The sequence below is a fragment of the Metasolibacillus sp. FSL K6-0083 genome (assembly GCF_038630865.1).
Classification (GTDB): Bacteria; Bacillota; Bacilli; order Bacillales_A; family Planococcaceae; genus Metasolibacillus; species Metasolibacillus fluoroglycofenilyticus.
Genome location: NZ_CP152046.1, coordinates 1,845,486 through 1,960,828, shown reverse-complemented (window position 1 = coordinate 1,960,828; position 115,343 = coordinate 1,845,486). Strand labels below are relative to the sequence as shown.

Below are 115,343 nucleotides of genomic sequence, written 5' to 3'. Positions count from 1 at the left end.
ATTGAAGTGTAGGGGGCGACTCCATCGGGAGAAAGTGTAGGGAGGCTAAAACCGCCGCGTCCTGCGGCAACGCCTCCATGACCAACATCCTGTTGGCCTCGAGCTGAAATAAATTAGTTGAAGCCGCACCCCGAGGAAAGCGTCCTCCGCAACGGAAATCAACGAATTATTAGGTATTTTCTATAAAGTAAAGGATGAACAACACATCCGGAAATTATAGTTAAAATTATATACAGAGGTGAAAAGTATTATGTTTGATCGTCTACAAGCTGTTGAAGATCGTTATGAAAGATTAAATGAATTATTAAGTGATCCAGATGTAGTGAGTGATAGTAAAAAGCTACGTGAATATTCAAAGGAACAATCAGATATTCAAGAAATGGTTGAAGTGTATCGTGAATATAAAGCTGTGAAGGAACAGCTTGCAGATACGCGTGAAATGCTAGAACTTGAAAAAGACCAAGATATGCTAGAAATGGTGAAGGAAGAATTTCATGAGTTAAACGACCAAATTCCTTCATTAGAAGAGCGTCTACGCATTTTGCTAATTCCAAAAGACCCGAACGATTCGAAAAACGTTATTATGGAAATTCGCGGAGCTGCGGGTGGAGATGAGGCGAATATTTTTGCGGGGGATTTATTCCGCATGTATTCGCGTTATGCAGAGACGCAGGGTTGGAAAATTGAAATTATGGAGGCGACACCGAATGCAATGGGCGGTTATAAAGAGGTTATCTTTATGATTAACGGTCAAGGTGCATACTCTAAATTCAAATATGAAAATGGTGCACACCGAGTTCAGCGCGTACCTGCTACAGAGTCGCAAGGGCGTATTCATACATCGACAGCAACAGTTGCTTGTTTGCCAGAAGTAGAAGAGGTAGATGTAGACATTCATGAAAAGGATATTCGTGTGGATACATTTGCATCATCTGGTGCAGGGGGGCAATCAGTTAACACGACGATGTCTGCTGTTCGTATGACGCATATTCCAACAGGTGTCGTTGTATCGATGCAGGATGAGCGTTCACAAATCAAAAACCGCGAAAAGGCAATGAAAATTTTACGTGCGCGTGTGGCAGATATGTATATGCAAGAAGCTCAAGCTGAAGTGGATGCAACACGTAAATCGGCGGTAGGTACAGGTGACCGTTCGGAGCGAATTCGCACGTATAACTATCCACAAAATCGTGTCACAGACCATCGAATTGGCTTAACAATTCAAAAACTCGACCAAATCATTGAAGGCAAGTTAGATGAAGTGATTGACGCACTTATTTTAGAAGAACAAGCATCTAAATTAGCAAGATTAAATGAAGATGCATAACTCAGTATTTGAAGTCCTGCAACGGGCTTCTTCTTTTTTAAGTGTCAATGGTCGAGAGGAAACAGCAGCACGATTGCTAATGCAGCACGTGCTGCAAATAAATTATTCGGATTTAATGTTACGAATGCAGGAGCAAATGTCTAATGAGCAAATAGCTACTCTTGAAGACATGCTGCAAAGGCATGCGGAAGGAGTACCCGTACAATATATTACAGGTGTCGAGGAATTTTATGGACGCCCATTTCAAGTAGATGAATCCGTTCTAATCCCTCGTCCTGAAACAGAAGAATTAATCGTCGGCGCAATAACGCGTATAGAAAAATTATTTGGCAAAGATGCAGCGATTCAATTGGCGGATATTGGTACAGGCAGCGGGGCAATTGCTATAACAATGAAGCTTGAATGCCCGAATGTAGCTGTTACGGCAACGGATATTTCGCAAGATGCGCTTGCAACAGCCGAGCAAAATGCTATGCAACTGCAAGCAGCAATTGATTTTCGCTTAGGTGATTTAACAGAACCAATTGCACAGCAAAAATGGGATGTTATTTTAAGTAATCCTCCTTACATCGCTTATCATGAGGCGAAGGAAATGTCTGATATTGTACTAGAACATGAGCCGCACACAGCACTTTTTGCGGACGAGGATGGATTATTTTTATATCGCAAGCTAGCTGAGCAGTTGCCGGCTTTGATGAGACAACCAGCATTAATTGGTGTGGAAATTGGCTATATGCAGGGGCGAGCAGTAGCGGCTTTTTTCCAACAGCACTTCCCACAAGCTACAATTGAAATTGTAAAAGATATTAACGGAAAAGATAGAATTGTTTTTTGTGTAATTGATGAATAAAAAAATTCTTCTTTGTCCATCATGATAGGCAAGGAGGGATTTTCATGTTAGAAGATTACAATATTGCTAGAAAGCCATTGCCTATTCTTATTATTTTTCGTTATGTTTGTTATGCATTAATTAGTTATATGTTGCTATTAGCCGTGCCTCATTTTGTGGATTATGGTGAAGGCTGGCATGAGCAAAAGGAAGCAAGTCCGTTATTATTTAGAGTTGTAGCGAACAGTAATTTGCAGCAGGACCAGACAGTAAAGGAAGAAATCGTTCAAGCGGCGCTACCGATGTTTGAGCAAATTGCTAGTACACAAGAAACAGAATTAGCATTAATTGATTTACAACAGTTACTTGAAAAAAAATATTCACAATATGATGTTCATATCGTTGTTGGGGATAACTTAATCCCACCTAAATATGAATACAATACTTTTTATCCACAAAACTTCTATCAATCTGTCGTCTTAACAATCGGGCAAGCAAGAGGCGACAACTGGTTTTGCTCTGTTTTTCCAAAAACATGTGAAAAACCTCAGGAAGAGAAGGAAGAAAAGCGTAAATTTGTTATTTATGAGTGGTTAAAAAGAAAATTTTCATAGTTTTACCCACAGATTTAAACAACTTATGCACATTAAGTGATGAGTTATCAACAATATGTGAATAACTTTTGATAAATAGCGAAATTAAAGGCGGTGATGATATGGAAACAAAATATTTAATTGTGGATAATGTTGTGAATAATAATGACAGTTATACACAAGCTGTGGATTTTTTAAATAATAGCGAAATAGTCGCATTTCCAACTGAAACGGTATATGGACTTGGTGCTGTAGCAACAGATGAGGTGGCAGTCCAAAAAATATTTGCTGCCAAAGGGCGTCCGTCTGATAATCCTTTAATTGTCCATATTAGTAGCAAGGAACAAGCGCAAGATTATGTTGTGCATATATCTGAAATAGCACAAAAATGTATGGATGCATTTTGGCCGGGTCCTTTAACACTTATTTTAGAAACAAAGCCGAATGTCTTTGCAGCGAGTGTCACAGCGGGTCTAACTACAGTTGGTTTACGAATGCCAGACCATCCGGTAGCGCTACGTTTATTACAAGAAATCAATAAGCCCCTAGCGGCACCAAGTGCTAACAAAAGTGGCAAGCCATCACCGACGAGGGCGGAGCATGTCGCGGAAGATATGACGAATATAATTTCGTGTATTTTAGATGGTGGAGCAACAGGTGTTGGCTTGGAATCGACGGTGCTCGATGTGACGGTAAATCCACCAGTGATACTACGTCCAGGCGGTGTCACAAAGGAAATGCTAGAGGAAATAATCGGGACAGTTATTCAGCCAACTGAGAAGGAACAGGAAAGCCCGGGCACACCGAAAGCACCTGGCATGAAATATACACATTATGCACCGGAGGCTCCTGTCCTATTAATTGAGCCAAAATTAGAAAGTGTGCAGCAAGCAGTCGAACAACTTCAAGCTACGGGACAGCGTGTTGCACTGTTAGCAGCAGAAAGCTTTGCTAATAGCAAAGCTAATTATTTCTTTACATACGGTAAGGACGGGGATGTTGAAGCAATGAGTAGCGCACTTTATGATGCGCTTCGTGCATGTGACAAAACCGACGCAACGATTATTTTAGCGACAACGACCGCCCGTCTCGGTGTAGGCGTCGCAATTATGAATCGTCTAGAAAAAGCGGCGGGTGGACAATGGTATAAAAAATAAGTAGCTGTCAGGGATTTCCCGACGGCTTTTTTTATTTTCGATAAATTGGGAAGCATGCTAGCAAGCTGATTAGAAATGAGCCATCTTTGTTCATTTTTTTCTTTCAGTTCTCTCTGCCTATTCATTGACATAAAATAAAAGCAATGCTTAGGAGGTATGTCATTGCAGGAAGTGATAGTTGGAATTATTTTAGCGCTGGATGTCGTTGCCCTATATATACTTTTACCAAGCGTTTCACAGCGCTTTTTGCTCTCGATTTGGACAGCTTTATGGCATATGCTTTTTCCGCTTCTTGGGTTTAAATTAGGAAGCTGGGTTAGTACATTTATGGAGGACTGGGCAGCGTACCTCTCCGCTATCTTATTATTTTGTATTGCACTTCAACTGCTTTTATCATCCAGAAATCAACATGTCCCTCAAAAAGCTTTACCAATTTTAGCAATTATGGCGAGCATTGATAGCTTTTCAGCAAGCGTTTCTTTTGGTATGCTAAATCTACAAAAGTATTTATTTATTCTTAGCGCTGGAATAGCTACTTTTGCACTATCATACATAGCGCTCATCGTAGCTAAAACACCCATTTTTAATAGTCAAATTTTTAAAATAATAGCGGGTGTATTACTATTAGCTATTAGCATGGTAATACTTTTTAATTAAGTATTTTTTGGAAGAGTGGGAGAAAAGATGAATATTTATTTTGTTTGTACTGGAAATACTTGCAGAAGTCCGATGGCTGAGGCGATTTTGAAGGCAAAGCAGCTTCCGAATATCGAGGTTCGTTCAGCAGGTATTTACGCTCTTGAAGGAGGGGAAATGTCGGAAAATGCACAACGAGTTTTAAACAGTGAAAATATCCCTCATGAACATATTTCTCGCCAAGTAACAGTTGAGGATATTGAGTGGGCAGACTTAATTTTAACAATGACGACAGTGCACAAGGAGCTGCTCGTTCGTAGTTATGAAGTTGCCATGCAAAAGACCTACACATTGAAAGAATATGTAACTCCGTACACAGCACCAGACGTATCAGATCCATATGGCGGCGATTTGCATACGTATAAGCAAACATTTTTTGAATTACGACATTTAATAGAAGAATTAGTGCAAAAACAAGGAGGAGCAAATAGTGAATAGCAAACAAAAACGATTTAATTTACGCAAAAAGCTAATATTATTTGTAGGGGTTTTAGCGATTGTTACGTATTCAACTAGCTTTGTATTTATTGAATTTATACATCCGATGTTTTTTGAATCGATAAATGTAAAGATTTTTCAAATAAGTACATACATAGCGGGGATTACTTGGTCCTGTATTTTAGCAGCGGTTTTTAGTATTATTTTAGTCCGCCCACTACAAGCTTTGGAGCAGGCTGCTTCACGTGTAGCGGAAGGGAAAATTGGACAAGATGTGACCATGCCGAAAACTAACGATGAAATTCGTTCTGTTGCAGAGGCATTTCAGCATATGTTAGTCAATTTACGTGGCATGGTGGATAGTATTGAAAATAATTACCGCATTACGAACTCAACAATTAATGAATTATCCGATTTAACAAAAGCTTCATCGCACAAAGCAAACGATGTAGCTAAAACAGTAGGGCAGATTTCTGAAGGGGCTCAAACTTCAGCTGTTTCTGTACAAGAAATGGCAGAGGCCTTGGTCGATGTTCGTCAGTTGGCATTAGATGTCAATGGACACGCAACAAACTCGGCTGACGGGTCAAAGCAAATGCTTAATAATTTAGAAACAACAAAAACAGCTATTCAAAGTCTTGTAACGAGCATACAGCAAATTGCGCAAGGGAATGAGGAAGCTTTAGCTAATATTCATGAGTTAGAAAAAAATGCGGAGCAAATTGAGCAAATAATCGGATTAGTTGGAGATATTGCTGCACAAACAAACTTGCTAGCATTAAATGCCTCAATTGAAGCAGCGAGAGCAGGAGAGCATGGAAAAGGGTTTGCCGTTGTAGCGGAGGAAGTTCGTATTTTAGCAGATGAAAGTGCAAAGGCTGTGCAAGGTATCACTACAATCATTCAAGCGATGCAGCAAAATGTTGAACTTGTTGTGAAACAAATGAACGGTCAAGTTGCGTTTGCGGTGCAAGAATCGACGCGCGTATCTGAAACAACAGCGACTGTTGATGGTATGGTAAGCAATGTAGAGGAAGTTGCGCACGCAGTTGTAGACATTTCCTCGTTAACGAAGCAACAGCTTAGCGGAATAGAGCTAACGGCACAGCAATCTCAGGAGGTAGCTGCAATCGCAGAAGAAACGTCTGCTGGTGCACAGGAAGTCCGTGTGATTACAGAGGAACAGGCATTTGAAATTGAGCAAACACAAAATCTATGTGAAAATCTTCAGCAACAATCAAATGAGCTATATAATGTTATATCCCAATTTGATCGCTCAAAATAGTACATACTATAGGAGCGAAAGGAAATTTATTTAACTGTATTTTTGCTGTGTGAGTGTAAGTAGAGTTAACTAGTTATAATCAAGAAAATTCTGTGAATTAGCCAAAAGGCGAATGATTGTAAACTGAATTACTTGTAAAATAGAAGTAGATGTGAACTTTATTTCTAAATTAAACTTTAATATTCGTGTTTTCATTTAAAGTATTTTTTGTTATGCTTGAGAGGAATGTTTTTCTCATTCAATAAATGGTACACTATTTTATGAATATATCGTGAAAAGAGGGAGCTTCGTTGAAAATTGCAATTTCTTCTGACCATGGTGGAAATAATTTACGCCGTGAGATTATGTCTCTGTTAGGTGACTTAGGCATTAGCTATGAAGACTTCGGCCCACAATCTGATGAATCGGTTGATTATCCAGACTATGCAAAGCCTGTATCGGATGGTGTTGCCTCTGGAAAGTTTGATCGAGGCATTTTGATATGTGGTACGGGAATTGGCATGTCGATTGCGGCAAACAAAGTAAAAGGAATTCGTTGCGCCTTAGTGCATGATGTATTTTCAGCAAAAGCAACGCGCTGTCATAATGATTCCAACGTAATAGCAATGGGCGAACGCGTTATTGGACCAGGGCTGGCACGTGAAATCGTTGCAACTTGGCTAAGCACTGAATTTGAAGGCGGACGCCATACGCGCCGTGTGGAAAAAATTTCAGAGCTGGAAGTGTAATACATGACAAATTTAACTGATATGCATAAATCGCTAGCAACATTGTTAAGTGAATTAGAACAGCAAGTGGTTTTCCAACCGCAGCAACTATTTGTGGTAGGATGCTCGACATCAGAGGTGATGGGTGAGCGCATAGGAACAGCGGGAGCAATGGATGTAGCAACGGCTATTTATGAAGAGCTACAAGCATTTGCTGAACGCCATCAATTATACTTAGCTTTTCAGGGCTGTGAGCATATTAATCGTGCGTTAACACTTGAATATGCAGCAGCGGAAAAATATCAGCTAGAGCCTGTGCATGTCGTGCCAGTAAAAACAGCTGGTGGTTCTATGTCGGCACATGCCTATAAGCAAATGCAAAAGCCAGTTGTAGTGGAAAATATACAAGCCCATGCAGGGATTGATATTGGTCAAACATTAATTGGCATGCATTTAAAAGCAGTAGCAGTTCCAATCCGTACATCTGTGAAAACACTAGGTGAAGCAGTAGTAACAGTAGCGACGACACGCCCGAAACTAATTGGTGGCGTGCGTGCACAATATGAATAATTTACTTTTGGGAGGAATTTTACATGGCATTTGAAAAATTAGCAGCACAAGATAAGGCAGTATTAGATGGTATTTTAGCAGAGAAAAAGCGTCAGCAAGCGAATATTGAGCTAATCGCATCTGAAAACTTTGTATCTGAAGCGGTAATGGAAGCACAAGGCTCCGTGCTAACAAATAAATATGCAGAGGGTTACCCAGGTAAACGCTACTATGGTGGCTGTGAGCATGTCGATGTAGTGGAAGATATCGCGCGCGATCGCATCAAAGAACTTTTCGGTGCTGAATATGCAAACGTACAGCCACACTCTGGTGCGCAAGCAAATATGGCTGTATATCATACAATTCTAGAGCCAGGCGATACAGTACTTGGTATGAATCTTTCTCATGGTGGTCACTTAACACATGGTTCACCAGTTAACTTCTCAGGTATTTTATATAATTTCGTAGAGTACGGTGTAACAGAAGATACACATGTCATCGACTATGAAGATGTTCGTCAAAAAGCATTAGCGCATAAGCCAAAATTAATTGTTGCAGGTGCATCAGCATATCCACGCGAAATTGACTTCAAAAAGTTCCGTGAAATTGCAGACGAAATCGGCGCTTACTTTATGGTAGATATGGCGCATATTGCTGGTTTAGTAGCTGCTGGTGAACACCAATCACCTGTACCATATGCTGATTTCGTAACGTCTACAACACATAAAACTTTACGTGGTCCACGTGGAGGATTAATTTTAGCTTCTAAAGAATGGGAGCAAAAATTAAATAAATCAGTATTCCCTGGTATTCAAGGTGGTCCATTAATGCACGTTATTGCTGCTAAAGCTGTAGCATTTGGTGAAGCATTAAGACCAGAATTTAAAGACTATGCGAAGCAAGTAAAAGCAAATGCAAAAGTACTAGCAGAAACTTTAATCGCTGAAGGTGTGGAAATTGTATCTGGCGGTACAGATAACCATATCGTATTATTGAATGTGAAATCTCTTGGTCTAACAGGGAAAGTAGCAGAGCATGCACTAGATGCTGTTGGTATTACAACAAACAAAAACACAATTCCATATGATACTGAGTCACCATTCGTCACTTCAGGTGTTCGCATTGGTACACCAGCCGTAACATCTCGAGGCTTTAAAGAAGATGACATAAAAGAAGTGGGCTCTATTATTGCATTGGTATTAAAGAATATTGATGACGAAGCAGTAAAAGAACAAGCAATCGCTCGCGTAAAAGCTTTAACAGATAAATTTCCATTATATGCGTAAATAAAAGGCGTCCGAAAAGCGTGCGAAGCACTACTTTTCGGACGTTTTGTTTGTGTTTTATTAAAATAATTATTGTTTAAAAATGACTTAGAGTATTTGCCTTAAAGTGAGGATTCGCTCGTAAATGCTCATTCTATTGTAACTTTGCAATTATATCAGCTAATCTATAAATTGCAACAATGTTGTACAACACAGCTCGACGTTTTTTTGTTATACTTATTCAGATAAAGTGAAATTTTACGTTGTGGGGTTTCCTCACCCTTTCACGGATTACTGAATTTCACCAATCGGGCTTTTGCAGGCAGTAAATACCTTGCTTAAATTGAAGGGTTATTAACTTGCCTGTTAATGCGGATAAACAACAGTTAGGAGAGAGCCGTATGAGCAAAGTATATGTATTCGATCACCCATTAATTCAGCACAAGTTAACGTATATTCGTGACAAAAACACTGGAACAAAAGAATTTCGTGAACTTGTAGATGAAGTTGCGACGTTAATGGCATTTGAAATTACAAGGGAAATGCCGCTTGAAGAAATCGAAGTTGAAACACCTGTAACAACAGCAAAATCAAAAGTGTTATCTGGTAAAAAGCTGGCTATCGTTCCAATTTTACGAGCAGGAATTGGTATGGTAGATGGCGTTTTAAATTTAATTCCAGCAGCGAAAGTTGGACATATTGGTTTATATCGCGATCCAGAAACATTAAAACCTGTTGAATACTATGCCAAGCTACCAGCGGATGTAGAAGAACGTGATTTCATTATTGTAGACCCAATGCTAGCAACAGGAGGCTCTGCTGTTGAGGCAATCAACTCTTTGAAAAAGCGCGGTGCAAAAAACATTAAATTTATGTGCTTAATTGCTGCGCCAGAAGGTGTAGAGGCAATTCAAAAAGAACATAACGATGTAGATATTTTTATCGCGGCGCTGGACGAAAGATTAAATGAACACGGCTATATCATCCCAGGTTTAGGAGATGCAGGCGATCGTTTATTTGGTACAAAATAGTATAGCGGAAAACTAATGAAACACAAACAAAACGTCCGAAAAGCAGTGCGTTAGCACGCTTTTTGGATACCTTCACGCAATTACATTTATAGACTGGAGAGTTTGGAATGACGAAGTTTAAAGTAATGACGATTTTCGGTACGCGTCCAGAGGCAATTAAAATGGCTCCGCTCGTATTGGAGCTGGAAAAGCACCCACAAATCGAATCGATTGTGACAGTGACAGCTCAGCATCGTCAAATGCTTGATCAAGTGCTAGAAACATTCAAAATTAAGCCGAATTATGACTTGAATATTATGAAGGATCGCCAAACGCTTGTGGACGTTGCGACAAATGCATTGCAAGGGTTAGATGCAGTTATGAAAGAAGCAAAGCCAGATATCGTGCTTGTACATGGCGATACAGCAACTACATTCATTGGTAGCTTAGCTGCTTTTTATAATCAAATTGCAATTGGGCATGTGGAGGCAGGGCTTCGTACAGGTCAAAAATATTCACCATATCCAGAGGAAATGAACCGACAGCTTACAGGTGTAATGGCGGATTTACATTTCGCACCGACACAGCAGTCTGAGGAGAATTTATTGCGTGAAAATAAGCCAGCTGAAGCTATTTTTGTAACTGGAAATACAGCGATTGATGCACTTGCGACGACTGTAAGTGAGACGTATAGCCATCCAGTTCTAGAGAAAATAGGTGCAGATCGGATGATTTTATTAACTGCCCATCGCCGTGAAAATCTTGGTGAACCAATGCGCAATATGTTCCGTGCAATCAAGCGTTTATTAGCAGAGCATAACGATATTCAAGTTGTTTACCCTGTGCATATGAATCCTGTTGTACGTGAAATTGCCAATGACGTGTTAGGCAATGACGAGCGCATTCACTTAATTGAGCCGTTAGAGGTATTTGATTTCCACAATATTGCGGCGCGTTCATACATGATTTTAACGGATTCTGGTGGGGTGCAGGAGGAAGCTCCTTCATTAGGAAAACCAGTGCTTGTATTGCGTGATACAACAGAGCGTCCTGAGGGAATTGCAGCAGGTACATTAAAGCTTGCTGGCACAGACGAGGATACAATTTATCAGTTAGCGAATGAGCTGCTAGTCGATCAGACAGCGTACGATGCGATGGCACAAGCATCAAACCCATATGGTGATGGCCATGCCTCGGAGAGAATCGTCAAAGCGCTTGTCGAATTTTTAGTAAAGCATGCTTAGAGGTTGGGAGCTTTAAAGCGTTTATCCCGTATTAACAAATTTGTTTGCGACGAGTAACCGCAGGAGCAGGCTGTACTTTTGCGACGAGTAACCGCAGGAGCACAGATCCCCAATTCAAACCAGCAGATAAAATCAAGAAGTTTAAGTGGGGGATCCAACAGCCTGTAAAAACCCGATTGGTGAAACTACCAATCAGTGGGGATGAGGAAACCCCCACTGACTGAAGGTTCACTTTATCAATAACTACGAATAATTTTGTAAAATAGTATAGGGGAAAAGGTTTTTAGATGAATATTTTTGACAAACTTCTTGTTGAAAAAATCCTTTCACAAATTTGTCGACAATTTGACAACATTGAGGGGATTGTGAAGTTTTTCACCATTACTAATTGACATCAAATATCGCCTATTGTATGCTAACAAAGGGTAAGAATGATAAGGGTTTCATTGTGTGTAAAAACTTTGAAGTGCTTATTATATCAAGTTTCTACTGAATGGACAGTTGAATTCCAATTGTCGATTTTGCTCCTGTGATTACTCATCGCAGAAGAAAATTTTGCAACGGTTTGATGCGTCTGGATACATGTCCATAAAGGTTAAAGCTTTTGTATGTAGAAATTTACTCCAAGTCAAATTTTGCTACATCTTATAATTTAACCTCATAACTGTAGTACATTTACTACGCTTTGAATTCACTTGCTGGTCAGCATCGATTCTTTACTCGAAAAAAATTCAGGAGACTTACTGCTAATGGAAGATTTGCATTACATTTTCGCAAAGCAAAAGAAAGTGTTATTTTTTTTGCTCGCACTCTGTGTACTAGGATGGGCTTTTACGCCATATGCTAGCATCTTCGCGGGACTTGGTTTAGGTGCATTCTTCGGTACATATAACTTTTGGATTTTAGTTCGACGGATGGACAAGTTTGACCGTTCTGTTAGTGAAGGAAGAAAGGCATCATCTTTAGGCACAGCCTTACGCTTTGGCTCGGGTGTTGCGGCAGTCGCAATCGCCATGTCGTTGCCAGAACATTTTCATCTAATTAGCACAGTTATTGGGCTAATGCTTCCGTACATTTTCCTCGTAATCGAGCGAATTGTACATCTTGTTAAACAGCACTAAAGTGTACTCATTGAAAGAGAGGTGAATGCAAAAATGGGTCATAAAAATCCAGAATTTGATCTACCATTATTCGGTGACTATGTCTTAACATTTAACAAATCAACTGTTTTAATGCTAATTGTCACTGCGGCAGTCGTGTTTTTAATCGCGTTTATTTCCACACGTAGTTTAAAACTGAAGCCAACAGGTATGCAAAACTTCATGGAGTGGATTATGGACTTCGTGAAAGGTATTATCAAGAGTAATATGGACTGGAAAACAGGTGGTCGCTTCCACGTATTAGGGCTTACGCTAATAATGTTTATCGCTGTAGCGAACTTATTAGGTTTACCATTCGCAATCATTTATGATGATTACCTATGGTGGAAATCACCAACAGCCGATCCAACTGTAACTTTAACATTAGCTGTTATGGTTACGCTTTTAGCTCACTATTACGGTATTAAAATGCAAGGAACTGGTGGTTATGCGAAGACAACTTATTTGAAGCCAATGTGGTGGATGTTCCCGCTAAAAATTATTGAAGAGTTTGCCAATACATTAACGCTTGGTTTACGTCTATACGGTAATATTTACGCAGGGGAAATTTTAATCGGTTTAATCGCAGGTATTGCCGGTGCAAGTATTTGGGGCTGGTTCGGAATGGTTGTTCCGGCACTCGCATGGCAAGGGTTCTCGATTTTCATCGGGTTTATCCAAGCTTTCATTTTCACTATGTTAACGATGGTTTATTTGGCGCACAAAGTGAGTCACGACCATTAATTATAAATTCCGCAAAATTTGCGGTAATTTGAACCACAATAAAAAAACATATATTCCAAGGAGGAAATTTAACAATGACAGGTTCAATCGGTTTATTAGCAGCAGCAATCGCAATCGGTTTAGGTGCACTAGGTGCAGGTATCGGTAACGGTCTTATCGTATCAAAAACAGTAGAAGGTATCGCTCGTCAACCAGAATTACGTGGTGCTCTTCAAACAACAATGTTTATCGGGGTTGCATTAGTTGAGGCCCTTCCAATCATCGGTGTAGTAGTAGCATTCATCGTAATGAACCAATAATTACTACTATGACTGACGTCAATGGCGGAGAAAAGTTCACCAGACTTACTACTTCGCCATTCCTTTTATGTATCGTACTATGAAGTTCGCATTGTTTAATGCGAAAGAAGCAACAATGAATTTGAAATTAAAGATTTATCTTGATTCGGAAAACGCTAGTCTATATAAGCGGTGAGATAAATGTTTTATTGACAAAGGGTATTTAAACACTTGCTGAATCAAGATGAAGCCTTCGGCAGATGTCACAGATTTTGAAAAGGAGCTTTTCGAGCTCACTCGGCAAAATCTGGGCACAATGATGTCGAGGTGTCATTGATACTTATAGATTTTGAACAAGCTCTTGAAGGGAGTGAACCAATCGTGTTATTAAATGATCTTGTATTAGGTGCAGCTGGCGGTTTTAACGGCGGTGACATCCTTGCAACATTAGCAACATTTGTAATTTTAATGCTTCTTTTGAAAAAATTTGCGTGGGGTCCATTAATGGGCATTATGCAACAACGTGAGGAGCTTGTTGCAAGCGAAATCGATGCAGCAGAAAAAGCGCGCAAAGAAACGCACCAATTATTAGAAGAACAAAAAAGCCTTCTTAAAGAAGCTCGTACAGAAGCACAAGCAATCGTAGAAGGTGCAAAAAAACAAGGCGATGTACAGCGTGAGGAAATTATTTCAGCAGCGCGTGCAGAAGCAGCTCGTTTAAAAGATGCAGCAGTGCGTGAAATCGAAAACGAAAAAGAAAAAGCGATCGCAGCAGTGCGTGAAGAAGTTGTATCACTATCAGTTCTTGCAGCATCTAAAGTGCTTGGTAAAGAGATTTCTGAAGAGGACAACAGCGCATTAATTAAAGAGACGATTGCGAAGGCAGGCGAAGCGAAATGAGTCAAGTAGCGAAACGTTACGCTGAAGCATTGTTTCAATTAGCAAGCAAAGAGCAAAGTATTGCAGAAGTAAGTGCAGATTTAAAGGAATTCACAGCGGCAATCGAAGCAACACCAGCTTTATTAGAGCTATTAAAAGCACCTAAAATTTCTTCTGCAAAGAAAAAAGCAATGCTATCTGAAATTTTAGCGAACGCTAATTCATCAGTATTAAACACAGTTCAATTATTAGTGGATAAACAACGCATCAATGATATCGTGACGATTGCAAAAGAGTTTCAAAATCTTGCAACTGCAGCACAAGGTGCAGTTGAGGCGACAGTTTATTCAACACGTGCTTTAACCGAAGCTGAAAATGCAGAGATTTCTGCTGCATTTGCAACGTTAGTAGGTAAAAGTAAGCTAGACATTAAAAACATTATTGAACCATCTATTCTTGGTGGTATTCGTGTACAAATCGGCAACTATATTTATGACAGCACAATCGCTTCTAAGCTAGAAGGTTTAAAGCGTACATTAGTTGTTTAATTTTAAGAAATGTGAGAGGTGAACATACATGGGCATCAAAGCTGAAGAAATCAGCAGTCTGATTAAACAACAGATTGAAAACTACCAATCTGAATTACAAGTAAGCGAAGTAGGTACAGTTATCCGCGTTGGTGACGGTATCGCTCTTGCTCATGGCCTCGACAACGTCATGGCTGGAGAGCTTTTAGAGTTCTCTAACGGTGTTATGGGTATGGCACAAAACCTAGAAGAAGGTAATGTAGGTATTATTATTTTAGGTGAGTACCTTGGCATTAAAGAAGGCGATGAAGTTCGTCGTACAGGTCGTATTATGAGCGTTCCAGTTGGTGAAGAACTAATTGGTCGTGTTGTAAACCCATTAGGTCAACCAGTGGATGGTCTAGGTCCAATCAACACAACAAAAACTCGTCCAATTGAAAGCCCAGCTTTCGGTGTAATGGCACGTAAATCTGTACATGAGCCATTACAAACAGGTATTAAAGCGATTGACGCATTAGTTCCAATTGGTCGTGGTCAACGTGAGTTAATTATCGGTGACCGTCAAACAGGTAAAACATCTGTAGCGATTGATACAATCTTAAACCAAACTGGTGAAAACATGATTTGTATCTATGTTGCAATCGGTCAAAAAGAATCTACAGTGCGTAGCGTAGTTGAAACATTACGTAAAAACGGTGCTTTAGATTATACAATCGTAGTAACAGCTTCTTCTTCTCAACCATCACCATTATTGTTCTTAGCACCATTCGCTGGTGTAGCAATGGCAGAAGAATTTATGTTACAAGGTAAACACGTATTAGTAGTATATGATGACTTATCGAAGCAAGCGTCTGCTTACCGTGAGCTGTCATTATTATTACGTCGTCCTCCAGGTCGTGAAGCTTACCCTGGTGACGTATTCTACTTACACAGCCGTCTACTTGAGCGTGCTGCGAAGTTAAACGAAACTTACCAAAACGGTTCGATTACGGCATTACCATTCGTAGAAACACAAGCTGGAGACATTTCAGCTTACATTCCAACAAACGTAATTTCGATTACAGATGGTCAAATTTTCTTACAATCTGACTTATTCAACTCAGGTGTACGACCAGCAATTAACGCAGGTTTATCTGTATCACGTGTAGGTGGTTCAGCACAAATCAAAGCGATGAAAAAAGTTGCCGGTACATTACGTCTTGATTTAGCTGCTTTCCGTGAATTAGAATCATTCGCTCAGTTTGGTTCTGACCTAGATAAAGCAACTTTAGCTAAATTAGAGCGTGGTAAACGTACAGTTGAAGTTTTAAAACAAGACTTAAACAAACCATTAAAAGTTGAAAAACAAGTTGTTATTTTATATGCATTAACTCGTGGTTTCTTAGACGATATTCCAGTAGGAGACATCACTCGTTTTGAGGCTGAATTCTTAAGCTGGTTAGATACAAACCACACAGCTGTATTAGATCATATCCGTACAACAAAAGATATTCCAGCTGATGCAGACCTTACTGAAGCAATCAATGCATTCAAAAAGACTTTTGCTAAATCAGAATAATCTTTAGTTAGATAACTTCTCGTACCTCCGCAGGCAGTAGCTTGCGGATGATATGAGAAGATAGGATTGTGACTAAATAACAGAAGGTGGTGAAATACCAGTGGTAAACTTACGCGAAATTAAAGGTCGTATTAACTCTACAAAGAGCACGCAAAAAATCACAAAAGCAATGCAGATGGTTTCATCATCGAAACTACGTCGTGCAGAGCAAAATGCAAAAGCATACGTTCCTTACATGGAAAAAATTCAAGACGTAGTAGGCGCTATCGCTGCAGGTACGAAAGACAGTGGACACCCAATGTTAACTGCTCGCCCTGTTAAGAAAACAGCTTACTTAGTAATTGGTTCTGACCGTGGTTTAGCAGGTGCTTACAACTCAAGCATTCTGCGTCAAGTTCAACGTACAATTAACGAGCGTCATAAATCCAAAGACGAATACGTTGTCTTTGCATTAGGTCGTGTAGCGCGTGATTACTTTGTTAAACGTGATCATAATGTTATTAGTAGTGTTGTTGCTCTTCCTGACCAACCAACATTTGCTGATATTAAAGAAATCGCTCGTAATGCTGTTGGTATGTTCATTGATGGTGCATATGATGAACTTTATATGTACTATAACCACTTCGAAAGTGCTATTTCTCAAGTAGTGACGGAGAAAAAGGTTCTTCCGTTGACTGATATTGCCACTTCAACAACAAGCGCTGCGTATGAATTCGAGCCATCTGGTGAAGCAATTCTAGAAGTTTTACTTCCACAATATGCAGAAAGCTTAATTTACGGTGCTTTATTAGACGGAAAAGCAAGTGAACATGCTTCACGTATGACGGCAATGCGTAGTGCAACAGATAACGCATCTGATTTAATCGATGGTCTATCATTGCAATACAACCGTGCGCGTCAAGCAGCTATTACACAAGAAATTACAGAAATCGTTGGTGGAGCTGCGGCTTTAGAATAAGCTGCAACTCACGCTAACTTCGTATAAGAATACGATAGGAGGGTACACAACATGAACAAAGGACAAGTTCTACAAGTAATGGGTCCGGTAGTAGACGTTAAATTCGAAAACGGCCATTTACCAGCAATCTATAACAACCTAACTGTTAAGATTGAACGTCCAAATGAAGAGCCTACTACTTTAGCTCTTGAAGTTGCAATCCACTTAGGTGACGATGTTGTTCGTACAATTGCGATGTCATCTACAGATGGTTTACAACGTGGAGCAGAAGTAACAGACTCAGGGAAAGCTATTTCAGTACCAGTTGGTGAAGTGACACTGGGACGTGTATTCAACGTACTTGGTGAAGTAATCGACTTAGGTGAAGAAATTCCAGAATCAGCTCGCCGTGACTCAATCCACCGCGAAGCGCCAAAATTTGATGAATTATCTACAACAGTTGAAATCCTAGAAACAGGTATCAAAGTAGTAGACTTATTAGCACCGTATATTAAAGGCGGTAAAATCGGTCTATTCGGTGGTGCCGGCGTAGGTAAAACTGTATTAATCCAAGAATTAATCAACAACATCGCACAAGAGCACAGCGGTATTTCTGTATTCGCGGGTGTAGGTGAGCGTACACGTGAAGGTAACGACTTATTCCACGAGATGACTGACTCTGGTGTTATTAAGCAAACTGCGATGGTATTTGGTCAAATGAACGAGCCACCTGGTGCACGTATGCGTGTAGCATTAACAGGCTTAACAATGGCTGAGTATTTCCGTGATGAACAAGGTCAAGACGTACTTTTATTCATCGACAACATTTTCCGTTTCACACAAGCAGGTTCTGAGGTTTCTGCCCTATTAGGTCGTATGCCTTCTGCGGTAGGTTACCAACCAACACTTGCTACAGAAATGGGTAAATTGCAAGAGCGTATTACATCGACAACAAAAGGTTCTGTAACTTCGATTCAAGCGATTTACGTACCAGCCGATGACTATACTGACCCAGCTCCAGCAACAACTTTCGCTCACTTAGATGCAACAACAAACTTAGAGCGTAAATTATCTGAGATGGGTATTTATCCAGCGGTTGACCCATTAGCATCAACTTCTCGTGCATTATCACCAGAAATCGTTGGTGAAGAGCACTATGCAATTGCTACTGGTGTTCAACGTACAATTCAACGTTACCGTGAGTTACAAGATATCATCGCTATCTTAGGTATGGACGAGTTATCTGATGAAGATAAGCAAACAGTAGAGCGCGCGCGTCGCATTCAATTCTTCTTATCTCAAAACTTCCACGTTGCGGAGCAATTTACTGGTCAAGCAGGTTCTTACGTGCCTGTTAAAGAAACTGTTCGCTCATTTAAAGAAATACTTGATGGCAAATGGGATCACTTACCAGAGGATGCTTTCCGTTTAGTTGGTAGCATTGAAGAAGTAGTAGAAAAAGCAAAAGGCATGGGCGTAGAGGTTTAAATCTAACGGCGAGGAGGAAAATAATATGAAGACAGTAACAGTCAGTATTGTCACTCCCGACGGTCCAGCATACGATTCTGAAGTAACAATGGTAGTTGCTAAAACAGTTTCAGGGGAAATTGGTGTACTTCCAGGCCATATTCCTATGGTTGCGCCTCTTGCAATTAGTGCTGTAAAGCTTAAAAAACAAGATGGTTCAACTGATTTTGTAGCTGTAAGTGGCGGCTTCATCGAAATTCGTCCTGAAAAAGTATCAATTTTAGCTCCTTCCGCAGAGGCAGCAGCTTCAATTGATTTAGCTCGTGCAAAGGAAGCCTTAAACCGAGCAGAAGGTCGTTTAGAAGGCAAAAAAGATGACATTGATTTCAAACGTGCTGAATTAGCGCTAAAACGTGCGTTGAATCGTATCAACGTTCATGAGGGTAACATCTAATTTTAATAAAGACTGTTTGGAAAGCACGCTTTCCAAACAGTTTTTTTAAATAAATGACAGTAAGTTGAAGGAAACACTAAAATATGCCATGAAACGCCAATAGAGTAAGGGTATTCGCCAATAGAACAATAAAACAGCAAGAGAATCACAAAAAACTCCAAAAACTGATTAGAATCTCGATAAAATGAAAATAAATGCTAAATCAAGAGAAAATTAATAAATAACTAGTGCTTCAATTTATATTTAAAGCAACTTTTTTCACAAGGGAGTGTAAAAGAAGATGGACTTTTATACGGAAATAGGACAACAGGCACTTTTCGGTCTAGCCTCGCATATTTTTTTCATTGCTGTGGCATTCTATGCATTACAAGCATTTCGTTTTGACCAACTGTTCAAAAAAGGTAGAACATTCCAAATCCAACTCATCTATATTTTATTCAGCATCGTCATTGGCTCAGCCGTTTCCAATTTCTTCATTACTTTCTCTCAATGGTCAAGAAGTTTAGTCTATATTTTCCAATAAAATGCATTATATAGCTTGTAGGGAAAAGCAATTAATTGCTTTTCGCTACAAAGTATATATTTCCTGGGCAATCAAAAATGTTTAACATATCGAATTTTGGTGTATAAAACTAACAGCGTGAAAGATTAATACTGATTTCACATGGCAAGTAAGAAATAAATGCCTCTTTTGCACTTACCCTCAAGCTGACTTTACAAATGAAGATGGCAAATTTTGAAATAGCACTTTTCGAGTGAATTCGAGAAAACAGACGCAGTAGCAGAAAAATATAGGGAAAAGGCGTCTGGAAAGTATCCCGCTTTCGATTCACCAACTATACATACAGTGCGTAATATGTAGTATGAACAATAAAGTCAAAATTCGACACAAAATAGTGAATAAGATGCTTGATAAAGTTGGGTTATAGCTGTATTATTAGCAGTGTTTGGATAAAAAAGATTAATGAACTTTTAAATAAAATAGCAAGTTTACGAGAATGGGATTCGGAGGGACGAATTGTGGAGAAAATTATCGTTATGGGTGGTCAGACTTTACAAGGTAGCGTAAAAGTTGAAGGCGCAAAAAACGCTGTATTACCTATTTTAGCAGCATCTTTATTAGCTTCTGAAGGAAAAAACATTATTAAAGACGTTCCAGCTTTAGCTGATGTATATACAATTGGTGAAGTATTAAAAAGCTTAAATGCAGATGTACAATATAATGTAAATAACAATGAGATTGTAATTGATGCGGCTCGTGATTTGTCGAGTGAGGCACAATTTGAATTTGTTAGTAAAATGCGCGCATCTATTTTAGTTATGGGTTCACTACTTGCGCGTAATCGCTTTGCACGTGTTGCTCTACCAGGTGGCTGTGCAATTGGCTCTCGTCCAATTGAGCTGCATTTAAAAGGCTTTGAAGCGATGGGAGCTGAGATTTCTTTTGGACATGGCTATGTGGAGGCACGTGCTGAGAAATTAAAGGGAGCTGAAATTTATTTAGATTTCCCGAGCGTTGGGGCTACAGAAAATATTATGACAGCAGCAGCTTTAGCGGAAGGCACGACAATTATCGAAAATGCTGCAAAAGAGCCTGAAATTGTCGATTTAGCGAATTTTATTAATGCAATGGGTGGCCGCGTGACTGGTGCAGGAACAGCAACAATCCGTATTGAAGGTGTCGAAAAGCTCAAAGGTATTACGCATTATGTTATTCCTGATCGTATCGAGGCGGGTACATTTATGGTAGCGGCAGCTATTACACGTGGTGATGTAATTATCGAAAATGCGATTCCAGAGCATATGACGGCTTTAATCGCTAAAATGCGCGAAATGGGCGTAGACATTACAGAGCAAGAAAATGGATTACGTGTGCGAGCAACGGGTGAATTAAAGGCAGTGGATATTAAAACAATGCCACATCCAGGCTTCCCAACAGATATGCAATCACAAATGATGGCATTAATGTTATCGGCTGAGGGCACAAGCATTATTACAGAAACCGTATTTGAAAATCGCTTTATGCATGTCGAAGAATTCCGTCGAATGAATGCTATGGCTAAAATTGAAGGACGCTCTGTCTTTGTCGAAGGCAATAGCGCATTACAAGGAGCAGAAGTGGCAGCAACTGATTTACGTGCTGCAGCATCACTTATTTTAGCCGGCTTGGTATCAGAAGGCGTAACGCGTGTAACTGCTTTACATCATTTAGATCGCGGCTATGTGAAATTCCATGAAAAGCTGGCAGCGTTAGGGGCAAATATCGAACGAGTAACAGAAGGCGAAGCAAGCGTTGTACAACAGGACAATACAGAACAAGTAATAGCATAATGAAAAAGCGGCTGTCGGGAAAGTAGGGTATCAATTCCATTCTCGATGGCCTTTTGTAATTAGATAAATAAATTTTTAAAAAGCTACATACAATGGCGTATGAAAAAAAACATCATTATTATCATCATTGCCATCTGCTTTCTTTTTACTGTGCCGCTACTTTATTACAAGAAACAAAAGCCAGCACTATCAGAGCCCTGTGAAATTTTTATTACAGTTGAAGGCGAAGCACAGAGCATCCCATTAGAGCAGTATTTAATCGGTGTTGTTGCTGCAGAAATGCCAGCTAGCTTTCATCCTATTGCATTGCAGGCTCAGACCATCGCTGCGCGCACTTATGTCATACGTAATACAAATTACGGACAAAAACCGATTAAGCCGACAACGACGCATCAAGTTTTTATTAACGAGAAGGCACGACAGCAAAAATGGTTAACAGCCTTTGCACAGTATGAGCAAAAAATTTCAGACGCGGTGCAGGCTACAGCGGGTCAAATTATACTGTATAATGAAGAACCAATTTCTGCGATGTTTCATGCTTCATCAAATGGAGTTACAGAGTCAGCGGAAAATTATAGTGGACATGACCTACCTTATTTACAATCCGTAACATCGCCCGAGAAAAATAGTCAAACAATTAAAATGACTGTGGCAGAGCTAAATGACAAGCTACAAACAAACTGGACACAAGATGATTTTTTAGCATTAAAACTTGAGCGTAATAGCTCGGGACGTGTTCAAACAGTAATAGGAAAAAAACAATTTAGCGGTCGTGATTTTAGAGAGCTTTTGCAATTGCGCTCAACGGACTTTACGCTAATAAAGGATGGCAGCGATATTGCCATTACAACAAAAGGCTATGGCCATGGCGTAGGAATGAGCCAGTATGGGGCAAATGAGTTAGCACAAAATAACGCTACAGCTGAGCAAATAATTGGTCATTATTATCCGCACACGACAATTGGCAATGTTTGTACAAAAAAATAAGCTGACGTGTTTAAAAATTGTATAGTTTGTTCACACTAGCTTCAGAGGTGATGAACATGCGAGAGGAAAAAAATTTAAAACCTTCTCCAAAAAATTTAAAACAAAAGCCATGGTTTTGGCCAGCTATTTATGCGGGTATTGCACTCGCCGTACTAGCACTTATGTTTAGCTATAATGCGCTTGTTACAGAAAAGGAAGAGCGCCTATTAACAGAAACGGTTGCTCGAGAAGAAATTCCACAACAGCAACAGCCGATAATTGAAACAAACACAGCGCAAGAAAATTTGAAATTCCCGTTTGATGAAGCATTATTAGATCAACTAACAGTGCTGCAGGATTTTTATGATTTATCGGCAGATGCAAAAACTCGTGAAAATGCCCTGCTTGTATTTAAGCAAACTTTTTCAACATCATCGGGGATGTCACTTGCTATTAATAGTGAGCCATTTGAAGTGCTTGCTGCCATGAGTGGTGTCGTAACAAAAATTAAGATGGATGCTTTCACAGGAAATAGCATTACAATTCAACATGCAAATGGCATGGAAACGCGCTATAGTTCGATTACAGATATTGTTGTGAAAGAAGGCGACGAGGTTGTACAAGGGCAGCCATTAGCAACGACAATGGATAATGATTGGAATCCGACAGCAGGTATTCATTTACATTTTGAAGTGTTAGAAGATGGTGAAGCAATTAATCCACGAAAATTGCTTGCATTCTAAGTTCTAAATAGTGGCGGACGACTCATAAGGTGAAGAAACATACTACTAAGCTACGGCACATTCTTACATCCTAAGTAGAAAGGAAGGGAACGTGCACGAACATATTAGGCGTCGCTGTGTTCAGCTAGGTGAGTTGCTAATCGAAACCAAAGAAACAGTCCGCACTTTAGCTAAAATGACAGGTTATTCTAAAAGTACTGTGCATAAGGATTTAACTGAAAGGCTTGTATTAATAAATGAGCCTTTAGCACAGGAAGTAAAAAAAATTTTAGCCTATCATAAATCCGTCCGTCATTTGCGCGGTGGAGAAGCAACGAAGAAAAAATGGCAATCGAAGCAACACGAACAAAGCACCTAGATGATACTTACGTTCATCTAAGTGCTTTTTCTCTATTTCAGTGACAATTTTAGGGAATAGTTTGCCATAAAAGAGGATGTAATTACTTCCTCAATGTGATAAAATAGTCTAGATAACTAAATATATAAAGTGAAACTTCAATCAGTGGAGGTTTTCCTCAATTCCACTGATAGTTAGTTGAACCAATCGGGCTTTTACGGGCAGTTGAACTCCAACTTATCCTTAAGCTGATTTTCACTTAAGTCTTGAAATAGGAGTCTTAATGCCCGTTAATGCGGGACAAATAAGGAATATCAGGTAAGCATATATTCAATCTAACAGCTGCCCATTCTCCCGCTAGTGAACTATTAAAGCGGGGAATAGGTTAAAGAAGAAGTAGTTAAAGTAAGTTTGTTGCTTTTTGAGCCGATAAGATTGACTTAACAGCTCTTGAAAATAGAATGATGTACGTAAAGACTTGAATTGGCGGAAGGAGAAACTAAGGGAATGTTTTCGAAAGATATTGGTATTGATTTAGGGACGGCGAATGTTCTGATCCATGTGAAAGGGAAAGGCATTGTACTAAATGAGCCATCTGTAGTAGCGATGGATAAAAAGACAGGAAAAGTGTTAGCAGTTGGTGAAGAGGCGAGACAAATGGTTGGGCGTACGCCAGGTAATATCGTAGCTATTCGTCCTTTAAAAGATGGGGTAATTGCGGATTTTGATGTAACAGAGGCAATGCTACGACATTTCATAAATAAATTAAATGTGCGAGGATTTTTATCAAAGCCACGTATTTTAATTTGCTGTCCGACAAATATTACAAGTGTAGAGCAAAAAGCAATTCGTGAGGCTGCTGAGAAATCTGGCGGTAAAAAGGTCTATTTAGAAGAGGAGCCGAAAGTGGCGGCAATCGGTGCAGGAATGGATATTTTCCAGCCGAGTGGCAATATGGTAGTTGACATTGGTGGAGGTACGACAGACGTGGCTGTATTATCAATGGGAGACATCGTAACAAGTGAATCAATTAAAGTAGCAGGCGATGTATTTGACAACGACATTTTGCAATACATAAAAAAAGAATACAAGCTATTAATTGGAGAGCGCACAGCAGAGGCGGTAAAAATGACAATTGGTACAGTATTCCCAGGTAACCGTAATGAATCAATGGAAATACGTGGGCGTGATATGGTGACAGGCTTGCCACAAACGATTACAATTCATTCTACGGAAATCGAGAGAGCATTGCATGAATCGGTATCGATGATTGTACAATCAGCTAAAAATGTATTAGAAAAAACGCCACCCGAGCTATCGGCAGATATTATTGATAGAGGTGTTATTTTAACAGGTGGCGGCGCATTATTACACGGTATGGATCAATTATTGATTGAAGAGCTAAAAGTACCTGTATTTATTGCAGAGAAGCCAATGGATTGTGTAGCAATTGGCACAGGTATTATGTTGAATAATATTGACCGTTCAGCAGGTGCCACAGCAGAGTAATCGATTATTTTCGTTTAAATCGAATAACCCGATGTTGGTTACTCAATCAGTGAGTAAACGCTAATTAGTATTCAATTCAGCTTACCACTCGCTTGAAGTGAGAATTTTTTGTTGAATCATAACAACTAGTAAATGAGGTGTGTTTTATGTTCAAAGGATTTTATACAGTAGCTTCAGGTATGCTAGCACAGCAACGTCGCACTGAAATATTGACAAATAATATGGCAAACGCAAATACGCCCGGCTTTAAAGCAGACCAATCAACAATTCGTTCATTCCCAGACATGCTCCTCTCAGCAAAGGGAACAACAAATATACCGACAGAAAAAGGTTTAACTCTACAGCAGTTAAATCCAATCGGTGCATTGACAACAGGGGTATACTTACAAGAAACAATTGCTAACAATACACAAGGCTCATTACTATTAACAGATTTGCCAGCAGATGTAGCACTAGTAGATATTACGCTACCAATTGATGAGGAATCCGGTAACCAGGGTGCTATTTACTTCCGTCTGCAGCATCCAGCGGGTGGAGAAGCTTATACTCGCAATGGTAACTTTACATTAGATGGACAAGGCAATTTAGTGAACGGACAAGGACTTTTTGTGCTGTCTGACATAGGCGAGCGTATTCAGCTAGCAAATGATAATATTACAATTACGGATACAGGTGCGATTTTAGATGAAAACGGCACACAAGTGGCAACGCTTGGTGTAGCGTTCTCAGCAAACCCAGATGTCTTAATGAAGCAGGATAATGGTTTATATCGTATGCTTGACGAAGGTGTACTACCATCAGCATATGGACAAGCAGGTGTAACGTTTGCAACGCGTCAAAGCTACTTAGAGGGCTCTAACGTAGATTCTGCGCGCTCGATGACAGATTTATTAACGGCATACCGTGCATTTGAAGCAAATCAAAAAGTTCTTCAAGCATATGACCGCAGCATGGAAAAGGCAGTAAATGAAATTGGGAAAGTGTAATGGAGGGATGATTGCATGCTACGCACAATGGTAACGGCAACAAATACATTAACACAGCTACAAACGAAATTAGATACAATTAGCAATAACCTTGCAAATAGTAGTACACATGGCTATAAAGCGAAGGACGCACAATTTTCAGAGCTGCTTTACCAGCAATATAATAACGATAAATTGGATAAAACTTTGCGCCAATCACCCGTAGGGATTCGCTATGGTGTCGGAGCACATGTATCGCTAGTCCAATCAAATCAAAAGCAAGGCTCATTACAGAGTACAGGACGCGACCTTGACTTTGCATTTACGAAGGAAAATCAATATTTCAATATTTTAATGCCTGATGGTGATGGTCAGCGCACAGCATATACACGCCAAGGTGATTTTTATGTATCGCCAATGGAAAACGGACAAATGATGCTCGTAAATGCCGATGGATATCCTGTAGCAGATAGCGATGGAAATGCTATTTATTTCCCTGATTTTGCAACAGGCTTTACATTATCTCAAGATGGTCGCTTAAATGTGAATTACCCAGATGGTGATGTAATAGCAGTGGATTTAGCCGTATCGGAATTACAAAAGCCTCAAGCAATGGAGCAAATTAGTGGTACATATATTGGCTTGCCGACTAATTTAGCAGCTCTTGGCTACACGCAAGCAGATATTTTAACGGATTTACAAGGAGCGGGTCGTGCGGAAATTGGTTTGAGTATCCAAACATTGGAAATGTCGAATGTAGATATTTCGAAGGAAATGACAGACTTGATTGCTACGCAGCGCTCATATCAATTTAATTCACGCGCAGTCACACTTGCAGACCAAATGCTAGGGCTCATTAACGGTATTCGATAAGCATAAGGGAGTATAATAAATGACGAACGAATTCAATGAACAAGATGTAGCCCCCAAAAAAAGAAGAAGACGTAGTGAGGAAATTGAGGCAAAAGAAACGACGAAACGAATACGTTGGGTACAAATACGCTTAATTCCAATTTGGCTGCGAATTGTACTTGTACTAGCCCTATTAGTTGGTGCAGCAATTGGTGGTGTCATGTTTGGTTACGGCTTTCTCGGAGGCGGAGAAGCAAGCGATGCGTTAAAATGGAGTACGTGGCAACATATATTTGATATCATCGAAGGAAAAGAATAAAGTGCATTGATTTGCTAAGAAAGCCATTTCCTTTTGTTTTATTTAAGTTAAGGGAAATGTAAGCAAAACATAGCTGCAAATGGCTGTTAGATAATATAGGTGCCAACCTATTTACCTAACAGCCAAATGTCATGCATGAATTACCAAATTAGATTGGAATTTTAGCAAAATCCAGCCTAGAGTTAGTTAAGGCGTAATTAATAAATTCCTGTATAATAATTACCATACATAAGATTAAATAGGAGTGGAGGTTTTTTTATGTTAAATGCAGAACAAATTCAAGCAATTTTACCGCACCGCTACCCATTTTTATTAGTTGATCGCATTTTAGAAATTGAAGTTGGCAAGAGCGCGGTAGGTATTAAAAATGTTACGGTAAATGAAGAATTTTTTAATGGTCATTTCCCTGGCTACCCAGTAATGCCAGGTGTTCTTATTGTAGAGGCACTAGCACAAGTAGGTGGCGTTGCCTTATTAAGCTCAGATGAATTTAAAGGACGTATTGTCTTTTTAACAGGTATAGATAATTGTCGCTTTAAACGCCAAGTTGTACCAGGCGATCAATTAAAAATGGAAGTAGAATTTGTCAAGCTGCGTGGTCAAATGGGTAAAGGACATGCCGTAGCAACAGTTGATGGTGAGTTGGTTTGTGAAACGGATATTTTATTTGCAATAGGACCAGTTCAGCCGAAGTAATTGAAAAAACCAATTTTTTCAGATAACCTAGTACTATTTGCATTTACAAAGAAAAAACTATAAGATGTATAGGTTGACTTATTTTAATTCAACATATTTTTCATGTTGCAAAAGTAAAGCGGTAAATATATAGCGTTCCCATTAGTGAAAGGGCAGATTACTTAGTCAAAGAGTACGGCATTGTTGCTGAAATGACTGAGTTTGATTTAAAGGCTTTGGCGAATATTACAGATTTTGATGAGATTCCCCTCACGAACTCAAAAAATTTGGATTAAAATTAGCTAAAGTGCAATTGATTGAAAGGGTTGGCTTTTAAACGTAGGAGGTTTAAATTTTTATGTATAAAGAACTGTCTTCAGGTGTAAAAATAAGTATTACACGATCAATTTCCACATCATTTGAGCTTTATTTAGCAAGCATTGAGTGGGATGAAGATAAATTTTCAATGGAAGATTTCATGACAAGTTGGCAGCAATATTTTACAGAAAATGCGGCTTGGTTTGATAAAGTACCTCACGAAGTATTAGTAAGCGAAGAATTTCATAATGAAATTGCCAAAAAGGTAGACGAAGTAATTGCAAAAATTTTAGGAGAAGAGCCAACGAAAAAGCAAATCGACTCCATTGCTAAAATGCAAAAAAAATTAGGCACAAATTACACATTCGGTTGCAAAGCAGAGGCGGCTTATGTTGAGCAAGTGTTAAAAGAAAAATTAAAATAGAACTATAAAATTTTCGGATAGTTCCCTTCATTCCCGGGCACTCTAATAAACGATCAAGTATTGATCAGATGAGTCCATGGAAAGGAGGGAATTTCTTATGTGGAAAGGTTTGTTTGCAGCAACATTACTTGCTACGTCATTATTAGCTGGGTGTAATACAGGAGATCGTAATGCGATGAACGATAATACACCAGCAAACGAAATTCGTCGTGGGGTGGATGATGTTATTGATAATAACTATACACCACGCTACAATAACGAAATAAATAACACAGCACCTAATGGCACAGTGAATCCTGCTACTGGGGGCAATCGTAATGGCGCAGAAGTTGACCGCGTCGCGCCAAATGATGGTGTTGGCAACGATGGTCAAGTTATTGAACGTCGTGTAAATGAAGAGGACATTATCGAAAATCCAGCAGACATGCGCGATCGCAATAATTTAGACAACCGCTAAAGAAAAAGACGTCCCCCAAGCAGCGTATTGCCTGCTTAGGGGACGTTTTTAATGATATTTTATCAAAGGAATAACGAAATAAAATAAAAGAGCGTTTCTTTGAAAAGTCGTCAATTTATTCAAAAAGCCACTAATAAATCAGGGAAAGTTTCAAATATATTCGAGAAATCGCAAATAAATCGAGGTAAGTCGCAAATATATTCAAGAAGTCGCAAATAAACCAAGGCAAGTCGCAAATATATACGAAAAGTCGCAAATAAACCGGGGCAAGTCGCAAATATATTCAAGAAATCGCCAATAACTCAAGGCGAGTTACTAAATCCAATATTTACTCCATTCTCAAAGAAAGCCTCACTATTTTAAACAGTTGTTATTTTGATGAAACGCTATCGAAATATCCCCTAAGCAAAGCAGGGTTTTTGGACGCCCATATCAATCATTGCTGTCTATTTAATTTAGGTCGCTCTTTCATATCATGCTGGAAGCGCTGTAAGAGCTCGTCACTTGATAATCCTTCTTCTAATAGCTGTTGTAATAAGAGCTCCGCATATTTTTGGCGACGCGCTTTAATTGAACCTTTTAATAACACTGACAAGCGGTCACCGATTTCAGTAATTGTGCTAACGATTAAAGAAAATGGCGCAGGCTCATTATCAGGAAAGGAGATAACGGCATGTGCGTCAAACACGCTATTATTTTCCTGTAGTGTTTTAAATATAGAATGGTACTCATTTGGAATAAACAGCTCAAGTACCCATGATTGATGACTATCCTCTAAATTAATCGTCAATCCATCAATAATGCGTATTGGTTGTATAGTATCGTCAGTTAGTAAATCAAATGCCATCAATTTAAAAGTCTTCAAACACATAGCCTCCTTCAAAGTAAATTTCGTTCACTCATTAATTGAAAAAGACTTTTCTTTCAAGTCATTAACAAAATAGTCTTTGTTTAAGTATAACATACAAAAAATGCGAAACTTAATATTTGCGCATATTCCCAATAAAGCTTTTACTGACATGGGTTAGAGCACTAAAATATGACAAAATAAATTTTAAAAAGGGTCAAAAATTTAAGTTTGGCTAGTCAAAACTATAGCAAATATCACTTTTCAGATTTTGCCAAATTTTATTGCTGTGAGGTATATTATTGCTAACGAAGGAGGTGAATCAATGAATCAAATCGGACTTGTTGGACGTTTAACAAAAAATCCACAGTTACGACAATTATCTGATACGAAAGTACAAACAAGCTTCGTATTAGCAATCAATCGCAATTATCGTAATAACGAAGGCAGTGTAGATGCAGATTATGTTTTGTGTGTCGCATGGGGAAGACTAGCAGAGCATATTGTGAAATATTGCGGTAAAGGTTCTTTAATTGGTATTAATGGGCGCTTACATACACGCTCTTACATTAATAAAGAAAATAACCGTATCTTTGCGATGGATGTCGTTGCTGAAGGCGTCCGATTTTATGCTTTGAAACAAAGTGTGCCGACAAGCAATGTGACTGAGGAGTCCAACGATGAAATGCGGCACGTATCGGAGCATTTCACTTTACCAGAAGATACACTGCCAATCAACCTTTAGAAACAACTGCTACAAAACTAACTTCTATCTTAAACTAAAAATGTAAAGGAGTGAAAAAAGTACCCCTTAACCGCATAGCAAATTCTAAAATTCACAACTGAATAAAATGTAGAGAACAAAAAAAGCGTCCTATCTTTTGGCGCAAAGATAGGACGCTATTAAATGAGTACAAATTTTGGGGTTTTATCTAACTAAATCAAGTGAAAAAAGTTCGCGTAGCTCATCATCTTGAAGCTCCGTAAGCCATTTGCTTGATTGAATTAGCTCTTCTGATAGAGCTGATTTTAAAGTTAACATTTTATCGATTTTTTCTTCAATTGTGCCAAGTGTCATAAATTTATGAACTTGCACAAATTGAGTTTGACCAATTCGGTAGGCCCGATCTGTCGCCTGATTTTCCACTGCGGGATTCCACCAGCGGTCAGCATGCAAGACATGGCTAGCAGCAGTTAAGTTTAATCCTGTTCCTCCAGCTTTTAACGATAAAATAAAAATTGGAAATTCCCCCGCTTGAAATGCTTCAACTAAGTGATCGCGCTGCTTTTTTGGCATACTGCCTGTTAAAAATGGGACGTCAATATCATACAGCTCAGCAAAGCAATGCTGTAAAATATTGCCCATGCCAATATATTGCGTGAAAATTAAACATTGCTCTCCGTTATGAACGATTTCAGCCGTTAAATCTACAATACGTTTTAGTTTTACAGAACGGCTTAGCATCGTCTTCGCATCATCAAAAGGCTCCTTTAAATAAAGTGCAGGATGATTACATAGCTGCTTTAATTTATTTAGCATTTTTAAAATGCGCCCTCTTTTTTCAAAGCCCGTTAGCTGCTCAAGCTGTGCTGCAGTATCTTCAATATAGCTTTCATAAAGGGCAGCTTGCTCCGCTGTTAATGGGCAAAATTCCTGAATTTCCTGCTTATCAGGTAAATTCAACATTAATTTTGAATCGCGCTTTATACGGCGAAGTAAAAATGGTTGAATTTTTGCTCGTAGTAGCTCCTTATGTTGCTCAGAGTCATCGCGCTCAATCGGCAAAATAAATTGCTCTTGGAATTTCGTAAAGCTACCAAGATAGCCTTTATGAATAAAATCAAAAATAGCCCAAAGCTCCGACAAACGATTTTCAACAGGTGTGCCTGTCAATGCAATATGATGCTCACCACGCAATTTGCGAATAGCACGAGATTGCATTGTTTGCATATTTTTAATATTTTGTGCCTCATCTAAAATAATGCTCGACCAGCTAAAATGTTGTAAAAACTCTGCATCCTGTGAAATAGTTCCGTATGTCGATAGCACAATTTGAGGCATTGCTCGTTTCATTTCATCACGGAGCAAAGCATCCTTTAAGCGATTAGCTCCGTAATGCGTATAAATTGTTAAAGAGGGTGCGAAGCGCTCCAGTTCCTTTTGCCAATTTCCTAGAACCGAGGTTGGGCAAATAATAATTGCAGGTTCTGTTACATCAAGTGTATTAATCGTATATAAAAGATAGCTAATTGTTTGAATTGTTTTACCAAGCCCCATATCATCGGCTAGACAAGCACCGAATTTTTGCTTTCGCATAAAGACAAGCCACTCAAAGCCTTGTTGTTGATAGGGACGTAAATCTGCTTCCAACTGTGACGGTACAGGAACGCTTGGAAGACCCTGTTTTTCCTGTAATTGCTGTAAATATTGCTGGAGAGATTTTTGCATTTCAAATGCTAATATAGGGTTGTCACGTTCAGCATCCTCTTCATCAAGCTCTTCTACTGGTGCTGTTAAAGTTTCTGGTAACTCTCTAAACAGTAGCTCTTTTACTGTCCACTGTTCATTGGTCGCTTTATCCATTAGCTCACGCATTTCTTGCATCCACACTGCATCAATGCGGAACCATTCTGTACCGACACGCATAAATTCACGCTTTTCTTCCACAAGTTTTCGAAACTGCTCCGCAGAAATATGTTCGCCGTTCATTGAAAATTGCCATTTGAATGTTAAAACATCATCGAGACTTGCGACAGAACGTGTAGATGCTTGACCTGCACTTACTTGGACACGCATTTTTGATTGCTTTAATTCTTTCAACCAAGCTGGCAAAATAACCTCATAGCCAAGTGCCTGTAAAACGGCAATATCATCACGCAAAAAAAGCTTTACTTGTGCATCTGAAAGGTTGTGATATAAAAAGCCTTCAGATTCTAGGTTTAGTAATGACAGCATTTGCTGTTGAATTGCTTTGATATCTGCTGAAAGAGCTTTCCATTTATCGGGCAAAGCCTCCTCAATTGCTAACCTACGCTTTCGTACAGCAGGTGTCCAATGTCTTTCTGTTGCTGTAATTAAAACAGATTCTAACAGCCACTCAGTACTTATCTCATTGGGCTCGCTCAAACGTAAGGCAAACTTTAAATCAGCGATATTTTGCTCACTTTGCAGTGGCCAGCCGCCATCCGCAAAAAATGGCACAAGCTCCTTCCATTGTTCAAACTGTAGTCCATTGCTCGAAAGCTTTTGCATAGCAGCAGTAGCCAAAACATTTTCTTTATCGTGTTCGAAATATAGCGTTTGTTCATTAAAGTAGGCAGTTCGCCAAAGCGTGCTACTTCTCCATTGCGGAACAAGCTTGTGGAAAGTTCCAAGTAATGCCTCAGATGTAGCATCCGCTCCGACAATGTTAAGTAAAGGATGCTTAAAAGAAGGTGAGAGCACATCTAATAGCTCGGCCGCTGACAATGTAATATCGCGCTCATCTAATGGTACAATAAGTCCGTAAAAATTCGCTTCATATTTATAAAAAAGCTGTGATATCCAGCTTTCAGGAGGTGAGATTAAACCATCTTCGTGTAAAGCCATGATTGCATAATAGCCATTTTGAAGCTGCGTAATTTTTAAACGCAGCAACTTTACAAAAGGTGATGTGAATGTGTCGGTCATATAAAAACTCCTTAAATGAGATTGCTCTTATCCAATTCTTCCTGCAATGCACGCAGGCGCTTGAATTGTTTTTGTACAGTTTGCATGTAATTTGTCCAATACGTCATTTTGCCAGCTTTTTTAGCAACACTTTTCATCGATTTCCAAATACGAATTGCCTGTTTATAATTTAGACGTGATTTTTGGCGTAGCTCCTCTAATGCATAATAATGATAAAGAGGTAATGCAGCAGCAGGTGCCTCATTGACCACCGTTTTTAAGCCCCTTGCCTCTAGATAACTGATGGAAGAAGGGTAAAGCTGCTGCAGGGCTACCCATTCATCATAGCGAGCCTGTCGCAGCAAAAAATCTGCATAAGGCTGTATACCATAACGACCAAACGCTTGATAAAGTACAACTGCCTCCTGCTCGGAAAGTTCTATATTGGCATAAAGTGCATTTACTTCTTTAATAAATGGTGGACGTTGCTGAGGTGCGAGTGTATTATGAATAAAATTTTCCAAATGTAGTAGCATCGATCTTAATAATATTTGCAAACCTTCCATATAATGTTTCGATGCTAATTTTGCAATAAGCAAATAAAAATGAAGGTCCGACGTATCAATATAGGATAGCTGTTCATTAAGTTTTGCGCTGTCCCTTAGAAGAACGTAAAAAAGTGTATGGCCAGTAGCTATAGGAAAATCACTATTGACATGTAGTTTTTCTAATAAAAATAGCTCTTTCTCATAGCGATTTTTTTCATTAAAAACATCTGTCCAAATTGTTAAATAAAATTGAAAACGTATTTGTGGCTGACCATCCTTTTCAAAAAGAAGCTCACGCACACTATCCTGTATGGCATCAAAGAATGGGTCTGTTGCAAAGAGACGTGATTTTGTACTTAACTCAGATGTTATTGCTTGTATAGTTTCGAGTCTAATGTTCATCGCAGCCTCAAAATAATAGTTGTGAACTGATGAGTTTGTCTGATTCAAGTGAGCCCATAGCTTATTTAAAACAGCTAGCTCCATAAACAATTTGAAGAGAGGCTGCCATTCACGTTCAAGTGGTGTGTAGCGCTGTAGCTTTGAATGTACAGTCGTTAGCAATGCAGAAATAGAGTAGCTTTCAATTGCTTTAGAGCCATACAGCAAATGTTGCATTACTTCATCCACCATACGTTGCCAGCTTTCAGGGCTACGCTCAGTAGCTAAAGATTTCAAATGAACGTTTTTTTGCGCTCGCCAATTGCTTGTCCATTCTTGCACAGAGCCTAAATATTGATAAAGCCCAAGAATCACACCAAGCTTATGGCGACAGCAATTTTGCTGGGGGCATGTACATACTATGAGCTGTTGACTGAAGTCAACAGTCACTTCAGCAGGTCGCACATCTTGTACAACTGTAAACAGTACATCCTTTTGCGCAACAAAACGCTCAAATAGCACAGATTTATTTCGCACGGAAAAGACGGCACGTCGTACTAGCTCTTCATCTTCGATTGACGAAGGCTGCAATAAACGTTCCATTTCCTCCAACTGCTGACGAATAAACGCCGAATGACGATGCGCAACATCGGATATTGATAAAGCCATAATCGTTTCTCTCCTAAAAAAGTCGTTCCTTCCATTATACCTTGAAAAACAAGTAAACGTAAGCCGAATGCCTAAATATGCTAAAATAACAGAAAGGAAACTCGAGTGAATAAAAAAGCATTACGCCGCATCCCATTAGAAAAACTGCTCGACTTAAAAGTCGACTTTGCTTTCAAGCAACTATTTGGCAGTGAACAGAATAAACATATAACAGTCGTCTTTCTAAACGCCATTTTGCAGAAAACAGGACGTGACAATGTACAAGAGATTTTTTTCAAAAATAACGAATTCAGTGGAGAATTTGAAGAAGATAAGCAGTCCCGACTGGATATTGTAGTGAAAACGCAGCTGGGCGAATATATCAATATCGAAATGCAACTAACTCAAAAAGAAAGTATGTTTAAACGAACACTCTATTATTGGGCGGGTCTCTACAGAGTCCCTCTAAAAAAAGGGCAGGGCTATAATACGTTAAATTCAACGATTACAATTAATATTTGCAACTATACGCTAATCGCTGATAATCCGCACTATCACAGCACATATCATCTATACGAAGACAGCACGCAGCAACGGCTACTGCACAAGGATGATGTTTTGGAAATTCACTTCATCGAAATAAACAAATTCCTAGAGGCATGGTTTGCGGAAAAAATTGCCCCACTCGATGATATTCTCGTCAGATGGCTCATGCTGTTAGGAGCAGTAGATGCACGAAAACATCATGTATACAATCAAATCTATAAGGAACTGGAGGAGTTAGCTATGAAAGATAAAAACTTACGACAAGCCTTTAGTGCATGGGAGGAGCTAAGCCAAACGCCCGAATCCCGAATAGCCTACGAATCTCGTCTAAAATACATTTTAGATGAAGAAGCAGGCAAGCAAGATGCTCACGCTGCGGGATATAAGGAAGGAATAGAGCAAGGAATAGAACAAACTGCAATAAACATGCTGAAAAAGGGATTTGCTGACGCAATAATTGCGGAAGTGACAGCACTGCCCCTTGAAAAAATTCGGCAATTACGTAAACAGCGTTAATGGAAAGAATCCTAGAAGAAAAAGATGTTTGAAAACTCGCACTGATGGAGAAAATAAACTGTAATAGAACCGGAAATATTTAAGGAGGGTGAAAGTGATTCGCATCCAGTTTATGAAGCCATTGTATACAAGGATGGCTGGAGCAAAGTTATGTTTAGTTTTTGCTTATCAGCATCTTTCGATTATGAAGGAGGAAGAGTTATTTCATTTTATTCCTTTAGATGGAAAAGAAATGGTTGTTAATCTGAAAACGTATAAAATAGAAAATGTGTCGGATGTTTTTGTATTCCAAAATGGTAGTCGTTTTATACGAATCCCTCTTTACCAATTATTGCTTATATCGAATATTTACGATTATTTACTACCAATTATCGAGGAGAAAGTAGCGAATACAGTGACAGAGGATTTAACGGAATCAGAACATGAAGCTTCTTCTATTATCCGTGAATTAGAGGGGAAAAATGCAGAGCGGCTAATTGATTATGCCTTAACTGAGCGCAATGAAACGATGTTCTACAATTTAGTCTGGCATTTAGAGCAGCGCGGCATGCTATAACACCTTCCAAAATCTGAGGAGGTGTTTTTTTGTTGTAAATTAAGTGCCAGCCATTTGACAATACTTGTTAATACATCAAAATCACTAGGACAATAGCAATGATGTTTGACAAAATGTTGATTCAGCTAACTAGAGAAGGCTTTTTTAAAAAATGTGATGAACATTGGCTACCCCTTTAATAAAAGTGGAGTGATAAAAACCGCCGCACCAAAATAAATTGGATTTTTCGAACATCCCCGTCAATAGAATCGGGAGAAGCGCCAATAGAACCACAAAAACCTCGAAGATGTTCGAGGTCAGTTTCTCTCTCAAGTGACATTCAATTATAAACTCTTCTCAATTCGAGCCGATATAAACAAAAACAATGAAGGAGGGCGACGGATGTTAGGTCAATGGAATTCGCTTGGCTACTCCATATTGAATAATATGAATCGTCATTATGCGTCGGCGAATAAAGCGTTATTACGTATTTCGTCAGGTTATCGGATTAATAGTGCGGCAGATGATGCTGCGGGGCTAGCGATTTCAGAGAAAATGCGTGCCCAAATTCGCGGTTTAAATATGGCGGGTAAAAATATTCAAGATGGAATTTCCCTTGTGCAAACGGCAGAGGGAGCAATGAATGAGACACATGCGATGATTCAGCGGATGCGTGAGTTGGCTGTACAGGCGGCGAACGATACGCTAACGGATAAGGATCGCGAGTTAATTAATCAGGAGTATCAGCAGTTGAAGGAGGAAATTACTCGTTCAGCTCAGCAAACGGAGTTCAATACGAGGAAGTTATTGAATGGTGATTATGAGAATAATCCGTTAAAAATTCAAGCAGGTGCGAATTCAGGACAGACAATTGATTTATATATTGGAGGTATGGACTCTACGAAGCTCGGTCTTGATGATTCTGATATTTTAACACAGGAAAATGCAGATAAAGCAATCGGAGAGCTTGACGATGCGCTACATAAAGTATCAATGGAGCGTTCGCGTATGGGAGCTTATCAAAACCGAATGGAGCATGCCTATAATAATGTTATGAACACGGCAGAAAATTTAACGGCTGCTGAATCACGCATTCGTGATGCGGATATTGCGAAGGAAATGATGAATTATGTACGTGCCAATATTTTATTGCAGGCAAGTCAATACGTACTGCGTTTGCATATGCAGCAGGCTCAATCTGTATTAATGCTGTTGGATACGGGACGTAGAAAATAAGAAGCGACTGTAGGGATTCCCTACAGTCGTTTTATATACGATAAAATTATTTCACAACAAGCATCAAAAAGTTGTATACTGTAAAGCAGTAGGTTTTCGAACCATTTTGCCAGAAAATGCGTCTGTAAGTATATACATTCGCTCTTTGAAGATGAAAGGAAGTAACGAGCATGACAAAATCAATTTGTGTTATTGGTTTAGGATATATTGGCCTGCCAACAGCCGTAATGTTTGCAAACTATGGCGTAAAAGTACATGGGGTAGACTTAAATCCCGCCGCAGTAAAAAGTATTCAGGAAAAAAGGCTACATATTGAAGAGGAAGGTCTACAGGAGCGCTTAAATAAAGCAGTAGATGAAGGGCTGTTAACTGCGTCGACGTCGCCACAGGAGGCGGATGTCTTTATCGTTGCGGTACCATCACCAATTAATCCTGATAATACGGCTAATTTAGAATATGTGCGTCAAGCGACAGCTTCGATTGTACCGTATATTAAAGAAGGAAACTTAGTTATTTTAGAATCGACAGTGCCTCCAAAAACTGTGGAGCATATTATGCTGCCAGAATTAGTAAAATCAGGCTTAGAAATCGGTACACAAATTTATGTTGCACACTCACCAGAGCGGGTAATTCCAGGGCGTATTTTTGAGGAGCTTGTGAAAAATGACCGTATCGTAGGTGGAATTAATGAAAAATCGGCTCAACTAACGAAGGAGCTGTATGAAACTTTCGTTGAAGGCACAATCCATTTAACAGATGCAACGACAGCTGAGCTTGTAAAAGTAATGGAAAACACATATCGCGATGTCAATATTGCATTTGCTAATGAGCTAGCAAAAATGGCTGAAAAGTTAGATGTAAACATTTGGGAAGCGATTAAATTTGCTAATTATCACCCGCGTGTTAATGTCCATTTCCCAGGGCCTGGTGTTGGCGGTCACTGTATCGCAGTGGACCCATGGTTTTTAGTGGAAATCGGTGGTGGACAAGCGGAAATCATTCATTTATCGCGCAATACGAATGACGGTATGCCAAGCTATACAGCACAAAAAACGCAGGCGATTTTAAATCAAAACAACATTGCAGGTGCGACTGTTGGTGTGCTAGGTCTAGCGTTTAAAGGAAATGTAGACGATATGCGTGAAAGTCCGTCGACAGCCGTTATTAATGAATTACAAAACTTAGGCTTAAAGGTCGTGTCATTTGACCCACATATAAAAGAAAACAAGCACGCAACACAAACGCAAAGCTTTGAGGAAGTAGTAGGGGTTGCGGATATTTTACTATGTTTAACTGATCATAATGAATTTAAAGTATTAAATCCAGAAACATTGGCATCGCACAATAAAATTGTATTCGATACGAAAAACTGCTTAAATCGTGCAAAATGGGAGCAAGCGGGCTATCAATTCCACTTACTTGGGGATGCTAAAAACTAAAAAGTATACAAAAGTGTTATGTAATGCTAGTGCAAGCCTAGTTTCGTAACACTTTTTTCTATTGCGTATGATATAATAATGAGAAAATATAGGGGGCGAAAAATGAATAAGCGGGCACTTCTAAAACTTCCGTTTATTATTGGTCAAACGTATATAGTCAATCGATGAGCAAAGGGAAAGCATATAAACAGTTGAACCCTGTTATTGCAATTAATATTATGAATTTTGATTTGTTTGATCAAACAGAACAATTCCATACAACCTATCATTTATACGAGGATACAGAAAAAATCTTATTAACGGATGTGATGGAATTTCACTTTATTGAAATTCCTAAGCTATTAAAAGATTGGAAAACACAAAAACTAGATCCATGGAATGATGTACTTGCACGATGGCTTCTTCTATTAGGGATAGTGAACCACCGAAAAGAAAAGGAAATTTACGAAGACATTTATCACGAGCTGGAGGCGATTGCGATGAAGGATGAACAATTGTTTGATGCGTTAACAGGATGGAAAGAACTTAGCTTAACAGAAGAACAATATTTTGCCTACGAAGGTCGCTTAAAACGTATTTTAGATGAAGAAGCTGCTATTGCCGAAGCTAAATTGCGGGAGCAAGAGGCAAGAGAAGAAGGAAGAGAAGAAGGAAGAGAAGAAGGAATAACTAATACGCTCAAGAAAATAGCATTGCAGCTGCTGAAAAAGCAATTCGGGCTACTTCCTTCTGAAGTAGAGCAACAAATCCGACAATTAAATAATGAAAAATTGGAACAACTAGTTGAGAAATGCGCGGAGTTTAACAGCCTTGACGAAGTAGAGCAGTATTTACAAGCGAAGTAAACGCCCCACCGTGTAAAGCGTGTAGGGTAGAAAGGACAATTATAAAATGAAAGAAACCGTATTGGGCATAAGGGTCAATACAGAAGGCTACGATGAGCTATTACCCATCGTGTTTGAGCAAATTGAATTAAAGAAAAAGTCTTTAATCGTAGCGATTAACCCAGAGAAAATTATTAAGGCGAAGGAAGACCCTGCCTTAAAGGAGCTACTCAATAATGCAGAATTTCAAATTCCAGACGGGATTGGAGTTATTCTTGCATCAAAAATTCAAAAAGGACAAATTACATCGCGCGTAACAGGTGTTGATATGATGATGCGTCTATGTGAAGAGGCAGCGAAGCGTCGCAAGCCAATCTTCTTGTATGGTGGCAAGCCAGGAGTTGCAGAGAAGGCAGCAGGTAAACTTCGAGAAATCTATCCAAACATTAATATAGTAGGAACTCAGGACGGCTACGAAAAAGATAACGACAAAGTGTTAGCTAAAATTAATGAAGCGAAGCCTGATTTACTGTTCGTTGCAATGGGTTCACCAAAGCAGGAAAATTGGATTAATGCCAATCGCAATCAGTTACACCCAACGATATATCAAGGGGTAGGTGGCTCATTTGATGTGCTAGCCGGTAATGTTAAGCGCGCGCCAGAAGCATTCCAAAAAGTGGGGATGGAGTGGTTTTATCGCCTGATGAAAGAGCCTCATCGCATAAAACGACAAATTTCGCTACCACTGTTTTTACTAGAAGTAGCAAGGGATAAAAAGAAGAAATAAGCACCATCGAAAAAAAATATTGTGTAATCTTTGTAATAATTGATTGTTAAATTGTAATGTTAGTGTTACACTGTATCCATAGTAAGATTTCCTCTTATGATAAAGAGTTTAAAATTTCCCTGCAAGGAAAAACGGTTGGTAGCCCAAGAAGAAGGTTTAAGCAGCAAATGCTTAAACCTTCTTCTTTTTGTGTGGAAAGTTTAAAATATAATGCATAAACGATTGTAGCGTAAAATATATTGTCACTGTACGTAAAAAATATTCCTAGTAAGTAAAGTTCATAGATACTTCAATTATACTTATTAATATTTTTGTATCGATTCTCCCAAAAAATCTACATTTAAAATCATAAAAACATTAAAATATTGAACAAACAGATAGCTAAATATAGCAATCTAAATATATTTAATAAGAAAATGTTGTTTTCTATAGTAGTTTTATGTCATAATATAAGGAATTCTAAGTTACCCTTTAAACTAGTTGCAACAAACACTTTTAGATGTACAATCGATGTTTAAAAAACTTTTGTTTGAAAAAAGGATTGACATTGTAATTGTATACTACTAGAATTTATGTGTAGTTAGTTTATCCACGCTATTTTTAAAAATAGTTGGTAACTAAGAGATTACTTGAAATATGAGGAGGAAATTTTTCAATGGCTAACCAACCAAAGAAATACAAAAAATTCGTAGCAACAGCTGCGACAGCTACATTAGTAGCATCTGCAATCGTACCAGTTGCTTCTGCAGCAAGCTTAAGCGATATCGCTGGTAACACACATGAAGCAGCAATCAACGCATTAGTTGATGCAGGTGTTATCTCTGGATACCCAGACGGCACTTTCCAACCTAACAAACAATTAACTCGTTCTGACGTAGTTAAATTATTAGGTAAATACTTAGTGACTGAAGGCTTTGAAGTGCCAACAGATTACAAATCAAACCCACGTTTTTCTGATTTAACTTCAGCTTCAAACGATGAGTTATTAAAATACGCTGCAGTAGTAGCTGATGCGGGTGTATTCGCTGGTTCAAACGGTAAATTATTAGCTGGTGATGCAATCACTCGTGAAAACATGGCAATCGTACTTGTACGTATGGTAAACACTTTAAATGATGTAAATCTTGAAGCTTATGTTGCTTCTCAAGATTTCAATCGTGAAGTAAAAGACATCAACGCTGCAAAAGCAGAAGCTCGTACAGCTATCGATGTGTTAGACTTCTACGACATTACTACAGTTGCTAACTTCTTACCAAAGAACACAGTAACTCGTGGTCAATTCGCAACATTCTTAAATAATGTAATCAATGCTGACTTCGCAGGCGCTTCAGCTACAACTGGTGTTGTTAAGGTAATTAACAATACTACTGTTGAAGTAACATTTGCTGACGACATCGCTGATATCAAAGCATTAGACTTCAAAATCTCTGGTTTAGAAGTATCAAATGCAGTAGTAAAACAATCTGACCGTAAAACTGTAGTATTAACAACTTCAGCTCAAACAGCTGGCACAGAATATACTGTAACAGTAAACGGTGACGAAGTGGGTAAATTTGTAGGTGTTTCTGCAGTAATCCCAACTAAAGTAGAATTAGTAGCACCATCTGTACAAGGTAAACTTGGTCAACAAGTATCTGTACAAGCAAAAGTAACAGTTGCTGACGGTCAATCTAAAGCGGGTATCCCTGTAACATTCTCAGTTCCAGGTAACAATACTGATGCTGTTGACCCAACAATTACTGGTGAAGCATTTACAGATGAAAACGGTGTAGCAACTTACACTTATACTCGTTATGCAGCAAAAACTGATGCAGTAACAGCATACGCAACAGGTGACCGTTCTAAATTTGCAGTAGGTTATGTATTCTGGGGCGTTGATACAATCGTATCAATTACAGAAGTAACTGAAGGTGCAACAATCAACAACGGTGCGAACAAAACTTATAAAATTACTTATAAGAGCCCAACAACTGGTCAACCAGTTGCAAACAAAACATTTAATGTTTCTGTATTAGAAAACATCAATGTTACAGCTGATAAAGCTCAAAATGTAACAGTAAATGGTGTAGCAGTTGCACAATTAAGCAACAGCACAGTTACACGTGCAGCACAAATCACAACTGATTCAAAAGGTGAAGCAACATTCACAGTATCAGGTAATCATGCAACAGTTACTCCTGTAGTATTTGATGCTTCTCTAATTACAGGTACTAATAATGTTTATAATCAAGCATATACTGCATCAGCATTACAAGCGACAGCTCCGAAAGTAACATTTGCAGCAGTACAAGCTGCTTATACTATCGAAATGACGCGTGAAGGTGGCGAAATCGCTGCTATCGGTGCTTCAAATGGTGGTCGTGAGTATAAAGTAGTTGTTAAAGATAAAGATGGTAAATTAGCAGCTAACGAAATCGTAAACGTTGCATTCAATGAAGATTTAGATAAAGTAATTGCTACTGAAACTGAAGCTCAATTCATTGATACAACAGGTTCTACACAAGTATTCTATACTGGTCCTCAAGCAAAACAAATTGCTGTAAAAACAAATGCTAAAGGTGAAGCAACGTTTGTAGTAGGTAGCACTAAACTTAATGATTATGTAACACCAATCGCTTGGATTGACATTAATACAGCTAATGCTAATGATGCAAACTTAGATAATGGTGAACCAACAGCTATTGGAACAATTACTCACTTCCAACAACAATATGTTGATGGTGCATCTGTTTCAGCTTATAATAGCACAACAAAAACAACTAAATTTAATGGTAACGAAACAGCTACATTTAAAACAGCTTTAACAAACCAAAGTGGTTTAACATATAATGCAACTACAACTACAATTACAAATGTAACTTATACAGTTACAAATACAGGTGCAGCTAATGTTGAAGTAAATGACAATGGAATATGGAGAACAGTATCACCAAACCGTAGTATTACAATCTCTCCAAATCCAGTTGCTGATTTAGAAGTAAAACCAGTTACAGATTCTACAACTTCTATTAAAGTAACAGCTACAGGTAATGCAACTTATACAGATGCTGTAACTTCAGCTACTAAAACATTTGCATTTACTGCAAAAGAAGCAACAGCTACGTTTACTAAAGTTGGTGAAGTACCTACAGCTGGTCATACTGGTGTAATTACTGCTTATGATACTGTTAACAAAACAATTACATTTGCGGGTAAAAACCCAGTAAAATATGCTGGTGAAACTGGTAAAACTTATGTATTTAAAGGTCTTGGTGGAGCAACTATTCCTGATGGAGCAACTGGTTTCTTAGCAATTCTTGCTACAAATACTGTTACAGCATCTTATTCAGTAGATGGTGACACAGTTACATTTGCAATCGTTGGTCAAACAGGTGGTTCAGCAACTGCTACTAACCCAACTGTTTCAGCTTCAGCACCTGGCGGATTATACACAGTTGGAGATACTGTAGCTATTACATTAACATTCTCTGAGAACGTTACTTATACTGCAGGTGGAACACCATCTACATTAGCTTTAAGTAATGGTGCGACAGCTACTTATACAACTTCAGGAGCAAATACATTAACTTACACTTATACAGTAGCAGCTGCTCAAGATGCTTCTACAGTAACGGTAACTGGAGTAACTTTAAACGGAGCAACTATTGTTGGTAATATAACAAATGCGCCAGCTAATACTTCATCATTCACTGCTAACTTAACGGGTGTAGTTGTAGATACAGTAAAACCAACTGCAACAGTAGATACTACTGGTAATACTGCAAATGGCTTCACAATCGTGCCTAGCGAAACTGGTACGACAGTAGCTATTACTACAGGTGGAAATAATCTTGCTGGTGGTGAAGTAGTTTCTGTATTAGGTAATGTATTTACTGTATCTAACGCAGGTGCAGCGGATGCAGATACATTCGAATTTACTGTAACTGATGCAGCTGGAAATGTAACTACTTACGATGCAACTTATGCAGTAGCTACAGGCTGGTCAATCGTAGCTCAATAATAGCTATTACGACATTAATATTAAATTCAATTTTGTAATTCACTAGAATTCCAGAATTGAAGAAAGGCTCTACATAGCTTCGGTTTTGTAGGGTTTTTCTTTTCGCCCTTTAGCCTAAGCTCATGCTCAGAGCCGTAATAACTCAACTGTAAGCCCGAATTCAATTAAAAAAGGTAAGCCCGAATTCAATTAAAAAAGGCGCACCTTACGGCACGCACGACAAGTAGCCGACTTTCTGAAGTTTTTCAGAAAGTTGGCTTTTATGCTGCTAAATTTTTCCCACATGCGACCTGTATTTTTTCAGACCAGGGCATGTAATCTTTTAAAAGCTCTGGTTGCTGATAAATCGATAAATTTGGCAGGTCCGTAAAAAGCTTGACGAGATACTGGTAGAAATCGATGCCATTTGCTTTTGCGGTTTCCACTAAGCTTAAACAGATCGCATTCGCTCTTGCACAAGCTTCACTGACAGAGAAAAGCCAGTTTTTTCTTCCAACTACACTTGGACGAATCGCGTTTTCTGCCGGGTTATTATCAATTTCAATCTGCCCGTTGTATAAAAATGCTTTGAGCGCGTGTTTCCGGTTCAAAGTATACTCCGTTGCGGTTGCTAAGGCATTCTTCCCGTAGAATGGAGATTTTTCCAACCACTTAAAGAATTTACGAATGATTTTTCGCGCATACTTCCAACGCATTTTTTGGCGTTGTTTCGGTGGTAAGCCTTTGAAACGGCGCTCGAGTTCATACAACTGATTGCAGTAAGCGAGCCCTTTCCGTCCATTGGCACTCTCGACTTTTAACCAATAACGTCGAACGTGTGACCAACAATTGGCGAATTGAATATTCGACAGCTTATCATAAGCCGAATAGCCGTCGCATATTACAGTTCCCTGAAAATCCATTAAATATTCCTTTAACACCTCACGACTTCTTGTTAAAGCGTGATGGAATAAGATGATGACTGGTCCTTCTGTTGGCACTGTTCGGAATACCCAATTATACGCGTTCGATTGTGCCTTTTTACCGTCCGAGCGATTCAATACTTGAGCGGTTGTTTCATCAATATGAAGTAATGTTTTTGCAGAAAGTACGTTTTTCATTTCTTCATAAATTGGCCGTAACCAATCATCCGCTACACGAATCACCCAATTGGATAGGTTTCTTATCATTCGTTTCGAGCCCCATTCGTTTCAGTTCGTTTACCTGGCGATAAAGCGGTAAATACAACGAGAATTTATCACTTACAATCTTTGCGAGTAACTCGGGACTGGCGATACTACGTGGAATCACCGCTACAGGAGCTTTCCCTTTGGCGATGAAAGCAGCACGTTCTGTGTCCTTTTTACAATGTTTGCACTCATAGGCATGCTCAAAATGCTGCACGCAAATCAGCTTGGCCGGAATAAATTTCGCTTCTTCACGGGCAAGCGTTGAACCGATTTCGTGCAGTTCGCTTTGACAGCACACGCACGTCAAATCAGAAGGGTGATGATGAATCTCTTCGACCATCACACCTTCTTTAAATGAATCGTTGCGCTTTTTCTTTTTCTTAGAACGCGTTACCGAGTAAGTAATCGTTTCCGTGCTTTCATATCCTGTGTGCTCAGGTTCGCTAAAAGACGAATCATCATCGAAAAGTGAACACTGCCCATCTGGCGCTTGGTATTTCGACTTTTCAGAACGTGAGCCGTAAATCATTTTTGTGAGCTGACGAACTTGTTCTGTTAACACGTCAATTTGATTTGTTAACTGTTTATTTTGTTCTTTTGTAAAAGCTAATTGTTCTTCTAATAATCGAATTAACTTGTCTTGAGAAGGATTGTTCATTTCGCTCACCCCATTTCCGTTCAGTTTATTTATAGATAATTATATCACCGGAAATACTGTGATTAAAAGACACTTTTCTTCGATTTTTGGATCGCTTTTGGCTGCGAAAGGGATAACCCTTCGAGCAGCCAGCGCAATTCCTGTTGCGTTAAGTTTCGTACTTGTTCTTCATCTTTTGGCCATTGAAGTCGGCCTTGATCTAATCGTTTATACAGTAAGGCAAAGCCATCCCCATCGAAATACAGACATTTATAGCGGTCACGCTTCCAACCGGAAAAGAGAAAGACCGCTTCACTGTACGGATCCAGTTTAAAGTTCTCTTGGACAAGCGAGGCTAATCCATCGATCCCTTTGCGCATGTCCGTTCGACCGCAAATAATGTAGATGTTTTTTACCTTGGTGAAGTCATGAATCATTCTTCATCAGCTCCTGCATAACGGTTTGGATAACGTGATTCTTTACGCCATGATAAAAGGAGACTTTTAGTTGATTGGCTTGAATGACGCAGATTGGTTTTAACGGAGCTCGGTCCGTTGAAGGTTTAGATGGAGTTGGTTCTAAATGAACTGGAACGATGGATACTTTGTTCGTTGGCATAAGAATGCACCTCCCTTGATTTGATACTTTAATAGTACCGAGAGGTGCGATCGAAAAATATGCGTATTTTGATTACGGGCTTACCTTACGAATAACCCCTTCACAAAGTCTTTCAATACCAAAACAAAAAACCAATCATCTCAAAGATGATTGGTTTTTTTGCTTCTTGTTATAGGAAATATTTTCAAAAGAACGGAATAAATAAATCTTCCTTATTTCTTCAAAAAATATTAGTTTGCTGACACAGTTAAAGTAACGCCTGTTGTAGGAGCAGCAACATTTTGAGTAATAACTACTGTTGAACCAACAACTGTAAATGTATAGTCAGCACCTAAAGTACTAGCATTTAATTCACTTACAAGTTCCGCTGCAGTTGCAGTTGCAGTTGCTTGACCAGTAAAGTCAGTACCTTCTACTAGAGTTACTTCAGCTGCTGAACCTAATTTAACTTTTACAGTAACACCTGAAGCTGGTGCGATTGCAGTTTCTACATCAAATGCATATCTTGCAGGAGTTGCAGTTCCAGCTGTACCCGCTACAGTAGTAGTAGTTACTACATTACCATCAAATGCTAATGTACCATCTCCGTCTACAACAATAGTAGATGCAACACCAGTTGTTGGACGCGTAATCTCGATATTACCAGCTGCATTTAAGCTTGCAACAACTTCTGAAGCAACAGCTTGAGCTTCTACATTAATTGCATCAACTACATCTTGTGCAGTAGCGCCAAGAACTAAAGCAATTGTAGCTAATGTTTTATCAGCAACAATATCTAAATCACCTGCTGCAGTTACACCTGCACCCCAAACGATTGTATGAGTTGGTGCTGTTGGTACAGCTGCTTGATATGGAACTGTTGGGTTAGCATTTACTGCTTTTACATAAACTGTTGGGTTAACAGTTACATTAAATGTTACTGTAGTTTGTGCACCATGGTTATCAGCAACAATTGCAGTTACTGTTGTTGTACCTGTTGCTACTGGTGTTACAGTAATTGATGTACCAACATTTGTTACAGTTGCTACAGTTGCGTTACCAGTATAAGCAGCTAAAATTGTAAGAACATCTCCTGTATCAACATCTTCTGCTAACTGAGCAGTAGTTAATGTTAAGTTTGCACCACCTACTGTAAGTGTTTGTGTACCAACAGTTTTAGCAGTTGGAGCATTATTTGCTGCTGCTGGAGGAGCATATGTTTTCAACTCATTTGCTTGTGTACCTGGAACATCAACGACACTAATTACTTTAAAGATAGTCTTTTCTCCATCTTTGCTGTATGAAAGTGTAACATCATTTCCAATTAAAGAAGTTAAATATGTTTCCCATGCTGTTTCACCAAAGATTTGGTTACCATTAGCACCATAGTATTCTACGTTTGTACCAGTGTATTTAATAGGGTTTTTACCATAGAACCATAATGAATTGCTATTAGTACCTGTATCAGCTGTGTTAAATTGCTCTACATAACCAGTATAAGGAGCTGCAACTACTTTGCTGTTAGTAAATGTAGCTGTTGCTTCTTTAGCTGTGAATGAGAAGTCTTTGTTATCTTTATATGCAACACCTGTTGCGATTACACGAACAGAGGTTGTTTTTTGATCTTTAGATTTAACAAGTAGGCTAGCACCATTGTCTTTAGCAAATGTTTCGCTACGATTTGGTGAAATAACTACGCCATCAACTTCAACATCTTCTCCACCAGTATTAAATACTGTGTAAGTTACTTTACCTAATGTGTATCCACCAGTGAATACTTTACCACTTTGGTTTACTAACTCTGCTTTAAATTCAGCGGTAGCAGCACCATCAAATTTAGTTTCTTTTGTATTTGTACCAACTTTATAAGATTTAATTTCTGCACCGTCTAAATATGGAGCTTGGAAGTGAGAAATTTGAGCAACTTTAGTTGGTTCACCTTGGTCTAATTGACCTTGTTTCGCATCTGAAGTGTTAATATCAATCCATGCGATTGGTGTTGCATAATCATTCACAAGATCACTTGCAATGATGAATGTAGCTTCACCTTTATCATTTGTTTTTACAGAAATTTGAGATTTTGTATTACCAGTACCGCTAGTTGGGTAGAATTTATCTGTATCTGGGTTTACAAAACCAGCTTTTGTATTTGTAGCAATTACACGGTCTAAATCTTCGTTAAATGCAACGTTTACTGTTTCATTTTTCGCTACTTTACCGTCTTTATCTTTTACTACAACTTTGTATTCGCGACCATTGCCTTCACCAGTAGCAGCGATTTCGCCACCATCACGAGTTAACTCGATTGTGTATTCAGCTTGTACTGCTGCGAATTTTACTTTTGCAGCTGTTGCTTGTAAATCTGATGCTTCATATTTTTTCGAGTAAACAGTTAAGTTACCAGTTGTTACAGTATTTGCTTCGAATACTACTGGAGTAGCTTCTGCGTTTGTACCTGATACTGTGAATGTTGCTTCACCTTTTGAATCAGTTGTGATTTGTGCAGCCTCAGTAACAGTGTTGTTGCTTAATTGTGCAACTGCTACACCGTTGATTTTTACATTTTGTAATTTATCAGCTGTTACATTAATGTTTTCTAATACAGAAACATTGAATGTTTTGTTCGCTTCTGGTTTACCAGTTGTTGGGTTTTTATAAGTAACTTTGTAAGTTTTGTTAGCACCGTTGTTGATTGTTGCGCCTTCAGTTACTTCTGTAATTGATACGATTGTATCAACGCCCCAGAATACATAACCTACTGCAAATTTAGAACGGTCACCAGTTGCGTATGCTGTTACAGCGTCAGTAGTTGCTGCATAACGAGTATAAGTGTAAGTTGCTACACCGTTTTCATCTGTAAATGCTTCGCCTACAACTGTTGGTTTAACGCCATCGTTCGTGTTACCTGGAACTGAGAATGTTACAGGGATACCCGCTTTAGATTGACCGTCAGCAACTGTTACTTTTGCTTGTACAGATACTTGTTGACCAAGTTTACCTTGTACAGATGGTGCTACTAATTCTACTTTAGTTGGGATTACTGCAGAAACACCTACAAATTTACCCACTTCGTCACCGTTTACTGTTACAGTATATTCTGTGCCAGCTGTTTGAGCTGAAGTTGTTAATACTACAGTTTTACGGTCAGATTGTTTTACTACTGCATTTGATACTTCTAAACCAGAGATTTTGAAGTCTAATGCTTTGATATCAGCGATGTCGTCAGCAAATGTTACTTCAACAGTAGTATTGTTAATTACCTTTATTGTTGCTGCAAATATTCTTTCAAGGCAAGTTCGATGATTGCTTGGGGTGTTAGGCTTTGCTTTTGGCATGCTTGGATAAGGGCATTGTATAAATTGGTTGTTAAGGCGATGTTTAGATCATTTGTCGTGATAGTTTGAGAAGTGATGTTGGCGTTTGTGACGAGTTTGATTAAAGCTTGTTGGTTTGTAATTAAATAGTTCAAGAAGGCGGCTTCTGTTAATTGTGGAGCTACTGATGGGTGTTTCGTAAAGAGATAGTAGTTGTTTAACTCTGGGTGCCATATATAACCTTGTTGTTGCATATATGTGCCCATTTCCTGCATGCTGTGAAAACCATGTTTTTCAGATATTTTTTTAAAGTCAGGATTTTTAGTAGATAAATGTTTAATGATTGATTGTACTTTAGAGGTTGGATATTGCTCACGGGCAAGGATATAAGTTTGTTGTTTAGATTGCCAACGAAAACCGCGTCTACGCATGTAAATATCTAAGGACTTCCATTGAATATTCAGTGTTTTTGCTATATTTTGTCGTGTTTTTCCTTCTGCTAATTGTTGTAAGATGAAGGTTGTCTTTTGATCCATAGCAATGTCTCCTTTTTAATTTAAGTGTTCAACTGCATTTTTCAATTGCTGTAAATCTGCATGCATATAAATTGAAGTTGAGCGAACATTTGCGTGACCGAGTAGCTTTTGAATAATGGATATATGAATATTTTGTTTTACTAAATTTGACGCAAACGTGTGACGTAAAATATGGCAAGTAATTAATTGTGGGGAATTCATTTGTATACTTGCTTCTTTAAATACTTGGTTAATGTATTGAGGGGATATGGACCCTGTCTTTTCTAATGCAAATAAATAAAGCGATTTAGTATGCTGTGGGCGAATCGTTGATACATAGTAACAGATTAAATAATAGGTGCGCGAATTCATAGGAACGATACGAGATTTTTTGCCTTTGCCATTGACTACATGCACAAGACGTTGCTCAAAATCTATATCATTTAGTCGTAATTGTATACATTCATTAATACGCAAACCTGTATTGATAATGAATTGGGCAATAATTTGAACGGTAGGATGGGCAATATATTGTAAAAATTGTTCGATGCTATTTGCAGTTAAGTAATATCTTTCAGTGCAGGGAATCCGTAATAAATAAAGGGAAACCGCACAGTTATTACGGATCATTTTTTTAGAAGTAACCCAATTAAAAAGACTTCTTACACTATTTATTTTGCGATTAACAGTGGCGGGAGAATAGGGTTGTTCAAGTAATTGCTTTTGGAAGCTTTCGAGGTGTTCTGTCGTTATTTCATCTAACAGTACAGGTCCATTTGTGACATTTGTTAGAAAGGCATGTAGTTGCTTCAAATCGATTGCATAGCCATGTAGTGTTTGCTTGCTATATTGTCTCAGTGAAAGCTGGTTTAAAAATTTTTCTATCGCATGGCCTAATAAAATAGTAGTCGTCATAAAACTTCCTCCTTTCAAAAATAATACTACTGCCGTTTATCTATTTAAGCAATATTTCAACCATATTACATTTCTATAAAAACCTAAACAAATACTTTCAAAATAGTGTACAATAGGAATGTTATTCATAAATCAAGTAAAAGGATTGAGAACAATGATCATAAAGGAATCTACAAGAAAATTGATACTGATTGCAGTGATTATCATCATCGCGATAGGTTTATTAGTAGCTAAAGTGATGGCAAAAAAACAAGATGAGCAGTTTGCCAATAATGAGGCATTATATAGTCAAGTTATACAATTATATAGCCAACAGCAGTTTGCTGAAGCGGCACCATTAGCTGAGGAACTATTAAAAAAACAGCCAAATGCAGAGATTGTTAATTATATATCAGGTATGATAGCGGCGGGGAATGAAGAATTTGTAGCAGCAGCAGTCCATTTGCAAAAAACGTTAGATATTAACCCATATAAAGTGGAAGATGCTATTTTTATGCTGCAATTTGCTGAAGTGCTGGTTCATGCAGAAAATTATGAGGCAGCACAAAAAGTATTGGAAAAGTGTCAACAAGCCGAATGGGCTCCAGAGGATTATCCAACATATCAGGAGCATGTACAGGAATTGCTAGCGGATATTGAAGAAAAGCAAGGAGGTAAATAAGCAATGGCTTCATTTTATGAACAATTAAATAAACAAACAGTTGCTGATGATAAAGAAAATGCGCTATCACGTAAAAGCGTAGATAAATGGATTTTCCGTTTGTTATTAGTATTGATTGGCTTTATGCCATTAATCGTTATGGCAAAAGTAGTGGAAATTACAAGTCCAATTATTTCTACCAATAGTGAGCTATCATCAGGATATTTAGGTGATTTATTTACATATTATAAATCGCTTGTTATTATTGCGATTACATTTATATCAAGTTTATTACTAATCGCTAAAATTCTTTTTATGGGCGGGACAATTCGTAAAACAGTAATTAATTATTTTTTAGTTATTTTTTCGTTTGTTATTGTAATTTCTACTATTCTTTCTCCGAGTATTACAATTGCTTTAAACGGACATTACAATCGTACAGATGGTGCAGTTAGCTGGTTATGCTATATTGCATTATTCTTTATTGCGATAAATATAAACTATCCAAAACAGGCAATCAAAGCGATTCTATTTTCGCTATACCCTTTTGTATTGATCAATTTATTTATCATGACAATGAATTTTTATGGTAAAGATTTATTGCAATATACTAAAATACAAAATTTAGTTTCTCTTTTCTTACCAGAGGGGGCTAATTTAAGTGCAGGTTCTACATTAGTCGGAACATTGAATCAATGGAATTATATGAGTGGTATGTTTGGCATTATGGCGGTGTTATTTTTAGGAGCCGCTCTATATGAAAAAAATACAGTGCAACGTATCGGCCATTTAGTGATTGCTCTTGCTTCAATGGCAATGATATTCATGTCGATTTCATCAAGTGGCTTTTTAGCATTTCTTGTTTTACTGCCATTTTTAGTAGCGGCATTAATTATGGTCACGTCAAAAAAGCAAGTTGCAATCGTACTTGCTGCTTTTCTTTTGTTGACAGCGCCGGTTTTACATGTACTGGCAAGTCATTCACCTGTTGTTTGGGAAGAGACAATTGGTATTTTTATTAAATCAAATCCTTATGCAGAAAAGCAGACAGAGGTGGTTACTTCATCACAGATGAACTTCAATTATTTATTAACAAATAAAGCTTATGCAGCAGATGTGTTTGAATTGCCAGTTTTACCTGAGTCAGCTACAGCAAGTGGATCTGGGCGACTTTATATTTGGGAAAAAACCTTTGATTTAGTGAAGGACAAGCCATTGTTTGGTTATGGTCTAGATAGCCTAATGTATAATTTCCCACATTATACTATTGATGCACGTGGGGGATTAGGGTCAGAGGATATTATTACTGATAAGGCGCATAGTTTATATATGAGCTTATTGTATGGAACTGGCTTTATCGGTCTCATTAGCTTACTTGCCATCGTCATTTCTTCTATTATTAGTGCAATAAAGGTTGCTGTAAAAATTAAAAATGCGCCAATCTTTATTCTTGGTGCTGCATGGTGCGCATATTTAGTACAAGCGTTATTTAATGATAGCTTACCAAGCCTTACAACAGTGGCATTTGTTTTGGCTGGAATGATGATAGGTATGACGCTACAAAGTAAGGAGAGCGAAGATGTCAGAAACAATTGAACTTCGACAATTAGTTGATATTTTATTGAAAGGGAAGGTCGTTATTGCAAGTACGACGATTGCCTTTATGTTAGTTGCAGGTATTTTAAGTTGGTTTGTCATAAATGAAAAGTATGAGTCGAGCGCAGTTATACAGGTTGTAGGAATTACAGCGAATGATTCGAATGTCATGGCAAGCTATTTATCCGCTGAATTCATGCCAAATACTTATGTAGAGCGAGTTAAAAATCAAGAGTTAATGGAGCAAGCTTTTCAGCAGGCTGGTATTAAGGCAGAATTTGATTTGCGCAATTTAACGACAATTGTAGATAATGACCCATTGAACAATTATGTGCAATTGAGCTACAAGGCACGTACAGCGGCAGAAGCACAACAACAAATGCAAATTCTTGTTATGACAACTAAAGATAAGATGAGTAAGGTTGTTCGTCAGCATTATATGACAATTGAACAAAGCTATGAGGAGCAAGTACAAACTCTTTCTAAGGAAGTTGAAGCAACGATTGAAGTCTATAATCAAACTGTACAGGCAAATGATCTACCAAAAGTATTAATTATGCAAACAGTGCTTAATTCAGAAATCGCTTTGCAAATTTCCGATGAACAGACAGAAGCATTTGCAAGTATAGATGGGCAATTACAAAATCAGTTGCTGCAACTGCAGACACAAATCCAAACAAAGTCTGCAGAGTATCGTAAAGCATTGGCGAATTTTCAAGAGATTCAGTTAGGTTTAGAAAACTTCTCTATTGATTCGCATGTACGTACAGTAACGGAGCCAACATTGGAGAAGAAACCAATTTCTCCGAATAAAGCAATCAATATTGCGATTGCAGCTATTTTAGGGTTGATGGTTAGTGTAGGGGCAGTGTTTTTCCGCTACTATTGGAAAAATAGCAGTCCGATGAAATAGAAATTAAGTGAGGTTTACTTCATATGAGCTATAAAATGAGATACATGCTATTTTTCATAATTGACTCGGTAATTGTCATTTCAGCTATTTTTATGAGTTATTGGCTACTACACCCTTTTATTAGTGTGTATGCAGATCCGATGATTGTGTTAAGTGCGGGTACATTGCTTGTCAGTCATCATATTGCAGCGTATTTCTTCCATTTATATGATCGCATGTGGAGTGTTGCTTCTGTAAGAGAATTATTGACAATTAGCTACGCCGTTACGATTTCTATCGCAACGGCTAGTTGTATTCAATACATTCTCGTACATGATGTGTATATTCGTGTTATGACAGTGACATGGATGCTACATATTATTATGATTGGTGGTTCACGTTTTGTATTGCGAGTTTTGAATGATCAAGAATCTTTTCGCAGTACACCTAACTTAAAACGTGTTTTAATCGTTGGGGCAGGTCAAGGTGGCACGATGTTAGCACGTAATTTGAAATATGCGTTAAAACCAGATCGATTGCCTGTTATTTTTGTAGATGATGATCCTCATAAGCAACAATTAAAGGTAATGGATGTAACGGTGTCAGGCACAACGAAGGATATTGCCAAACTTGTTGTCAAACATGGTATTGAGGAAATTATTATTGCAATTCCTTCGCTAGGTCGTGTAGGCATTCAAAGTATTTATAAAAATTGCGCAAAAACAAATTTGCCGGTAAAAGTTATGCCTTCAATTGAAGATATTATGACAGGGAAAGTAGCTGTCAATGAAATGAAAGAGGTATATATTGAAGATTTACTTGGACGAGATGAAGTAAAGCTTGATATGGTAGCTATTTCGAATAAGTTAACAGACAAAATTATACTAGTGACAGGTGCAGGCGGTTCAATTGGTTCAGAAATATGTCGTCAAGTGATGAATTTTCAGCCAAAGCAGCTCATTTTGTTAGGGCATGGAGAAAATTCAATTTATACAATTCATATGGAACTTTTACAGCGCAGTACAGGCACAATATTAGTGCCAATTATTGCAGATATTCAAGATCGAGCACGTATTTTTGAAGTAATTGAGCAATATAAACCGGATGTTATTTATCATGCAGCAGCCCATAAACATGTACCGCTGATGGAATACAATCCAACAGAAGCGATAAAAAACAATATTTTCGGTACTAAAAATGTTGCTGAGGCTGCTCATCAATTTGCTGTGAAAAACTTTGTCATGATTTCAACAGATAAAGCCGTAAACCCGCCAAATATTATGGGGGCAACAAAACGCATGGCAGAGATGGTTGTGCAAAACTTGGCGAAGAAAAGTACAACAAAATTTGCGGCGGTACGTTTCGGGAATGTACTAGGTTCGCGAGGCTCAGTCATTCCTCTTTTTAAAAAACAAATTGCACTCGGTGGACCTGTAACCGTTACACACCCAGATATGACGCGCTATTTCATGACTATCCCAGAAGCCTCACGCCTTGTGCTGCAAGCAGGTACATTGGGGGGAAATGGTGAGATTTTTGTATTAGATATGGGAGAACCTGTGCGAATTGTTGATTTAGCAAGCAATTTAATCCAGCTCTCTGGTTTTACAGAAGAAGAAATTAAAATTGAATTTAGTGGTTTACGTCCAGGAGAAAAAATGTTCGAGGAATTGTTAAATGAAGAGGAGATTCAAGAAGAGCATGTGTTCCCAGGAATTCATATTGGACGTGCCAAGCCAATAAGCGGTGAACAATTAGACATGCTTTTAAATAAAATTCAAGTAGAAGAGATTGAAGAAGTAAAACAACTGCTTATACAAATCGCTAATAATAACATTGATAATTTAAAGAGCGTGAAACGATGAAAAAAATATTAATGAAAGATGGGCTTATTCTTTTTTTAGGAACGGCTATTAATATGCTCATCATGCTCATTATGCAAGTTATAATGGCAAGAAATTTGAGCATAGATGAATATGGTGCGGTTATTAGTGCATTTAATTTTATTAATTTTCTAGCGCTGTTTATTTCTTGCGGGGCATCTGAATTTATTTTAAAATCGTTTGGGCAATATGGGCGGCATGCTTATAAAATTGCTCAAGTATGGCTGAAATTGCTGCCGATTAGCCTAATTTTTCTAGCTGTCGTAATGGGGATTACATATACAGGTGATTTTTTAGGCAATCTTACAACTGTGTTTTTAATGATTATTATCCCAAATATTATATTGCAGGGGCTTTTGCCGTTAACGTTAACCGTTTATCAAATCGAAGCGAATTATAAGCGAATTGTGATAATTAATCTCGTTTTGTATACGACAAGATTACTAGCAGCGACTGTTTCCTTGTTTGTAGAAGGAAGCATTTATTGGGTTGGCTATGTATTAAGCGCTCTATCTATAGTTGGTATTGCTTACTATTATACGCATTTGAAGCGCTATTTTAAAATGGACCTTGCTATCCCTGAAGGTGAGTATCAACTTTTAAATGAACAACACTTATACAAAATTATTTTCCAAGGTGTTATGCCTTATGCTTTACTTGCCTTTTTCTATTATGGTTTTTATCAAAGCAATATTATTTTTATCAATGTCTTTTTAAGTGAAGAAGCGGTAGGTTTATATAACGCAGCATTCACTATTATAAGTTTAACATTCATTGTTCCAACAATTATCCTTAGTCAGCTATTCAATCCAAGGTTGCATTTTTGGATTAAAAATGATGTGATAAAAGTGATTTCTTTATTTATTAACGGTAGTAAATGGATGTTGCTATTAGGGGCTTGTATTGCACTCGTGCTTTTGCCACTCAGCGAGTTGTTAATTTATTTATTGTTTGGTGAGAAATTTGAACAAGCAGCAACGATGCTAATGATGCTGTTAATTATTATTCCACTGCGATATATTCAGGCAGTGAGTGACGCGATTATGAATACGGAAAACCAAATTCATATTAAAGTGCGAATATTTTTCATTGTGTTTATCATTAGTCTAATTTTAAATATTTCACTGATTTCTACAATGGGACTAAAAGGGGTTATTTTAACAACGATAATTTCAGAAGCTATTCTATTCATCTTAACATTCATATATTGTATGAAATTTATTAAAAGTAAAGGGATTGAACAATGATTATTTTAATTCGGAGTAATGATGCAAATCCTGATCCAAGATTACAGAAATATATTAATTACCTTGAAAAAACGCAGCAACGTTATAAAGTTATTGCTTGGAACCGTAGTGAAGGTATTTTAGAGAAGGAAAATTATATATATTTCAACTATCCAGCCGCATTTGGTTTGGGCATAAAAAATATACCAAGGAAAATTAGATGGTTTCAATTTGTTGTTAAGCAACTATGGAAAAACCGCCAGCATTATCAAGTAATCCATGCTTGTGATTTAGATACAGCTATACCTGCATTTTTTATAAAATCACTAGTAAAAAAGAAAATTATTTTTGATGTCTTTGATTGGGTTTCTTCAGAAAACAGCAAAAGTATTCTAGGTAAAATATTATCTATCGTTGAAAATAGAATTTTTAAAAAGAGTGATTTTACAATTATTTGTGAAGAATATCGAATGAATCAAGTTCGTAAGGATGCGAGAAGACCAAGTGTGGTGCTTCCGAATATTCCTGATATTTATTTACAGGAAGATACTTTCATAGCAGAAAAGATCGCTGTACAGCGTCAGCAGTTTACAAAAGTTATTAGCTATGTAGGTGTTTTTGATCGAAACCGTGGAATTGAACATTTACTTTGTAGTGTAGCAGAAAATTCTAACGTTTGTTTGAATATTGCAGGTTATGGTCTACTGCAAAATGAAGTAATGAACTATGCAGAGCAATATGAAAATATTATTTATTGGGGTAAGGTTGATCATAATACGGGGCTTAATATTATGAGATGTTGCGATTTGATTGCTGCTTTTTATTACTTATCCAATCCCGTTCATCGCTTTGCTGCACCTAATAAATATTATGAAGGCTTGTTTTTAGGGAAGGCTTTATTGACAAATGAAGGGACTTTGCTGGCAGAGAAGGTTGTGGAAGGTGATACAGGGTATGTGATTGCAGAAGGAGCTGCTTCTTTAGCAAATTTTTTGAATTTACCATTGGAGAAACAAGCAATTGAACTGAAAAATGACCATTCAAAGGAACTATGGCATACGGTGTATCAAACATATACAACTAATTTCATGGAAAATGAATACCAAAAAATGCTGTACTAATTCATAGGGGGAATAACGAATGAAAATACAAACGTATCTTTATGTTGTCAGTTACAGCATTTTATATTTCCTTTTATCTGTAATTATTTATTATATGAGTTACAGTAGCGGGTACCAAGGATTAGCATTACCTATATTTGGTGGTGGAGATGATGGGCAATTTTATTATGAGCAAGCGTTAAAATTTATTAATGGTGAGCCATATGTGTATACATCCATCCATATTTGGATTTTAGGTGCTATTTTGAAAGTATTTCATACTGACAATGTCATGTTATTAAGAATTTTTAATTTTACAGGAAGTATTTTATTAATAGCATTAGCATTGCTCATTTTAAAAAAAATAACATCACCTAAAGCATTTCATATTTCTGCCTCTTTGTTAGTAGCTCTATTATCCGTTTATCCAAGCCTTCTACTGAATTCTACATTGTCAATTTATCGCGATGTATGGATTTACGCTTTTTTCCTTTGGAGCTGTTATTTATTTATTGTACTTTACATTGAAAAAGGAAGATGGCCCAAACTAATTAGTGGTGTTTTATTAATCTTTAGTATGTTAATGCTTGGGGGATATCGTAAGTATGCGCTTCTTAGTTTTTTAATTGCTGCTAGCATTACTTTAATATTAAACGTGTTGAGTCGAAAAAATGTTAATCTACTGAAGGTTGGTGGCATTTTATTTGTTGGTCTATCTGTGTTTTATATATTATTTCGAAATGTGCAAGTCCCTGTCATTGGGCTCTCTTTTTCAGATGTTTTAAAATACCGACAATTAGGGCTAGAGATGGGGGGAAGCCAAATGGGCATTTCTCTTGATCAACCAAATGTTATTCTCTTTTATGTAAACTATTTTTATAGTTTAATTAGCAATTTTTTTGGTCCATTGCCATGGCAAGTAACAGGTGGTTCTACGTTTATTATTATGGTGACAGAAGGTTCGCTATTTTTCTTCATCACTGTTTATTTGCTTAGAAAAGTAAAGACTTTTTCTAAAGATGAGTTTTTTTTATGTATACAAGCTATAGTTTGGTTTTTATTAATTAGTATTTCAAACGATAATTTTGGAACAGGCTCACGTTTAAGAATTGTCGGATGGCTCCCGTTAATAATTATTTTCGCAAAACAATTTGGCGAGAGTGTTTATCAAAAAAGAAAGGCTATTTAAATAAATGAATATAAAAAAATATGCAAGTTGGGTGTTTTATTTTACAATCCCATTCCTAGTAATTATAAGTATTGAAACAATAAAACAAGAGGGAATACAGTCAGCGCTCCAGTGGGGAGTAGATAGACCTGTTCACTTTTTTATTACTTATTTTATTATATTATGTAGTCAATCTATTTTATTTTTCTTTACTAAAAATGTATATATTGTTTGTTTGAGTAGTGCGATGTTTATGGTGTTTTGGGTAATTGTTGATAATGAGAAGTTAAAAATGCTTAATGAGCCTGTATTGCCTTGGGATTTGTTTTTTATTAAACAATTAGTGAATTTATTTCCAGTGATTTATAAACAATTGAATATTTTTGTGGTTTTAGGTGTACTTATTGTATATATTCTTTTTGTTTATGTACTAGCTAAAAAGACAGAAGGTTCTTCTCTTCCCTTAAAAGGGAGACTTATCGTAGCGACACTCTCGATTATCATAATCATATTCATTGGTAATTTCAAAGATAATTTTGTTGGTCAAATTTTCAATAAACATACTATCCATGTAATAGAGTGGGATCAGAAAATAAATCAAAGCACTAACGGTTTGGTGTTAGGATTTATATTAAACATGCCGAGTGTTTTAATTGATAAGCCAAATAATTATAATAGTACAGAGGTTGGAAAGATAGTCCAGCAATATGAAGAAAAGCAAATACAACAAAGCGTGACAATGCAAAAGCCCAATATTATTGTCATTATGAGTGAAGCATTTTGGGATATTGGTCATTTAGATGAAACGTTAGCACAAGAAAAATACATACCAAATGCGCATAACCTACAAGTAGGTACAATTGCATCTCCACAATTTGGGGGAGGAACAGCAAATGTGGAGTTTGAAGTTTTAACTGGGTTATCAATGAACTTATTACCTGCTGGTTCTATCGCCTATCAACAATATGTAAAAAGAGAAACACCATCATTAGCAAGTATATTAAGTGCTGAAGGTTATCGCTCTATCGCGATTCATACATATTTCAAGTGGTTTTGGGATCGAGAAAATGTCTATAAACATATGGGGTTTGATCATTTCACATCTGTGACAGAAATGCCCGATGCGCAAAATAAAGGCTTTTATGTTGCAGATAATGAAATTACAAAGGAAATTATTAAAGAAGTAGAAGGAAATGAAGAACCTGTGTTTATTTATGCGGTGACAATGCAAAACCATGGATCTTACTATGACCATCGCTATGAGGATACAACACTACAAGTTTCAGGGGATTATAGTGAAGAAACAACAACAATGCTAAACACGTATGTTACAGGTCTTGTTGATGCAGACAATGAGTTAGGGAGCTTAGTCAATTATTTAATTGATTTAAATGAACCAACCATCGTTGTATTTTTTGGAGACCACCTACCATTGTTAGGTGAGGAATATAAGGTCTATACAGAAACGGGATATCTTCATAGTTCCATTGACTGGTCATTACAAGATACGCTGAAAATGAAAGAAACACCATTAATCATGTGGAATAACATAGGCAAGGAGAACCGAAAGTTAGGGGCTATTAGTACATCGTTTTTAGGTGGGGAAATTTTAGAAATGGCTGGATTACAAAAACCAGCACTATTTGAATTTACACATCAATTTTCTAAGCAGTTACCTGTCTATACGGCTACAGTGAAGAAAACAAGAGAAGGGCAATTAAGCCAAGAAACACCAGAGAGCTTACTGCCTTTAGAGGAGCAATATCAAATATTGCAATACGATATTTTATTTGGAAAGCGTTATATTGAATCAGCAACGAACTAATCAAGTAGAGAGGCAAATATCATATGAAAATACTATTCGTAGCTTCTGTTTATCGCCACTTAACTGCATTTCATATCCCATATATCCAATATTTCCAACAACTTGGCTATAAAGTGTATGCGGCTGGTGCTGGAGAAGATGAACAGAATTTAGAAAAACAAAACTTAGAGAAGTTGAATGTCACATGCATTGATATTCCATTTTCCAGAGGTCCTTTAAGTCTTCAAAATATCATAGCCTATCGAAAGTTGCAGCAATTATTTGTACAGGAGCGCTTTGACCTAGTACATGTCCATACACCTGTTGCTGCTTTATTAACGAGGGGTGCCTTCCGCAAAAGTAGACATGGGAAAATTGTTTATACGGCACATGGATTCCATTTTTATAAAGGTGCTCCAAAACAAAATTGGCTTATCTATTATCCAGCAGAAAAAATTGCTGCAAAATGGACAGATCATTTAATTACAATTAATGAGGAAGACTTTCATAATGCACAGAAGCTATTGCCAAAGGATAAAGTTTCATTTGTTCATGGAGTTGGCGTTGAGTTTGCAGAAACTCAATTTTCAAAAGAGCAGCAACAACAATTACGTAGACAACTTGGATTGGCTGATGACGCAATTACCGTTGCTTATGTTGCGGAGTTGAATGATAATAAAAATCATCAATTTTTATTGAATAATTGGCGGAAAATTAAAGATCACACCCCTCAATTTGAGTTATTAATTATCGGTTCAGGAGATAAGGAAGAGCAATTAAAAGATTATGTAAAAAATGAAGAGCTGAAAGATATACATTTTTTAGGGTATCGACGAGATGTACCAAAGCTATTACAAATAACAGATATTGTTGCACTTCTGTCACATCGCGAAGGTTTACCTAAAAGTATTATGGAAGCGATGGCAGCTGAGATTCCATGTGTTGTGACAAATACACGTGGTTTACGTGATTTAGTAAAATCAAATGAAAGTGGCTTTGTTGTGAACAATGGTGATAATGGGCAGTTAGTCACAGCATTTTATGAGCTTAGTGGAAAGAGTGCAAGAGAACTGATGGGCATGCGTGCTAAAGATCTAGTTGAACCATTTTTGTTAAATAATGTATTAGAAGAATATGCGGTGATTTATAATCAATTAGTAAAGTAGGTGGAGGCTTGACAATTTTAGTAACAGGTGGTCTAGGCTTTATTGGTAGTCATACAGTAGTTGAACTTATTAACCAAGGACATGAATGCGTCATCATTGATAATTTATCAAAATCTACAATTGATGTAGTGAATCGCATTGAAATGGTGACACACAAAAAAGTGTCTTTTATCAAAGTTGAAATGTTAGATAAAACTGCAATAAGAAAAGTATTTCAACAATTTAGTATTTCGGCAGTTATACATTTTGCAGGTTATAAATCTGTTGGCGAATCAGTAAAACAGCCGTTATTATATTATCAAAATAATCTTTTTAGTACATTGAATTTACTAGATGTCATGCAGGAATTTGCTGTGAAAAAGCTCGTATTCAGCTCTTCAGCCACGGTATATGGTGATACTTCCATACCGCCATTGACAGAGAACTTACCACTTTCAGCACCTAACCCTTATGGACGTTCAAAGCTTATGTTAGAAGAGATTTTACGGGATCTAGTCGAGGCAAATACAGAATGGAGTGTGGCTTTAATGCGCTACTTCAATCCCATAGGGGCACATACAAGTGGATTATTGGGAGAAATGCCTTATGATACGCCTAATAATTTAATGCCTCATGTTTTAAAAGTTGCAAGTGGTGAAAGTGCGAAGCTACAAATATTTGGAGGAGATTATGAAACCCTCGATGGAAGCTGTATTCGAGATTTCATTCATATTATGGATTTAGCAAAGGGGCATGTGAAAGCATTGCAATATGTGGAGCAACATACAGGTTGTGAAGCATTTAATATTGGAACGGGTGTAGGATACTCTGTATTAAGCTTACTTCGAACATTTGAAATTGTAACAGGCGAAAAGGTCCCATATGAAATTATAAATCGACGTGAGGGAGATATTGTCATTAGTATTGCAGATGTGCAAAAGGCTGAAAACATGCTTAATTGGAAAGCACAGTATCAATTAGAGGATATGTGTGTAGATTCGTGGCGCTGGTATCAATCAATTAAGGGGTACGTATAAATGAAAAGAATTTTTGATTTTGTTATTAGCTTATGTATGCTTGTTTTGCTAAGCGTACCCATTATGATTACATGGATGTTGGTGTGCATGAAATTAGGTTCACCAGCCATCTTCACACAACCACGCCCAGGACTAAATGGCAAAATATTTCACGTCTATAAATTCCGCACAATGACAAACCAACGAAATGAAGATGGTGAATTGTTACCAGATGTCGAGCGGCTAACTTCATTTGGTAAACTATTAAGAAAATTAAGCTTAGATGAACTGCCGCAGCTATGGAATGTACTAAAAGGAGATATGAGTTTCGTCGGTCCACGTCCCTTACTAGTCGAATATTTACCTTTATATAACGAGCGTCAAGCACGGCGTCATGAAGTACGACCTGGAATTACCGGATGGGCACAAGTAAACGGGCGCAATGCCATTTCATGGGAGCAGAAGTTTGAATATGATGTGTGGTATGTAGAAAATCAATCTTTTTGGTTAGATATGAAAATACTATTTTTAACAGTGAAAAAAGTATTCATCAGTGAAGGTATTTCACAAGAAGGTCAAGCAACAATGGAGAAATTTACAGGCTCGAAATAGACAGGAGGCATGTAAATCATGCGTTATATTTTAATCGGTGATAGCGGTCATAGCAAAGTGATAGAGGACTGTATTCGAGCAAACAATCATCAAGTAATTGCAAAGCTAGATGATAAATATGAATCTGTTTTTAAAGAGAGGGCTTGTATGAAGGGGCCAATTTCTGCAATTTCAGATTTGCTTGATGAGAAAACAAAAATTATTATTGCTGTTGGTCATAATGCGGCTCGTCGAAAAATAACTGAACGCCTACAATTAGCAAAAGAGCGATACGGTACAGTAATTCATCCAAGTGCTATTATCAGCTCATCTGCAACTTTTGGTTATGGGACGGTTGTTATGCCTAATGTTGTTGTCAATGCGGATAGTATAATTGGAAATCACGTTATTTTAAATACGGGCTGTATAGTAGAGCATGATTGCATAGTGCAAAGCTTTGCACATATTTCACCAAGTGCTGTTTTAACAGGCGGTGTTTCCGTACAAGAAGGCACACAGGTAGGTGCCCGATCTTCTGTTAATCCAACAATACAAATTGGAAAATGGACGATGATTGGTGCAGGAAGTGCAGTGATTGATAATATACCTGACTATGTTACGGCAGTTGGAGTACCTGCGAAGATTATTAAAGAAAGAAGGACTTTGAATGACTAATCGCATACTATTATCCTCTCCCCACATGGGCGGAACTGAGCAAAAATATATTCAAGAAGCATTCGATACGAATTGGATTGCGCCTTTGGGGGCGAATGTTGATGGTTTTGAAAAAGAATTAGCTTCATATGTGAATGTAAGAGGTGCATCTGCTACAAGCTCTGGTACGGGAGCAATCCATTTAGCTTTAGATTTATTAGGTGTAAAAGCTGGAGATACAGTATTTTGTTCAGATTTAACATTTATTGCAAGCGCTAACCCTATTCTTTATTTAGGTGCTGAACCTGTTTTTATCGATTCAGAAGAAACAACTTGGAACATGTCTCCACAAGCATTAGAACGCGCGTTACATGAATCGAAGGCTACGAATACATTACCGAAAGCTGTTATCATCGTTAATTTATATGGTCAAAGTGCACGTATGGATGAACTGATGGCGTTATGCAATGAATATGGCGTTTCAGTAGTTGAAGATGCAGCAGAATCACTAGGCTCTCTATACAATGGGAAACATAGTGGGACATTTGGTAAGCTAGGTGTTTATTCATTTAACGGAAATAAAATCATTACAACATCTGGTGGAGGTATGCTTGTATCAGATGACGATGAGCTTATTGCACGTTCTCGTTATTTGGCAACACAAGCCCGTGATGCGGCAAAGCATTATCAGCACAGTGTTGTTGGCTACAATTACCGTATGAGTAATATTGTTGCCGGAATTGGACGAGGGCAGCTTGAAGTACTTGATGAGAGAATTTCCCAGAAACGTGCTATTTTTGACCGTTATGAAGCTACTTTTAAAGATGTAGATGGTATTACAATGATGCCAGAATTAGAAGGAACATTCTCGAATCGTTGGTTGTCAACAATGACATTAGATGCTGAAAAACTTAAAATAACACCTTATGAACTAATAGATTCACTAAATGCGGCAAACATCGAGTCACGACCAGTTTGGAAGCCTCTGCATATGCAACCATTGTTTGAAGAATGTAAGTTTTATCCGCATAGTGATGCACGGGTTGTTAGTGAGGAATTATTTGCTAACGGAATTTGCTTACCATCAGATAGCAAAATGACTGTGGAAGAACAGCAGATAGTGATTGATATTATTTTACGCGCTGTTAAATAAATAGGATAGAAATAAGACATTTTTTTGTTTAGAAAGAGCAAAAAAGTGTCTTATTTCATTCATCTCATAACAAATACTCAAAAATTAGGATATTCATAGCGATTAGCTTAATATGATTAACACGTTAAAACTATTTAATAAATGCTGGATAAAAATATTTTTAAATTCCTCCAATAACGTCCCAAATAGCTAAGAAAACTTGTAGCATAGTTATCGTTCCTCCTAAAAGTTTTTATACTTTTAATATATGGATAATTTTTGTATTATGATTTTATGTAAAGTATTGTTGACATAAATTATTGGAGGTATGATTTTAGGTGGATAGTGTTGGTCAAACAATAAGAAAAATAAGATTATCTAAAAAAATATCATCGGAAGCACTTTATGGAGGGCTTTTATCGCGACAAGCTCGAAGTAAGTTTGAAAAAGGAGAAAGCGATACTACAGTTAGTAAATTTTTCATGTTGCTGGATCGTTTAAATCTTTCTTTAGATGAGTTTTATGTAGCATTAACACAAAAAGAAAGTATGGAATTTCATTTATTTAGTAATATAGCATTAACTTTTTATAAAAAAGACATAGACGGTTTGAAGCTATTGATAAAAAAGTTGAATAACGAACATGAGAGAACAAATAATATTAAGTACCAACATTATGAAATAATGGTGCAAAATATGCTTAATATATTAGAAGGTAAGCCACAGTCTATAGAGTTTGCGAAATTAAGTGATTACTTAGCGAATTGTGATTCTTGGGGATATTATGAAATAATGCTTTTTTCTAACTCAATTGATTATTTTACAAAGGAGCTAATTAATATTGTTTTTAAGCGTGTAAAAAATACAATAGTTAAGTTTCAATTGTTAAGAAGGTATAGAAATGAGTATTCAATGTTGTTGCTAAATATTATTAATAAAGGATTACTTGATTTTGATTTCGCATTTGCTCTTAAGTATTTTGAAGAGTATGAGTTGCTGGCTGAACCTTTACAGAATGATATGTATTACCAGACCATGAGAAAATTTTTCTATGAGGTTATTTGTGCATGTACAAATAAAGACCATTCTACTCATGAGTTAGAAAAAATTATAGAGTATTTAGGATATTTCAATATGAAAAATAAACAAAAGCAATGTATTGAGCTTTTAGAGAGGCTACACTTCCATGTAGAGAAAATTAATAATGAGAAAAGCGGCATTTTCTTTGAAGTCACTAAAAGCTAACATATTTTATAGCCTTCACTTACCTAATATGCAGTAATTCATAATAAATTTATCGCAAAGAAACCTTTAAAAATGTCTTTTTCAGAAGGCCCTATGCCGTTATATTTGCTTTGGATTTAGTGTCAAGTATTGTGGACATTTTATACAGAATAATAGGTAGATGGTAGCGTAGTATTAGAGATTCATATATAGAGTACATGTATGAACATAATGTAATTAATACGCAAAATTTCTTTTAAAATGGGGGCAATACATTGAGTAATTTAGCTATTTTTAAAGACGAAATTAAAGATTTGATAGATGATTATATGAATGCGATTGATTCAGCAATTAAAACGAAAATAGAAATATTTGAAGAAGGGCAGAAAAAAGTGGTAAAAAAGGTAATTTCTCAACCAGCAAATGAAGAAGATATAGTGGCGGAGGAAAATGCCTTAAATACTTCGTTGTTTTATGATGGAAAGCTAGTGTTGGATAAGGAATATACGATAAATATTACGTTTTATGGACTTGCTGATAAATATGCTGAGTTTATGCAAAACAGAAGGGATTATTCAATTATTCATTTTATAATACATACTATTTTTAAAGAAATTATCCCTAAGGAAAAGAAAGGGGTATTTGAGCGAGTTTTTAGGAGAATTGAGGAACTGAAGAAAGAAGATGTGCATATTCGATTGAATTACATAGCTGGCAGTTTTTTTAATGAAATAATATCTAATTTAGATATCATTGAAAAAGATGAAAAAAATGATAGTGTCCTGTTGATGAGGGACTTAGATAATATATCAACATTAAACTACGAAGGGGCAAAAGTCACTGCTAAATTAATCGTAATTTCTGAAAAGATTAAAGAAAAATATATTAATTTTATTGTTAAATTGCAAACACCAATTCCTTATTCTTCTTATCGAACTGTTCGAAAACTTTTGGAGCTTTCAGGGGACGGAATTTTTGTCATTGGAAATCATCGAATGATTTTTGGGCTAGGTAAGTTGAAAAATTTTAGTGAAGCAAATCGACAAAATGTAGAAGGGCAAATGTTGATTGTTGATTTTCTGAATTCGCTTAATTATAAAATCAGTTTCATTAATTTTATTTCAGAGGAGATTTCTACAACTGTTAAAGATACAGAGGCTATACGGTGGAGTTATGAGGAAAGCTTGATATTCGGATTTCAAAATAAAAACTTATTTTTGAGAGAGAGCGAGTTTCCAGAAAAAGAGCTCAAATTATCACTAAGTAGAGCATTTCAAAAGTTCCTTGAAGAAGAAGGGAAGGAATACGGTATCGTTGTAGACAGTATGATTGATATCGTAAGGCTTGCTGCTAAGCAGAAGAAAGGAACAACAGTTGTTGTAACAAAGCCTGAAACGGCATTAAAGGAAATAAAAAGGCTGTCTGGTCAAGGGATTCAAATTCATAAAATCAATTTTTTGAATATGGATTCTGAAGAGGAAAAAGAGATATTGATTAATCGCTTAACAAGTATTGATGGAGCAATTTATTTAGATATATATGGTTCTTGTTATGCAGTAGGTATGATTTTAGATGGGCTCGCAGTCGAAGGAAAAGGAAATAGCTCAAGGGGAGCAAGGTATAATTCAGCTATACGTTATCAAAACTTAAAAAATGAAAGTGTTATAATCGTTATTTCAGAGGATGGCATGGTTGATATTATTGATAGGAAAAGCATGCTAGAAGATAATAAATATACGCAACCGATTGAGAAAGTTGAAGAACTAGTCATTAAAGAGAACTGGATAACTTATCAAAATAAATCTCGCATTGACTATTTAGAAGGTAATTTTGATGCTGCACTGCAATCTATTAATAAAGCGATTGAATTAAATATAAATGATGCTTTTAGCTATAATTTGCGCGGAAGTATTTATACAGGTTTAAAAGATTATGGGGAGGCTATCGAAAATTATACTAAAGCAATTGAATTGGATAGGGAAAATGTGGATGCTTATAATAGCTTGGGAATTGTTTATAAAACGATAGGACATTATGAGCAAGCTTTAGAAAACTATACACGGGCAATTAAGTTAAATCCTCATTATAAATATGCGTATTTTAATAGGGGCCTTGTATATACTGAATTGAAAGAATATCGGAAGGCAATAGATGAGTATTTAGCAGCGATTGAAATAGATTCAAGGTATACAGGAGCATATAATAGCCTTGGTAATGCATATAAAAATATTGGTGAATACCAAAAAGCAATAGACGCATATACAGAGGCGATTACATTAAATCCTAAATATGCATTACCCTACAATGGACGAGGAAATGTTTATCGGGATTTAGAAAAATATGATAAGGCATTAGAGGATTATACAAAGGCAATTGAGTTAGATCCGAAATATGCAACTGCATATAATAATCGAGGGATTTTCTATAAAATAACAAAAGAATATGATAAAGCTATGAAAGACTATACTAAAGCAATTGAAGTAGACTCAAAATATGCAGCAGCTTATTATAATCGAGGAATTACTTATCGTGATATAGATAAATACGAAGAAGCTATAGAAGATTATACTAAAGCAATCGAATTAGATTCCAAATATATAATAGCCTATAATAATCGAGGAGCAGTTTATCAAGAAATAAAAAAATACGATAAGGCAATAGAGGATTATACAAAGGCAATTGAATTAAATCCTAAATATGCATTGGCTTATAAAAATCGAGGTACTACTTATAAAAGTCTAGGGAAACTTGAACAGGCCGAGGCTGATTTTGCAAAGGCTGCTGAATTAGACCCACGTTATAAGCAAAAAGAGTATTAATAATTTTGAAATGAACGAAAACTATTGATTTGGTGAAGAAAAGAATTTGTCTGAAAAGTCATTTTGATACGACTCTTTTGTAACGATGATAGTGACAATTTATTGTGACTACTTCCGGAGCATGTTTTACTGTGCTGAAGGGGAGCGACAGCTACAAGCAGTGAATAGTTAATATAGAAGCAGGGGCTGAAGTTGTCCGAAAAGTCTATTTTGTTTTGACACTGCATTGAAATAAATGTTTTCATCGCTTCCCTTTTATTGAAGGATAACGCTGCTAAAGCCAATGTTCATCACACTTTTAAAAGAGGCGTTCTCTGTTTATCCCGTATTAACAAATTTGTTTGCGACGAGTAATCGCAGGAGCAGGCTGTAATACCCCCCACTTCAAAACAGCAGATAAAAACAAGATGTTTAAGTGGGGGATCAAACAGCCTGTAAAAACTAAGAATGAGGCCAACACGATGTTGGTCACACAAGCGTTTTCGCAGGATGCGAAGATCCTAGCTTGTGTTCCTCTATCACCAATCAGTGGGGGGCAAAGCCCCCCACTGATTGAAGGTTCACTTTATATGAATCAACATTTTGTGAAACATCATCGCTACCGTCCAAAATGCCGGCTATGCACGGCTTTTTGGACAGCCCCAGCCCCTTCTCATATAATCGAACTCTACTCTCTCCACTTAATAAAAGTTGTAATTATTCAAAATGGAAGCGTTTTCCCATCCTCTCATTCCCTGTAAAGAGGTCTTTAGGTCTAAAATATACAAATAAGAATAGTTGGAATTAACTAAATTGTTTGTTTTATCAGAAAAATGATTGACGATTATTACATAGAATTATATCTTTATGAATATATTGTAAAAAACGTTTCATCTTAATTTGATAGATAATTATAAGATGAAATCTAGTTTATGAGGTTCCTTTTGGTGGAAGGGAACCTATTAATTTGTTGTTTACAATATGAAGCACTATTCATTTGTATGGGAGGAATGATTTTGGGGAACAAAGGGGTTTATCGTTTTTTTGCTATTTTTGTTGTATTTATTTTGTTTTTAAGTTTACTTTCGCCAATGAATGTGGCGGCGGATGAGTTGGACTCGAGCAACTCGGATGAAAGTGCTTTATTAGCGAATCAGGCAATTTTAGAGCAATTGCTGCTACGACAGGGGAAACCAAGATTACATGATGAGTTAAAGGGATTGAGTGGTAGTCAAAAGGTAGGGGTTATCGTTCATTTATCAGAAAATCCGGTGGCGCTAGAGCAAGGGATTGCAGAGTTGCAAGGGAAGACTTTCTCGAATTCCGATGCGTCTGTAGCAAAGGAGATCGTTTTGACACAGCAAGAAGCTGTTGTGCAGGAAATGGTAGGGGAAAATATTTCTTTCACGCAAGGTTCTACGTATGATACGGTGTTGAACGGCTTTGCAGCAGAGGTGCGAGCAAGCGATTTGTCGAAGCTGTTAAGCATAGAAGGGATTACATTAGTTGAGCCGGATGTCGAAGTATATACGGCTGAGGTGCAAACGACTCAGGCAGATGGGCAAATTGATGCGCAGATGAATGTCACAAATGATTTCTTAGGTATTGGTCGTTTATGGGAGAAGGGCTATGAAGGGCAAGGAATTAAAGTTGCGGTACTAGATACAGGAATTGATGTTGACCATCCCGATTTGAAGCCGATTTATAAGGGTGGTAAAAACTTTATTCAAGATAATCCAACTCTTTACAAAGTACCAAGGAATCAAAATGATGGCTCTGAAACAAAGCCTAGTGAGCGTCATCCAAGTGCGCGAGAGGTAAATGATAGAGGGAGTACATTTGCTACATCACATGGCACGCATGTAGCGGGTACAATTGCTGCAATCGGTGTGAATGAGCTAGGTGTTAAGGGTATCGCTCCGCAAGTCGACCTTTACTCTTACCGTGTGTTAGGGGCATACGGGAGTGGCGCAACGTCTGGTATTATTGCGGCAATTGAGTACGCAGTTAATGAAAGAATGGATGTTATTAACCTTTCATTAGGTGGCGGCTCCAATACAGAAATTGATGCAGGGTCATTTGCTATTAATAATGCCATGTTAGCAGGTGTTATATCAGTCATTGCGACTGGGAATGATGGTCCAGAGCGCGGCACAATGGGAACGCCAGCGACAGCACCACTTGGCATTGCGGTAGGGAACTCAACAAAGCCAGAATTACAAACAGAGGTATCTACAATTGTTACTGTAGGGAATCAAACATTTTCAGAGGATTTAACATTAATTACATTGCCGCAAGGGGCTAATATAGCTGAGCTGTTGAGCGGTGAATATGATTTAGTTAATATTCCTGGACTAGGAAAGCCTGAAAACTTTACAGGCATTGATGTTGAAGGAAAGATAGCACTTATTTCACGAGGTGAGATTAGCTTTATTGACAAAGTAGCAAATGCTAAGGCGGAAGGGGCAATTGGGGCAATTATTTATAATAATGCAACGGGGCCTTTAACAAATGCCTTTCAAGGGGAATCACCAATTTTTATCCCAGCATTTGGAATGTCATTAGAGAAAGGGCAGGCAATTAAGCAAGCGTTAGTAACCGGAGCTGGAAAAGTGAGTTTTAATATTCACACGTATATTTCTTATGACCAAATTAATGATTCTAGCTCGCGTGGTCCATCTGTACCTAACTTTGATATTAAGCCAGATGTAGTAGCGCCGGGTACTAATATTTTATCGACAGTTCCAACCTATGATTTACTAACAGGTGAGCCGTTAGCTGCCAATCAAATATTCGGACAGAAAACGGGTACGTCCATGGCAACACCTCATATTGCTGGAATTGCTGCATTAATGAAACAGGCCAATCCAACTTGGTCGCCATTCGATATTAAAGTCGCACTCTCAAATACAGCAAAGGTTTTAGATGGCTATGATGTGTTTGAGCAAGGGGCTGGACGCGTTAATGCCTACGATGCAGCTTTCCCAAGTGCGCTAGCATACGTGCAGGATGAGGCTTTACGTGACCAAACAAATGAAATCGTTCCGAATATTAAAGGGACAGTTACATTTGGCCCACAACCTATTAAAGAGCAAAATATTTTAGTGCAAAGACAAATTGTTGTAAAGGATATGAAGGGGTTAGGCGGCCGTTATCAAGTGACGATTAATACTTTAAAGGGCTTTGGCGATGCTGTTGTGTCTGTGGATAAGCCGTCGATTGTATTAGCACCGAATGGTCAAGAAACAATAACGGTGACATTACAGGCTTCTAAAAACGATAATGCTCAGTTTGGTGATGAAATGTTCGGCTATATTTATATTACACCAACAGAGCCTGCACTAACGACTTCATCGTTATTAGTGAATCAAGCTACACTTACTGTGAGACAAGGAGAACAGGCACAGCTAAATGTCTTTGAAAAAACAACGCAAACACATGGCTATTATACAGAAATTTCTTTGCCATTTGCTGCGGACTTTAGCGTTATAACAGATATTAAGGATTTTAGTATTTCTGCTAATGATTTATCATTTGCGACATCGGACGATACGGCTACAGTGTCCTTTGAAATTACACGACCTGTAGACGAGGCATTGGTTTATTTACGTAATCTTGAAAAGTTGAATGTATCTGCTCCGATTGCAACAGGGGCAATTGGTTATGTAGCGTATTTAGAAAACTTACAAGCCGGACGACATTCGAGAAATATCGGACCAGAATATGCTGATTGGCAAAACAATATAGGTACTGTGCCAGAAGGGGTATATTCTGTCGACTTTATTGGATGGCCAGCATCTGGTGGTGAAATTCGCTCGTGGACAGGCGATGCTGTCATTGTCAAACGGACAGCTCCAACCGTAAATGCTACAGTTACGAGTAGTGATACAGGTGGTGTTGTGTTAAGTGGTCAGGTTACTGATAAATATATTGATTATAATAAGACGTTGAAAGATTATGGTCTTGACTATAAATTAAATAGTAAATTAAAAGCGGAATATGCAGTGAACGATAATACACCTGTTGCATTTATATTGAATGAAGATGGTTCATTTTCTTTAGGAATCCAAGGTGTAAGCACAACAGCCGATACGGTAAAAGTAATTGTAACAGATGCTGTAGGTAATAAAAGTGAGGGTGTAGCTCCGAAGGTGGATGCGTTCGAAATCCCTGCAAGAGAGCCTGAATTAAATGCTGCAGAACAGATTGTGTCGCGAGCTCATGCAAAGTATATTCAAGCAAGCTTAACGCCATATATTATAAAAGCTTCTACAAATGACCGCGTTACTGATGTAACGAAAGAAGCTACTTACTCTGTAGCAAATAGCAATATGGTAGATGTGAAAAATGGTCTAGTATATGGCAAATCGCTAGGAACAACAACAATTACTGTTAGCTATAATGGGCAAACTGTTGAGGTTCCTGTAACAGTAATACCTAACAATAGCTCAGGTGGTTGGTATCCAGGAGGCGGAGGTGGAGCACCAGAAGCTCAGCCTGAGGAAGGAAAGTCTGAATCCGAAAAGCCTCAAATAGAAATACCACAGCCAGAGGAGCAAGAAAACAAATCACCGTTCATCCCAGTAGATTTACCAGCGAATCATTGGGCGGCAGGCTATATCCAGCAAATGATTGAGCGCGGTTTACTAAGAGGTAATGAAAGCGGCGAAGTGAAGCCGAATGCCAATGTGACACGTGCCCAATTTGCATCAATTATAGCGCGTGCGCTAGGTTTAACTGCAGATGGGGATGCGCCATTTAGCGATATAGGTAACTATGCAGCCGAAACGCAGGAGGAAATCGCCGCGATATTTGAGGCAGGTATTGCAAGAGGTACAGATGGTAAATATATGCCTTCAGGTGAAATAACACGTGCGCAGCTAGCACTAATGCTTTATCGTGCCTATGAGCATGCGACAGGCGAAAAATATGTACCTAAAGGTCAAGCAACATTTACGGATTTAGGTAAATATAATGAAGAAACAATGGCAGCGATTGCGATGCTACAAGAGCTAAACATTGCGGCAGGTGACAAAGGGAAATTCATGCCGACAGCACCAGCAACACGTGCACATGCAGCAAAAATGGTAATCAACTTCTTAGAAATTGTTGAAAATCGTTAGTTTAAAATTAATTAAGACGCGTGAAATCGAGGCGATTGCTTTGATTTCATGCGTCTTATTTTTATCATAGATTTGTTTAAAGATAGTAAATTTGACCTGCATTAATTTTATAGTATAATTTCACTATAAAACACTAAGAAATTAGCGGTGAGAAGTTGATATAATCATTGGCAATATGCTTATTAATTATATCAACAAGGACAAAAACTCTGTTATGAAAAATAATGTAAAGGTGGAAAGCTTTATGAGAAGGCTGTTGTCTTTAAGTTTTGTATTTGTTTTGTGCATAATCATACAGCCACATGCTTTTGCGAATTTGCAAAAAGAGGTAATTGTGCAATATAAATCGGAGGAAGGTAGGAAAATTGCTATACAGCATGCAAGTGAAGTTATAGAGGAGTTTAAAAACTTGCCTTTTATTGTCGTTCGATTAGAAGCAGAAACTTATGCTAAACTTGCAAGCCATTCGCAAATTCGTTTATTTGAGGATAATCAGTCTATACAGCTGAACGAACAAGCGCAGCTTATGACAGGAGCTTCATTAGCTGAGGTTGAGCATTGGAATTTAGATGCAATGAATGTTCATGATGCATGGATAAATGGCTATACAGGTAAAGGCGTTAAGGTGGCTGTACTCGATTCGGGAATTGCAAGCCACCCTGATTTAAAAATCGCAGGTGCTATTTCTTTTATTGGAGATACATATGATGATGTGCACGGACATGGTACACATGTAGCTGGTATTATTGCAGCACAGCATAATGGATTCGGGATTGCTGGGATTGCGCCCAATGTAGAGTTATATGCCGTGAAGGTGATTGAAAACGATGGGATGGGTCGTGCACTAACCGTTATAAAGGGAATAGACTGGGCGATTGACAACAACATCCATATCATTAATTTGAGTTTTGGAGGCTTGGAGTACAGTGAGGTGCTGTATGAGGCTGTGAAAAGTGCGGCAGAGAGTGGGGTGCTTATTGTAGCTGCTAGTGGGAATGAGGGGACTGCTAATGGCACTGGCGCCACAATCAATTACCCTGCGCGTCATGATGAAGTAATAGCTGTTGCGTCAGTAAATCGCCAATTAATTCGTTCCCCATATAGCGGGACAGGCATTGAGAATGATTTTGCAGCACCGGGAGAGGATATTTATAGCACCTTTTTGAATAATCAATACGCTACATATGAAGGAACCTCATTGGCAGCACCGCATATTACAGGCTTGTTAGCTTTATTAATTGAGCAGTATCCAGAATTAACGGCAAAAGAACTGCGTGAAGGACTACATCTAATGGCAGAGGATTTGGGTTCACCGGGTCATGATGAATGGTATGGTCATGGCTTCCCAAAGTATCGAAGCTTGGAAGCTCTTGCGCTACAAAATGAGCAGAATAAAATTGAGCGATTACTTATTGAGCAGATTGAGCCATTATTAGCTGAATTCATCATAAAGCCAACAGAGGGTACTTACGTTCAGTTGAACAAGCTCGTCGGTGAAATGAAGTCGGGAGATAAAAAAGCTTTTCTGCAAAAGAAATTTGATGAGGCTTTAGCTCAACATCTAGAAAATGCAACAAAAGAAGTAGATAAATTTATTTATAATCAAGCAGCGCATACCTATAGTAGGGCGAGCAAAGCTTTAAAAAATATACAGGGAATTGCTGGTAGCGAGCAGTTGGAGGAGCGTCTAGAGAAGGCATTGCAACAGTTTGCGACACCTGCTGTTGCACAATTAGAACGTTTTTTGAAAAACCCTACAAAACAAAATTTTAAGGATGCGCAAGCTGCTATCAATATGGTACCTGTATCAACTGTCAAAACTGACTTGCTTAATAAGCTAAATAGTAAAGTGCAAACGCTTAATCAATTAGCTGAAACAAATGTCTCGGCATATGCAAAGACATCAACACTGAAAAATTACAATGCTGCATTGAAGGCTATTGGAGAGGTATATGATGAGACGCAAAGCGTACAATTATCTAAACGCCTACAAGTTATTTTAAATAATCAGCTAGAAAAGGCTAAAATCCGTGTAACCAATTATGAAAAGAAAAAGACAAAGAGCAATCGAGATTTAGCAATGAAAATAGTACAGGAGTTGCCAAATAATGAAACTAAAAATGCCTTATTACGCAGGTTGAAATAGTTTGAGGCAGCGGCTAAATATTTCGTTAGAAACCATAGTTTCCCTTGAGAATTAGTTGAAGAAGAATAATCAATGCCGACAGTATGAGTAACAAACGAGTTCGTTTTAAATTAAATAAGGCGCATGAAATCGAAAAAATGATTTGATTTCATGCGTTTTTATTTGGGGGAACATTCTTTAGATAAATTGCGAATAATTATGATGCTTCTTATCCTTTCATATTTTTTGAGTAACCTCTTACAACATTTATTTCCTCCTTACCTAAATCAAATACTCTACTTCTAACTAATTTTCCAAAATTATGATAGGAATCTATGAAGTATTTTGAAATATTTTTCACATAGAATAATATTTTTGAGCATATATTGTCATAGTATCCTGTTTGAATAGACAAGCATCATTGTGACAGAGTGACTGTTTGTTGGCGGGATTAGAGTTAATAATTGATTTGTGCATTCATAGGTAGCAAGCTTTGCACGATTAGTGAAGATTCATAATCTGTAAAGGTAGGAGTCTATGCAGATTGGGCATTCACTTTATTAACTCGCTTTTTGTAGTATGGGGTTCAAATTAAATTATTTGAGGGAGGAATTGTTGTTGAGGAACAAAGGGACCAAAAAATTATTTGCTATTTTCGTAGCATTTATCATGATCCTCAGTATGCTTTCGCCAATGCAAGTATCGGCGAATGATGATTTTAGCGAACTAAAATCGTCAAATGATGAAGCCACATTACTAACAAAAGCAGCAATAGTCGAACAACTAAATATTTCTAATGGACCAGCAGTACTGCATCCTGATTTGCAGGATTTATCTGGGAATAGTCCAGTTGCAGTCATTGTGCATTTATCTGAGAAACCTGTCGCTCTAGAAAAAGGAATTCGAGATTTAGAAGGGAGAAGCTTTAGTGCAGCAGAAGCACAAAAAGTGGAACAAACTGTACAAATGCAACAAGCAGAAGTGCTTCAAGAAATGAAGAGGGAAAACGTTTCCTTTGAGCAAGGCTATACATTTAATACAGTATTAAATGGCTTTGCAGCACAAATAAAAGCTAGTGATTTAGAAAAATTGCTAGAAATAGAAGGAGTTACGCTGATTGAACCAGATGCTGAAGTATATGCTTATGAAGAAGCTTCGGCTGCTGGTCAAGTAGAGGCATATATGAATACGAGTAATTCGTTTTTAGGCATTGAGCAACTTTGGACAAGAGGTATAGAGGGACAAGGTGTTAAAGTGGCTGTTTTAGATACGGGCATTGATACAACACACCCAGAGTTTGCGGGCATTTATAAAGGTGGTAAAAACTTTATCCTGCATGACCCGAATATGTATAAACTCCCACGTGATGACAATGATGGCTCTGAAACGAAACCATTTGAACGACCTGACCATCAACCGCTTGTCAATGCGCGCGGAAGCTCATATGCGACGTCACATGGTACGCATGTAGCGGGAACAATCGCGGCAATAGGTGCCAATCAATATGGTATTAAAGGGATTGCTCCCAAAGTCGATTTATATTCTTATCGTGTGCTAGGAGCCTATGGAAGCGGGGCAACATCAGGCATAGTGGCAGCGATTGAATATGCTGTTGAACAGGAGATAGATGTTATTAATCTATCTTTAGGTGGTGGCTCGAATTCAGAAAATGATGCAAGCTCATTTGCTATTAATAACGCGGCATTGGCTGGAGTAATTGCGGTAATCGCAACGGGGAATGATGGACCTGGGCGAGGTACTATGGGAACACCAGCAACATCACCACTAGGGATTGCTGTCGGAAACTCAACGAATCCTGAAACAGCCTATCATGCAGTAGCGACTGTATCAGCAGGAAGTTTTGAATGGTCGCAACAGCTTAATTTAATGGCAACAACATTTGGGGAAGATTTAGCGCAGCAGTTAAGCGGCGAGTTTGAATTAGTCGCTGTACCGGGTATAGGGACGGCTGCTAATTATACGGGTATTGATGTGAATGGAAAAATTGCACTTATTTCACGAGGAGATATACCCTTTGTGGAGAAGATAGAGCATGCAAAAAATGCTGGAGCAGTCGGGGCGATTATTCATAACTTTGCAGGTGGTACGAATGCGCCAGGACCTTCTGAAACATTTTTAGGAGATTCTTTTGATTTTATTCCAACATTTGATATGTCGGTAACGGATGGGGAAGCTTTACGAAGTGCGTTAGCTTCTGCGACAGTAGGAACAATTAGCTTTAATGAGTACGGCTCTATGTCATCTATTGGAGATGAAATAAACGATTCAAGCTCTCGCGGACCGTCTACGCCAAACTTTGATATTAAGCCGGATGTAGTAGCACCAGGGACAAATATTATGTCAACAGTGCCTACTTATAAAACAAATACTGCTGCTGGAGAGGCAATCAATCCAGCGCAAGCATACGACCGTAAAACAGGTACATCAATGGCTACTCCGCATATTGCAGGAATTGCAGCATTAATAAAGCAGGCAAATCCGAGCTGGACACCATTTGATGTCAAAGTAGCGTTAGCAAATACTGCTGATATTTTAGATACATCGAAATATGATGTATTTGACCAAGGAGCGGGACGCGTTAATGCCTACGAGGCAGCATTTCCAAGTGCTCTTGCCTACGTGCAAGACACAGCGAAACGTGATGCAAGCGGTGCAATCGTAGCGCATGAAAAAGGTTCTGTGACATTTGGACCCCAGCCGATTAAAGAACAAAATATTTCAATAACAAAAGAAATAACCGTGCAAGACATTGGCGGTATAGGTGGTAATTATAGCGTTTCTATTGATATGCTACAAGGCTTTGGTGATGCTACGGTAACGGTTGATAAATCCTCCTTTACTTTAAACGGTGAGGAGCTTTTGACTGTCACATTAACAGCCTCACGCAACACGGCAGCAAGATTAGGGGATGAAATTTTTGGCTATATCCATCTCATACCATCTCAAACGGTAACTACAGAAACTCAAATTTTCGTAGATAGAGCTGAATTAAACATGACGGAGGAAGAGGCGATTCAGTTAAATGTTGTTGAGAAAACGACAACAACGCCTGTGACGCATACAACGATTTCGTTACCTTTCGCTGCAGATTTTGGTGGAGAAGCACCAACAACTATTGAAAATATGGCGATTACGGAAACAGATTTATCGTTTAATGATGATGGTATTAATGACAGCGCTGAGTTGACCTTTACATTAACAGGCGATGTTGCCACAAACTATATTGAGCTTTGGGATTTAGAGGATCCTGAGGGTGGTGAGTATGATGACGGGTATATCGGCTATTTACATGCAAGTACCTCACTTGGAGCAGGCTCATGGCGCTTAGAGATAGATGGTTACTATACACCGTGGGGTAGCACAGGCGCTGAGCTTATTCCAGATGGAGTTTATACAATTGATTTCACTGCTCTAACGCCAACGGGGGTAATCGGAGATTATGTGGGACCTGTCTTTGTCAAATCGACAGCCGCTGCATTGAACAATATAAATATTACATCTGATTCAGTAACATCGGGTGATACGGCGACGGTTACATCAAGTGATACTGTAAATATTGCAGTAGATGCCCAAGTAGATGACAAATATGTTGATTATAAAGCATTATTAGCATCTTACGGTTTAAGCTACGATATTAATAGTAAATTAATTGTATTGTATGCTGTCACACGTGATGATGAAATTATTGAAGACGACTTCATTACTTTACAGCAGGATGGAACATTTGCATTTAATGTAGGAGAGCAATTAAATGAAGCAACAGATTCTATAACGATTATTATTTTAGATGCTGCTGGCAATATAAGCGAGCACACGATTTTCGGAGAAGAAGTTTCAATTATTACATCACAAAATATAATCAATAAACTTGATGCTGCGACATTATCGGATGGATTGGATATTTCAAATAATGTGGATGAAGAAGATTTCACAAAGGCAGCCTCAAATAAGCTAACATTTGTTTCATCTGTACCTGTTAAACAGTCATCTGCACCAATAAATGCAACTACAAAAGCTGATGGTCCACCTAGACCAACAACATTTGAGTCAAACACGGTTGTAGATGTAACGAAGTTGGCGACATATATGGTTGCTGATAATAGTATTGTGGAAGTAACGGAAGGCTTAGTAACAGCGAAAAAATCCGGCACAACAACAATTACAGTGAATTACGGCAAAAATACAGTGGTGATTCCTGTCACGGTAAATCCAGGTAAAACAAACCCTGAGCCAAATCCAAATCCAAATCCAAATCCAAATCCAGGTGGTTGGACTGGTGGTGGAGGCTCTGGTGGAGGAGGTAGCACTGGTGGTGGCGGTGCAACAACACCAGAAGCGAAACCAGAAGCTGAAAAGCCTGAAATAACACAGCCAGAGGAGCAAGAAAAACCAGCTCCATCGTTTGTGCCAACAGACTTACCAGCAAACCACTGGGCAGCAAGCTATATCCAACAAATGATTAACAAAGGTCTTTTAAAAGGAAATGAAAACGGTGAAGTGAAGCCAGATGCCAACGTAACACGAGCACAATTCGCATCCATTTTAGCACGAGCATTAGATTTAAAAGCGAGTGGGAATGCACCATTCAGCGATATTGGCAAATATGCAGAGGCAACACAGGCTGAAATTGCCGCAATTTTTGAAGCAGGTATTGCAAAAGGAACAGATGGCAAATACAATCCATCAGGTGACGTGACGCGTGCACAGCTTGCATTAATGCTATATCGTGCTTATGAATATGTAACTGGTGAGAAGTATGTGCCAAAAGGTCAGCCATCATTTACTGACTTAGGCAAGTACAATGAAGAAACAATTACAGCGATTGCAATGCTTGAAGAACTAGGTATTGCATCAGGTGACCAAGGGAAGTTCAAGCCAACAGCACCAGCAACACGTGCGCACACGGCAAAAATGGTTATTAATTTCTTGGAAGTGATTGACGGTTTATAGTAAAACAAAGAGGCTGCTCAGATTTTCGAGCAGTCTTTTGTTTTAGTTAATATTATGAAACTTTGACTTTTAATGATTGCCAACAAGCGGGACGATACAGTAAAATGACTGTAAAAGGGAGGGTTTGAATGGTTATTTTACCTCGAGAGGAATCCGTAAAAGAATATTTATTGCAAGCTGCCATTCGTCGAGGGTTCCCGGAATTAAAAGATGAATTAATTCGAGTGCAACAGGGGCTAGCCGGAGAGCGATATGTCGACCGTAGCTGAATTAGATGAGAAGTATTTTTTACTTCATAATTTCAGCACAGCTACGCATCAAATGGATACGCTATTTCTTTGCGAAAAGTTTATTCTTATCGTTGAAATTAAAAATATTGCGGGGCGTATTGATTTTGATGAAAAGTGCCATCAGTTTACTCGAACTCTTGAAAACGGAACTCTCCAGGGCTTTAGAAATCCACTTGATCAAGTACGCCGTCATCAATGCTTCCTACGACAGCTATTCCCCATTTTGCCTGTCATCTATGTAATTGTGCTAGCCCACCCGAAAACAATTATTGGTCAAATACCCCCAAATGAACCAATCATTCATTGTAGCGGTTTGGAATTCTATGTTCGAAAGCTTCTAACGATGTACAAACCACAATTATCAAAAGAACAACTCCAACAACTTAAATATGAGTTACTTCAAATGCATACGATTTCCACACCAAAATTAAATATTGATAAAACAAAAATACACTCAGGCGTTCTATGTGAAAATTGTAATAATAATCACAAAATGTTATTTCAATACGGGCAATTCATCTGCCTTAAATGTAAAACAAAGGATGGAGGTGCGCTATTACTGCAAGCAATGGAAGATTACAAGTTGCTAATTAATAATTGGATTACAAATAGGGAATTTCGTAATTTTACTGGAGTCACTTCAGTCTATGCTGCAAGCCGTCTATTAAAAAAGCTAAACTTTCAACACGAAGGAGATAAAAAAGGAAGGAAATACTTGATTTCTGTAAAAAAATAGAGCGAGAACCGAGGCAAGGGGCAAATATATTCGAGGAGTCGCAAATAACCCGGGGCAAATCGCAAATATATTCGAGAAGCCGCAAATAAACCGAGGCAAGTCGCAAATATATATGAAAAGTCGCAAATATTCAAATAAATTATTTTTAATGTAACTTCCTCCAAAAATATGCGTCTAATTTTATGTAAAAAATTATGCTAGACACCAAAAGAGCAAAAAAAATGTTAAAATAACAAATAGGTTGTAATTTTAGCATTTCTATTAAAGGAGGAAGAATAAATGAAAAAATCATATAAAAAAATGCTAGCTTCTACGGCAGCAATAGCGTTAGTAGCTTCAGCGGTAGCGCCAGTTGCAAGTGCGGCATCTTTTAAAGATTTGAATGGTCATATGTATGAGAATGAAATTTTAGCATTAGTAGATGCGGGGATTATTAATGGCTATCCAGATGGAACGTTTCTTCCAAACAATTCATTAACGCGTTCAGATGTTGTAAAGCTATTAGGAAAATATTTAGTGTCATTAGGGTATGAGGTTCCAAGTGATTACAAAACGAAAATGCGTTTTACAGATTTAACGGCTCAATCTCAGGACGAGCTCTTACAATATGCGGCACTTGTTAAAGATGTAGGGGTGTTCCAAGGTAGCGCTGGTCAGTTAATGCACCGCGATGAAATGCGTCGTGACCAAATGGCAACGGTGCTTGTGCGCGCATTTAATGTTATCAATGACTTTGATTATGTAGCGCATGTGAAGGAACAGGGCTTTACAAGCACAATTTCTGACTTAAATCGAACAACAGTTGAACACCAAACAAATATTGCGGTACTCGATTATTATGACATGGTAAAGGGTGCTTCATTTAACCCGAAAGATATGACGAAGCGTGGGCAGTTTGCTTATTTCCTATACCATATGTTAAATGTTGAAACGAAGCCTGTTTTAACAGTTAAAAAAATAGAAGTGCAAGCAGCGGACAAGCTTTCAGTGACGTTGTCAGATGACAAAGCATATACAGTAACGCTGTCAAAGCCGTTAGTTGAAAATGTGGAAACAGATGTAACATTTACAATTGGTGAAGTTGAATACTCTGCAAAAGTAAAATACGAAGTGCCGGATTTAAAAGTGTCATCAGTAACAAATCCGAACAGTGGCCAAATTAAAATTGATTTCAATCAACCCGTGACACTTACTGACACATTAAAAGAAGAGGAAATTAATAAGCTTGTACAAGTAGCAGGTGTTAATAATCCTGGCAAAGTAGACTTGTTAAAAGGCGAATTAAGCGCAGATAAAAAATCTTTAATTGTAACAATTAAAGGTACGAAGCCACTTGTTGAAGGACGTTATAATGTAGTTGTTAAGGATATCCGAACAGATAAAGGCTTAACACTTGTGAAATATGATGATGTGCCAGTATTTACAGCAGACAGAACTGCACCGGCGATTGCTTCTGTTGAAAATGTAGGAGCAACACGGGTGAAGGTAAAATTTACGGAGCCTGTTAATAATACATCTGGGGCAACACAGTTCAAATTAACAAATGGTGTGCCTGTTTTAGGTGTAACGGGAACAATCGAGAAAAATTCTACAGAAGTTATTTATGATTTAACAAACGCCCGTGCGAATGGAGCGATTTTAACTCCAGGAACATCAGTAACCGCTACATTTGGCACATTAGTTGACTTGGCGAATAACGTTGCGCCGTTGAATTTGTTAACGACAACATTTTCCATCGGTAATAAAGATGGTGTACCCCCAGTTTTACTAAATCTAGAACAATTAGGGGCTAAAAAATTCAAGCTTACATTTTCAGAGGAAATTCGCGATCTTGCAACGAATGAACTGATTGTGTCTACAAGTAATGCTATTTTCTCGGTGGCGTCGATTGTTAAAGATGAACAAAATCCAGCAGTGTATGTTGTTACAACAAATCAGCCATTGGAAGGATATACATCAGTGTCAACTGCACAAGGACGCTATATTACCGACTTATCAGGGGAAACGAATACATTTTCTACAGCAGCGAATTTCGTACAAGATCGTACGAAGCCAAACTACATATCTTCAGCTGTAGTAAATGACAAAGGCGAAGAATATTTAGAGCTGACATTTGATCGTAATATTGAAGTGACAGCATCATCTCGTTTACAAATAAACGGAAATTATGTATTCCAAGGTAACACTCAGCAAATTAATAATCAAACTTTAGTGACGCCTATAAAGCATCCTACAAATGATCGTATTTTACGTGTTAAATTGAACGAAGCATTACGTACAATTGATTATTTAGGCGCTACGTACTTTATAAATATTAATTTAGTTGGCATTACAAGTGAGTATGGTGAAGTATTAAATAATATACCATATGTACAATTTGTACGTGGAGGCGATACAGGCTACAATCAAAATGCTATTGCTGTACTAGGAGTAGAAACATCTAGCTATCCAAACTCGACAGTTGGAAGCAATGAAATTTTAGTGACTTTCTCACATCCGATTGATGGCTTAACTGCACTTAATCGCGAAAATTATATACTAGAAGGTGGAGGTACAATTGCAAGTGTTGTACCGACAAATAATAATCGCCAAGTGCAATTAATACTTGCCGCTGAAAATAGAGTGCAGGCAGTAACAGCGCATATTACGATTCAAAATATTAAAGCACAAGGCTCAACAGTAACAATGGCACCGTATAGCAATAGTATTTTCTTAAGTGAAAATATTCGTCCAACTGTAGACCGTTCAGTGAATGTAATAAATGCAGCAACATCAGCTACATTAACATTTACAGTTTCAGAAACATTAAAAACGCCAATTGTACCAGCAGCATTTACTGTAAATGTAAATAGAAAAAATGTGAATGGGACTTATATCCCTCTAACAATAACTGGTCAAACAGTTTACAATGATCAAACACGCCAAGTCAGTGTAATATTGTCACAGCCATTATTGCAGGATGATCAAGTTACAGTAACACTTGCTACAAAAATTACAGATTTAGTAAATAATGAACTTTACTTTACACCAGCAACTTTTACTTATTTTGCAAACCAAACTCAATACTTATGGTAAGTATTCAAAAGTAACGAAACTGTAATAAAAGTTCGATGCATTTTAATATAAAATGTAAGATGGTGTAGCTTGCTACACCATCTTTTAAATTTCTTCTGCCTTTATAGGCGGTGAGGTGGAAGCTTTATCGATGCGTGGTTTGATGGGGAAATCTAGAATAAAGCTAGTCGAGGCGTGATGGATGTTCGTCATGTATAATAAAAAAGTTAAAGCAAAAAATAAGTTGAAGCATATGAAAGAAGGAGTTATAGCGAGATGAAGAAATTACTATCTACATTACTTGTGCTCTTGCTTGTTAGCTCTGCAATGACGCCAGCAGCTATTTATGCAGCGGAGGAGCAGAACGATAATGAACCACTTATTGGCACAGTGGAAGAGGAAACAGCGACACCTGAAAAAGTCGAGGGGCAAGAGGAGAAAGTAGAGGCAGAGGGCAAGCTCGCCGAGGAAGAGCAGCTAACTGAAGAAACGACGCCAAGTCTAGAAGAACAGTCTACAGTTGAGGCGCAATATGTAACTGTTCCTCAAAAGCTAGCAGATATTCCAAATAGCTTTTGGGCTAAAAATGAAGTGATGCAGCTTGTTGAAATAGGCGCAATTAATGGTTATCCAGATGGAGAGTTCCGCCCGGCATTAACGATTTCAGTAGGACAGTCAACGAATCTGTTAAAGGGTGCTTTACAGTTACCAGAGGCGCCATATCAGCCGATTTTCAAAGATGTAAGTGAAAAATCAAGCTTTGCAGCAGGGGTATTTTCTACATATAAAGCAGGAATTTTTAAAGGCAAGAAAGATGGAACTTTCGGTGTAGCCGAACCATTAACACGTGAAATGATGGCATCGGCACTAGTGAATGCCTTTCATTTAAAGGATACAGGCGAGGCTATTACATTCAAGGATTGGGATAAAATTAGCGAGGCGCATCGTGAAAATGTCAAAATTCTAGCGCAGCACGGCATTACAACAGGGCGTGAAGATGGAACATATGACCCGAAAGCTGTCGTTAATCGTGTGACATTTGCTGTTATGATTCATCGTGCACTCGTTATGAACAATGATATTGTCGCAAAGGACTATACAATTGAAACGACACAACAGTCGAATTTTACATTGTTCCGTAAAGAAGCAAACTTTGTCCAAGTGACGAAGGGAGAAAGCCCGTTATACGTGCGTGCAGAGCAGCCAATTAAATTAACAAATACGAAAACTGAAAATTTTGGTGTTGCAACAGATACGATTTACTCATATAAAATTGGCTCACATGCTACATTAAAAGTGACGGTGCGCAAGCTGACAAATGGGGATGAATTTGTTTTTTCAACATTAACGAATACTGACAATGCTAAGGTGAGTGTTGATTTATTTCAAAAGCAATTGGGCGTAACGAATTTCCGTCTTTATCGCTATGACCGTTTCCCGATTTCAAAAAACTCAAATGATGTGTTCGGCTATGATTCATCTAGTTACCCAACAGGAATGATGCGCTTTATGACGAATGACCAGCTTGCTGGTGACCGCATGGTTGGACAGGCTTATCGTTCAAAGCAACTTGTGAAAACATATGATAATGGTGGCGCTAGCTATATGCGTGATTTACAAGCGGAGTATGAGGCCTTGTCATACATTTGGCTAGGAACAGACTTAATTTCGTATTATACGCTAAATTCACAAGGGCAGGACATTGTAGATACGTGGTATATGGATTCAAATGAGCGACTTTTTAAAACGGACGATGCGATGAATAAATGGATGATTGAAACCGCAGCGAATTATAAAAAGCGCAATAATTGGTATACCGCTGAAGGACCTTACAATAAAATGGCTACAACGACGGAGCCGATGCCAAAATCTTATCAAGGCTTCGGACGTAATTTATTGTTAGTAAAAGAGGATCGTGCACTTGTTTTATACAAGGAGCAAGGGGATCGTTACTTTGCAAACTTAGTGAAAAATTCCTTTATTAGCCTTCAGAAATTTAAGGGTGATAAAACATATTGGGAAACAGAAGTGACAAGCACATATTTACAAGGCTTGTACGACATTCACGCACCATTTATTGACACGCGTTTTAATGAGCAAATCGCATTATTCTACTATAATTCCGGGGCTGAATTTGAAATTCCGAATTACAAGGAGCCACTACGAAATTATGCAGATTTAATTGTTTCTCAGAGAACAAATAACAATGTTATCCGTGTTAGCAGAGATAGCTATTATATTCCAGATTATTTCCCAATTAAGCAAAATGTCACAACTCACACTTCAATGAATCATTTACTTGGTGGCATGAACATATTATTAATGGCTTATAATGAATTTGGTGATGCAAAATATCTCGAAACAGCAACAGCCATTGTAACAGCACTATCAATTGAAAAGGATAAATGGATTCGTTCAAATGGAGATATCTGGTATCGTGTGAACAAGGAAGGTCAATTCGCAGGTACAGACTATCAACATCTAACATTAGAGGATTTAATTCAATCCTATCGTTTATGGAAGGATATTGACCCAACCTATTTATACGTATTAGAGGAAATGATTGCCTCAAAAGCAGGCTATTTATCAACAAATCAATTCGGCTACACAATGAAAATTAAAAACGGCCTCGAGGCAATCGACATGCTTCACTATTTACCAGAAGGTCCACTATATACAGACGCATTATAGAAAAGAGCGTCCAAAATGCCGTGCAGTTGCCGACATTTTGGACGCTTTCGTTGATGTTTGAGGCTGATGAAGTTAGAGAGCGCTTGGCGACCAAAGGGAAGAAACGAAAATCTTGCAGAGCTTAGGTAAACCTAGGGATGTGGAATAAACCTCTGAAAACGTGGAATAAACATCAAAAAACGTAGAATAATCCCCATGCGTTTCGCAAAACTGCATACAAATTCCTATCATTCACTTGAAAAAATATGCTTTTTACCGATAAATAACCTAAGTCGACTTACGCATGAGAGGATGAATAAAGACATGAACAACAAAGTACGCGTTGGAGTACTTGCTAGCTTGCTAGTAGCCCCTGCAACATTAGCGAGTGCAAATGAACAAGCACCAATCGTTCAGCAAAGTGAGCAGCAACCGTTTAATGTACTAGCGAATTTATCGGAAAGAGAAATATTGCTCCAGCAATTTATAACATTACAAGAAAATTCCACTTCTCAGAATATCGTGTATGCGAGAACTGCATTTAATAACCTAACTCCTGAACAGGAAGCTCTTTTAGAAGCGGACGAATATGATTTACTTGAAGCGAAGCTAGAATATATCGAGAAGCATGTTGCTATTATTGAGGATTTAAAAAAGCTCAAAGCGGATATTGATAAGCTTGTTTTGACATCGCCGACATTAATAGCTGATGTGTCTCAAGCTAGAGAGGATTACGATGAAGCATTAGCGGATTTAGCTGCAGCACAGTTAGCTGTTAATAATGCTTTTAATACAGCGCCAGCTAGCGTGCTAAAAAGCTCCTTAGTTTATGCGGGGAATTTAGCACCTGATAATATTGTGTTGCTGCAAAAAACAGTGACGAATGCTAAATTGCTAGAAGACCGCGAGAAGGAGATTGTTAAGCCACAAGCGTTTATTGTTGATTATGTTGACGATTTACAAAACCTTGATAAGGCAAGTTATAAAGAGGTAATCGCTAATGCGAAGGCAGCTTATGAAGCATTAAATGCGAATGAGAAAAAGATCATTGCTGCCCATATTGTTAAAGATGATGTAACGGCTTATCAGTTGCTGAAAAATGCCGAAAATTTTTTAAAGGCAGTGGATGAGGCGGATCAGCTTTATAAAACGATTTTGACGACAAATTATACGTCTGTCGGCACATTAAAATCAAAAATGAAAGACCTAGAGGCTGCTATTGTAGCAGTTGGTGAGGATTATGATCTCTATTTGGAACTGCCCCATTTAGCAGAGCTACGTAAAGTATTAACTGTTGTTGAGGCGATTGATGGCTTAAAAGTGGAGCAATATCGTTCGACAGAAGAAGGGAATGATGAGACGGCATTAGAGAAAGTTGTGGCAGCCTTCAATGAAATCGACCCGCAGCATCAATACCGCGTGTTTAATGGGGATAAGTTGCAAACGGCAATAGCGGATGTTGAAGTAGCGGATGCTGTCGATGCGTTAATCGATGCACTCCTTATTGAGGAGCCAGCAACATTGCAGGCAGCAACGCAGGCCTATAATAAACTAACGACAACACAGAAAAAGCTTGTGGAAAAATTAGAAGTGTTGCAAGCATTCCAGCAAGATAATAAAAGCGCAGCAGCTGTTGTGAAAATGATTGACGAGCTGAAGCCGACACTTAGTACGAGCTATTTATCGAGGCTACGCGCGGCGGATGTTTCTTATAAGAAGTTACAAGGCGATTCAGCTGAGCCGAACGAAGCGATACAGCATGTATTGAATTATCCAATATTAGTAAATTTACTGCAATTTGAGCCTGTTATCGATAAAGTCGTCAGCTTGAAGCTACCTAAGTCGGTGCAAGCGGAAGTTGAAGCATACGAAACTAACGTGCAAGAGGCTCGGACAGCATATGAGACAGCTTTAGCGATTCCGATTGCGGCGGATGACATACACAAAGAAGCACTTGAAGCTTTATTAAAAGCAGCTAACGATAGGCTGACAATAGCTGAGTACGATATTGCACGAGCTAAAAGCATTGGGACGGCGATTGAGGATTTGAAAACGAGTACTTCAAATGAGTTACTAAATAAAATAAGCATTGCGCGTTCACTTTACGACGAAAAATATGCTACGACAGAAACAACATTTACAGGTACATCCAGCAATGCGAAAAAGCTTGTTTATAATTACAGCGAGCTAAGCGCTTTGGAAAAGCAATATACGACTGTTTTGAAAGTAACAAATAGCATTGCGGCATTGCCGAGCTATTATGCAAAAACATCGTTGCTTAGCCGTATTCAATCTGCGCAAAAGGCATATGACGGTCTAGGTGCTACTATGCAAGGTTTTGTTCATAATAAAGCGGACTTAGATGCGCTGGCACCTGTTGCAGCGTTTATGCAAGATGTCAATGCGTTAAAGCCGAAAGATGCTAATTACGAAGCGAACGTGAAGCGATTATTAAATACAGATTATCCAGCGCTAAAAGCGAATTTTGCAGCAGATAAAGATTTGACTGACATGCTAGAGGACAAATACGTATCGAAATTAGAGACAGCGATTGGAAATATCGATACTGCCGCAGCAGTGATAGGGAAAATCACTGCTTTACAAGGCAAAACGGGCCAGACAGTTGGCGATGACATCGCGGATATTAAAGCAGAATATAAAAAAGTAAAGCAAAAAAATCTTGTGACAAACTATGCTGAATTCCAAGCGATTGAGAAAAACTATAAGGCTGCCAATAAAGTCATAAAATTGATTGCTGATTTGCCGATAGCTTCGAGAGCGACAGCTAAAGATTACGCAAAAAAGGTAGAGGCTGCTAAAAAAGCGTATGATAAATTGACAACAGCCCAAAACGTTTATGTTTTCAATTATCTGGATTTATCATCTGTAGTCCAATCAGCAAAAGTAATCGGCATGATTGCGGATTTAAAGGTGACGAGCAAGGATTATTTGACGGATTTAGCGGCGGCGAAGGAAGCTTATGCGGCGCTATCTACTGGGGATCAGAGCAAGGTTGTTAATGCCCATTTACTAGATGAAGGCGATGCGATGAGAGGCACTGTAGAAAGTGTAGAGGCGCTCATTGCGGCAGCGATTCCATCCGCAAGCGATTATATTAATAAGTTGATTGAAGCGCGTCAGGGGTATGATTCTCTAGCGAAAAATGAGCAGCGCCTTGTAAGCAATTACAAGGATTTGACAACGCGTGAAAAAGCGGTGAAGCCTGTCTTGACATTGACAGAAAATATTGCGGCACTGGATCCGTCGAATGCCACGAAATTTATTTCGCAGTATAAATCAGCGATAAAGGCACACGAAAAATTAAGCTTTGCTGATCGGGCGCTTGTGGCGAATGAGCAGCGTTTAATAACGGAGCTAGCGCCAATATTCAAAGTGATGGAGCAAATTTCTCTTATTAAAGAATCGAGCAAAACATTTGTTGAAGATGTGACGAAGGCACGTGCGGCTTATAATGCATTATCTGCAGGCGACAAAGCGCAAATTTCTAACTATGCTCGTTTATTAGAGCAAGAGTTGAATGTACAAGGGGGCGCTCGTGTTGACGAGATGATTCGCTCCATTAAGAGCAGTAATCCGAAAGATTATGTGGCAAATGTGAAGGCGGCGCGTGCGGCATACAATTCACTAAGCTCTGCCAATAAAAAAGGTGTGACATTGCTGAATGAATTAAAAGCGGAGGAAAGCTATATTAAGCCTGTTGAAACAGTGATTGATTTAATTGATGGCTTATTTAATCCGCGCAATGATATGGCTAAGCAAGTAACAAAAATTCAAAAAGCTTTAGCAAAATTAAACAATGAGCAGCAGTCGTTCGTGACGAATATGGCAGATTACACAGATTTAGCGAGTGTTGTGCATGTTTATGATTTAATTGAAAAATTAAAGCCATCAGATAAATATTATATTGGTAATTTACAAGCAGCCCGAACGGCATATGAGAAGTTATCGCCAGAGGAAAAGATGCGCGTAACGAATTACTATAAGCTACAAGAGGCGATTACAAATGTTGAGGGCGTAGAAAACGTCATTAGCACGATTGCTAGCCTATCATCAAGCTCTAGCACATATTTTGATGATGTGGCAAAAGCAAGCGATTTATACAAAGCATTGCCATCTGCATTGAAAAAACAAGTGCATAACTACGATATTTTGAAAAATGCTGAAAAGAGCATTAAAAATGCGCAAAAAGTCATTACAACAATTGACCAAATTGACCCGACAGTGCGTACTTTTGAATCAAAAGTAAAGGCGGCACGTAAGGCATATGATAGATTAACAGCAGAAGAAAAAATATTAGTAATAAACTATACATTCTTAACTCGTTATGAATTAGAATTAGGATTATAACTAAGGGCGACCAAGAAGCCGTGCAGTTGCCGGCTTTTTGGTCGCTAGTGATGGTGTTTTAACTTAATAAAATGGCGAGAGCTTTTTTGAAAACGAGAAAAACATAGAATTTAGCGGCATTTTCTAAGTACAAGATAGAAGGAATGCAAATTTTCTTTTAATGTGCTGCCAAAACAAGATTGCCTTCACTACATTGAGACGAGCCTTGTCTTTTATCCCGTATTAACAGGCTGTAAGACCCCCACTTCAAAACAACAGATAAAATCAAGATGTTTAAGTGGGGGATCCAACAGCCTGTAAAAACCCGATTGGTGAAACTACCAATCAGTGGGGGATGAAGAAAACCCCCACTGATTGAAGGTTCACTTTATGGGTGGCTCTTAACATGGGTAACACAGGAGGAAGGCAATGAAAGAGTTGATTTGTCACAAAAATGGTGATACCAATTGACTTTTTCCTTTTCAAATTTTCATTGAACTTGCGAAACAGGGCTGCCTTTTTGGACAGCCCTAAATTTTACATTCAAGGGGTGGGAGGATGAGGAAAAAGCTTCTGATTATGCTACTGGCATTGTTTATTATCTTGCAATCCCCTGTGAAGGCGGAGGTTTATTATAAAGATTTATCAAGTACATATTGGGCGACACCGGCTATTACGAAGCTCGTGAACTTAGGCTATATGGAAGGCTTTCCAGACGGCACATTTAGACCGAATGAAGTAGTGACGAGGGCGGAGGCGGCAGCGATTATTGCGCGGGCAATAGGTGGTGACACTTCAACAAATTTTTCTTTGCAAGCTGTTGATGTAACATCGGCAAACCCTTATTACATGGAAATTTGTCTATTAGCAGAGTTAGAAATTATTCAAAACAATGAATATTTCCAACCAGATGAGCCGCTACAGCGTGCACATCTAGCCAAAATAATTGCACTGGCCTTTCATATTACAACAGATGCCTATAATAAAGCAGCTTTCAAAGATTTGCCGAAAAATTATTGGGCTAAAGATTATATTGAATCATTGGCGGATATTGAAATTATTACGGGAAAAACAGCGGATAAATTTGAGCCAACAGCTCCTGTAACTCGTGCTCATTTAGCTGCTTTTACAGCAAGGGGAATGGAATTTCAAGACAAAGTTAAAAATTATGAGGTTGCCTATGATTATCTTGTGAGGGACTATATACCGACAATAGCTGAAAAAAAGAAAGATGCTCAGGAAGTCGTTGCCATTGTCAATAAGCTGAGGCAGGAGCATGGTCTCGACCCTGTGAAGCATGACTTGCTTTTATCACAATTAGCGGTAATTAAGGCGCAGGATATGGTAGAACGTAATTATTTTGAACACAGATCGCCTCATTATGGTGCACCTTGGGATATGGCGGAGTTATTTGATTACTCTTATACGAGCTTTGGGGAAAATATTGCGCGCAATTATAATAGCGCGCAAGCCGTTACAGATGCTTGGATGGTGTCACCTACACATCGTGAAAATATTTTAAAATCAAGCTATACACATATTGGCATCGGCATTAAGCAGGCTACTAATGGTCAATATTATTGGGTACAGCTCTTTTCAAGTAAATAAAAAATGTTTAGCCCTTGAAAATAGCGGGTATGTAAAAAAATAGCGTGTAATATTACAATGTGTTTACGGAGTCGACATCTATATTACGAGTGAAAAATACAAAAAGCGTGAAATGGCAGCTAAAATGCTGTTATTTCGCGCTTTTTTCCATTTTGTCATCTGTCACACAAGTGAAAAGTTATAGCGCAGTTTTCTATGATAGTCTTTTAAGTGGGCATAAAGCCAATGGGAATTTGAAAGGAGTAATATTTTATTTTGAAAAAGCGAGTTTTATTACCTGTTTTTGCAGCATTTATGATTTTTGCAGGTGCAAATTCATATGAGGCAGAAGCAGCATCAGTAGACCAGTTAACGTCATCGGCTTATAAATATATTGGAACACCATACGTATATGGGGGAACGACATCGAGTGGTTTTGATTGCTCAGGATTTACCCGTCAAGTTTTTAACGATTTAGGTATTTCATTGTCACGCACATCAGGTTCTCAGTATGGGCAGGGGCAAGCAGTTGCCAAAAGTAATTTGCAAGCAGGCGATTTAATATTTTTTAATACATCAGGAGCAGGCATCTCACATGTAGGAATATACATAGGTGATCAAAAATTTATCCACTCACAAACAGGTAAAGGTGTAAGCGTAACAAATATTAATGAATCCTATTGGGCGAAGCGTTATATTGGCGCTAAGCGCGTAACAAATTTTTCAACAAATGAAGTAGCAAAAGCAGAAGTTAAAAATGCACAAATTGATTTCTCCGTCTATGCTTCACGTGGGGAAGTGGCAATTCAATTAGCGGAGGCATTAAATCTTGATACATCAGATACAAATTCTCCATTTTCAGATATAAAGCCATCAGCAAAATATGCAGGTGCTGCAACAGCTTTAAGTAAAATTGGTGTTTTTTCAGGCGATGAAAATGGCAAATTCAATCCTGCGTCTCCTGTAACACGCGCGCAACTAGCAAAAATTTTAGTTGTCGCATTTGATTTACAGCAGCAAGGTGAGGCACCAACATTTTCGGATGTACCTGCATCACATTGGTCAAGTGACTATGTTGCTATTCTAGCATCTACAGGCATTACTGTTGGTAAAGGCGACGGCACATTTGCGGCAAATGACAATGTCACATTGACACATCTTGAGGCGTTTATTAACCGAGCAATGCAACAATAAGAGGAAAGGGTGCGTCTGAAAAGTCATTTAAGACGCACCCTTTGCAACGAGAAACCGCAGGAGCACATGTTTTTAGCAGATATTTAATAAAGATGCTATGGCTGCTTGAAAAATGTCTACCTATTAGGGCGTTTCATTATAAGGAAGAAATTTGTTTAAAAAGGTTATAAACACTAAATCTAGTCGCTTTCCTTTGAATTTACAATGAAAAGCTTTAGAAGGGTAGGCTTTTTTTGCTTAAATTGTAACTTTTTGCGATAGACTACCGTCAAATCGTATGTCGAAATAAGATTTTCACAAAAAAGGTGGAATAAAGTCGAAATCTGGATTTCGCAGAAGGGAAATTTTTGTTACAATTAAATTGGTAAAGTAGAAGGGAGGAAAAGAGGCATTGTCTTTCAAAAAAGTCAGCCTGATGTTAATTGTCGTCATAATGTCAATGTTTAATATACATAATGTATATGCAAATGCGCGATTCGCCGATGTTCCTACTTCACATGGAGCGTATGGTGAGGTTAATTACTTAGTAGATTTAGGAGTAATTAAAGGATACACGGAGAATGGAAAAACAATATTTAAACCGAATGCGCCTGTTACACGTGGACAAGTTGCAAAAATGGTTGTGGAAGCTACGGGGAGCAAACCGTTAGTTGTTCAAAAATCATCTTTTTCTGATGTTCAAGTTGGAACAGAATTATCAGGCTATGTTGAGCGTGCCGTAGAATTAGGTTATTTCTCAGCTTACTCTCAAGGGAAATTTGGTCCCAATGTGCCACTAACGCGCGATGAAATGAGTAGAGTGCTTGTAAGTGCCTTCAACTTGGATGCGGAGGAATATGGTAAGCTGACAGTACCATTTACAGATATTAAGCCAACAGATGCTTATTATAAATATATTGCAGCTATTTATTATAGTGGAATTACAAAAGGTGATACAACAGGTACGAAGTATAATGCGACAGAGGTTGTGAAGCGTTCACAGTTTGCCTCATTTATTGCTCGTGCTAAAAATGAAAAATATCGTTTGGATTTACCTGTTAAGGGTGTAACGATACCAAATGTTACCGATGCAATTGGGCAAGTGCGTGCGACTACTGATAATTTAAATATACGTTCTTCAGCCAACTCAGCGAACGCATCAAATATATTAGGCAAAGTAAACACAGGAGCGACATTCCATTTATATGAAATTGGCGCAGATGGGTGGTTAAAAATTGCTTATGAAGGGCGCTATGCTTATATTTCGAAAGATTACGCACAGCTTGTAGCAGCAGATGGACAAGCTTTGGATAAGGTAATTAAGGAAGTTAAAGCATTAGGAGATATCAACCTTTATAAAGCGCGCGATGTGAGTAGCCAAGCAATGGCTACAATCACAGACGATGCGACGATTAAAGTCTATGGCACGACGGGTAATTGGTATTTAACAGAGAAAAACGGCATTCCAGGCTATGTACGAATTTCACAAACGAAGGAAATTGCTGTTGAACCACCAGCTAATAATGATGATGAAACAGAAGCTCCTAACGATAGTAGTGAGGAGGAAACGCCACCGGTTGTCGGAACACCTGATCCAGAGCCGGAGGAACCTACAACACCAGAGGAGCCGTCTGTTGAAGAACCAGAAACGATAATACCACCAACGCTTAATACAACAACGATTGGTAGTGCAACGGTGGATGGACTGCATATTCGTGCATCTGCCTCAGGTTCGGCAGCCTCATTAGGCAAAATCAATCGTGGTACGCTAGTAGAAGTACATTCAATTTCAGGTAACTGGGCAAATATCACATATAATGGAACAACAGGTTATGTGCATAAAACATATTTGCGCTTTATTAACCAAACCGGCTCTAAAATAGCAGGTCGTATCATCGTCATTGACCCAGGTCATGGCGGTAAAGATCCAGGAACGACGCATGGCAAAACAATTCAAGAAAAAGAAATCACGTTGAAAGTATCGAATTTAGTAAAAGCAAAGCTCGAAGCAAGTGGGGCAGTAGTGAAGATGACACGTGTAGGAGATACGTATCCATCATTACAGGATCGTGTTGATTTTGCTAAAAATAATTATGCAGAAATGTTTGTCAGCATTCACGTAAACTCTGCTAGCTCGTCAGCTAAAGGCACAGAAACTTATTATAGTGTTAGTTCGAATGATAATGAGAAGGAAGACTTTGCTTTGGCAACAGCAATTAACAGTCAAATTGTTAAGCAAGCTAAGATGAACAATCGTGGTGTTAAGCGCGTGGACTATTATGTCATTAAAGGTCTTGTGCTTCCCGCTGTTTTAGTTGAGCTAGGCTTCATTTCAAATGAAGAGGATCGCAGTAAATTAACAGACGATAAATATATTGAAATTTTTGCCCAAGCGATTTATGACGGCATTGTAGAATACTATAGTCGATAATAAAAACCTGTAGACTTTGAAAAGTCTACAGGTTTTTTGAGGATGTACCTAAAATTAAAAAATTGGCTATGAATTGGAGAGAATCGTCGGTAACTTAGAAGAATCATCCGTTAATAAGTAGGGCAGGAGAAGCCACAAATAAATCGTAAAAAGCCGCAAATAAAACAGGGCAAGTCGCAAATATATTTGAAAAGTCGCAAATATATCGGGGAAGTCGCAAATATATCCGTATGTCCCGCCAATTAATAAGGCAGATTCCCTAATTAGTAGTCTTCACGCCTCTCTTTGTGGTCTTACTGTGTCCCAGGGTCCTAGATTTCCAAGGGGGCATTGCTTACCACCTTTTTACACAGCCTCACTTTGTTGCTTTCACTCCAATATCACCCTGTTTTTAAGCATCTTAAAGCCCGAACAAATTGAGAGAACCACTTTATTGTTCGGGCTTATTGATTGAGCTAGCTCGTTTTATAAAGGCTTGACTAAGTCGGAGCGAATCCAGACGAAGTCAGCTGGTGGGTTATCGTCCGAGTAGACTTTGTACCAGATGTAGCCGTCGCTGCCTGTTGCTTCTTCTACAATTGCTACAGGGTAGCCGAATGCGCCTGATTCACCAATGACCTTCGCTTTATATGTAAAGGCAATTGGTGAGGAAGTAGAGGGCTCCATACGTGCGTTGACAGTGCTACCATCATTAAGAACCATAGCTAAACGACCTTGTTTATAGTCTTTCCGACCGAAGCGATTATCTAGGCGGTACATATGACCTGCGATTTTGCTACCCCAAAACGGGTCTGATGCGTAATGGACATTCATACCAGTTGTTTTATTACCTGGAACAGCGCCCTTTGCGTAACCACCTGATTGAGGTGTGTAGTTTTTATTGACATATTGATTAATAAACGCTAGGACGCTATCATTTGGCGTTGCGTAAGTTGAACCTGCTTCTTCATTTGCATCAAAAACACGTATGCCAAAAATATTATTTTTCTGAAGTGCGTTTGTGCTTATACCATAATCACTTTCATGTACCGCTGTTGCTAAAATAAATAATGCGTTGACATGATGCTCTTGTTCCACCGTTTTTAAAAATGCGCCAAGCCCAAGTAGGCGAGACTCAGTTAAAATATTTGCATAGCGAGGCGCAACTGTGCGACGCTCTTCAAGAATTGTATTAATCATATAATCTAGCTCTTCAGCCGTGTAATTCGTTGGCTGGCGTAAGGATGCAAATTGGAAGTATTGATAATGCTTACCAACAAGCTGTCCGTTTGTATTATAGAAATGCACTCCGTCTGTACCGTAATAATGAACACCTGGTGCCATAAAGCTTGGTGCTTCACCTATTACATATTCACCAATATAGGCTTGTTTAATATGATCGTAGAGCTTGTGCGATAGCATGCCGTTAAGTACATAATAATAGTCACGCCCTTTAATAAGTGAAGTAGGTGTTAGCGTAATTTCACTTATTTTTGCATAGCCCTTTGTATCGCCAGCTTGTACGATTGCATACGTATCATTGCTGCCAAAGTATTTAAGCTCAGAGCCTTCAACGACATATGTTAAAGCGTTAGTAAAGTCTTTATTACCATAGATTGTTACTGTGTTTGCTGCCACATCAGCGGCAGAGGCGATGCCAGAGCTCATTTTAATAATTTTATCGCCTCGGAAAAGCAGATTAACATTTTTTGATGCTTCATAAGCGGCCTCTGCCTGTTCGTATGTAACGTATACAGTTGGCTGCTTTGTTATAGTTGTGTCAGAAATAGTGCCTACATAATAGCTGTTATTATTCGTTTCGACAGGTGGTGGCTCAGGACTCACCGTGTCGTCTTGTCCATATTGCTGTGCCGTGACGTTCATACGATATAAAAATGCTGCTGCATGTGCGATTGTTGCAGAACCTTGAGGGTTGAAAAACACACCCTTTTTCTCGTGTGAACCACGAATGATATTATAGTAAACAGATGTAGCAACCGCCTCATGGAATTGTTTGCTAATTTTATTATTATCATTAAAAGTTAATGGTGCTGCTTTGAGTGGAACATTCAAATAACGCAAAGCTTTGTAAAGCATTGCAGCCATATGCTGGCGCGTAATTTTTTCATTTGGTCTAAATGTTCCATCAGGGTAGCCACCTAAAATGCCAGAGCCTGCTGCTGCTTGTATTTCAAATGTTAAAGAATCACCGACTTTTAAATCTGAAAATTGAAATTTATCTGATGCAGGTAAATTAAGAGCACGTGTAATATAGGCAGCAAATTCGCCGCGTGTTACAGCACGATTAGGATTATAATTTCCTTTACTATCCGGCAAAATGACACCTAGGTTTGCCCAATGCGTCAGCTCATTTACCATCTGATGCCCTTTAATATCACTTGCATAAGATGTAGATGGCATGACCACTGTTAACGCTAAAATAATAGTGATGACGAGGGTTGTTATTTTTTTTATCACAAAAAGATCCTCCTTTCAATCTATAATAGTTTAACAGCATTTTTAATAGATGGATAGGAGGGAAATAGTTTGTAATAATATTGTAATCTCCGATGGTAGAATGGTAACGGAGAAATCATTGCCTCACTCGCAATTCCGTTGTAATAATAGCGTAACCATATTATACTTAGAAACGTCTTATATTATAATAGTTAGTAGTTGCAACCATATACATAGAAGGCGCGTTTCACTTAAGGAGAGAAAATGAAAGAGAGGGTTCATGTCTATAATGAAAGATTTGTCAGTGAAAATTGGGAAGCAGGAGTGGCTTGAAATAGCGTTGGCAATTGCCGTGTTAATTGCAGCGACGATTATCCCTTCTAAAATTGCGTTAATAAGTACGGCTGTATTTTTTACGTTATTTGCTTTCTTTAAGCCATTTCAGAGCTTAGTTATTTTAATCCCATACGTTATTTTTAGGTCATTCTTTATTGAATTGAACCCAGGAATGAAATTGATTGGGGATTTGATTACATTTGTTGTGCTGGGAAGATTGCTTTTATTCAACCTTAAAAACTTCAAAACATTTTTCCATTTTAAAAAGTTTGAGTTAGCATTTTTCTTATTTTTAATTTTAGGCGCAATAGTTGGTTATATGAATGGGGTAAGTCTAGGCTCTATTATATTCCAAGTACGTACATTTTTAATTATGTACCTATTATATTACGTTTTAAGCCGCAGTAAGCTTCCAGCTAATTTCTTTGTAAAACTTGCATGGATTACAGTGATATCAGGTATTGTACTATTTGTGCAAGGGATTGTGGAGAAATTATCGATGCGTATGATGTGGATGCCGGAAGTGTGGACGCAAAAGGTATTATCATCGACAAACTTTGTGCGTATTTATGGCCTATTGAACAACCCGAACTCATTAGCATTAGTTATGTTCTTCGCCATTTGTGCCGCTGTATTTTTACGCTTTGTTTATAAGGATGGTCAGTACAAATATTTATTAGTTGTATCGCAAGTAGCATTTACAGGTATGCTGCTACTCACTTTATCACGTGGTGCATGGATTGCTTCAATTACGTTCGCTATATTCTTTATATTGCTAGCGCGCAATTGGAAAATGTTAAAAAGTATTGCGATTACGCTTATTGCATCTATCCTACTCGTTTATTTACCGACAAATTTAGGGTTGCAATATTTGCAAAGCATCGGTATAGAAAACGATGTAGCACCTGAAGATATTGGGGGCGGAATTAGCAACCGCTTTGCTGAAACGTTAGACGAGGATAATTTAGCTTTAATGAATGAAAGCGGTCGTATTTTCTATATTAAAAAAGGCTTTGAAGTGTTGAAGGATTACCCAATTGCTGGGGCGGGCTTTGGTACTTTCGGCGGCTCGGCAACATTGAGCTATGATTCACCGATTTATGAAAAATATAATATTCGCTCAGATATTTATGGCGGTAAAAACTTCTATTCAGATAATCAATACATTCAAGTAATAGCGGAAACAGGCGCGCTAGGCGTCTTGTTATTTGCCAGCTTCCTATTATTGATGGTGTGGCTGTTTTGGAAGGAGCGCCGTGCAACTTTTGGGCAATATATGTTTGCTTTATGGTTTGCAACAGGTGTGTGCGGATTCTTTTATAATATTTGGGAACTTAAAGTATATACGATGTTCTTCTTTATGATTTTCGCCATTTTTGCAAGCAATCGTCATTTATACCCGATGCTCGACTTGAATAAGGATGGAGAATAAATCGATAAAGTACTGTGGACGAGGCTCTGTTATATTTAAGAAACGCCAATAGGATAGGGAAGTCGCAAATATATTCTAACAACTTCAAATAAATCATAATAAAAGTGCCTGAAAAACATAGCAATCGCAATGTTCTTTAGGCACTTCCCACATTTATGGGCATGTTAAAATCGGAAAACTCAGGGAGTTGTCCGAAAAGTCCATTTTGTTTTGACACTGCATTGAAATCAATGTTTTCATCGCCCCCCTTTTACTGAAGGATAACGTTGCTAAAGTCAATGTTCATCCCATTTTTAAAAGAGGCGTTCCCTGCTTATATGAATCAATGTTTTGCGAAACATCATCGCTACTGTCCAAAATGCCGGCTATGCACGGCTTTTTGGACAGCCCCCTTGAAAAGGAATCTTCAAAAAATTCCATAATAGCGTTAGTAGAGCCGTAATTGATATCTAAAAGAAAGTTACGCTAGTAATTATTTCAATGAGCCTCTACAAAAGACATATGTTTGTAATAGAATCTCATTGAAAAATTTGTTAATGTAATAGAGTAGAAAACTTATCTTGATTTGGGGTAATTCGAGATAAAGCATTTAATCAAACGAGAGGAAGTGACTTGCTTCGATTTTCATTGGAGCGGAAAAATGAAACGCATATTTTTAAGGTTATTTAGTGCAATGCTGATGTTTTCAATTGTTTTTGGAGGAGCAACTAGCGGATATGCATTCCAAACGACGAATGATACATACCCACTGTCGCAAGGAGTAAAGTATTCGAATTATACATATACGCAATCAAAGATAAATCATTTACAAGTGGATTTGTCGAATCCGTATACAAAATTAACAGTCGGCTTACCGTCACCAATTAACTCATTACTGACGACGACAGATCATGCAAATCGTAATTCAAAGGAAGGTAATCGTGTAGTAGGGGCAATCAACTCTAACTTTTTTAATATGGGAGACGGTTATCCACTTTATTTATTATCGCAAAATAACGCAATTGTGACACCGAGCGTTATATCTTCATCTAGCTCTAATTATGTGAGTCAGCCGATTGCTTTCGGTATTACAGCGAATGGCAATGCAGAAATTGCTTACTATAATAGTAATATCATTGTTAACTATAAAGGTGAGGATATTAAAGTAAGTGGCTTGAACGTTACGCGTGGCACAGACCAAGCTGTCATTTATACACCTCAGCACCATAGCTCGCAAACACCAAATGGTGGTAAGGGTATGGAATTTGTTGTTGAAACAGGCAATACAATAGGTGCTACTCGCTTTGGGCAAACGATGGCAGGGAAAGTAACAGCAATTCGTGGCTATGATGATGAGCAAAAAGCAAAAATCCCACGTAATGGCTTTGTTCTATCATTTAATGGTTCAAAATGGGGCGATAAATTCCGAAATATTAAAGTCGGTGATGATATTTCTGTTACCTTCTCGATTGATAATCGTTGGATGGATGCCCAATTTATGATGGCAAGTGGTCCGCTATTAGTGCTAGATGGTAAAGTGAACTTGACGATGGATGCGAATAGTTCACGTGCAAAAGAAATAGCACCGCGTACAGCAGTTGCTATTAGTAAAGATAAAAAGACTGTACATCTTATTACAGTTGATGGACGACAAGGTTCAAGCAACGGGATGACATTAACACAGTTTGCTAATTATTTAGTGCGACTGGGCGTAGACCGAGCGATTAACCTCGATGGAGGTGGTTCCACAGCGATGGGAATTCGTAAATATGGCAGCAATACAGTCGTATTAGCGAATAGTCCATCAGGTGGCTCACAGCGTCGCGTATCAGCTATTTTACAAGCAGTGAGCACAGGGGCAACGGGTACTGCAACAACAATGAAAGTTACGCGTGATCAGGTGGGCTCTTTATTAGTAGGAGCAAGTGTTAAACTGACACCTGAGTATGTATTAGATGAGCATTACAACCCTCTACCAGTAAATGCAAGTAATTTTGCTGTGACAGCACAAAATGGACTCGTTTCAGTAGATGGACTTAGCTTTACAGGGGTGAGTGCAGGTAGTGAACGTGTTACAGTAACATACGGTAATGCGGCACAAACAATGGCATTCAACGTATTAGATGCACCAGTAAGCTTGAAAATTTCAGCGCCTGCAACAACAATTGACCCGGGTGCCTCATTGCAATTAAAAGCAACAGCAACAGGGCAAAACAATGAAAATTTAATTTACGCAGCGTCTCAACTAGAATGGTCTGTGGATAGTGAATACGGAACAATTTCCCAAACGGGCCTATTTAAGTCAAATGGCAAGCTTGGCAAAGCATTAGTTAGCGCGAAGCTAGGTACAAAAACAGTAACGCAGGAAATCGATGTAAAACAAACATTTACACAACAAGTATTTGCTATTTCTAATTTTGAGAAGTCTGATGAATGGCGTGTAGAAACGGCATTAACAACGGCTAAAGCAACGTTAGAAAGCTCAAAAACAATTGGTAAGCAAGGCAATTATTCAATGAAGTTAACATACGATATGACAGGCAATAAGGAAGGAACAGCTGCTGCATATTTACGTTTGAATTCATTAATTCAATTACCAGCAGAGCCGATTAAACTTGGTGTATGGGTATATGGTGATGGCAATGGCACTTGGGTGCGCGGACAAATTCGCGACGTAGCGGGTGGAAAGCATACGATTGACTTCACGGAAGAAAACGGCCAAACGTGGACAGGTTGGAAATATATCGAGGCAGACATCCCGAAAGACATTCCGAAGCCAATATCACTAGAATCTATTTATATTGTACAGCCAACTTTGGAGAAGCAAAAAGCAGGTACATTATACTTTGATAAGCTACAAGCAATTTACTCGTCTAATTATGAGGAAGCACCATTTACAGATATTAGTGTGAAGCATAATTATAAAAAAGAGATTCAATATTTAGTAGAAGCGGGTTTAATTAACGGTTACGGTGATGGTTCCTTTAAGCCAGAGCAAGCATTAACACGCGCACATGCAGCTGTACTGCTTACACGAGCGTTAGATTTAGACACGAAGTCGATTTCCAACCCAGGCTTTAAAGATGTGGCAACAAGCCATCCTTACTATAAGGAAATCGCAGCAATCGTTAACGCAGGGATTATGAATGGTACGGAGCAAGGGATATTTGATCCAAATGCGAAGTTAACACGTGCACAAATGGCGAAAATTTTAGTCATGGCCTATGATTTAAAAGGCACAACAACGACTAAATTTAAAGATGTGAGCACACAGCACTGGTCATATGACTTTGTCCACACATTGGCGGCAAACAAAATTACAACAGGCTATGAGGATAACACATTCAAGCCGGGCTTAGAAGTATCTCGTGTCCACTTTAGCTTATTCTTATATCGAACAATAACAAAATAAAATATGTGAAAAGAGCTGTTAGGAAAGATTTACTATCCTACAGCTCTTTTGATTTAGCAAATATTACATTAAAAAAGAGGAAATCTTGAATAAATCATGAAATTTTAATGATATACTGAACAAACAGCCGATAAAACTAACGGGAGGTGATTTTTACAAAAAAGTAATATCTAGATAAGTGGAAAGTAATTAATTTATTTACTATTTTCATCAGCTTACATAAGGAGGGGGCATTATGAAGAAGAGACAGAGTATCCCATTAAAGTTATCTTCTATTATTATCGGAGTATTTATTTTATTATTTATTACCTATATGTTGGTAACAGGGGCTATTATTAAAAATCAAAATGTCGCTGATGCTGAAAAATTAACATTAACAACCGCAGAGCAATCTACTTTAAAAATGAGTGAGCGCTTTAAAAAGGCGAGTACGACGCTAATTACAACCAAGGGGATATTAGAGAATTTAAGAAATAATAATGATCTTTATGGAGATGACGTATTAGAAATTATTGCGTCTAACTTACATAATAATGAAGATATTATGGGGGCAGGTGCTGTACTTGAGCGCAATTCATTTGAGGTTGATGCAGTATCTGCAGGGCGTTATGTTGATTCGCAAGGTCGCTTTATTCCATATTTGTGGAAGGAAGAGCAATCTATTGATATAACGATGCTAAATGATTTAGATGATAGACAGGTATCGGAGTGGTATTGGATACCGAAAGAGCAAAAGCGTATGACGTTAGTTGAGCCATATCCGTATGAGGTAAATGGACAAATTGTGCCGATGACGACTGTTGCAGTTCCTTTAATTGATTCACGAGGTAATGTGTTTGGTGCATTAACTGCCGATATTTCAATTGAATTTTTAAATGAATTGATTGCAGCAGACACACCTATAGGAGGCTATGCAGCAATCGTTTCTAACGCTGGTGAACTTGTTGCAGATAGCCTCGGGGAAAGTGGTGGCAACGTGGAGTCATACAGCGGAATTGCATGGGAATCTATTAAGCAACAAATAGCAAGTGGCGAAACGGCAAGTATGTATGAATATTCTCAACAATTAAAGGATACGTCCTATATGATTTTCAAGCCGATGGTATTGGAGGGAATCGAGGAGAAATGGGCAGTGCAATTCGTCCTACCAGAATCGGTTATTTTAGAGCAGTATAATCAAATCGTATGGATTGCGGTAATTTCTGCGGTCATTATTATTTCTGTAATGGCGTTAATTAGTATTTGGTATATTTTCAAGCAGCTTCGACCGTTGAAATATTTACGCGAATCTATGGAGGCAGCTGCATCTGGTAATTTAACAAAAACGATTGATCCAAAATATATTAAGCCTGATGAAATTGGTACTGTGACGCTGGCTTATAATAATATGATTGAGCAGACTAGTGAAATTATTAAAACTGTACAAAATTCAACGGAAACATTGAATGATGCTACGGCACATGTTACGAATTCCTTTAATGAAATTACAGCTTCTAGCGTGGAGGTAGCGACGGCAATTGATGAGATTGCACAAGGAACATCTAAGCAATCAGAGGATACGGAGGAAACAAACTACCGTATGATGGATTTATCAGATGAACTCGATACATTATCCTCTATTTCAAATAATATGGACGAGCTATCAAAGCAAACACAAGAGACGATTTCGAATGGAATGAATGAAGTTGTTAGCTTGCGTGAGCATAATGCACAAACAAATGACATGAATACACGTATTCAACAACAAATGCATACATTGGCGACAGATATTTCAAATATCAATAATATTATCGCTTCAATACAGGGGATAACAGAACAGACAAATTTACTCGCATTGAATGCAAGTATAGAAGCTGCTCGGGCAGGCGAGCATGGAAAAGGCTTCGCTGTTGTAGCAGAGGAAGTCCGTAATCTAGCGGAGCAATCGAAGAAGGAAACCGAAATTATTCGCGAAACAGTTGCGGGAATTTTAGAAAACTCCCGACAAACTGTGGAAGTAATTGATGCCAATGCGCAATTATTAGATAGGCAAAATGCATCTGTGCATAGTACAGAGCAGGCATTTAAAAATAATAGCGAGCTAACATTGTCGCTTACAACTGCTATTGAAAAACTAAAAGAGCAGCTTGAAAATATGCTAGAGCATAAAAACCAAGCAACGATGGCCATTCAAAGTATCTCTGCAATATCAGAGCAAACGGCAGCCTCAGCAGAAGAGGTAAGCGCTACTGCGCAATCACAGCAAAACGAGCTATTCAATGTGTCACAAGCTGTAATGAATGTAGAGAAAACGTCAAAAGAGCTACAAGAGGCGGTTCAACGCTTTACTTTAAATTAGGAGATTGAGGTTGAAGGCGTCCAAAAAAGCCGTGCAGTTGCCGGTATTTTGGACGTCTTTACTTATGTTTGGATAAAGGGCTTCCTTTGAAAATGTGGTGAACACTAGTTTTAACGATATTTACCTTTCATTTAATGCGTTGCCCAAACAAATTAGACCTTTCAGACAGCCTTACCCTTTTTTATTAAAACTCTCAAAAGCTAGAAAGCCGCAAATAAATCAAGGCAAGTCGCAAATATATTTGAGGAGTCGCAAATAAATCAGGGCAAGTCGCAAATATATTTGAAAAGTCGCAAATAAATCAAGGCAAGTCGCAAATATATTTGAAAAGTCGCAAATAAATCAGTCAAGTCGCAAATATATCCGAGAAACTGCAAATAAATCAACGCAAGCCACACATAAAAAATCAAGATGTAATGCGTATGGGATTACGACAATTTTAGTCAGGCAGGTCTTTCTTTCTTTTCTTTCTTAAACGGCATATATGCTATACTAAATGATAGAACTAAGCGAAGAAAAAAGCGTCATATATTTAGAGACATTGAATTAAAAAGGATGAATGCATAAGTGAAAATAGGAATTGTTGGTAACTACGGAAATGATAATAATGGAGATGAGGCAATTTTATTAAGCATTATACGTCAGCTTGAAAAAGCCTTTAGCATCCCAACTGAAAATATCGTTGTATTCAGTAATAACCCGAAGCAAACAGCACAGCGCTATAATGTTCAAAGCTATCCGCTCTATCATAAAAACGGCAATGCGCCAAAAACGTTTATTAAAACATATCGAGAAAACTCGAAAATTGTAAAAGGATTAGATTTTGTCGTGATTGGGGGCGGTGGTATTTTAATGGATTTATATAAACGTGAGGCTCCGCTTTACGGTTCCTATGCGATGATGGCGAAAAATGCAGGAGTGCCGTATGTTGTCTATGGCTGTGGTGCGGGTCCCTTATATACAGGACTTGGCAAATGGTTCATTCGTTATATGGCAAAGCATTCACAAAATATTTCCGTGCGTGACCCCCAATCGAAGGCGTTGCTTGAATCGATTGGCGTGAAATGCGATGTTCATATCATTGGCGACCCAGCCTTTAGTTTAGAAGTGGAGCGTGAGCACTATAGCGAGCAACCGAAGAAAATTGGTGTAACTGCTGTGCCTTATTACAATGCATCTTACTGGCCAACAGGCGACGAGGAAAAATATCATAATTATATTGCGGGTATGGCAAAAAATTTAGACCGTGTAATTGAAGAGCAAAATGTGGAAATAACATTTTTTGCTACGAAATACCCACAGGATGCAGATGTAACAAAGGATATTCAAAAGTTGATGAAGCACGGAGAGCGTACAACGATTATTGATGAGAATTGCCCGCCACAGCGAATATTGGAGCTAACAGCTACATTTGATGTATTGATTGGTACACGTCTACATTCCCTTATTTTGGCGACAGACACAAAAACACCGATTATTGGCGTATCATATCACGTGAAGGTCAATGATTTTTTACAAATGGCCGGGCTTGGAGACTATTCATTAGCTATCGATACATTGCATGCCCGCGATGATTATTTCAGTACATTATTCAATCAGTTGCAGGCAGATTGGCCAGCAGCTAAAGTGCTAGCAAAGGTAACAAATGATGCCTTTAAAGAGAAGTCGGCACTTGGTTTACAGCTATTACAGGCAGGTGCAAAGCGATGAAAAAAGCGTTAATTATTAGCAATATGTATCCGACAAAGGAGCATTTAGCTTATGGCGTTTTTGTAAAAAATCAAGTAACACAATTAAATGCAGCAGGCGTTGAAACGCTTATTGCAGTAAATGATAATCCTGCAACAGGTAAAAAAAATGTATTGAAAAAATATGCGAAATGGGCTTTACATGTGCTGGCAACATTTCGCAAAAATAAACGCAACATCAGCTTAACACATGCGCATTATGTTTTTCCAAGCGGCATGTTTAGCTATTACTTAAAGAAGCGCTATAATGTACCGTATGTTGTGACTGCACATGGCGGTGATATTAATAAAATGGCGAAGAAAAGCGCTCGTATTAAAGGCTATACTACAAAGATTCTACAGCATGCCGACCATGTAATTGCAGTCGGCGAGGAACTAGCGCAAACGATACAAGCAGATTACGGCATTGAAGCTAGTCGTATATCCATTATGAGCATGGGAATTAATCGCGACGTATTTCAGCAGACGGACAAGCAGCAAATGCAACAAAGCCTTGCGATGGATAGTGCGTGTACAAATTTTTTATTCGTCGGCAATATTATTGAAGAAAAAGGCGTGCTTGAGCTTGTAACTGCATTTCAACAGCTAGAGAAAATTCATGCTGGAAAGATTGCACTTTACTGTATTGGCTCTACAAAGGACACAGGCTTTACAGCGAAGATAAAATCGCTTGTGGAAAGCAAGCAAATCCATTTTATCGAGCCAATGCCACAAGCAGAGTTAGCTCGTTATTTCCAAGCAGCAGATGTATTTGTACTACCATCTTACATCGAAGGATTAGGGCTTGTTGCATTAGAGGCAATGAGCTGTGGGACACCTGTTATTGCATCGAGTGTGGGTGGCTTGCAATATATGCTAGCAGATGGAGCGGGTGTGCTTGTACCACCAAAGAATGCCAAAGCACTACAAGGCGCAATGGAGCAAGCTTTAACTGGCATAGCTCTCAACGAAGAAAAAGTGCGAGAACTGCTAATTACCCATGATGCTCAAAATATTACCGAAAGATTAAAGAAGATTTACCTAGATATAGCAGGTTCTAAGGTCAATCACAAATGAACAGGAGAAGTTGCGAATATATTTAAAAGTGCTAGTTCACGAAAAATCAAAAACGAATTTCCTAAAATCAGACAGAAACTATGGAAAGAATATTTCTGGTCACAAAGCTATTGTTTGCTAACTGTTGGCGGTGCACCATTAGAAATCCTAAAGCAATACATTGAAACACAAGGAAAAAAGGAGGTGTAGGAAATGTTGAAAGCATACAAATATCGTATCTACCCGAACAAAGAACAGCGAATATTTTTCGTAAAAACCTTTGGGTGTGTGCGGTTTGTCTATAACAAAATGCTTGCCGATAGAATCAATTCTTATAAGGAATCTCAAGAAAACATTGATAAGTCCATCAAGTATCCTACACCAGCCAAATATAAAGTTGAATTTCCGTTTCTAAAAGAAGTGGATAGTCTTGCTTTGGCTAACGCCCAATTAAATCTAGACAAGGCTTATGCTAATTTCTTTCGTGATAAATCTGTGGGATTTCCAAAATTCAAAAGCAAAAAAGATAATCACCGTAGCTACAAGACGAACAACCAAAAAGGAACCATATATATTGATAATGGTTATATCAAGTTGCCAAAACTAAAAACAATGGTACGAATCAAGCAACATAGATTATTCCAAGGCTTGATTAAGTCTGTAACCATTTCCCAAGCACCAACAGGCAAATATTTTGCTTCTGTTTTGGTGGAAGAAAATGAACAATTATTCCCTAAGATTGATACTAGGGTTGGTATTGATGTTGGCTTGAAAGACTTCGCCATATTATCCAATGGAAAGAAATATGAAAATCCTAAATGGTTACGAAAAGCTGAAAAAAGATTAGCTTTTTTGCAACGTTCTTTATCACGCAAAAAGAAAGGTTCTAAAAATCGCAATAAGGTTAGACTACAAGTCGTAAAACTTCACGAAAAGATTGCTAACCAACGAAATGATTTTCTTCACAAAATAAGTAATGAAATCACAAACGAAAACCAAGTAATTGTGATAGAGGACTTGAAAGTGAAAAATATGCAAAAGAATCACAATTTAGCAAAAGCAATCAGTGAAGTATCTTGGGCTAAATTCAGAGAATACCTTGACTACAAAGCAATATGGAAAGGTCGTGACTTGATAATTGCACCTAAGAATTATGCAAGTAGTCAATTATGTTCTTGCTGTGGTTATAAGAACAAGGAAGTCAAGAAACTAAACCTTAGAGAGTGGACTTGTCCTGAATGTAATAGCCATCACGATAGAGACCATAATGCAAGTCTAAATCTGCTAAAACTAGCCATGTAATTGGTATCTTCCATAGGGGCAGGAACTGTCCTCATAGCTTGGTAAATATAGATAGCTAGTAAAAGTATCTACTTCCCAAGAAGCCCCCACTTCAAGCGACCCGTAAGGGTGGTAAGTGGTGGGAGTAGTTCACAATTGCCAAAGATAAGGATTGATGCAGCGTGAACCGCATTTTAAAAATTGTCGGAGCGGTAGCGGTTATTAATATACTCGCTCGACTTTTTGGGTTTTTGCGTGAGGTTATAATTGGATGGCAGTATGGTACAACAGAGCTTGCTGCTAGCATCATTAATGCTTACACCATTCCCAATTTTTTATATTTAGTAATAGGCGGTGCGTTTACGACTGCTTTTATTTCGATTTACCATAAAACATCTGCCTCACTTACAGACTATATTCGCCGTACGTTTACGACAATTATCGTATCAATTTCGATTATTTCGTTACTGTTTATCATTTTTGCAAATCCGATTTTGCATTGGTATTTCCAAGCGGCGACAGGCGAGGAATATGAGCGGCTGAAATCACTTTATTATTGGATGATGCCATCAACAATTATGCTCGTGCTTTCGACTTGGCTAAGCGGTGTTTTAAACGTGCAAGGCAAGTTCCATTTATCGAGCTTCTCGGTGCTTATTTATAATTTATCTTTTTTAATTATTTCAGTTGGACTATCGCTTGTCATTGGACCGATTGGCTATGGTGTTGGGGCATTGCTTGGGGCAGCCTGTATGTTCTTTTTCCTCGTATTTGGCGTGCGCAAAGCAGAGCACATGTCGTTTAAGCTGATGCCTCCCAATGCAGATGACCAAAAGGAGCTATGGAAAGTGGCTTTACCGATTATGCTTGGTGGGGCGACAGCACAAATGTATATTTTAATTCAGCGCTTCTTTACAAATATGTTGGATGCTAGTGCTGTAACTGCTGTGAACTACGCGACGAAAATGTCACAGTTTCCACAAGCGATTTTAATGACAGCTGTGACGACAGTTATTTTCCCATTACTTAGTAAAAAGGAGGGAGAAGAGGATACAGCGGCTGTAAAAGCTTTGTATTTACGCGGACTGCGCTTACTCTACATATTAGTAATGCCGGTTTCTGTCTATTTTTATTTCCAAGCAGAGCCGATTATTCGTATTGTTTTTGAGCGGAATCAATGGGATGCTACAGATACGGCTGTGATGACACCATTGCTTACAGTATTCAGTCTTACGATGTTTTTCCTTGCTGCCAATATGTACGTAACACGTTTCTATTATGCGAAAGGTAACTCGATGACGCCCGTTATTTTTAGCTTTATTACTGTTTTTGGTGTAAATATCGCAGTTATTCAATTAATGATAGGGCAGTATGCGGCACATGCTATTGCTTGGGGAACTGTTGTCAGTGCAGCAGCCAATTTCTTGTTACTTGTCATATGGCTACAATGGAAATACAAGTTAAAGCTCATTGATAAAAATATGTCGCAATTTATGAGATTTGCTACATTAACAGTGATTTATATTGCTATTGCATGGCTTGTATCAACATATATCCATATCAATTTTATTTGGCTACATGTGATTGTCACATTTATGATTTTGCTAATTAGCTATGTTTTATTATTAGCACTATTCCGCTTGCAGGAGCTCCAGCAAATCATAGCGAAGGTGAAAAAGAAGCTATTCAAGAAATAATAAAGGGCAATGTCACTCGAGTAAACATTTTAAGCATTTATATTATCGCTAAAACTGTATTAATCACAATAAATTGTCACTTGGAAAGCGTGGGGCTATTTCGAAAGTTTATTTTCGCCCTATTGTAGGGAGAAATTCGCTTTCCGCTTATTTTATTTTAAATTCAAAAGAAAGATGCTAAACACTGGGTGA

84 protein-coding genes and 2 pseudogenes are annotated in these 115,343 nt (G+C 38.1%); 75 read left to right on the top strand and 11 right to left on the bottom strand.

The window, feature by feature from the left end:
• Nucleotides 1-250 precede the first annotated feature (250 nt).
• The 33 genes from prfA to MHB51_RS09010 all read left to right on the top strand — a co-directional run bounded on the left by prfA (nucleotide 251) and on the right by MHB51_RS09010 (nucleotide 28,979).
• Nucleotides 251-1,327 carry a peptide chain release factor 1 gene (prfA, locus tag MHB51_RS09170; RefSeq protein WP_066168255.1) on the top strand — a complete coding sequence of 359 codons (1,077 nt, stop codon included), beginning with the start codon at nucleotides 251-253 and terminating at the stop codon, nucleotides 1,325-1,327.
• Nucleotides 1,314-2,177: a peptide chain release factor N(5)-glutamine methyltransferase gene (prmC, locus tag MHB51_RS09165; RefSeq protein WP_342557987.1), complete on the top strand. Its 864-nt coding sequence runs from the start codon at nucleotides 1,314-1,316 to the stop codon at nucleotides 2,175-2,177. Before prfA ends, prmC begins: the two co-directional genes overlap by 14 nt.
• Nucleotides 2,178-2,221: 44 nt before the next feature.
• Nucleotides 2,222-2,770 (top strand): stage II sporulation protein R, encoded by a 549-nt coding sequence (locus tag MHB51_RS09160; RefSeq protein WP_342557986.1) that lies wholly within the window; start codon nucleotides 2,222-2,224, stop codon nucleotides 2,768-2,770.
• Nucleotides 2,771-2,871: 101 nt separating this feature from the next.
• Nucleotides 2,872-3,906, top strand: coding sequence for an L-threonylcarbamoyladenylate synthase (locus MHB51_RS09155; RefSeq protein ID WP_066168264.1), 1,035 nt, complete (start codon nucleotides 2,872-2,874; stop codon nucleotides 3,904-3,906).
• A gap of 156 nt (nucleotides 3,907-4,062) precedes the next feature.
• Nucleotides 4,063-4,563 (top strand): manganese efflux pump, encoded by a 501-nt coding sequence (locus MHB51_RS09150; protein WP_235615994.1) that lies wholly within the window; start codon nucleotides 4,063-4,065, stop codon nucleotides 4,561-4,563.
• Nucleotides 4,564-4,590: 27 nt separating this feature from the next.
• Nucleotides 4,591-5,040: a low molecular weight protein arginine phosphatase gene (locus MHB51_RS09145; protein ID WP_066168267.1), complete on the top strand. Its 450-nt coding sequence runs from the start codon at nucleotides 4,591-4,593 to the stop codon at nucleotides 5,038-5,040.
• A complete protein-coding gene (locus MHB51_RS09140) occupies nucleotides 5,033-6,325 on the top strand; it encodes a HAMP domain-containing methyl-accepting chemotaxis protein (protein WP_107942039.1) in 1,293 nt (430 codons plus the stop codon). Before MHB51_RS09145 ends, MHB51_RS09140 begins: the two co-directional genes overlap by 8 nt.
• 290 nt (nucleotides 6,326-6,615) lie before the next feature.
• The gene (gene rpiB / locus MHB51_RS09135) at nucleotides 6,616-7,053 is read left to right on the top strand and encodes a ribose 5-phosphate isomerase B (protein WP_066168270.1); all 438 of its coding nucleotides are present in this window, start codon (nucleotides 6,616-6,618) and stop codon (nucleotides 7,051-7,053) included.
• A gap of 3 nt (nucleotides 7,054-7,056) precedes the next feature.
• Entirely contained in the window at nucleotides 7,057-7,602 is a 546-nt protein-coding gene (locus MHB51_RS09130; protein WP_066168271.1) for a TIGR01440 family protein, read from the top strand.
• 23 nt (nucleotides 7,603-7,625) lie between these two features.
• Nucleotides 7,626-8,867, top strand: a complete 1,242-nt coding sequence (glyA, locus tag MHB51_RS09125; RefSeq protein ID WP_066168272.1) for a serine hydroxymethyltransferase — start codon at nucleotides 7,626-7,628, stop codon at nucleotides 8,865-8,867.
• A 380-nt stretch (nucleotides 8,868-9,247) separates the two neighbouring features.
• Nucleotides 9,248-9,877: a uracil phosphoribosyltransferase gene (gene upp / locus MHB51_RS09120; RefSeq protein WP_066168274.1), complete on the top strand. Its 630-nt coding sequence runs from the start codon at nucleotides 9,248-9,250 to the stop codon at nucleotides 9,875-9,877.
• A gap of 107 nt (nucleotides 9,878-9,984) precedes the next feature.
• Nucleotides 9,985-11,100: a UDP-N-acetylglucosamine 2-epimerase (non-hydrolyzing) gene (gene wecB / locus MHB51_RS09115; protein ID WP_066168276.1), complete on the top strand. Its 1,116-nt coding sequence runs from the start codon at nucleotides 9,985-9,987 to the stop codon at nucleotides 11,098-11,100.
• A 749-nt stretch (nucleotides 11,101-11,849) separates the two neighbouring features.
• A complete protein-coding gene (locus MHB51_RS09110) occupies nucleotides 11,850-12,221 on the top strand; it encodes an ATP synthase subunit I (RefSeq protein WP_066168278.1) in 372 nt (123 codons plus the stop codon).
• A 33-nt stretch (nucleotides 12,222-12,254) separates the two neighbouring features.
• Nucleotides 12,255-12,983 carry a F0F1 ATP synthase subunit A gene (gene atpB, locus MHB51_RS09105; protein WP_066168280.1) on the top strand — a complete coding sequence of 243 codons (729 nt, stop codon included), beginning with the start codon at nucleotides 12,255-12,257 and terminating at the stop codon, nucleotides 12,981-12,983.
• Nucleotides 12,984-13,057: 74 nt separating this feature from the next.
• Complete coding sequence (gene atpE, locus MHB51_RS09100) at nucleotides 13,058-13,282, top strand: F0F1 ATP synthase subunit C (protein WP_042470896.1); 225 nt, start codon at nucleotides 13,058-13,060, stop codon at nucleotides 13,280-13,282.
• Nucleotides 13,283-13,642: 360 nt separating this feature from the next.
• A complete protein-coding gene (gene atpF, locus MHB51_RS09095) occupies nucleotides 13,643-14,161 on the top strand; it encodes a F0F1 ATP synthase subunit B (RefSeq protein WP_066168282.1) in 519 nt (172 codons plus the stop codon).
• Nucleotides 14,158-14,688, top strand: coding sequence for a F0F1 ATP synthase subunit delta (locus MHB51_RS09090; protein WP_066168284.1), 531 nt, complete (start codon nucleotides 14,158-14,160; stop codon nucleotides 14,686-14,688). Before atpF ends, MHB51_RS09090 begins: the two co-directional genes overlap by 4 nt.
• Before the next feature lie 28 nt (nucleotides 14,689-14,716).
• Nucleotides 14,717-16,225, top strand: a complete 1,509-nt coding sequence (gene atpA / locus MHB51_RS09085; RefSeq protein WP_066168288.1) for a F0F1 ATP synthase subunit alpha — start codon at nucleotides 14,717-14,719, stop codon at nucleotides 16,223-16,225.
• 100 nt (nucleotides 16,226-16,325) lie between these two features.
• On the top strand, nucleotides 16,326-17,183 hold the full coding sequence (gene atpG / locus MHB51_RS09080; RefSeq protein WP_342557985.1) for an ATP synthase F1 subunit gamma: 858 nt from the start codon (nucleotides 16,326-16,328) through the stop codon (nucleotides 17,181-17,183).
• A 51-nt stretch (nucleotides 17,184-17,234) separates the two neighbouring features.
• Nucleotides 17,235-18,650 (top strand): F0F1 ATP synthase subunit beta, encoded by a 1,416-nt coding sequence (gene atpD, locus MHB51_RS09075; RefSeq protein WP_066168293.1) that lies wholly within the window; start codon nucleotides 17,235-17,237, stop codon nucleotides 18,648-18,650.
• 25 nt (nucleotides 18,651-18,675) lie between these two features.
• The gene (locus MHB51_RS09070) at nucleotides 18,676-19,083 is read left to right on the top strand and encodes a F0F1 ATP synthase subunit epsilon (RefSeq protein WP_066168295.1); all 408 of its coding nucleotides are present in this window, start codon (nucleotides 18,676-18,678) and stop codon (nucleotides 19,081-19,083) included.
• 280 nt (nucleotides 19,084-19,363) lie between these two features.
• Nucleotides 19,364-19,606, top strand: a complete 243-nt coding sequence (locus tag MHB51_RS09065) for a DUF1146 family protein (protein ID WP_066168297.1) — start codon at nucleotides 19,364-19,366, stop codon at nucleotides 19,604-19,606.
• Between the two features lie 497 nt (nucleotides 19,607-20,103).
• Nucleotides 20,104-21,414 (top strand): UDP-N-acetylglucosamine 1-carboxyvinyltransferase, encoded by a 1,311-nt coding sequence (gene murA, locus MHB51_RS09060; protein ID WP_066168299.1) that lies wholly within the window; start codon nucleotides 20,104-20,106, stop codon nucleotides 21,412-21,414.
• Between the two features lie 99 nt (nucleotides 21,415-21,513).
• A complete protein-coding gene (spoIID, locus tag MHB51_RS09055; protein ID WP_066168301.1) occupies nucleotides 21,514-22,401 on the top strand; it encodes a stage II sporulation protein D in 888 nt (295 codons plus the stop codon).
• A gap of 56 nt (nucleotides 22,402-22,457) precedes the next feature.
• Complete coding sequence (locus tag MHB51_RS09050; protein ID WP_066168303.1) at nucleotides 22,458-23,123, top strand: M23 family metallopeptidase; 666 nt, start codon at nucleotides 22,458-22,460, stop codon at nucleotides 23,121-23,123.
• 91 nt (nucleotides 23,124-23,214) lie between these two features.
• Nucleotides 23,215-23,481, top strand: a complete 267-nt coding sequence (locus tag MHB51_RS09045) for a sporulation transcriptional regulator SpoIIID (RefSeq protein ID WP_066168305.1) — start codon at nucleotides 23,215-23,217, stop codon at nucleotides 23,479-23,481.
• A gap of 486 nt (nucleotides 23,482-23,967) precedes the next feature.
• Nucleotides 23,968-24,969 carry a rod shape-determining protein gene (locus MHB51_RS09040; protein WP_066168307.1) on the top strand — a complete coding sequence of 334 codons (1,002 nt, stop codon included), beginning with the start codon at nucleotides 23,968-23,970 and terminating at the stop codon, nucleotides 24,967-24,969.
• A 146-nt stretch (nucleotides 24,970-25,115) separates the two neighbouring features.
• Nucleotides 25,116-25,955: a flagellar hook-basal body protein gene (locus MHB51_RS09035; protein ID WP_342557984.1), complete on the top strand. Its 840-nt coding sequence runs from the start codon at nucleotides 25,116-25,118 to the stop codon at nucleotides 25,953-25,955.
• Nucleotides 25,956-25,970: 15 nt separating this feature from the next.
• On the top strand, nucleotides 25,971-26,807 hold the full coding sequence (locus MHB51_RS09030) for a flagellar hook-basal body protein (protein ID WP_107942047.1): 837 nt from the start codon (nucleotides 25,971-25,973) through the stop codon (nucleotides 26,805-26,807).
• 19 nt (nucleotides 26,808-26,826) lie between these two features.
• Complete coding sequence (locus MHB51_RS09025) at nucleotides 26,827-27,105, top strand: DNA-directed RNA polymerase subunit beta (protein WP_066168314.1); 279 nt, start codon at nucleotides 26,827-26,829, stop codon at nucleotides 27,103-27,105.
• A 258-nt stretch (nucleotides 27,106-27,363) separates the two neighbouring features.
• Complete coding sequence (gene fabZ, locus MHB51_RS09020) at nucleotides 27,364-27,801, top strand: 3-hydroxyacyl-ACP dehydratase FabZ (RefSeq protein WP_066168316.1); 438 nt, start codon at nucleotides 27,364-27,366, stop codon at nucleotides 27,799-27,801.
• A gap of 337 nt (nucleotides 27,802-28,138) precedes the next feature.
• Entirely contained in the window at nucleotides 28,139-28,522 is a 384-nt protein-coding gene (locus MHB51_RS09015) for a hypothetical protein (protein ID WP_066168318.1), read from the top strand.
• A 97-nt stretch (nucleotides 28,523-28,619) separates the two neighbouring features.
• Nucleotides 28,620-28,979, top strand: coding sequence for a hypothetical protein (locus tag MHB51_RS09010; RefSeq protein ID WP_342557983.1), 360 nt, complete (start codon nucleotides 28,620-28,622; stop codon nucleotides 28,977-28,979).
• A gap of 436 nt (nucleotides 28,980-29,415) precedes the next feature.
• On the opposite strand, the gene MHB51_RS09005 is transcribed toward MHB51_RS09010, so the two are convergent.
• Complete coding sequence (locus MHB51_RS09005) at nucleotides 29,416-29,844, bottom strand: YwpF family protein (RefSeq protein WP_066168323.1); 429 nt, start codon at nucleotides 29,842-29,844, stop codon at nucleotides 29,416-29,418.
• Nucleotides 29,845-30,151: 307 nt separating this feature from the next.
• Between MHB51_RS09005 and ssb the strand changes: the two genes are divergently transcribed.
• On the top strand, nucleotides 30,152-30,571 hold the full coding sequence (ssb, locus tag MHB51_RS09000; RefSeq protein WP_107942049.1) for a single-stranded DNA-binding protein: 420 nt from the start codon (nucleotides 30,152-30,154) through the stop codon (nucleotides 30,569-30,571).
• A gap of 183 nt (nucleotides 30,572-30,754) precedes the next feature.
• On the opposite strand, the gene MHB51_RS08995 is transcribed toward ssb, so the two are convergent.
• Both MHB51_RS08995 and MHB51_RS08990 read right to left on the bottom strand, forming a co-directional pair.
• Nucleotides 30,755-33,496: a DEAD/DEAH box helicase gene (locus MHB51_RS08995; protein ID WP_342557982.1), complete on the bottom strand. Its 2,742-nt coding sequence runs from the start codon at nucleotides 33,494-33,496 to the stop codon at nucleotides 30,755-30,757.
• Nucleotides 33,497-33,507: 11 nt separating this feature from the next.
• Nucleotides 33,508-35,073 carry a hypothetical protein gene (locus MHB51_RS08990; RefSeq protein ID WP_342557981.1) on the bottom strand — a complete coding sequence of 522 codons (1,566 nt, stop codon included), beginning with the start codon at nucleotides 35,071-35,073 and terminating at the stop codon, nucleotides 33,508-33,510.
• 105 nt (nucleotides 35,074-35,178) lie between these two features.
• On the opposite strand from MHB51_RS08990, the gene MHB51_RS08985 reads away from it, so the two are divergent.
• The 7 genes and pseudogenes from MHB51_RS08985 to MHB51_RS08955 all read left to right on the top strand — a co-directional run bounded on the left by MHB51_RS08985 (nucleotide 35,179) and on the right by MHB51_RS08955 (nucleotide 44,935).
• Nucleotides 35,179-36,114: an Rpn family recombination-promoting nuclease/putative transposase gene (locus tag MHB51_RS08985; RefSeq protein WP_342557980.1), complete on the top strand. Its 936-nt coding sequence runs from the start codon at nucleotides 35,179-35,181 to the stop codon at nucleotides 36,112-36,114.
• A 94-nt stretch (nucleotides 36,115-36,208) separates the two neighbouring features.
• Complete coding sequence (locus tag MHB51_RS08980) at nucleotides 36,209-36,670, top strand: transcriptional regulator (RefSeq protein WP_066168331.1); 462 nt, start codon at nucleotides 36,209-36,211, stop codon at nucleotides 36,668-36,670.
• 381 nt (nucleotides 36,671-37,051) lie between these two features.
• Complete coding sequence (locus tag MHB51_RS08975; protein ID WP_342557979.1) at nucleotides 37,052-37,885, top strand: flagellin; 834 nt, start codon at nucleotides 37,052-37,054, stop codon at nucleotides 37,883-37,885.
• Between the two features lie 170 nt (nucleotides 37,886-38,055).
• Nucleotides 38,056-39,324: a nucleotide sugar dehydrogenase gene (locus tag MHB51_RS08970; protein ID WP_066168335.1), complete on the top strand. Its 1,269-nt coding sequence runs from the start codon at nucleotides 38,056-38,058 to the stop codon at nucleotides 39,322-39,324.
• Nucleotides 39,325-39,461: 137 nt separating this feature from the next.
• A pseudogene (locus tag MHB51_RS08965) lies at nucleotides 39,462-40,169 on the top strand (Rpn family recombination-promoting nuclease/putative transposase); the annotation flags it as partial.
• 46 nt (nucleotides 40,170-40,215) lie between these two features.
• Nucleotides 40,216-40,935, top strand: coding sequence for a WecB/TagA/CpsF family glycosyltransferase (locus tag MHB51_RS08960; RefSeq protein ID WP_342557978.1), 720 nt, complete (start codon nucleotides 40,216-40,218; stop codon nucleotides 40,933-40,935).
• 655 nt (nucleotides 40,936-41,590) lie between these two features.
• Nucleotides 41,591-44,935 (top strand): S-layer homology domain-containing protein, encoded by a 3,345-nt coding sequence (locus MHB51_RS08955; RefSeq protein WP_342557977.1) that lies wholly within the window; start codon nucleotides 41,591-41,593, stop codon nucleotides 44,933-44,935.
• A 260-nt stretch (nucleotides 44,936-45,195) separates the two neighbouring features.
• On the opposite strand, the gene MHB51_RS08950 is transcribed toward MHB51_RS08955, so the two are convergent.
• The 7 genes from MHB51_RS08950 to MHB51_RS08920 all read right to left on the bottom strand — a co-directional run bounded on the left by MHB51_RS08950 (nucleotide 45,196) and on the right by MHB51_RS08920 (nucleotide 52,082).
• A complete protein-coding gene (locus MHB51_RS08950; RefSeq protein WP_342557976.1) occupies nucleotides 45,196-46,104 on the bottom strand; it encodes an IS66 family transposase in 909 nt (302 codons plus the stop codon).
• Nucleotides 46,061-46,762, bottom strand: coding sequence for an IS66 family transposase zinc-finger binding domain-containing protein (locus tag MHB51_RS08945; protein ID WP_342557975.1), 702 nt, complete (start codon nucleotides 46,760-46,762; stop codon nucleotides 46,061-46,063). Before MHB51_RS08945 ends, MHB51_RS08950 begins: the two co-directional genes overlap by 44 nt.
• A 62-nt stretch (nucleotides 46,763-46,824) precedes the next feature.
• On the bottom strand, nucleotides 46,825-47,178 hold the full coding sequence (gene tnpB / locus MHB51_RS08940) for an IS66 family insertion sequence element accessory protein TnpB (protein ID WP_342472955.1): 354 nt from the start codon (nucleotides 47,176-47,178) through the stop codon (nucleotides 46,825-46,827).
• Complete coding sequence (locus MHB51_RS08935) at nucleotides 47,168-47,359, bottom strand: hypothetical protein (protein ID WP_342557974.1); 192 nt, start codon at nucleotides 47,357-47,359, stop codon at nucleotides 47,168-47,170. Before MHB51_RS08935 ends, tnpB (MHB51_RS08940) begins: the two co-directional genes overlap by 11 nt.
• Nucleotides 47,360-47,589: 230 nt before the next feature.
• The gene (locus MHB51_RS08930; protein ID WP_342557973.1) at nucleotides 47,590-50,673 is read right to left on the bottom strand and encodes a hypothetical protein; all 3,084 of its coding nucleotides are present in this window, start codon (nucleotides 50,671-50,673) and stop codon (nucleotides 47,590-47,592) included.
• Nucleotides 50,601-51,188 (bottom strand): hypothetical protein, encoded by a 588-nt coding sequence (locus MHB51_RS08925; RefSeq protein ID WP_342557972.1) that lies wholly within the window; start codon nucleotides 51,186-51,188, stop codon nucleotides 50,601-50,603. The genes MHB51_RS08930 and MHB51_RS08925 overlap by 73 nt, the downstream gene beginning before the upstream one ends.
• A gap of 15 nt (nucleotides 51,189-51,203) precedes the next feature.
• Nucleotides 51,204-52,082 (bottom strand): tyrosine-type recombinase/integrase, encoded by an 879-nt coding sequence (locus tag MHB51_RS08920; RefSeq protein WP_342557971.1) that lies wholly within the window; start codon nucleotides 52,080-52,082, stop codon nucleotides 51,204-51,206.
• A 154-nt stretch (nucleotides 52,083-52,236) separates the two neighbouring features.
• Between MHB51_RS08920 and MHB51_RS08915 the strand changes: the two genes are divergently transcribed.
• The 26 genes from MHB51_RS08915 to MHB51_RS08790 all read left to right on the top strand — a co-directional run bounded on the left by MHB51_RS08915 (nucleotide 52,237) and on the right by MHB51_RS08790 (nucleotide 99,457).
• Nucleotides 52,237-52,743, top strand: a complete 507-nt coding sequence (locus tag MHB51_RS08915; RefSeq protein ID WP_342559447.1) for a tetratricopeptide repeat protein — start codon at nucleotides 52,237-52,239, stop codon at nucleotides 52,741-52,743.
• A 3-nt stretch (nucleotides 52,744-52,746) separates the two neighbouring features.
• Entirely contained in the window at nucleotides 52,747-54,318 is a 1,572-nt protein-coding gene (locus MHB51_RS08910; RefSeq protein WP_342559446.1) for an O-antigen ligase family protein, read from the top strand.
• The gene (locus MHB51_RS08905) at nucleotides 54,302-55,231 is read left to right on the top strand and encodes a Wzz/FepE/Etk N-terminal domain-containing protein (RefSeq protein WP_342559445.1); all 930 of its coding nucleotides are present in this window, start codon (nucleotides 54,302-54,304) and stop codon (nucleotides 55,229-55,231) included. The genes MHB51_RS08910 and MHB51_RS08905 overlap by 17 nt, the downstream gene beginning before the upstream one ends.
• Before the next feature lie 23 nt (nucleotides 55,232-55,254).
• Nucleotides 55,255-57,075 (top strand): nucleoside-diphosphate sugar epimerase/dehydratase, encoded by a 1,821-nt coding sequence (locus MHB51_RS08900; protein ID WP_342559444.1) that lies wholly within the window; start codon nucleotides 55,255-55,257, stop codon nucleotides 57,073-57,075.
• Nucleotides 57,072-58,340: an oligosaccharide flippase family protein gene (locus MHB51_RS08895; protein ID WP_342559443.1), complete on the top strand. Its 1,269-nt coding sequence runs from the start codon at nucleotides 57,072-57,074 to the stop codon at nucleotides 58,338-58,340. Before MHB51_RS08900 ends, MHB51_RS08895 begins: the two co-directional genes overlap by 4 nt.
• Nucleotides 58,337-59,440 (top strand): hypothetical protein, encoded by a 1,104-nt coding sequence (locus MHB51_RS08890; RefSeq protein WP_342559442.1) that lies wholly within the window; start codon nucleotides 58,337-58,339, stop codon nucleotides 59,438-59,440. Before MHB51_RS08895 ends, MHB51_RS08890 begins: the two co-directional genes overlap by 4 nt.
• 19 nt (nucleotides 59,441-59,459) lie before the next feature.
• A complete protein-coding gene (locus MHB51_RS08885) occupies nucleotides 59,460-60,608 on the top strand; it encodes a hypothetical protein (protein WP_342559441.1) in 1,149 nt (382 codons plus the stop codon).
• 4 nt (nucleotides 60,609-60,612) lie between these two features.
• Nucleotides 60,613-62,412, top strand: coding sequence for an LTA synthase family protein (locus tag MHB51_RS08880; protein WP_342559440.1), 1,800 nt, complete (start codon nucleotides 60,613-60,615; stop codon nucleotides 62,410-62,412).
• A gap of 23 nt (nucleotides 62,413-62,435) precedes the next feature.
• Nucleotides 62,436-63,557: a glycosyltransferase family 4 protein gene (locus MHB51_RS08875; RefSeq protein ID WP_342559439.1), complete on the top strand. Its 1,122-nt coding sequence runs from the start codon at nucleotides 62,436-62,438 to the stop codon at nucleotides 63,555-63,557.
• Nucleotides 63,558-63,565: 8 nt separating this feature from the next.
• On the top strand, nucleotides 63,566-64,573 hold the full coding sequence (gene galE / locus MHB51_RS08870) for a UDP-glucose 4-epimerase GalE (RefSeq protein ID WP_342559438.1): 1,008 nt from the start codon (nucleotides 63,566-63,568) through the stop codon (nucleotides 64,571-64,573).
• Nucleotides 64,574-65,164 carry a sugar transferase gene (locus MHB51_RS08865; protein WP_342559437.1) on the top strand — a complete coding sequence of 197 codons (591 nt, stop codon included), beginning with the start codon at nucleotides 64,574-64,576 and terminating at the stop codon, nucleotides 65,162-65,164.
• Between the two features lie 18 nt (nucleotides 65,165-65,182).
• Nucleotides 65,183-65,818, top strand: coding sequence for an acetyltransferase (locus MHB51_RS08860; protein WP_342559436.1), 636 nt, complete (start codon nucleotides 65,183-65,185; stop codon nucleotides 65,816-65,818).
• Nucleotides 65,811-66,950: an aminotransferase class I/II-fold pyridoxal phosphate-dependent enzyme gene (locus MHB51_RS08855; protein WP_342559435.1), complete on the top strand. Its 1,140-nt coding sequence runs from the start codon at nucleotides 65,811-65,813 to the stop codon at nucleotides 66,948-66,950. The genes MHB51_RS08860 and MHB51_RS08855 overlap by 8 nt, the downstream gene beginning before the upstream one ends.
• Before the next feature lie 317 nt (nucleotides 66,951-67,267).
• Nucleotides 67,268-68,173 (top strand): hypothetical protein, encoded by a 906-nt coding sequence (locus MHB51_RS08850; RefSeq protein WP_342559434.1) that lies wholly within the window; start codon nucleotides 67,268-67,270, stop codon nucleotides 68,171-68,173.
• Between the two features lie 254 nt (nucleotides 68,174-68,427).
• Nucleotides 68,428-70,971 (top strand): tetratricopeptide repeat protein, encoded by a 2,544-nt coding sequence (locus MHB51_RS08845; RefSeq protein ID WP_342559433.1) that lies wholly within the window; start codon nucleotides 68,428-68,430, stop codon nucleotides 70,969-70,971.
• Between the two features lie 995 nt (nucleotides 70,972-71,966).
• Entirely contained in the window at nucleotides 71,967-76,073 is a 4,107-nt protein-coding gene (locus MHB51_RS08840; RefSeq protein WP_342559432.1) for a S8 family serine peptidase, read from the top strand.
• A 244-nt stretch (nucleotides 76,074-76,317) separates the two neighbouring features.
• Nucleotides 76,318-78,219, top strand: a complete 1,902-nt coding sequence (locus MHB51_RS08835) for a S8 family peptidase (protein WP_342559431.1) — start codon at nucleotides 76,318-76,320, stop codon at nucleotides 78,217-78,219.
• A 660-nt stretch (nucleotides 78,220-78,879) separates the two neighbouring features.
• On the top strand, nucleotides 78,880-83,169 hold the full coding sequence (locus MHB51_RS08830; protein ID WP_342559430.1) for a S8 family serine peptidase: 4,290 nt from the start codon (nucleotides 78,880-78,882) through the stop codon (nucleotides 83,167-83,169).
• 128 nt (nucleotides 83,170-83,297) lie between these two features.
• The gene (locus MHB51_RS08825; RefSeq protein ID WP_342559429.1) at nucleotides 83,298-83,438 is read left to right on the top strand and encodes a hypothetical protein; all 141 of its coding nucleotides are present in this window, start codon (nucleotides 83,298-83,300) and stop codon (nucleotides 83,436-83,438) included.
• Nucleotides 83,422-84,195, top strand: coding sequence for a nuclease-related domain-containing protein (locus MHB51_RS08820; protein WP_342559428.1), 774 nt, complete (start codon nucleotides 83,422-83,424; stop codon nucleotides 84,193-84,195). Before MHB51_RS08825 ends, MHB51_RS08820 begins: the two co-directional genes overlap by 17 nt.
• A gap of 279 nt (nucleotides 84,196-84,474) precedes the next feature.
• Nucleotides 84,475-87,270: an S-layer homology domain-containing protein gene (locus MHB51_RS08815; RefSeq protein ID WP_342559427.1), complete on the top strand. Its 2,796-nt coding sequence runs from the start codon at nucleotides 84,475-84,477 to the stop codon at nucleotides 87,268-87,270.
• Between the two features lie 255 nt (nucleotides 87,271-87,525).
• Nucleotides 87,526-89,940: an S-layer homology domain-containing protein gene (locus MHB51_RS08810; RefSeq protein WP_342559426.1), complete on the top strand. Its 2,415-nt coding sequence runs from the start codon at nucleotides 87,526-87,528 to the stop codon at nucleotides 89,938-89,940.
• A 303-nt stretch (nucleotides 89,941-90,243) separates the two neighbouring features.
• Nucleotides 90,244-94,287: a hypothetical protein gene (locus MHB51_RS08805; RefSeq protein WP_342559425.1), complete on the top strand. Its 4,044-nt coding sequence runs from the start codon at nucleotides 90,244-90,246 to the stop codon at nucleotides 94,285-94,287.
• Nucleotides 94,288-94,824: 537 nt separating this feature from the next.
• A complete protein-coding gene (locus MHB51_RS08800; protein WP_342559424.1) occupies nucleotides 94,825-95,874 on the top strand; it encodes an S-layer homology domain-containing protein in 1,050 nt (349 codons plus the stop codon).
• A 255-nt stretch (nucleotides 95,875-96,129) separates the two neighbouring features.
• Nucleotides 96,130-97,047 (top strand): C40 family peptidase, encoded by a 918-nt coding sequence (locus MHB51_RS08795; protein ID WP_066168403.1) that lies wholly within the window; start codon nucleotides 96,130-96,132, stop codon nucleotides 97,045-97,047.
• A 439-nt stretch (nucleotides 97,048-97,486) separates the two neighbouring features.
• Nucleotides 97,487-99,457, top strand: coding sequence for an N-acetylmuramoyl-L-alanine amidase (locus MHB51_RS08790; RefSeq protein WP_342559423.1), 1,971 nt, complete (start codon nucleotides 97,487-97,489; stop codon nucleotides 99,455-99,457).
• Nucleotides 99,458-99,922: 465 nt separating this feature from the next.
• On the opposite strand, the gene MHB51_RS08785 is transcribed toward MHB51_RS08790, so the two are convergent.
• The gene (locus MHB51_RS08785) at nucleotides 99,923-101,914 is read right to left on the bottom strand and encodes an S-layer homology domain-containing protein (protein WP_342559422.1); all 1,992 of its coding nucleotides are present in this window, start codon (nucleotides 101,912-101,914) and stop codon (nucleotides 99,923-99,925) included.
• A gap of 259 nt (nucleotides 101,915-102,173) precedes the next feature.
• Between MHB51_RS08785 and MHB51_RS08780 the strand changes: the two genes are divergently transcribed.
• From MHB51_RS08780 to MHB51_RS08745, 8 genes and pseudogenes are all read left to right on the top strand, one after another.
• Nucleotides 102,174-103,661, top strand: coding sequence for an O-antigen ligase family protein (locus tag MHB51_RS08780; RefSeq protein ID WP_235615998.1), 1,488 nt, complete (start codon nucleotides 102,174-102,176; stop codon nucleotides 103,659-103,661).
• Nucleotides 103,662-104,301: 640 nt separating this feature from the next.
• Nucleotides 104,302-107,052, top strand: coding sequence for an S-layer homology domain-containing protein (locus MHB51_RS08775; RefSeq protein WP_342559421.1), 2,751 nt, complete (start codon nucleotides 104,302-104,304; stop codon nucleotides 107,050-107,052).
• Between the two features lie 235 nt (nucleotides 107,053-107,287).
• Nucleotides 107,288-109,390, top strand: coding sequence for a methyl-accepting chemotaxis protein (locus tag MHB51_RS08770; RefSeq protein WP_066168418.1), 2,103 nt, complete (start codon nucleotides 107,288-107,290; stop codon nucleotides 109,388-109,390).
• 567 nt (nucleotides 109,391-109,957) lie between these two features.
• Nucleotides 109,958-111,100, top strand: a complete 1,143-nt coding sequence (locus MHB51_RS08765; RefSeq protein WP_342559420.1) for a polysaccharide pyruvyl transferase family protein — start codon at nucleotides 109,958-109,960, stop codon at nucleotides 111,098-111,100.
• On the top strand, nucleotides 111,097-112,194 hold the full coding sequence (locus MHB51_RS08760) for a glycosyltransferase (RefSeq protein ID WP_342559419.1): 1,098 nt from the start codon (nucleotides 111,097-111,099) through the stop codon (nucleotides 112,192-112,194). The genes MHB51_RS08765 and MHB51_RS08760 overlap by 4 nt, the downstream gene beginning before the upstream one ends.
• 15 nt (nucleotides 112,195-112,209) lie before the next feature.
• Nucleotides 112,210-112,383 (top strand): annotated as a pseudogene (locus MHB51_RS08755) (transposase); the annotation flags it as partial.
• A gap of 3 nt (nucleotides 112,384-112,386) precedes the next feature.
• Nucleotides 112,387-113,475 carry an IS200/IS605 family element RNA-guided endonuclease TnpB gene (gene tnpB / locus MHB51_RS08750; RefSeq protein WP_107942098.1) on the top strand — a complete coding sequence of 363 codons (1,089 nt, stop codon included), beginning with the start codon at nucleotides 112,387-112,389 and terminating at the stop codon, nucleotides 113,473-113,475.
• Nucleotides 113,476-113,636: 161 nt separating this feature from the next.
• A complete protein-coding gene (locus MHB51_RS08745) occupies nucleotides 113,637-115,151 on the top strand; it encodes a lipid II flippase MurJ (RefSeq protein ID WP_066164978.1) in 1,515 nt (504 codons plus the stop codon).
• Nucleotides 115,152-115,343: the final 192 nt, after the last annotated feature.

Bases quoted from the DNA above. Each gene is read 5' to 3' on its own strand.
- prfA (WP_066168255.1), top strand. From the start codon at position 251: ATGTTTGATCGTCTACAAGCTGTTGAAGATCGTTATGAAAGATTAAAT.
- prmC (WP_342557987.1), top strand. From the start codon at position 1,314: ATGAAGATGCATAACTCAGTATTTGAAGTCCTGCAACGGGCTTCTTCT.
- MHB51_RS09160 (WP_342557986.1), top strand. From the start codon at position 2,222: ATGTTAGAAGATTACAATATTGCTAGAAAGCCATTGCCTATTCTTATT.
- MHB51_RS09155 (WP_066168264.1), top strand. From the start codon at position 2,872: ATGGAAACAAAATATTTAATTGTGGATAATGTTGTGAATAATAATGAC.
- MHB51_RS09150 (WP_235615994.1), top strand. From the start codon at position 4,063: ATGTCATTGCAGGAAGTGATAGTTGGAATTATTTTAGCGCTGGATGTC.
- MHB51_RS09145 (WP_066168267.1), top strand. From the start codon at position 4,591: ATGAATATTTATTTTGTTTGTACTGGAAATACTTGCAGAAGTCCGATG.
- MHB51_RS09130 (WP_066168271.1), top strand. From the start codon at position 7,057: ATGACAAATTTAACTGATATGCATAAATCGCTAGCAACATTGTTAAGT.
- glyA (WP_066168272.1), top strand. From the start codon at position 7,626: ATGGCATTTGAAAAATTAGCAGCACAAGATAAGGCAGTATTAGATGGT.
- upp (WP_066168274.1), top strand. From the start codon at position 9,248: ATGAGCAAAGTATATGTATTCGATCACCCATTAATTCAGCACAAGTTA.
- wecB (WP_066168276.1), top strand. From the start codon at position 9,985: ATGACGAAGTTTAAAGTAATGACGATTTTCGGTACGCGTCCAGAGGCA.
- MHB51_RS09110 (WP_066168278.1), top strand. From the start codon at position 11,850: ATGGAAGATTTGCATTACATTTTCGCAAAGCAAAAGAAAGTGTTATTT.
- atpB (WP_066168280.1), top strand. From the start codon at position 12,255: ATGGGTCATAAAAATCCAGAATTTGATCTACCATTATTCGGTGACTAT.
- atpE (WP_042470896.1), top strand. From the start codon at position 13,058: ATGACAGGTTCAATCGGTTTATTAGCAGCAGCAATCGCAATCGGTTTA.
- MHB51_RS09090 (WP_066168284.1), top strand. From the start codon at position 14,158: ATGAGTCAAGTAGCGAAACGTTACGCTGAAGCATTGTTTCAATTAGCA.
- atpA (WP_066168288.1), top strand. From the start codon at position 14,717: ATGGGCATCAAAGCTGAAGAAATCAGCAGTCTGATTAAACAACAGATT.
- atpD (WP_066168293.1), top strand. From the start codon at position 17,235: ATGAACAAAGGACAAGTTCTACAAGTAATGGGTCCGGTAGTAGACGTT.
- MHB51_RS09070 (WP_066168295.1), top strand. From the start codon at position 18,676: ATGAAGACAGTAACAGTCAGTATTGTCACTCCCGACGGTCCAGCATAC.
- MHB51_RS09065 (WP_066168297.1), top strand. From the start codon at position 19,364: ATGGACTTTTATACGGAAATAGGACAACAGGCACTTTTCGGTCTAGCC.
- spoIID (WP_066168301.1), top strand. From the start codon at position 21,514: ATGAAAAAAAACATCATTATTATCATCATTGCCATCTGCTTTCTTTTT.
- MHB51_RS09050 (WP_066168303.1), top strand. From the start codon at position 22,458: ATGCGAGAGGAAAAAAATTTAAAACCTTCTCCAAAAAATTTAAAACAA.
- MHB51_RS09040 (WP_066168307.1), top strand. From the start codon at position 23,968: ATGTTTTCGAAAGATATTGGTATTGATTTAGGGACGGCGAATGTTCTG.
- MHB51_RS09035 (WP_342557984.1), top strand. From the start codon at position 25,116: ATGTTCAAAGGATTTTATACAGTAGCTTCAGGTATGCTAGCACAGCAA.
- MHB51_RS09030 (WP_107942047.1), top strand. From the start codon at position 25,971: ATGCTACGCACAATGGTAACGGCAACAAATACATTAACACAGCTACAA.
- MHB51_RS09025 (WP_066168314.1), top strand. From the start codon at position 26,827: ATGACGAACGAATTCAATGAACAAGATGTAGCCCCCAAAAAAAGAAGA.
- fabZ (WP_066168316.1), top strand. From the start codon at position 27,364: ATGTTAAATGCAGAACAAATTCAAGCAATTTTACCGCACCGCTACCCA.
- MHB51_RS09015 (WP_066168318.1), top strand. From the start codon at position 28,139: ATGTATAAAGAACTGTCTTCAGGTGTAAAAATAAGTATTACACGATCA.
- MHB51_RS09010 (WP_342557983.1), top strand. From the start codon at position 28,620: ATGTGGAAAGGTTTGTTTGCAGCAACATTACTTGCTACGTCATTATTA.
- ssb (WP_107942049.1), top strand. From the start codon at position 30,152: ATGAATCAAATCGGACTTGTTGGACGTTTAACAAAAAATCCACAGTTA.
- MHB51_RS08995 (WP_342557982.1), bottom strand. From the start codon at position 33,496: ATGACCGACACATTCACATCACCTTTTGTAAAGTTGCTGCGTTTAAAA.
- MHB51_RS08990 (WP_342557981.1), bottom strand. From the start codon at position 35,073: ATGGCTTTATCAATATCCGATGTTGCGCATCGTCATTCGGCGTTTATT.
- MHB51_RS08975 (WP_342557979.1), top strand. From the start codon at position 37,052: ATGTTAGGTCAATGGAATTCGCTTGGCTACTCCATATTGAATAATATG.
- MHB51_RS08970 (WP_066168335.1), top strand. From the start codon at position 38,056: ATGACAAAATCAATTTGTGTTATTGGTTTAGGATATATTGGCCTGCCA.
- MHB51_RS08960 (WP_342557978.1), top strand. From the start codon at position 40,216: ATGAAAGAAACCGTATTGGGCATAAGGGTCAATACAGAAGGCTACGAT.
- MHB51_RS08955 (WP_342557977.1), top strand. From the start codon at position 41,591: ATGGCTAACCAACCAAAGAAATACAAAAAATTCGTAGCAACAGCTGCG.
- MHB51_RS08950 (WP_342557976.1), bottom strand. From the start codon at position 46,104: ATGATAAGAAACCTATCCAATTGGGTGATTCGTGTAGCGGATGATTGG.
- MHB51_RS08945 (WP_342557975.1), bottom strand. From the start codon at position 46,762: ATGAACAATCCTTCTCAAGACAAGTTAATTCGATTATTAGAAGAACAA.
- tnpB (WP_342472955.1), bottom strand. From the start codon at position 47,178: ATGATTCATGACTTCACCAAGGTAAAAAACATCTACATTATTTGCGGT.
- MHB51_RS08935 (WP_342557974.1), bottom strand. From the start codon at position 47,359: ATGCCAACGAACAAAGTATCCATCGTTCCAGTTCATTTAGAACCAACT.
- MHB51_RS08930 (WP_342557973.1), bottom strand. From the start codon at position 50,673: ATGCCAAAAGCAAAGCCTAACACCCCAAGCAATCATCGAACTTGCCTT.
- MHB51_RS08925 (WP_342557972.1), bottom strand. From the start codon at position 51,188: ATGGATCAAAAGACAACCTTCATCTTACAACAATTAGCAGAAGGAAAA.
- MHB51_RS08920 (WP_342557971.1), bottom strand. From the start codon at position 52,082: ATGACGACTACTATTTTATTAGGCCATGCGATAGAAAAATTTTTAAAC.
- MHB51_RS08915 (WP_342559447.1), top strand. From the start codon at position 52,237: ATGATCATAAAGGAATCTACAAGAAAATTGATACTGATTGCAGTGATT.
- MHB51_RS08910 (WP_342559446.1), top strand. From the start codon at position 52,747: ATGGCTTCATTTTATGAACAATTAAATAAACAAACAGTTGCTGATGAT.
- MHB51_RS08905 (WP_342559445.1), top strand. From the start codon at position 54,302: ATGTCAGAAACAATTGAACTTCGACAATTAGTTGATATTTTATTGAAA.
- MHB51_RS08900 (WP_342559444.1), top strand. From the start codon at position 55,255: ATGAGCTATAAAATGAGATACATGCTATTTTTCATAATTGACTCGGTA.
- MHB51_RS08895 (WP_342559443.1), top strand. From the start codon at position 57,072: ATGAAAAAAATATTAATGAAAGATGGGCTTATTCTTTTTTTAGGAACG.
- MHB51_RS08890 (WP_342559442.1), top strand. From the start codon at position 58,337: ATGATTATTTTAATTCGGAGTAATGATGCAAATCCTGATCCAAGATTA.
- MHB51_RS08885 (WP_342559441.1), top strand. From the start codon at position 59,460: ATGAAAATACAAACGTATCTTTATGTTGTCAGTTACAGCATTTTATAT.
- MHB51_RS08880 (WP_342559440.1), top strand. From the start codon at position 60,613: ATGAATATAAAAAAATATGCAAGTTGGGTGTTTTATTTTACAATCCCA.
- MHB51_RS08875 (WP_342559439.1), top strand. From the start codon at position 62,436: ATGAAAATACTATTCGTAGCTTCTGTTTATCGCCACTTAACTGCATTT.
- MHB51_RS08865 (WP_342559437.1), top strand. From the start codon at position 64,574: ATGAAAAGAATTTTTGATTTTGTTATTAGCTTATGTATGCTTGTTTTG.
- MHB51_RS08860 (WP_342559436.1), top strand. From the start codon at position 65,183: ATGCGTTATATTTTAATCGGTGATAGCGGTCATAGCAAAGTGATAGAG.
- MHB51_RS08855 (WP_342559435.1), top strand. From the start codon at position 65,811: ATGACTAATCGCATACTATTATCCTCTCCCCACATGGGCGGAACTGAG.
- MHB51_RS08835 (WP_342559431.1), top strand. From the start codon at position 76,318: ATGAGAAGGCTGTTGTCTTTAAGTTTTGTATTTGTTTTGTGCATAATC.
- MHB51_RS08830 (WP_342559430.1), top strand. From the start codon at position 78,880: ATGCTTTCGCCAATGCAAGTATCGGCGAATGATGATTTTAGCGAACTA.
- MHB51_RS08825 (WP_342559429.1), top strand. From the start codon at position 83,298: ATGGTTATTTTACCTCGAGAGGAATCCGTAAAAGAATATTTATTGCAA.
- MHB51_RS08820 (WP_342559428.1), top strand. From the start codon at position 83,422: ATGTCGACCGTAGCTGAATTAGATGAGAAGTATTTTTTACTTCATAAT.
- MHB51_RS08815 (WP_342559427.1), top strand. From the start codon at position 84,475: ATGAAAAAATCATATAAAAAAATGCTAGCTTCTACGGCAGCAATAGCG.
- MHB51_RS08810 (WP_342559426.1), top strand. From the start codon at position 87,526: ATGAAGAAATTACTATCTACATTACTTGTGCTCTTGCTTGTTAGCTCT.
- MHB51_RS08805 (WP_342559425.1), top strand. From the start codon at position 90,244: ATGAACAACAAAGTACGCGTTGGAGTACTTGCTAGCTTGCTAGTAGCC.
- MHB51_RS08800 (WP_342559424.1), top strand. From the start codon at position 94,825: ATGAGGAAAAAGCTTCTGATTATGCTACTGGCATTGTTTATTATCTTG.
- MHB51_RS08790 (WP_342559423.1), top strand. From the start codon at position 97,487: ATGTTTAATATACATAATGTATATGCAAATGCGCGATTCGCCGATGTT.
- MHB51_RS08780 (WP_235615998.1), top strand. From the start codon at position 102,174: ATGTCTATAATGAAAGATTTGTCAGTGAAAATTGGGAAGCAGGAGTGG.
- MHB51_RS08775 (WP_342559421.1), top strand. From the start codon at position 104,302: ATGAAACGCATATTTTTAAGGTTATTTAGTGCAATGCTGATGTTTTCA.
- MHB51_RS08770 (WP_066168418.1), top strand. From the start codon at position 107,288: ATGAAGAAGAGACAGAGTATCCCATTAAAGTTATCTTCTATTATTATC.
- MHB51_RS08760 (WP_342559419.1), top strand. From the start codon at position 111,097: ATGAAAAAAGCGTTAATTATTAGCAATATGTATCCGACAAAGGAGCAT.
- tnpB (WP_107942098.1), top strand. From the start codon at position 112,387: ATGTTGAAAGCATACAAATATCGTATCTACCCGAACAAAGAACAGCGA.